This is a genomic window from Bacillus sp. FSL K6-3431 (assembly GCF_038002605.1).
Taxonomy (GTDB): Bacteria; Bacillota; Bacilli; order Bacillales; family Bacillaceae_C; genus Lederbergia.
The window spans coordinates 2,362,056-2,477,398 of sequence record NZ_JBBOCT010000001.1; the positions used below are offsets into that span (position 1 = coordinate 2,362,056).

The following is a 115,343-nucleotide window of genomic DNA, read 5'->3' on the forward strand; positions in this document are numbered from 1 at the left end:
TATTTGGTATTCGTTTTCAAAATTTTTTCAAAAGAAGCGTCACATATTTATTTTTTAAAAAGGCTGTTTTTAAAAACATTGTTGCCAATTATGCCCAAGGTAGTACGTTGCGAAAATTCAATAGCGCTGGCAACAATGCTGACAGAATCATGCTGGGAAGCAGGTTGAAGTCTTGGATACAACGGTAAATCATATCGACTGTCGCTGGTGGATATCATGTAAAGCTGTGATTGAGGTGTTGGAGTTGAAACCTACTGTTGTTCCACATGAAGATTATCAAAACTTCGTCTTGGACCATTATTCTGAAAATGTGCTCACCATTGTAAATAATGATTGGCCTATTATTTACAAGCTATGGATTACAGACCTATCGTATCTTACGCCGTGGCTCCAAAGTTCTTATTCGAATAGAGGCCCTGAGCCTCGAGACCCGGCTTCAATGATTCGTTCCTACCTTCTGCTTCTCTTAGCTATTGCAGTGCCCAAGGACTAACTAAATGTAACCACTCGCGCAAGTATTCCCAGTCTGATATCGACTTAAGGTGGGACAGTTCACGGGAAAAGTACTCCAACGGAAACAACCATCTTTACTTAGTAAGGAAATAAATCCTTTCACCGGCGATTACTGTGATGTTTCCAAAAAGTCAAGGGTTTTCGACAGAAATAGCAACAAAATTTCTTTGTATAAAACGGAAATCGTATGAAAAGGAAAAGATTTGAGAACAAGGTATAAACAGTCGCCCTACCATGAGCAAAATAATATCTCAGTTGGTTGGAGTGGAAGGCGGCGACTCCTGGGGGGTGACAGGTGAGACCCCGCAAGGCGCGTAGCGACTGAGGAGGCTCACCGCACGCCCCCCGGAACGCGTCCGCCTGGAACGGAATTCAACGGTGGCAGGCGGACACGTTGTATGTAGTTTATTTATCTTATACATAATGGGTAATTTCACCAATAAAAACTGTACTATCCCCCTATAAAAATTAGGAGGAGACATGAAAAAGTGGCACAAGAAAATCTTGTACCATCCGGCTTGGTGAATGCCGAGAGTCTATTAGAATCATAGGAGGAATAAAAAAATGTTCAAGTGGAATCTTCGCGAAATCGTTGTGATGTCAGCCTTGTCTGTTGTGTTTGCGATCGTCTATTTACTATTTTTCCAAGTTGGTAATGTCTTTGTGGGCTTAATGGGGCCAATTGGATATGAACCTATCTTTGGCATATGGTTTATCGTCTCAATTATTGCCGCTTATATTATCCGCAAACCAGGGGCTGCTTTTTTAGCGGAAACAATTGCGGCTTTTGTTGAAGTGTTGATCGGAAACGTGAATGGTCCACGGTTAATTTTAGCCGGCATGATCCAGGGACTTGGAGCTGAGGTGGTATTCGCGGCTACTGGATGGAAACGTTACTCCGTTTGGGTGCTAATGGCAGCTGGGATGGGGTCATCAGTTTTCAGTTTCGTTTGGGCCTATTATATATCGGGTTTTGCCGCATTATCCCCAACCTACGTTTTCTGGATGTTCACCATCCGCTTACTATCAGGTGCATTGATGGCTGGACTGCTTGGAAAATATATTAGTGATACATTAGGTAAAACAGGTGTCCTCAATGGCATGGCACTTGGTAAGGAATTGAAACGGAAGAAAACAGCATGACAAGCGAAATGCTAACAGTCAAAAATCTTTCATTCTCTTACGATGAAACAGAAGCACCAGTATTACGCAACCTTTCTTTTTCATTAAAAAAGGGAGAATCGATGATGCTACTTGGGCCTAGTGGTTCAGGAAAAAGTTCGCTCACCTTATGTTTAAACGGTTTATATCCTTCCGTCATTGATGGACATCTAGAAGGTTCTATACAACTTTTCGGAAAAAGCATCGCTGATTATCTTCCTGGTGAAGCAAGTAAACATATAGGCGTTGTGTTCCAAGACCCTGAAGCACAATTTTGTATGCTCACTGTGGAAGACGAGATCGCCTTTGGTTTAGAAAATATAAAAATACCACGGGAAAAAATCGCAGAACGAATCGGCTGGGCTTTACAGCTTGTTGGTCTAGAAGAACATCTTTCAGCGAATATTGCCGCGCTCTCTGGTGGGATGAAGCAAAAACTAGCCTTGGCATGTGTACTTGCCATGAAGCCAGACCTAATCATTTTGGATGAGCCTACAGCATTGCTTGATCCTATTACCACGAAAGATTTTGCGCAAACAATTAAAAGGCTGCAAGCGGAACTACAATTTTCACTGATTGTGATTGAACATAAATTGGACCATTGGATTTCATTTATGGATAAATCTCTTGTATTCTCTGAAAATGGAGAGGTTATTTTTGAAGGAACACCAAAAGAGTGTTTCAAACATTATCGTGGGGATCTAAAGAATCATGGGATTTGGTTACCGAAAACACTTTTACTAAGCGAGCAATTGGGTTTAGATAACGCGGTGCCACTCTCAGAAAAAGAGTTATTAGAAACATTGGTAGATTATAAGTTCACTGTAATAGAAATTCCACTCAATCAGAGGAAGAGTGTTTACACTTTACACCCTATTCTAGAAACGACAGAACTCACTTATACTAAAAGTGAAAAAAGCATAATAAAAAATATGAATATACGTCTTCCGGAAGGTGCACTTACGGCAATTGTCGGCCCGAATGGTGCAGGGAAATCAACTTTATCATACTTGCTAGCTGGACTAGTTAAACCCACGAGCGGTAAAGTTTTACATAAAGAAAAGTCTTTAAGGCACTTATCTGACGTGGAAATGAGCAAGACAATCGGCTATGTATTTCAAAATCCAGAACATCAATTCATCGCTGATACTGTCTACGAAGAAATAGCATTTTCATTAAAAATGCAAAAGAGAAGTAAAGCTGAAATAAAACAAATTGTTGAGGATATTTTAGGCGCATGTCGACTGCAACATTTATCTCATCAACATCCATTTGCATTAAGTCAAGGCCAGAAAAGACGACTTAGTGTTGCGACAATGATGGTGGATGAACAACCACTACTTATTTTAGATGAACCGACATATGGTCAAGATGCCAGAACAACCGAAGAATTGATGAAAATGGTGAATAAACGCCTGGAAGTTGGATTTTCAGCCATAATGATTACTCATGATATGGAGCTTGTATCTTCCTATGCCGATTATGTGATCGTAATTATTGATGGAGAAGTATTGTTTCAAGGAACGCCTCATCTACTGTTTTTAGCGTCCGACCAACTACTTGAAGCGGCCCATATTGAACTTCCGATCGCCTATTCATTACAGAAAAAATTAACTATTCGAGGTGAGGCTTTTGCAGCTTCATACACTTAATCCGACTATTAAAGCTTTAACAGTCGTTATCCTTGTATCCATGTTATCTTTCGTTTTCGATCCCGTGACACCTTTGCTGTTCTGGATGCTCATCCTTGTCATTACTTTTGCCTTCGGAAAAGTTAACATTCGTAAATGGTTGCTCATTTTTATTCCGTTCTTACTGGTCGCTCTTGGGTATGTATGGACAACTGCCGTATTTTCCAATCCTCCTGAGGGCATCAATCTTGTCGTTTACTGGACTGCAGGTCCATTTAAAATCACAAACTACGGCATTTCCACTGGACTGGCTCTCGGATTCCGAGTCCTTTGTTTTGCAGGACTTTCACTGTTATTCATTTTGACGACCGATCCGATAAAATTTATTTTAAGCCTTGTTCAGCAATGTAAATTACCGCCAAAATTTGCCTATGGATTGCTCGCAGGCTACCGCTTTTTGCCATTACTGACAGAGGAAATTAGAATTATCCGACATGCCCATAAAGTACGTGGTGCAAATCGCGAAGCAGGTATCAAAGGGAAACTACTTGCTTTGAAAAGATATGCCATTCCCCTACTTGCTAGTGCCATTCGTAAAGCAGAACGCGCCGCAATTGCAATGGAATCAAAGGGCTTCACAGGTGCACGTGACCGAACATATTATTATCGCTCAGAAGTAAAAAAACAAGACTGGATATTTTTTAGTTTAATGGTTATTCTATTTTTAGCCTGTGTCATCATTTCTATGAAACTTGGAACATTTAGATGGTATGGAGAGATATTGTAGCACCTTATTGCCCCGACAAACGCTAAGGGTTAGATCAAAATAAAAAGACACATAAAGTGAAACTTCCATCAGTGGGGGGTTTGTTCATCCCCCACTGATGGTTAAGGAACTCAGGCTAAGGTCGCCGCGTCCTGCGGCTACGCCTGAGTGACCAACATCCTGTTGGCCTGAATCAATCGGGCCTTTACGGGTAGTTATCCCCCACTTATCCTTCTTCGATTTCTCTAAGTCTTGAAGTGGGGGTTTTACTGCCCGTTAATCTGCAATAAAAACTGAGCAGCATATCGCTACTCAGTTTTTACATTTTAAACTAAAACCGATTGTTTTTATCAGCGTTGGTATATGGATTATCATCGCCAGTTTGCAATTCATCGCCTTTTTCCTTTTGCTCTTTATCAATCCTTGCCTGTTGACTAATATCCGTATCGGTTTGTACATTTAAGCGCTCTTCTTCACTCATATAGGACTCACTTCCTGTATTATTAACTTGGGTTGAAGGATCTAAGGGTGGATTTAATGGATTTGGTCCTAAATTCGGATCAGCAGGTTTGACAATATTAGCCCCGCTAGCATATAAAACCCCGTAGTCTTTATCAACATAGAGTAATATGTTTCCATTTTGAATTTCTTGATAATAGCGCTTTACTTCTGCATCGGATGCGCCCATCTTCTCGAGTGCTTCCCTTACTGGTTCTTCACCAGACAGAAAGGCTATAAACTTGTCAAGCCAACCGACATCTACTTCTTCTGAGGATTGCACATCCACATCTGTTTGTCCTCTTAACATCGAAATTTCCTTTTCTCCTTGAGCTACTGCGTATATATCGTCAGCTTCATACCCTTGGATTTTCAACTCTTGAATTTTAAGAAAGGCTTCTTCTTCAGTTGGAAAAGTACCAATAAATTTCTTCTTATCCATGAATATCATTCCTCCTTAGGTCTGCCTGGACATTACTCATAACTTACCCGTAAAAAATTTGATAAAACATATATATGAGTCAATTTCATAAATAACTATTTTAGTAAATTACACGAACATTAAGTTTAGGGGAAACAATTTGTTAGTTTCCAATTTAGTTGATTGGAGCGAAAGGCGGCGACTCCTGCGGGATTAGCGGGACAGGTGAGACCCCGCAGGGCGCGGAGCGATCGAGGAGGCTCACTGCCCGCCCCGCGGAAAGCGTCCGCCTGGAGCGCAAATCAACGTTGTTCGGATTCTAATACTGAAATCTCTATTATGAAATTGCTTCATATAGGAATTTAAAAGAAGGAAGCATAATTACTTTCATCCAGTTTGCTTCTATGTACACAATGAACTCCCCTGCAGTAGCCAAAAACAATAATAGAAAAGCAAAATCACGTTCCTCGCCTATTTTTCAGCTGGATACGTGATTGTTAAAATTCTTCATGTTATATTATCAATTATAGTAACCACTTATGTTCTTCTACCATAATACGTTCTTGCCAAGGGTTATTGTCTAAGTGACGAATCATCCAACAAAAATACATTGAATAGCCTGGGGCTGTAGCTTGTGGATGATCAAGTCCACCTGGAATCGTTATAAAGCTGTTATGGACAACACGATGGGCATCTTCTCCGACCATTGCACACCCAAACCCTTGTGATTGATCAAACCTGTAATAATATACTTCTGGTTGATCGTGATAATGTGGTGGATAACTTGACCATCGACCCGGATGTGAAATAACCTCACCTATGACCATATTTGAATAAGGGGCATTGTCATAATCAAATATCGTTCGAATCGTACGAAATGCTGTGCCGTCCCATACTCCATCGCCCGCATTGATGCTTTGGCAGTCCGTCGGTTTATATAATTTCGCAGCAAAACTTTTATCATTGATTGTCTTTTGTATAAGCACTTCACTTTTGCCTTGTGCTGTAATGATCACGTCGATTCCCGCCGGAACATGGAGACAGTGCGGATCCTCCGTAAACACATCGCCTCTTATTACATCCACTGACTCTCCATCCCACTCGATCTTAACAGAACCTTCAAGTGGCAAGATAGCTGATTCTTTTTCACTATCAAACAGTGTCACCGATTCACCTGCTGATAAGGTATAGATGCCAATATCCTGTAGCATATCTCTATGCTTTCCGTTTATTTCTGTTAATGATGTGTAACCCTGTTCTAATTCACCTAATTTTTCAAACATCAAAACTCCTCCTTAGCCGACCATCACTTTTAAATATTCGCATATGATTTCTGATACTTTCGCTTGCAGCCTCAACAATGCGTTCATGATAAGAATAATAATCACTAAATGGAGCGTCCTTATTAACGGCATGAACGACATGATTAAATGTCGATGTAGCTACATTGATTTTTCGAATACCATGGTGGATGCATGTACGAAAATCAACTTCAGTTAACCCAGAACCACCATGTAAAACGAGAGGCATTGCTACTTCGGAATGTATTTCTTTGAGACGGTCGACGCGTATATTTGGTTTTTCTTTATACATACCATGTGCATTGCCGATCGCTATTGCTAGTGCATCAATATTCGTTTCATTTGTAAATCGTTTCGCATCTTCTACAGATGTTATTAAAATATCTATATCGGCCGAACCATCTTCACTCCCACCAACCTGACCAATTTCCGCCTCTAAGGTTACATCGTATTCAGCGGCCAATGCGGCTATTCTATTGGTTTCTTCTATATTTTTTTCGATCGGGTAATGTGAACCATCATACATAATCGAAGAAAAGCCGAGTTCTAATGCTTCTCGAATCTTGGCCTCTGTTAAGCCGTGATCAAAATGAACAGCTACCGGTATCGCTGCCTTTTTCGCTGCCGCAACCATCATAGGCCCAATTAAATGCAGTGGTGAATGCTTAAGACGTACTTCCGCAATTTGCAAAATAAGGGGAGACCGAAGCTCTTCCGCCACATTAATTGCCGCCTTGATCATTTCCATATTGGCCATACTAAATGCGCCGACGGCATAATCCCCTAATTCTGCATCGACTAAAAGTTCTTTCATTTTTACCAATGGCATCTTTTTCTATCCTCCTTTACATTCCACTCGTTTCCCGGATGTACTGACGCGCATTTAATGCATATTCTAAGGGATTTGCCTTGGCCGGATCCTGTTCCGCTTCAACAACGAACCAACCTTCAAATCCACATTTAGAAAGTGCGTCAAATACTGGTGTAAAATCGATCACACCATCTCCTGGAACTGTGAATACGCCATTTTTAACCGCATGTAAAAAACTCCACTTTTGCTCGCGTGCTAATTGTGCTATATTGCCTCGGACATCTTTTAAATGAACATGATGAATGCGATCTTGATATTTTTCTAGGATGTTAAGGTGATCTTCTCCAGAAAATACGAGGTGACCTGTATCATAGAGTAGCGATACTTTTTCTCTATCCGTTTCTTCCATCAATCTAGCTATTTCTTCCGTCGTCTGGATTCCTGTACCCATATGGTGATGGTATACAATTTTCATTCCTTTTTCTGCTGCCAAATCTCCGAGTCTATGTAGACCTTCCACGAGTAATTTCCACTCATCATCTGTGAAAATCGGCTTCTTTTCAAAAAGTGGTGTAGACATTTCTCCTTGAATACTCTTTCCCTGTTCGGAGACAACGATGACTTTCGCACACATTTCAAACAAAAAGTCACGATGCTCGCGAAAAGCTGCTGCTGTTTCTTCAAAGGGCTTAGTTGTTAAAAATGAACTAAACCATGCGCTTGCAATAGTTAAACCACGTAGAGAAAGTGCTTTTTTAAGCTTTACGATATCGCGTGGATATTTATTCCCTACTTCACATCCTTGAAATCCTGCTAAAGCCATTTCACTTATACATTGTTCAAAAGTGATTTCACCACCCAGTTCGGGAAGATCATCGTTCGTCCAGCCAATTGGTGCAATCGCTAGCTTAACTTTCTTATCATCGACCATGGGCATTCCCTCCATTAATAAGCGCGAGCTTTTTCTAGATTTACTTGTTTATCTTCAAACGCTCGATGAACACTGTCCTTCTTTGATATTTCCGCAATACCAACATGCCACCAAGAATCATAGCCATGTGTCATTGTTTTCGGTAATACTTTAATATCAATTAATGTGGTAACAATCTGTTTTTTCGAATCTTCTATTGCATCTTCTAACTCTTGCATCGTTTGAACCGAATATGTTTTTGCACCGTAGCCTGCTGCCACCTGTGCGTAATTTATTTTCATAATAGAACCGTCTAATTTCCCAGTCTGTGGATTGCGATGACGGAATTCAGTACCAAAACTGCCACCACCATTTTCCATTTGTAAATTATTAATACAACCAAATCCTGAGTTATCAAATAAGATAATGTTAATTTTCTGGTTTTCTTGCAAACTAGTAACAAGCTCGGTATGAAGCATTAAGAAGCTACCATCGCCGACCATTGCATACACTTCTTTATCAGGTTCTGCGAGTTTCGCACCAAATGCCCCAGCAATCTCATAGCCCATACAAGAGTATCCGTATTCCATATGATATGTGTTCGTTTTTTTAGATGACCACATCCTTTGCAAATCACCAGGTAAACTACCAGATGACCCGACGATGACCGAATCATCAGCCAATAATTCATTCACTTTTCCAATCACACCAGTTTGTGTAAGCTCCGTTCCCAACACTTCTCTATATTCCGGTAAATAATCATCTAAATGCCCGGGATTTTCAGGTATGAAATTGGGTCCGTATGCAATGTTATTAAGACGATCCAGTTCATTCTGCCAATCCATTTTTACATCGAAGATCTCATTTTCAAAATTAGACTTATAACCGTGGAGCGCATCTGCAATAGCTTCAAGCCCTGCCTTTGCATCCGCAACGACTTTTACGGCATCAAGTTTTGCAGCATGAAATTCGGATATATTTATCGTTAATATATCAGCATGTTCAAATAATTGTTTTGATCCAGTTGTAAAATCAGTGAATCGAGTACCAACACCAATAATCAGATCTGCTTCTTTTGCTAGCGTATTTGCCGCTGAATTTCCTGTTACACCAATACCGCCGAGATTCAATGGATGGCTACTTTCCACGGCACTTTTACCTGCTTGTGTTTCACCAAACGGAATATTAAACGCTTCTGCAAATGCAATAAAAGATTCAGCAGCTTCTGAATAACGGACTCCGCCACCACAAATCAGCAAAGGCTTTTTCTTCCCTTTGATCAAATTTACTGCATCTTGCACACTTTCCCTTGAAGGCTCACGCCGTTCAATACGATGCACGCGCTTTTCGAAGAACCTTTGTGGAAAGTCCCATGCTTCCCCTTGAACATCCTGTGGTAAACAAATGGTCACGGCTCCAGTATCAGCTGGATTTGTTAATACACGCATAGCATTGAGCATTGCCGACATCAGTTGCTCCGGACGATTGACTCGATCCCAATATTTACTTACTGATCGAAAAGCATCATTTGTTGAAACCGATAGATCATTCGTTTGTTCAATTTGTTGCAAAACAGGATCAGGTTGACGTGTGGCGAATACATCGCCTGGAAGTAATAAAATCGGAATATTATTCGCAGTTGCTGTCCCGGCAGCTGTTACCATATTTGCAGCACCGGGGCCTACGGAAGATGTACAAGCAATAATCTGCTTGCGATGCTTTTGTTTAGCAAATGCAATCGCTGCATGAGCCATTCCTTGTTCACTGCGCCCTTGATAAACTGCCAATTCTCCCGAATCTTCTTCAAGCGCTTGTCCAATCCCCGTTACATTTCCATGGCCAAAGATTGTGAAAATCCCTTTTACGAATAATTCTTGCCTACCATCAAATTCAACATATTGGCTCTTCAAAAAGTGCACAATCGCTTGTGCCGTGGTTAATCGAATTGTGTTCGTCACTTCATATCCTCCTCCTGTGCTTAAAGATAGGAATGGAGTCCGCACAGACAACAGACCCACTCCATCCATTCTTGATAGATATAATCAAATTCGCCTTGGCGTATTTGCGCCCAAATTTTTATCAAGCTTACTCGATAAATTCCTTAAAAAATCTGAGGCATCCGCCGGAGGCTTAGCTTTATTCAGCTGGGGTTTGAACCCCAGCTGAATTGGATACCTGTTTGCATTCTTCTCGCCACTTGTAAAAGTAGGAGACTTCTGCTGAATAAATTTAAATATAACGGGCAGTAACTACCTTTTTCCTAGTGTAAAACTCAACACCATCCGTGCCATTTGCATGAAGATCCCCATAAAACGAGTCTTTATATCCAGAGAATGGAAAGAATGCCATTGGAGCTGGAACACCTAAATTGATGCCCAACATACCTGCATCAATGGTTTCCCGGAACTGTCGAACAGCCGCGGCGCTATCTGTATACAAGCATGCGCCGTTTGCCAGCGCGGAAGCATTTGCAACTTCCACGCCTTCAGCTAAATCATTTACGCGTACGATCGATAAAACTGGAGCGAATATTTCATCCTGCCAAATTTTCATTTCTTTCGTTACATGATCAAAAATAGTCGGGCCAACAAAATATCCTGCTTCATTCGTTTGCTGATCGTCACGGCCGTCGCGTACAAGTGTCGCGCCCTCTTTAATACCAGATTCAATATAACCAAGTGTCCGTTCTTTATGACCTTCACGAATGACTGGACCTAAAAATACGCCATCATCGAGTCCGTTGCCAATCTTAATTTGATCTGCCGCCTCTTTTAGCTTCTCAACTAATTGATCAGCAATACTTGCATCCACTGCAACAACAGCAGCTGCCATACAACGTTCACCAGCTGAGCCGAATGCAGCGCTAATAATTTCTTTAACAGTAAGATCCAGATCCGCATCACTTAATACAATGGAGTGGTTTTTCGCTCCCGCTAGTGCTTGTACACGTTTCAAATTTGCCGTTCCTGTTTTATATACATATTCTGCAACAGGTTGCGATCCTACAAATGAAATCGCTTTAATATCTTTATGTTCAAGGAGACCGTTCACAACATCATGAGCCCCATTAACAATATTGAGCACTCCTTTTGGAAGACCCGCCTCTGTAAATAATTCCGCTAGTCGAGATGCCAATAATGGCGTGCGTTCAGATGGTTTCAGTACAAACGTATTTCCACAAGCTATGGCAAGTGGATACATCCAAGCAGGAACCATCATCGGAAAATTAAACGGTGTAATTCCACCCACGACTCCAAGTGGATAGCGATACATACCAGATTCAAGATTAGTCGCAATATCCGGTAGCTGTTTCCCCATCATTAGGGTTGGAGCACCTGCTGCAAATTCTACACATTCGATGCCTCTTAGAACTTCCCCTTTAGCTTCAGAAAGACTTTTCCCATTTTCAATCGTCACTAGCTTAGCAAGCTCATCCCAATTATCAACAAGAAGCTGCTGATATGCGAATAAAATACGTGCACGTTTTGGAACCGATACCTGTGACCATGTTTTAAATGCTTCTTTTGCTGTCTGAATAGCCAGATCAAGATCTTCCTTTGTAGAATAAGGAACTTCTGCCAATACTTCACCTGTCGCTGGATTAACTACTGTTTCTGACTTTTCCGCTGAAGATTCGACCCATTCTCCATTGATATAGTTTTTTAACCGTTCAACTGTTGTCTGTGACATGTTTTAATCTTCCTTTCTTTATTAGACTGATACGTAAATACCTGTATTCATATGGTTGATTAATTCTTCAAGGGTAGGCATCGCATCAGAACAACTATGACGAGAAATGACAATGGAAGCTGAGGCACTACCCATTTTCATCGCTTCCGATACATCTTCACCTTTCATTAAACCGTAAATAAACGCAGATGCATATGAATCACCAGCCCCAAATGTTTTTAACACTTCCGTTTTGTATATTCCACTCCGATGCGATTGACCATCTTTCGTATAGGCAACGGAACCAGAACCCCCATGCTTGATAACAACAATTTTTGCACGATATGAAAACCATTTTGATGCTGTGTATTGATCGTCTGATCCTTCGATATTCACAAGCTTTTCCATCATGTCGAACTCTTCACGGGTCCCAATAATCACATCACATTTTTCTGCGACAAGATTATAATACACTGCCGTCTCGGCTTCATCTTTCCATGTATATGGACGATAATCCAAATCAAAAATAATTACAACATTGTGTTTTACTGCATATTCAAGTGCAAGAAGAACAGCTTCACGTGAAGGACTGGCCGCCAGTGCTGTTCCCGAAACTAATAGTGCTTTCGTTCGTTTGATATAGTCTTCCTTTACATCTGATGGATGAAGTAGTAAATCAGCTACATTGTCACGGTACATGAGAATGCTGCATTCAGAGGGACTTTTAATTTCTGTAAAGGCAAGTCCAGTAACGGCCCCAGTTTTATCAACGGCTATTCCATCTGTATTAATATTGTCATTTTCTAAGTATTGGGTAATGAAACGCCCCATTTGATCATCTGAAACCTTCCCGATAAACCCAGTCTTTTGACCAAGGCGTGCCGAGCCAATCGCAATATTTGCTGGAGAACCCCCGACATACTTTGTAAAAGTATTCGTTTCTTCCATCGGACGGTTTGTTTCATTTGCATTTAAATCAATACATAATCTGCCAATAGCGATTAGATCATAATCCCTGGCATCATTAAATAACAGATCATTCATCTAAACTCCCTCCTTTTCTTTCATTAAGCGAATAGGTCTGCGAGTTTCAAGTGACTCTTTAGCTGCTCTTGCAATACTTTCTGCTATCAAACTATCAAAACCTGAACAGGAAACTTCGTGTCCTTTCTCGCAGGCATGTACAAATTCTTTCACTTCTTCAATATAAGCCTCTGTATACCGTTCTAAAAAAAAGTAGAGTGGTTTATCTTTCACTACTCCATCAGCTTTAGATACTTCCACTGTTGTAGCTCTATTATTTTCCGCTGATGCCATACCTTTATCACCAAAAACTTCAACGCGTTGATCATACCCATATACAGCTTGGCGACTATTATCAACCACTCCTATGGCACCGCTTTCAAATGTGAGTGTTACGACAGCTGTATCTATATCTCCTAGCTCCCCAATAATTGGATCGACCATGACTGCACCAACCGCAGAAACACTTTCTACTTCAGACCCAACAATGTAACGAGCCATATCAAAGTCATGGATCATCATATCCATAAATAGCCCGCCTGACTTGCGTATATAATCGGTACTCGGAGGTGCTGGATCTCTTGATGTAATTTTAATAATATGTGGATTTCCTACCTCACCGTTTTCTACGATTTGGCGAAGTCGTTTAAAATTAGGATCAAATCTGCGATTGAATCCTATTTGTAAGTTCACTCCAGCTAGTGCTGCTGCTTCTATAGCTTCCTTCGTGTCTGCCGCTGAAAAACTAACTGGCTTTTCACAAAAAATATGCTTTTTCATCAATGCAGCTTCTTTAATAATAGTAGTATGACTAGGAGTTGGTGTACAAATAAAAATCGCTTGAATATCTGGATCTTGAAGCAAACGATGATAATCTGTTATCAACTCCTCCACCTGATACAGATTTGCCCATTCTTTGAGATGAGAAACCGAAATATCTGCAACTGTCTTTACACGTACAAACGGAATCTTCGATAAGTTCTCTACATGTAACTGTCCAATTCTCCCAGCCCCAATTACACCAATAGTAAATGTCATATTTCTCCTCCATTCACGAATCTATTCAAATCTAGCAATTGATCAGTTAGCCTGATCCTAATTTTTCGGATTTCTAATCTGACACTGACCAACTTGATAAAATTTCAACTCTAAAAAACTTAAATTTCGCTATCAATGTTAGATGCAAAGCATTGTATTTGCCTTTTAAGACAGAATAAATTCTCGATGAATCATAGCGGTGTTCTCCTAAGAAGACTATTAGTTAAGCGCTTAACCTTTAGACAACACTTATAGATAACACTTTTCTTATTACGGATTATTATAATGTAACCGTTGTGAATAAGCAATGTATTTTGAAAATTTAATTTAAGAGTGATCTTTATGCATACTATATAATCCTTCATAAATACTCCATTTATGTGGTATATACGCAAAACAAAATAGGACGTGATCTTTTCAAATCATCATCCTTTGTATATTGGTAGTATCAGATTATAACAGACTAACGAATAAGTATCACTTTCACCTTGGACATTCTTTGGATTAGGTAGTCCCTCGTACAATCAATTCAGGATTAAATAGTATTCTTTTTTTTACAGAATTACTATCTTTGATTTCATCGATAATTATCGACACTACTTTTTTTCCCATCTCTTCAATTGGTTGGGATATCGTTGTAAGTCCTGGTACAGTAGTCGTAGCTAAAATTGTATTATCAAATCCGATAATTGCTAAATCTTCAGGAATTTTAATTCCTTTTTCTGTTGCACCTTGAATGATACCTATCGCGAGCAGATCATTACAAGCAAATATTGCTGTGGGTGGACCAATATCTAGCTGTTGAAATATCTTTTCAAAGCATGCTTTACCATTTGAAATAGAGGCAGTTGTTCGAAATATATACTCCTCTTGAAATACTAAACTATGATCTGAATATGCGTCGCAATAGCCTTGAAGACGCAAGTTACTACTATATGTATGCTCAGCAATGACAGCTATTTTAGAATGTCCGCCAGAGAGAAGATGTGTTGTAGCATTATATCCACCTTTAACATCATCTACAGATACCTTTGAAACATCTAGTGATGGTTCGTCATATGCCAGCATCACTAAAGGAATATTACTTTTTATCAACTCTTGTAGTAAGCTTTTATCATGAAAAGTCGAAGCAATAATAAAACCGTCCACTTGTTTTCTTTGCAATACGTCTAAATATTTCTTTTCTTTTTCAACATCTTCGTCTGTGCTACACATAATAACGCTCATTCCTCTTTCATGTGCACAGTCTTCAATTGTTCGAGCCATCGCTGAAAAAAAAGGATTAGATATATCTGGTACTAAAAGTCCGAGCGTCTCTGTCCCTTTTCCTGATAAAGCAGACGCCATTAAATTTGGGCGATAATTCATCTGTTTCATTATTTCGCTTACCTTTTTCCTCGTTGTTTCTCGCATATTACCGGTGTTATTAATCACTTTAGAAACTGTCGCGATCGATACTCCTGCTTTTTTAGCAACATCGTATATGGTTACTTTCATACAGCTTACCTCCTTTCATTTGAAAGCTATAATAATATACTCTCCTTCATCTATCATTATATGCCTAGACGATGATTTAAAGATAAATTGTACTTTGATATTTTTCAGTTATTATACTCTAATTGTGCGTTCATAGTGTTAATCTGATTGGATTTCTTTTATTTCGGACACAAAAATGTCCCAAAAGTAAATTTTGGAACATCACTTTGCTTTAATAGTTTACATGACTCATTCTATTATAAAAGCACTTTTTGTCCCGTTCTAGCACTTTCCACTGCTCCGAAAACCATTGCCATACTTTTTATATTATCGGTACAATCTGTTTCTGCCTGGCGATTTTGTTCGAGTGCAGTAAACATTTCATCCAAACATCCCCAATGGCCTTCGCGTCCTTTCCACATATCTGGAACATCAACTGATTTAGTTTTTTTCATAAATTCAGCAGACTGGGTTTCATCCACTATTTCACAAATCGGTAACTGTTCGCCATCCCAGCGTACAGTTCCAAATTCGCCAATCGCACGCCAATCACCCTCCCAAGAAGTTTCAAACCCCTCTGCACACCATGAACCACGGTAGGTAAAAACAGATCCGTCACTCATTTCAAAAATGCAGATTGCCGAAGCGTTTCCTTTATACCAAGATCCAGGTGGGTTGTATTCATGACAATAGACGGACACAGGATCTGCCCCCATAAGAAATCTAGCCTGATCAAAAGTATGAATCGCCATATCGACAATGAGCGGACTATCCATTACATCCCTGAATCCACCAAAATGCGGACCAAGAAAAAAATCAGCATGAAGCGATCCTATCGTACCAACAGTTCTACCCTCGAGTAACTGCTGAAAAGCACGGATCTGACTATTGAATCTACGATTTTGCATAACTGAATATGTGTTGCCTGTTTCTCCTGCAGCATCAACAACTTCCTTAGCGTCTGCCAATGTCTCAGCGATCGGCTTTTCACCAAACACATGACAGCCCGCTTTAAGTGCAGTCGTGACAATTTCTTTATGCACTTTAGGTATCGTGATATCAAACACAAGGTTTGCATCACTCTCTTTAATCGCTTCGCCTAAATCAGAATAAAGTGGAACGTTAAGTCCACGCTTCTTAGCCATTGCTTCAGCGGCCGGGATATGCACATCAACGAGTGCAACCACCTGTGCATCTATTCGTTCAGCGAGATAATCAAACCATGTATTCGACATTCCCCCACAACCTGCTACGACAATTCGATGTTTGCTCATTGCTTATTCCCCTTCAACTCATGAAATTATTTACTTTTTGAATCAACTTTAATCCTTACTATCGATTGTTGCTACTTTACTACCGATTATGACTTATTACAATATCTTACTACCATTTATTGATCCATTCTTTCTATTAATCGGGGCATTAATTCCTATTCCAACCCGACATTAAAACATTTCAACATCGTATATCTATCTCGCAATAAGTAGGCTTCTTGCAAACTCCGCTCAACGAGGTCTGCACCTATTCCAATATCGTCTGGAGTCGTGGGACCACCCATTTTCACAAGCCAATTTTTCAAGATGTCAGCATCTGGAATGTTTTCAACGATTGCAGTTATTTTAACAGCATGCTCTTGTAATTCTGAAGGTAAATGTGAAAAGTCAGCTCCGTACCACTGTTTGTAAAGCTTTGCTAATATGATGGAGCTAACGCCAACTTTAGCACCATGTAATACCTGTGGACGATCTTTTTGTAAAAATTCCATCTCCCAATAGTGAGAAAGGTGATGCTCACCACCTGATGCCGGATGTGATTGCCCAAAGATAAGCATTGCAAGCCCCGATTGAATGAGAGCCGTGATCAAACTTCGAATCCCTTCTTCCTCCCTAGCTGCAATTTGATCTACCTTTTCCACACATTCAAGCAATGCTTCCTTTGTAATAGAAGCAGAAAGTGGACAATAAGCTTCACAAGCGATCAATTGACTGAAACTCCAATCTGACAGTGAAGTAAATTTTGCTAACATATCTCCAAAACCCGCCGCAGTCATTTCTTGGGGAGCGTTTACCAATACATTGATATCAGCAAATAATGCAATTGGTGAGACCGTTTGAAAAGTCTTTTTCACACCCCTTACAATAATCGGAGCCCCCAGTGATGTGAAACCATCCACCGAAGCAGCAGTTGGAATTGAAATGAATGGTTTGCTCGTTTTCGCACCGCAAAATCTTGCAATATCATGAATCGTTCCAGAACCAACAGCAATGATAGCATCGATATTATCGTTCAATTCCAACATTACTTGAACAATCGACACCTCGTCCGCAACAACATCCCCGTTCACATTCGGTTCAATCAAACAGACAGAAGTCACACTCCCCTTTTTCTCCAATATAGTATTAAGATTTTCTCCCGCGGCTGCATATGTACGTACATCAGCAACCAACAAAACATGCTCATATTTTTTCATCGCAGTAAAATCTGCGCATTTTTCAAAAGCATTATCTCCAACGGTCATTGCTTCTATCGTAATTTTATTATGTGGATTTCCACAATTGCAATCCTTAGCAGCTAGTTCAATCTCTGAAATCATCTCTTCTAGTTCCATCTTAAAAACGTCCTTTCTTTTGCTTTGTTGGTATTACAAGTAGTTCGGTTGAGTTCATATGGCCAAGTCTCTACAATCATGAACAGGCATATTATTCTATCCCATGTTCAGTAGATTAGTAGCATTACTTTGAAACGCTTTCAACCAACTGATACGGACAACCAATAATATACCTTCAATGCCTCTTTTCAGCCGATGGTTGACTGGGTTTTAATGTACAATCTATTTATATTTACATGATATAATGAAACACTTTTAATAAAGGAAGAGCTCCGAAAGTCACCTTCTTGTAAAACTAGTGCTTTCTAAACTGATAACAATATTATTCCCAATTGAAATTTCCCTTTTATGTAAAATAATGACCTACCTCTGATTATTGCATATATTCGGCGAATTTAATATACATAAAATTGCTAAATGGTTATCTCAAAACTACATAAATTGATATTTACAGTTGATTCCAACTGACATCTGCTGCCTCTATTCCGCTAAATTTCACTGCTTAGTATGGCATGTTATTTTTTTTTAGCAGTAAATAATCATCAATCTTTTATAATTCCACCATCGCCTTAATCACCTTAGATTCAGGTAAAAGCCAACTTTCAAATTGACCTATCATTTCGTCAAAGATACAGCGATGTGTAATATAGCGATTCGTATTTATTTCACCAGTAACTAATACATTCAATACGTATTCAAAATCCTCACGAGTTGCATTCCTACTACCCATCAAGGTGAGTTCTTTCTTATGAAAATCCGGATCAAAAAAGCTAATTTCATTATCTACTAGTCCCACATAGATTAATGTTCCACCGTGAGCAACGTACTGAAACGCTGTTTTCATCGATTGTACATTCCCTGTAGCATCATAAACAATCGTTGGCAAATCACCATTTGTCATTTTTTCAAGTGCTTCAATTGGCTTATCAAAAGCGTTTATAATCGCATCCACATGCGCCCAAGATTTACAAAACTGCAATCTTTCTTCATTTACATCCATTGCAATCACTCTAGCACCTTGATTTTTTGCGAATGCCATCACACCCAGACCGATTGGACCTGCCCCAATAATGAGAACAGTTTCTCCTTTTTTGATCGCTGATCGTCTCACAGCATGTGCACCAATCGCTAACGGTTCAATCACTGCTGCTTGATCAAGTGTGATTCCAGCTGTTCTCAAAAGGTTTCTAATCGGAACCGATATTATTTCACGCATGCCACCATCTTCATGGACACCAATCACCTGCATTTTTGTACAGCAATTCGTTTTCCCACTTTTACACGCAATGCATGTCCCACAGTCTATATAAGGAATAATTGCAACCTGGTCACCCACCTGTAATCCTTTAGCATTATCATCAATTTCTGCGATTATTCCGCTCAGTTCATGACCAAGTACTCGTGGATAGGTGAAATATGGTTGATTGCCTTTAAATGCGTGTAAATCTGTCCCACATATTCCAACTCTTTTTATATGAATAAGTGCTGCACCATCCTGTAGGACAGGAGGCTCGATATCTTTAGCAATAAATCTATTTGGTTCTGTACAAACGATACTTTTCATTCAATCCCTCCTACCAAGTTTTATTATGAATGGGGGCGAGGATGTCCAATACTTCTTTTAATAACTCCTCATTCATTGGCTCATTTACCCATTTAATATTATTTTGAATGTTTTCAATACTAGCCGAGCTCACTAAAGTAGTCGGTATTCGCTCATTACTAACAGCATATTGAATCGCTAATTTCGAGAGGTTTTCACCTTTCTTTTCACAATGCGCTAATGCTTGCTGGCAAACGCTTTTTATTTGTTCATCAGCAGGATGCCAAGCTGGTACACCTCTTGTGCCAAGTAAGCCCATCGATAGTGGTGATGCATTGAGTAAACCAACTTTCTTTTCTTCTAAAAGTGGAATAAGCCCCAGTAGGGACTGGTCATTTAATGAATAATGACAATACGAAAGAATGACATCTAGGTCTATCTGTTCAAGGACATTTTCGAAAATAGAAAGTGGCAATCCGGATACGCCAAAATAGCGAATTTTACCTTGTTCTTTTAATTGAAGTAATGCTGGGATTCCTTCCTCCATCACTTCCTCAAAGGAGCCAAACTCAATATCATGTAGGAATAGAAAATCTAAATAATCGGTATGAAGCCGTTCTAAACTATTTTCCACACTATCTAAAATACTCTGCTTAGAGAAATCAAATTCATTCTCACCGTAACGACCAGCCTTGGAGGATAGTAAATACTTGTCTCTCGGTATTTCCTTCAAAGCTTTTCCGAGCACCGTTTCAGCTTTCGTTAACCCATAATAAGGGGACACATCAATTAAATTTATCCCACCGTCTACCGCTTCATGAACAGTTTTTATTCCTTCCTCCTCATTAATATCCCTAAAAACGGAACCTAAGGAAGAAGCACCATAGCTTAATACAGATACATTCAGGCCAGTGCTACTTAGTTTTCGATATTTCATATACAAAATCCCTCCTTATAAAGGAAAATTTATTTGAGTATTCTCAATCGGTCCAGCCTACACACTAATATTGATTCCGCTAACAATAACAATTTTTTAAAAGATTTGTTTAGATGGATGTACAGCTTAATGTTTTCCTGTTTGATTCTCCTTTTAAAATAGGATCAGATTATAAGCCTAATATTATCACCTATTAAAGGCTATTAAAATTGCTAAATTTGACTACTTTATACCTTTTATTGATATTTTATGTTAAAATTCACTAACCTCATAATAATCAGTTAATGAGGAATAGGAGGTGGATATGAAACCGGTTCGTAAGCATTTTAATCATGAAAGTTCATTTCCGTTTTACCTAGTTTATAAAGATAGAAAAAGCCCCCAGCTTGAGCTTCCAGATCATATGCATGAATGGAACGAGATTATCTTTGTTTATAGCGGTAAAGGAACCATTTTTATTGATCAAACATTTTATGACATAGAAAAAGGCGATGTAATCATTATCCCGACGGATACGATTCATCGTGTTATTCCTGAGAAAACAAATCTTATTTCATCAACAGCTATCTTTTTTTGCTCGTCATTAATTCAGCATGCCTCCATTGGAGATTCTTTTACATATTCACAGATTTTCGAAGAAGCAAAAAAAAGGAAAAGTTATAAACATAATTTCTCTCCGCAACATTTCACTAAGTTGGATGAATATATTGATCAATTAATGTATGAGGAACGTTCACTAGACGCAGATAAACAAAATGCGGTATTACTTTGGTTACATCTAATTTTACTAACATTGAACCGAAAATCACTATCAAAAAGCCTAGTCGAACATACACAGTCGAGATATGGACCAAAATGGATGAAGGAAACTCTAACATATATCAATCAAAATATAAGTGATGAGTTAAACTTACATTTTCTATCAAAGCGTGCATCTGTATCCGAAGCTCATTTTAGTCGTGTTTTCAAACAATTAGTAGGAATGAATGCTTCCCATTACATTACAATAAAAAGGATTAATCTTGCAAAAGACTGGTTATTGAATCATGAAATAAAAATATCCACAATTGCTAATCAATGTGGATATAATAGTATGCCGCATTTTTATCGAACGTTTAAAAAACAAACTTCCATGACTCCCTCCGAATTCAGAAAGCGTTCGGCACACTAGTGATTTATATTTTTCAGAGATACAAAAAATAGAGTCTATCCAAGACAAAATTCCTAGGATAGACTCTATTTTCGTTACTTTTTAATCCCCTTCATCGTATACGAATAACGGTATGTCTGATCCGCATATAGTGTGAATTCTGGATGAGTTTTTTGACTCCAACTATCATCGCCGCCAACACCCATTTGTTTATGATTGACGCGCACGACTGATTGCCTGCTTTCAGGCAGCTTATAGCCATGGCTAGCTTCTTCAAGTTCGGATGGTGTATATGGAAGAACGTTAACTTCGACTGTTGGATGTCCGGAAATTTCCAGTCCAAGACCATCCTCATTCGTGATCGTTGCCCACCTTACCTCCGTCTTATTTCCACATTCCTGTGGTTTTAAATAAGGGACATATTGGTCTTTAACCTTCCCTGTATATAAACCGATTTTAGCGCTTTTTTCCTTATCTATATAGTTCTCATGTGGTCCTTTTCCGTACCAGTCGATATTTTCAAAATTAGCATCCATTGTCAAAAGCATACCGATTTCCGGAACTTCTGGTAGCTGCCCGCCTGGAGCTATTTCGGAGTCTACTGCAATTTCTCCGGTATTATTAATCGTATACCGAATCACAATATTAGACTCAGTCGTTGTTGGTAGCTGATATTTTACGGTTACAGCAACATGCTCACTCGTCTTTTCTACTTCAAAGAAGTTCAGAACTCGTTTCAGTCCAGCTTCCCGCCATGTTACGCTTCGCTGATCAAGCTTACTACCTTTGTCATTGTCCGTCATTGCCCTCCAGTAATTCGGAGCTGGTGCAGTTTTTAACAACTCCACTCCAGAAAATATATAGGATTCTAGGTCTCCAGTCTGCTTATTGAAATGGACGGAGAAATTCTCACCTGTAATTGCCAAAGCAGAATCATTGTCTACTACTTTCAAATCTAACTCAGCTAGTTCCCGATTTTCTTTTGTTTCCTCGCGGAGTACAAACTGTTCAAACGCTATTTCGTGACCTACTTCCGCCCAAACATTCGCATCCTTTGTATGCATGCTCACAGTCAGTATGAGCTCAGTTTGAATAGCATCAAAGTCAGACAAATCGAAGTCCAACTTCACTTCCTCAATGGAGCCCGGTTCTACATTTACTTCCGCGACTCCCGTCTTAACGCTTTTCCCTTCTTCGCTAATCTCCCAACGGCACTCATAATCGCTAAGATTAACAAAAAGATTCTTATTGTTAATCTTGATGATGCCATTTTCAAGATCTATACTAGTAAACTCAATATTTTGGTAACACTTTTTCACCTCATAGATTTTCGGTGAAACAGTCCCATCCGCGAAAATAAGCCCATCACCAGAAAAGTTTCCATCATGCGGTGACTCGCCAAAGTCTCCACCATAAGCCAGAAACTCGGTCCCATCCTCCGTTTTTGTACGGATGGCTTGATCTCGCCAGTCCCAAATGAATCCTCCTTGCAAAATCGGATAGCGATCGAATAACTCTGTATATTTAAATAAATTTCCGCAAGAGTTTCCCATTGCATGACTATACTCGCAAATAATATATGGCTTTACTTGTTTGTCTGATTCTTCGGCATCAATAGCATATTTCTCCATCAGATGAGGCGGAACATACATCGTACTTTCTATATCGGATGCTGCTTCAGACTCCCTGAAATGGAACACTCCCTCATAATGAACGAGGCGAGATGGATCTATTTCTTTGAAAAACTGATGCATTTTAATAAAGTTATCGCCGCCAAATGATTCGTTTCCTAGTGACCAAATAATAATGGATGGATGATTTTTATCACGTTGAAACATAGAATTACAGCGATCCAACACATTTTCTGTCCACTCAGGCTTGCTTCCAGGCAATGCATTGCCTTCTTCCTGCTGACCATATGTCCATGACCCATGTGTCTCTAAGTTATTTTCATCGATAACATAAAGTCCATACTCATCACAGAGCTCATATAAAAATGGATGATTTGGATAATGTGACGTTCGAACAGAGTTGATATTATGCTGTTTCATTAACTTAATATCGTGAACCATGTCTTCATAATCAATAGCGCGCCCTTTATCAGCAGAAAACTCATGGCGATTAACACCTTTGAACACAATCCGTTCACCGTTGATCTTCATCAAACCGTCTTTTATCTCAAATGTCCTAAAACCAACTTTGCAACTTTCAGTTTCTATCAGACTTCCATTTTCACCTTTTAAACTGAGCACGAGTGTATAAAGATTTGGATTCTCCGCACTCCATTTTAAAGGGTTTTCAATAAATACCGATGTACTAATTTCACCATTCGCTTCATTAGAAACATCCATTTCAACACTTACCGGCGCATCTAATACTGCTTGTTGATTTTGATCAAATAACATCGCTTCAAATACGACTTTCCCATTATTCTGCTCAAAATAATTCGCAATTTCCGCCTTGATTTTTAGTTCAGCATGCTGGTATTCTTCATCTAGTTCCGTTTCTACGAAGAAATCATTGATATGAATAGTCGGAGTAGAATATAAATACACATCCCGGAAAATTCCGCTCATCCTCCAGAAATCTTGGTCTTCAAGCCAACTTGCGTCACACCAGCGATATACTTCTACTGCCAGTTTATTTTCTCCCTCTATTAAATAAGGTGTCAAATCAAATTCTGCTGGCGTAAACGTATCTTCACTGTAACCAACAAGGTCGCCATTTACCCAAATATAAAAGGCAGATTCAACTCCTTGAAAACTAATATATACCGGCTGACCATCCCATTCTTCCGGTACAGTAAATGTTTGTATGTACTGTCCAACAGGATTGTATTTCGTTGGTGCAAAAGGAGCTTTAATATCTTCCGTATTCTCCCATGGATAGCGTACATTCGTATACTGCGGATAGTCATAACCTTGCAGCTGCCAATGTGCCGGTACTTTTATTTCATCCCAGTCATTACTATCAAAATCAGCTCTAAAAAACGTTTCATTCCGCTGCTCCGGATTTTCTGCAAAAGCAAACTTCCATTGCCCGTTTAAAGACCTGTAGTAATCTGATGCATATCGATCCCCTTTGAATGCTTCTTCCACTGCTTTATACGGCATCAAGCTTGCATGTGCTTTAAGTCTGTTTAATTGGAAAATCTCAGGGTTATTATTCCATTCCGGATACCCATTTTTCGGTGGAGTGTATTCAAACTTTGTTAACTGTTTTAGCATGTAGATCCCTCTTTCTCTCTTTTTTATTCAAACTGAAATTCAAATTGGATTTCCTCTTTTTTACTAGGATTAATAACTTTAAAATCAAGAGCTGAAATAGTTTCTTTATCACCAAAGTGATTGATAAATGAAAGTTCTTTTATATTTAATCGGAGCAAATTGCGATCATATAGAATATGCAATTTACTCTTGCCTTGTAAAATGACTCCTTTATTATCTTCATAGATAGTTAAAGCAGATGTAATGAATCGTTCAACAATCGATTCAGGATCAGAGTTAAAAAGAAATATATCTTCTAGTATTAGTTTAGGATTATCCGATCTATCCCATGTAAATGTTCGGATGAACTCCTGTAAATCGGGCAATACATATGCTTTAGACATTTCTAGTTTGAATGTTTCAACTTCCTGACCAATCTTTACTTGTTTTACAACTGCATGATGGGCTGCACCTTCTATTTGATATTCGTCATTTATGATTGGTACAGAGTGACCTTGAGATCCGGTGCATAAAAAGGAATAACGTTTTTGTCCAAAATAATCTTTGCTGTACATGCCTGATCCCAGATCTTTTAAAAATACCTCATCATCGGCGAGCAACATAAAATGACCAATATCATTATGGTTATGTGGCTCTGCGTTATGACCGCCTTTTGCTGCGAATGCATATGTTCCATGCTGCGTACAATGTCTTGAAATGAACCATGCAGATTCCTTTAAGTGGTACGAAGCACTTTTCCACGGTTTTCCTTCGTCTTCTTCACGAGACCAAAGTAAATTTCGAAATGCCGGTGCCCAACGACTGCAATGATCATCTGTATATTTTGCTCTAAGTATTAATTCTGGCAATTCAACATCTGGATATATATCATTTAAAAAGTGACTAAGTCCCAAAAAAAGATTTGTTTGTGGAAGTGCATCGGAAAAATTAGCAATTACATTTTTATTCAAGAATACCTTCTGCTGGAATAATGCGATTTGATGAATCTTTTCTGACTGAAATAAGTCGATTGCACCATTTGTTCTTTTCTTAAGCAAATCAGTAAAGTACACATAATAACCGAAACCATATTGCCAATATCCATACCCCTCCAAACATGTGCCATCTTCATTGAAACCACTTAAATAAGCACCTAATGCAGAAAGAACTCGTTCTAATATCTCGGAAAGTTCTTGATTGTCTTCAAGTAAATAAATCGCTGCCGCACCGATCGATCCGGCGCAAACCGCTGCCCAATTATGAGTAGATTTTTCCCAACCAAATGATTTTTGATTATGAAAAGGCCAAAGGATCCTTCGATAAACTTCATGATAAATTCGCTTACATATAAGAGGATCTAAATATTCTTCTGTTAGTATTAATATTTCACTAAGTGAAAAGGCAGTTTCAGCAGCAAATAAATCAATCGATATTTCGCTGCTCCGTTGTTCTTTTAGCGAATAATGATGGTTCACTTCCGTTTCAGAACTATTTGAGAGATGGGCGGGAAGACACCAAGTGTATTCATTACAAATCGACCAAATAATATTTTCCAGTTCCTTAAGTGACGCTTTACAATCAGGTTCCAGCAACACCATTATCGCAAATGTATTAAGCCTTCTTCTTTTTTCGAAATATGCCTGTTCATATGCTTGCCGAGACCCAGTTTCTTGAAAAATTCGGAATAATGAATAGGTGATTTCCTGTGTTGGCTCAGCTACCAATCTATCAGCTTCCAACTTTATTTCTCTAATCATAGGGTCAAGCACTGATGATTCTTTGACTTTTTTTCGCCACGCAGCTTTTTCTTCCCTATTAGAAAATAGTAAAGTGTCAAAGTTCTTCGAAACTAAATATTTTTCAATATCGGCTATTTTCATATTCAGACCTCCATTATGGAGATTTATTAATAATTTTCAAACTTGAATCTATTTACCTTAATTTATATTACCTCATCCATATATACAAATTATTTATTATATTTATATTGCACCTGATAATGCAACCGGTGTCATTTTTGGAAAAATTCCTATTTTATCGTTTAACTAGACTCTCTGATTATTAACTTTGTATCAATCATTATCTCTCTTTCCAAAGGTTCTTTTTCAATTATTTTACTAAGCGATTGAACAATTTCAGAACCTAAAAGATCATAATTATGATTGACAGTTGTTAAGCTTGGATGCACAATGTCGGATGGAAAAATATCGTCAAAACCAACAAAGGAAAAATTGCTGATTGAAACCTTCTGCTCCCTACACTCCTTTAATGCTCCATATATAACCATGTCATTGATCCCAATAATAGCTGTTGGAAGGCATTCTTTTAACAATAATTTCTTCATCGCTTCTCGTCCATCATCAATGCCAAACCCCGAATAAATTTGCCAATCTTCATTGTAATCCAAACGAAAGCTTTTCAATTCCGCTTGAAATATCTCTACCTTTATATCGGTAGATGAAATTCCATTTGTTCCCCCGATCATACTAATCTTTTTATGGCCCTGTGAAACTAAATGGGAAAGAATCGACCTAATTCCTTCTTCTTCATTCGTACGAATTATATGGCAATCAATCCCTTTCATTCGGCCATTGACCATGATAATTGGAACCCTCTTTATCACTTCTAACATTTCATCTATTTCTTTTTCATCAGGATTGGATTTATTTATCCGTCCACCCATAAAGACAATACATTCCACCCGTCTCTCCTCAAACTCCCGCAAATGAGCCGATTCCATCTCACTTCTATTCATCGAATTTCTTAATAGAACTGTATAGCCTTTTTCACGCGCCTTACTTTCAACATCAATATACGTTTGAGAAAAGAATGGGTTTGTAATATCTGGAAGAATAAAGCCGATCATATTCGTTTGATTCGTCGTCAAACTTCTTGCCGCTTCATTGGGCGAAAAATCTAACTTCTCCATTATTTCAAGTACTTGCCTACGTGTACTTTCCTTTACTAGTGGACTTCTAGTCAGTACTCTGGAAACAGTTGTTGGAGACACATTCGCTGCTTTTGCAATATCATAAATAGTGATATTTTTCTTTGTCATATTTGCATACCTCTTTTATAGTAGGAACTGCTTAACTTAACTATACTACTTGCATATTGAATATTCAATAAAGCGAATACAAATCTTTCTCTATTACTATCATTTGAAAACAAGCCCTGAAATGCACTCACTTTCAGGGCTCCTCACTACTATTTCGAAAAGATCAAATTCCCAATTTACTAGTAGTCCTATTCTTCACTTTTTTTCCCTGGTTTAGGTTTTACTATTATTGAAACCGTTTCCGAAAAAATACCTTTCATTTGTACAACTGTAATTTGATCTCCAGCCTTTAAAAATTTATTCGATAGTTTTGCTTTCCATTTTCCACTCTTTTTAACGTCTGCAACAACCTTTTCTCCATTAGGCAGTAAAACTGTTACATCTTCTGATCCCGGTTTAACTGTTCCAGTAACTTTATTCGCCAACTCATTGATCGGATCAAGCGTTACTGTTTTTTCCTTTTCCGCATTGTCGACGACCATGATCCAACTAATTTGCGAATCAGAATTTGGTTTCCCGGCAACGCTGGCCGACGGCTGTACTTTTAACTCGATTTTTCCGTTTACTGCGTCTACATTTTTATATTCCCGTACTTCATATTGATCAGAATATGTATATTCTGAGTCTACTAATTTCTCATTTACAAAAACATCTGCTTTCCTATCGCCTTTGGCATATATAGCCCAAGGATCATAAAATCCAGCAAATACTGTGTAATTTTCTCCATCTACCTCAAATGTATAGGAAAGTTTCTTTTGATCACTGTCTTTAACAATATACCTAACGGAATTGAAAATATCATTTCCATTTGTAGTTTCAGTCGTACCTCCCGAGTATCCCCATGTATTTTCAAGACTAGCAGCATCATATAATTGATCATTAATTCCTTTATTTTGAAGCGTATCTTCCATATATGAAGACATTTCTTGATAATCCTTTGTCATCGCATTACCGGGACTAATAAAATACTTTACATCGTTAGGGATCACATAAAATTGATGAGTAATTATTTTGTTATTTAAAGTTGGCAAAATACCTTTAATTGTAAAAACCCCGGGCTTAGAAAATGTTTGTTCATCTATTTCCCAAGTTACTGGAACCTGTTGTTGGGTACCACTATTAATAATCTCTAATGTATCCGGCAATTCTGGTTCGTTTCCTAAGGCAACGGCATCTGGAAGTGTTGTGACTAATTTTATCTTTCCTTTATCGTCTAAATCGCTTAATATCCATTCATCATACCAATTAAGGAACATATTTCCTTCCTGATTAAATTCAAGTGGTAGCCAAATATAGCGAGAATCCTTTAAGTTCCCAGAATTCCATCTGTCTCCCATATAGATAAACTTCCCATTCTCAGGGTCCACTGGAATAATAAATGTACTTTGGCTTTGGAAGGTTGTATTGGCGCCTGTCCCAACGCTTGGATCTCCCTTGATTGTCCATTCTCCCAACACCGAATCCGCTACTGCGTAACTGGCTTGATTCGGGCTCCATCCCGTGGCTCCTGATGTCATCAAGTAATATTTTCCATCATATTTGAACATAGCAGGAGCTTCTCGCTGTTTCCCCGGGAGTGCTCTAATATAATCCACACCATATTCCTCGCCTGTTATTTGCAAATAATCATCTGTAAGCTTAGAAATATACAATGACATATTTTCTTCACTTGAATAAACAGCATAAGCTGTACCATCATCATCCTTAAATAAAGTCATATCTCGCGCCATACCAGTATCTGGACCATATACTGGCTCACCTTCAGGCGCTTTATTTAAACGATTACTCTCTAAATATTCAAAGGGACCTGTGGGTGAATCACTAATGGCCACGCCTGACTTCGCTTTAGCATAATTGGCATCTGAGCCTTGATATGGGCCATCTACATGTAACCATAAAACATATTTCTTCGTTTTTTCATTATAAATAACTTTAGGTCTTTCCAGTATTCCTCTTTCCGAATTGATATCACTGAAAATGAGATCCTTCTCTTCTTCCGATCTATGAGCATATAAATTTACAAAATAAGGATCAGTAGTAAATTGATCTCTGCTTTCAATCGCTCTCATTACCACTCCTTCATCTTTCCAGTTATATAAATCTTTTGATGAGTATGCGTGTACACCAGTAGCTGGAAGATAACCGTTTGTCTTATCCTCGCCATACCAGTAATACGTATCGCCATCTTTCATTATTCCTCCACCATGAGCTTGGATAGGGGTACCACTCGTATCATTCCAAACAGCTCCAGGGACAAAAGATGAATATGGAGTAGCTAGATTGTTATACGCATCATTTAAATTTCTATACGCTTTATCTATTTCTTCCTGCTGGGCTTTCCCGTTTTCCAGAACGGCTTTCGCTTCAACAATTGCTTGATCTAATTTATCTAGCGAATAGTCTGTGTAGTCATCTCGATTAATCGATTCCGCTTTATTGATCGCTTTTTGCAAAACTTCCGTTGTTATATCTACCTTCAATTTAATTACAATAAAACTTACCAATGGGTCTGCCCATGTTGACGTCGCGGAACCACCTTCAGCTGGTCTTACAATCTCAATATTCAACTCACTATCAGTTACTTCCACTTCATATGTTTCAGTTTGTTCCTTCCCTTGAACTACTGTGTAACGATTATCAACATTGCTATTTTCCAAAATAATATTCGATTCCCTTGTACTCCAAGGATTTTTAAAACCAAGTGTTACCTCGTATTTATCATTCGGTAAATCAAATTTATACTCCAATCCCTTTTCGGGTACTTTATCTGCGGCTGGAGGGTCATAGTAACGTACTGTATCAAATTTATTTGGAGAAGATGAACTCGTAGCTGAACTTTTATATGTTGTAGTATATCCCCAACTATTACCTGTTACTGCATCAACATTATAGGCCTGTTCTGTTTTATTCTGGTATAATCCTAGCTTCTCTCCTGGTGGTATTTCATCTGGTGTTGAAGCACCTGCATTTACAAAGTACAGAATATAATCATTTGCCGCCAATTCATCCGGACTTGGTGGGCTCCAACTAGCTGCTTTCACCAATTTACTACTTTGAAAATTAGCCATGACTAAAACCATCATCAGAAAAACTCCGAAATACGAGCATACTTTTTTCATCCTTCTCCTCCAAATAATTTATTTAATACTCCAACCGCATATATAATTAATAAACGCTAGGATCATCGTTAGGCTTTATTATTTTGTTATAATTTTTATTTAACTTCAATTGTTATAGAAGAACTTTCAAAGTCTACAGAAGATATCATTAATGAAATGGTCCCTAGTTTCTCAGTAGCTTTCACATAGATTAGTAATTTCCCATGATAAGCCTTTCTGTAATTTACTTTATATTCCTGATGGCTTTCAGGGTTACTACATTCAATCCCAATGATTTCACCAGGTCCTTCGATGTGACAATATATTTCATTCTCAGCATCATAGACAAGGTTATTGTCCTGATCAAGGATGGTTACCTCTACATGTGCTACATCCTGTTTGTCAGCTTTAATAGTTAGGACGTCCGAATATGAATGTATCTTAGTGGGCTTACCTGCTGTCTTTAATTCATGTATACACTTAATGGTTCCATTTCTTTTCCCTATCGCCTTTAATGTTCCTTTACAGTATGGAATGTCCCAATAGATTGTTCCACCAGGGAAGTCCTCACGTTTTTTGACACCAACAGATTCTCCATTTACATGTAAGTCCACTTCAGGACAATTTGTACAACATGCAACCCTAACTATTGCCCCTTCATTCCCTTTCCATTGACAAACAACTTCATGGTCCCAGTTAATTTGAGCAGGATTATCTTCCTTAATGGAAGTCAATCCTATATGCACCATATCTTTAGCTGACCATTGGCTTTGTTTGAAGAAGTATAAAGGTTTTTTAAAACCTGCTAAATCGAGCATTCCAGGAGTGGCATGTCGAATGGGCCATCCTCTCGCTTCTCCCAAGTGGTCAATCCCTGTCCAGATAAATTGTCCTGAGATAAAATCATTATTTTCTACGGCCATCCATGCAGCGTGATTTCTTCCGTTTTCACTTCCATAAATTACCCTTTTGGGGTATTTTTCATGGTCTTCATGATAACGAAACTCTTGATAGTTATAGCCCACCACGTCAAGAACATCCGGAAACTCAGTTTCATTTGCCATGATGACACTTGCTAACGCAGCTGTAACCGGTCGCGATGGATCATATTGTTTCACAATCTTTGTAAGTCTCTTAGCAATATCACCCATACCCTTTGCTTCAGGTTTGCTTGCTTTGTAACGTTCTTCTAGTACAGGATGTGAATATGGATCATTAGGATAATCAATTTCATTCCCTATACTCCAGAAAACAATGGATGGATGATTGCGATCTCTTAAAATCATATCTCTCAAATCGATTTCTGCCCACTCAGTAAAATCAGAAGCATAACCGTCTAATGATGGTTCGCCTATATTCCAACCCTCTACCCATTTGTTTTTAGGATATTCCCATTCATCAAATGCTTCGTCTTGGACTAAAAATCCATAAGAATCACACATATCTAATAACTCCGGAGCAGGTGGATTATGACTCATTCTAATTGCATTTACACCAGCTTCTTTTAAAAGTTGCAATCGTCTATTCCACACCTTTTCAGGAACTGCTGCACCAAGGCATCCCGCGTCATGATGGATACATACACCTTTCAATTTTATATTCTTTCCGTTTAGATAAAATCCTGAGTCCACATCAAAATGAAAATATCTAATACCAAATGGAGTAAGCTCAAAATCTATCACTTCACCATTTTTTATCACTTTTGTTTCAACACTATATAAATACGGATTATCCGGTGACCAAAGATTTGGGTTTTTTAGAAAAATTGAATGTGCAAAGTCTTGTTCAGCATTTGCTTGAATAGTCTCCACGGATGAACTTTTGATTATTTCTTTGCCGGTAACATCTTTAATTTGATGTTCAATTTGTATACTTTCTACGTTATGATATTCATTTTTCACAGTTGTTTGGATGTTAATTTCTGCTTCTGATGTTGATACTTTCGGCGTTGTAACGAATATTCCATACGGCTTGATATACATTTTATCAGTCAAATGGATAAATACATTTCGATAAATACCAGATCCTGTATACCAACGTGAATCAGCAAATTCCGAGTGATCTACCTTGACAGCAATAATATTTTCTTTATTATTAAGGCGTAAATATGGGGTTAAGTCGTAATGAAATGAGCTGTATCCATAGGGTCTTTTACCAAGATATTGTTCATTTATCCACACTTCACTATTTTTATAAATTCCATCAAATCGTATAAATAATTTCTTTTCTTTCATGCTATCAGGTACAATAAATTTCTTCCGATACCAACCAATTCCTCCTGCTAAATAACCAGTTGAACTTGCAAATTCCTTTTTAAAGGGACCTTCAATACTCCAATCATGTGGCAAATCTAATGTACGCCAATCTGAATCATCGAACTTATTCTTAAATGCACTAGAATTGTCAGCTTTTAAGAACTTCCAATCAAAGTTAAATTTTCTACTTTTAACAGACAGATCCCAGTCTTGATTTATTACATTTACCATATTCAGCTTACACCTCTTATCTTTTAATCATCCTAATTTCAATAGACTTATAATTAAAGGGCTATCACACACTTGATAGCCCTTTTTCACATGAGAGTACTCTAAGGTTAATTACCTTCTACAAGCTCTTTATATTCATCCATCTGTATTTGGATTTCATTTAAAACCTTTTCATAACCAGCTGCCTCTAATCTCTTTCTGAAATCATTAACAGCTTTTTCTGGATCTCCAGCTTTACCAAATGCAATCGCTGGCACCATTTGTGCAGTCACTTGTGATAGAGCAGCAATTTCGGCATCTACAGGTGTACTATCAAAAACAAATCTACCATATGGGAATGGCTTCTTAATTTTATCGTACTTTGCGTAGATATCAGCCACTCCATCCCATGTATCCTCAGATGGAATTTCAAACTTATCTACACGACCACCCCAAAAATTAGAAGCGAATGAATCTTTTGTTTCGTCATATCCTTCAGGATGAGCACGCTTACCGTCTACAATTTCGTATTGCACCCCTTCGACACCATAGTTGAATAGTTTGTATATTTCCTCGTCGTTACGGATTAGATCATATACCATAAGGGCACGCTCAGGATTTTTACTATGAGCTCCTACAGCTGTTGCGCCATGAGTAATTGACATGGAAATTAAATTATCTCGTGTATCAGACCAAGCAAACATATCGATTTCTGAACCTGGTTGTTTTAAGTCCATTTGCGTACGCAGGCCTGAAAATGTTTGCGTATGATGCTGATCAGCGCCTGTTTTACCAGCTTGGAACAACTCGCGTGTGTCACCTTTGTAATTCAACACATCAGTGCGCCAGTAGCCTTTATCTGCCCATTCCTTCATCAGTTTCGCATAATCTACAAATATATCTTCGAATACTGGACTTGTAACATTGGTGAATTCGTCATATGATTTACCCCAGTAAATCGGGAATACTCCCGTAGTAATTGGAAGCTCAATTGCATCTGAATAAGAATTTAGGTATCCCCATGCTGTAGTAACGTTTGTTCCTGGTGTATCCCAAGGAATGACCCCCTTTTTATTATCTACAATCCCTTGAAAGTATTTTCCTAACATTTCAAAGTCTTTAATATGCTCATTAATTCCAAACTCTTTTGCCCAATCTGTACGATAGAAAAAGCCATGGTTAACCCATTGCGTATAAGCATCCTCTGGGATCATCACAATTTTTCCATTGTATTTTGTTTCCTCCCAACTTTCATCGGAAACTTCTTCCCATGTCTGTGGAGCAAATTGTGGTAGAAGGTCAGAAATATCCATGAATGCACCTTTTTGTGCATTTCCCCAAGCATCCAACCAGTCAGTTGCTGTAATAATTAAATCAACAGGTTCACGAGAAGCCAGAGTGAGGTTATACTTCGTCATATAGTCCGCCCATTCAATCCATTTCAACTCAATATGAGCGTTTACTTTATCTTTTAATTTAGCATTTACTTCTTCCATTACTTTCTCTAATTGTCCATTGGTCGGTTTATCTCCCAGCGTCATCATAGTAATAGTAACAAATTCAGAAGTATCTACTTCCCCGTCTTCATTTACCTTTGTACTGGGCTTGTTATTTTTTGTACCAGTTTGGCTTGATCCATTGCAGGCCGCAAGGCTAAAGGTCAATAGCATTACCATCACTATTACAATGAATTTCCTCATCTTCAACATTTTATTTCCTCCCTTTTTCCCTTATTATTTTTGTACAAAAACTCTATGAAATGAGGGAAGTTCCTCAACCATATTCAAATTACCCCTTAACTGCACCAATTGTAATACCTTTAATAAAGTACCGTTGTACAAACGGATAGAATAGAATAACTGGTCCTGTAGCCACAACCGCTGTTGCCATTTTCATCGTTTCCAATGGCACATCTTGTGGAGTTACATTGGAAGATGCAGCAGAATTCCGTATAAAATCAGCACTAGTGATAACGTTATAAAGAAATAACTGTAGCGGCCTATATTCCATGTTAGGTGAAAGGAAAAGCATCGAATTATACCATTCATTCCAATACCCTAGAGCAATGAAAAGTCCAATTGTTGCCAAAGCGGGAGTAGACATCGGTAAGATCAATTGCAAAAATATTGTGAAATCTCCGGCGCCATCCATCTTCGCAGATTCCGTAATTTCATGCGGAATGGATTTTACGAACGATTTCATCATAATGATTAGAAATGGACTTAGTAATGCTGGTAGCAATACTGCTAGATAATTATCTTTAAGATGCAAATACTGCGTTATTAATAGATAAAATGGGACAAGCCCACCTGAAAACAGCGTTGTGAAATAGATAAAAAATGATATTTTATTACGATACAGGAAGTCCTGGCGTTGCAGGGCATAACCTGTCATCGCTACAATAAACAAACCTAGCGCAGTCCCGACAATTGTAATACCCAACGTTACAACATATGATCCAATGACAAGCCTTGGATTTTGAAAAACGATTTCATATGCAAAAACCGAAAACTCCTTGGGCCATAATGTAAATCCGCTTTCCATAATTGCGCTTTCAGATGTGAAAGAAGATGATACGATCAAGACAAATGGCAAAAGACAAAATAGAGCAAAAAGACCAATGAAGCTGTATCCAATAAATCGAACTATTATAGTTGAATAATCTATATTATGTCTGGCTGTATTTTCCATAAATTCGTTCCCCCTTTAAAACAATGAATTTTCTGGCGAAACTTTTTTAACAATCCAGTTTGCTGTAATAACAATAAAGAATCCAAAGATAGATTGATATAAACTTACAGCACTTCCCAATGAAAAGTTAAAATTCGTCATCAATGTTCGGAACACGTAAGTTTCAATAATATCTGTAGTTGGATAGAGCATTGTATTATTAGCACCAACTAAGTTATAAAACAAACCAAAGTTCCCTTTTAAAACTCCACCTAAAGAGAATAGTAGTAAAATGATAAAGGTGGGCTTAAGCCAAGGAATAACGATGTATCTAATACGTTGGAAAGCATTAGCCCCATCAATTTCAGCTGCTTCTATGATAGATTTGTCAAGACCCATGATGGCTGCAAAATAGATGATCGATCCATAACCTGTCGATTGCCAAAGAAAAGCAATAACAATAATATAAGGCCAAATTGCTGGATTTGAATACGTCTGTACTGGGTCTAGTCCAACCATTTTCAAAAATGAATTAAGTACGCCATAATCGTAACTAAGTATGTTATAGGCTAAAAGTCCAACTAAAACTGCGGAAATAAAATGTGGTAGAAACATAATTGTTTGTGAGATTTTTTTAAACCATTTATTTGTCAGCTCATTAAGCATAATGGCTACACCAATTTGTAGTATATTACCGAGCACGATGAAAGCGAGATTATAAGCAATCGTATTAAAGGTTAACTTCCATAGATCGCCGGTCATCACTAAAAAGCGAAAATTATCAAACCCCACGAAAGCGCTATCAAATATACCACGTGCGTAATCATAGTTTACAAATGCAAGATATAACCCCGGCATCGGTAGATATGCAAATACAGCAAAAAATATAATTGCGGGTAAACACATTAGAAGAAGGGATCGGTTCCTCCACATTCTCTTTAATACAGTATCCTTTACTTTTTTTTGAATGATAGGTGCTTCCAATTGTACAGTCACATTTTTCATTTAAATCCCTCCAAAATACCTGTCTATGAATATCTCTATTTATTCATAGCTTTCATTATAATTAAACGCTAGAATTGTCGATTGAAGAAATATTTATCACATTATTCATCAATCTCTTTCAGAGACTAGCACTTAGTTCACCACACCTCCTGAACTGATTACTTCAAAAATTGCAACCGGTGTCATTTTATTCAAAGGAATGATTGTTAAACAATCGTTTATTTCCATGCAACAAATTTCAACATGAAGAAGCAAATAATATTAATGGATGAAATGTAATGCGTAAGCTGAAACCGGTTGCAATTAAATATAATGCTATTTCCCTCCTTTGTCAACCATTTGTTTGAAGATTCTATCAATCAATAAATTCCGACATTTAAAAATATTAAAAATGTATTTTCCCTTTTTCACGATTATTTGCCCATTAGCAAAATATTAATTTCCTCCTGTCAAGTTAGATTCTACCGTTCGCAAAATGATAGTTTGCTAGCGTATTCATATATCTATCACATTATCACCTGGCTCTTTAACTCCCTTCCCGTTTATTTTCAAATTGATGAAGGTAATATTTCCAACTTTTTTTGATTATAACCGTGAATACGCAATGGATTTTCTAGTGTACCGTTGTATTCAATATTTTCAAAATGAATATTTTCTACTAACTTCCCTGGTCCCGGACTGTACTTTTTATTATAGACAACTCGAACATCAATTACCTGTCATTGTTCAAATTGCTCCACTCTAATCCCGTAATAATGAACATTTCTTACCGTATTATTGTCGCTTGCATTAATAGATATCGCACCCCAATAAGTCTCTTGAGGTTCATGATGTTCTAAAATATCAATAATCTCAAATTTAATATGTTCAATTATGTCTCCAATATTGTATTATGATAGACCATGTAACCCCATATTAAGAGCATGGGCAACATCAGCCCACAATGTTGAGTTTTGTACATTAATATCACAGGTATCTACCTAGATAATCCCAACGACTTCTGTAGATGGCAATACAGTCATCTGAAGTTTCGTAAGAAGATATCATCAATAAGAATCTAGTGCAGCTTTTAATGTATCAACCGTCGCATCAATTTCTTTTTGACTAAAGTCGCTTTCAAGGACTTTTTTTGAAGCTTAAATCACTGCTTTTAAATTGTAAGATAGATTCTTTGGTCTACTCCATTTCACCCCAGCAAATCCTAATTCCGATTTTCAAGTCAACGATAAAGCACAACTAAAAACGTTAGTGGAAACAGCAGGGCAAAGATTCTTTTTACTTGTCCTCAATCAGAAGAGCACTCAGTGGAAACCTGGGCTCTCACAAGGGCGACACTTTCATCATTTACATATGGATAATAGTTTCATTCTCAATACCTTAATAAAGTGATAGCTTTCCTATTAATTCTTCTTGTACAAATCCCTATAATTGGTTCATCTGTTCACTCATTGGGTATAATTCAAAGTATTGTAAAGAACTTGAATGCTTCATATAAAGTACTTTTGATGAAAAATGCTATACTAGAATCTAAATAATTCTCGTGTCTATCACCATGTGGAAAGTTAGAGGAGTTTACATCATGAAAAATCAAAAAGGTGTATTAGCTATTCTGTTAATGAATTTATTTATTGCTTTTTTAGGCATAGGGTTGGTTATTCCCGTACTGCCAACAATTATGAATGAGTTAGAGATCAGCGGTTCAGTTGTAGGGTATATGGTAGCGGCATTTGCGTTTACCCAGCTCCTCATCTCGCCAATTTCCGGGCGATGGGTCGATAAATACGGGAGAAAAATTATAATAGTTGTGGGATTGTTCATATTTGGATTTTCTGAGTTTTTATTCGGAATCGGAAAGTCGATAGAAGTCCTCTTTATCTCACGCATGCTTGGTGGAGTAAGTGCAGCGTTCATCATGCCCGCTGTAACAGCCTTTATAGCAGATATTACAACGACCACAAGCCGTTCAAAAGCACTCGGCTATATGTCAGCTGCGATAAGCACAGGATTTATCATTGGACCTGGGCTTGGCGGATTTTTAGCTGAAATCGGCACGCGTTTACCCTTTTACTTTGCAGGCGTCCTTGGCGCAGTTGCTGCTATCCTTTCCATTTTTCTATTGAAAGAGCCTGAAAGAGAAGCTGAAGAAGCTACGTCAAGACAAAAGACAGGGTTAGGGCGTATTTTCGTTCCGATGTATTTCATAGCGTTCATTATAATCTTCGTATTGTCGTTTGGTCTTGCCTCCTTCGAATCATTATTTAGTCTATTCGTCGACCATAAATTTGGCTTTACGCCAAAAGATATAGCCATCGTCATTACAGGTAGTGGGATTGTTGGAGCTATTGCACAGGTCTTGTTGTTTGATCGAATTGTAAAATATATAGGTGAAATTAATCTTATCCGCTACAGTTTAGGTATTTCAACCATTCTTGTACTTTTGATGACATATGTGAGTTCATATTTCTCTATTTTATTGACGACATTCGTTCTATTCGTTGGATTTGATTTAATACGTCCGGCCGTTACTTCATACTTATCAAAAATTGCAGGCAATGAACAAGGATTTGTCGGTGGTATGAACTCCACTTTTACAAGTATAGGCAATATTTTCGGTCCGATCATCGGGGGCGTGCTATTTGACATTAACCTGAACTTCCCTTATTATTTTGCCTTTATCGTCTTGTTACTTGGTACCATTATTGCTCTTTTTTGGAAGCTACCGAAACATATAACGCTATGATTTTCTTGAGGTGGGCATTTATAGTAACTCTTTGTACGTAAGATTAATATCCGTTCAAAAAGCACACGCCTTTTTACATAAGCGTATGCTTTTTGAAAATAACGGCAAACTATACCTAGAAATTACTCCACTATTCCGATAATACTTAGAATGTATTGCTTTTCATTTTATCATACCCGACTTCTCTCATCATTTCATTGCCTTTTCTTCCTCAATACGAACTAATTCTGCTTCATGTTTTTCCCGCAAAATTGTATTTAAATCAAGCTGATCTTCGTTCACGAGTTCAAATAATGCTCCATCAATGGCACCCATAGCTCCATTATCATATTCTGAAAAGTTTTCAGGTGGATTAGCTACAGGAAGAGAATAGAGTGCCTCCATATTCCGGTTCTTCCAAATGTCCCCTTCCATTTCCAATGCTTTTTCTTTTGCACGATCATCTTCATATAAATGCGGAAATGGAACAGAAAGTGGGCCTTTCGTAAAGGTATTGTTCAATATCTGTTCATCAGTAAACCAAAAGTCAAATACTCGCATCACTTCTTCCTTGTATTCACTTGTGGAACTTACTCCCATTGCCCATCCTCTGGAAGGGACGCCATTTTCTGGTTCAGGATATGTTGCGATATCCCAGTTTATATTTGCGTCTTCATTTGGTTTACTGAAAAATTGTGCAACCATAGCCAATTTTCCTTGCTCAAACAATTCAGTCCAGCCTCCCTCTTCCCAGTGCTCCGGAATATAAGGATTTCCATGAATGGAATAGGCCTTTTTATATAAATCGAAGTATTCTCTTATTTGTTCATTATCTGTCCATACTGGTTCATCTGTCTCTGGGTCAACAAAGTTTTTTACTGTCCAAAATATGGGAGCTTCATGTTTGGGCATATATAAACCCTGATACTCAGTACCATCTCGTTCACCAGTCACTTTTTCTGCCAAGTCAATAACTTGCTCCCAATTCATCCCATCATCGGGATAGTCAACACCAAATTTATCAAAAATATCCTTATTATACAAGAGCGCAAAACGGCTAGTCATCACGGGTAGAGTCCATAACTCCCCATTAGAGGCCGATGTCCATTCAGCCAGATGGTTTGGGTCAAACCGTGAAATATCAAAGTTGGATTTATCAATTAGTTCTGTCATATCATAAGTCAATTCGTACTCTGCTGCTTCCTTAAGACCTCCCTTATTCCAAAACCACAAAATATCAGGACTGTTCCCTGCTGCGATCAATTCTTCATAGCTACCTTCTACATTTTCAAATGTAATATGAGGAAATTCTTCTTCTGCTGGTTTAATAAACGCATCGATAAAGGCTTGGTCTTTACCAAAATGTACTTTTAACGTTATCGGCTCCAAATCTCCATTATCTGGGGAATCAGTTTTCGTTTTAGACGTACATCCTGAAACAATAACCACAGCACAAAGTATCATGCACATAAATAGAGAATAGCGCATACCAAAAAAGTATTTCATTAATTACATACCCCCATCTTAGAATCTAATCAATACCATTTTCTAATCCATGTCTTCTAATTGTTCTCTTAACTCCCATTTTTGAAATCGGTTTCAAAAATAGCATCACCTCCAAAAATATATTCTTACTTGAAACCGGTTGCAATAAATATAATGCTAATTTTTTTCGATGTCAACCAGTTATTGGAAGATTCTATTAATCAGTATTAATGAACTAGCCGGAAAGTTGTCAACTAATAAAGTCAAAGGAGCTACTACGTGCTGCCTTTTTTCTAAATTATGAGTATGCTTGCACCTTCGATTTAAAATCATTTCTTCCTCGCCATAAGACGTGATTTGAACCAAGGGGAGCGTTAGATCATTCTACGTAACTTAGCTTATACCTATCCCCTACAAACTTTCATTCAATTTGAAAAACTAATTGAATTTCACTACTTTTTTTCGTCCCAATCAACGCAAAATCGAGTGATATTCGAGTGGGCTAAGGTCAAGACTATGAATAATTTAGGATGAAGGCGATTTATTAGCCAAAGCCAATGTATCTCCCAAACATACTCTTGTGCAGAAAAGTCAAAATTGAGTTTGTTATTCTCATCCGTCAATATTTTCTCATTCAAATTCATCATCAAAATTCCCCTCAATGACTTTCAAACGAAAAAAGGAAAATAGTACACTATTTTTAGTCCTCAAAAAAACGCCAGAACTATTGAACTCACAATAATTCTGGCGTTTTGTAGTGTCAAACTTGAGATGTATACTCAACCTTTAATCAGATAAAAATTTTATCAACCTCGAATTCCCTACACTTTTTTTCGAATTCATTGGCTGTATTATTCTATTGCTCTTACTTTAATCAGGTAACCTCTCTCCTGAGGGTACTTGAATGGGTACTGAAGTCGATAACGGAACCGCAAAGTCAGGCGTACCATCCACTTTCCATCCGAATTTTTGAATGCGAGTACTGCGCTTTTTGCTACCACCTTCCGATTCAGGAATGGCATGATAAACGATCCAATCCTCCGTCCCATCAGGGGATTGGGAAAAACCATTGTGACCCGGAGCGAACACCTCGTTATCCTCTGATTTTTTGAAAACAGGATTCGGCGATTTACTCCAGGACTGAGCATTTAATAGATCGGTCCCAGCACTAGCAGTTAACATGCCAAGTGAGTAGTCATCCGACCAGGTAGCGCTTGCCGAATATACTAAGAAAAGCTTGTCATTTCTTTTCAACATGACCGGGCCTTCATTTACAGCCAACCCTCCCTGCACTTCCCATTCGTATTCCGGTTTCGATATCATTACATTTGGACCAATCAAAGTCCAAGGATTAGACATTTCCGCAATATAGAGAGCAGAACCATAGGCTGGGAAATTTCCATAACCCGCATAAACAAAGTACCACTGACCATTTTGCTCAAAGACTGTTCCATCTAATCCAGGTTGTTCTGTATTTACATACCCCCGCTCAATCCATTCACCTTCAAAAGGATCTTGTGAGGAATTTTCCAATACGAATATTTTCCGTGCCATGTCACCGCCTTTTCCATCGTTTGCAGTGAAATACACATACCACTTTCCATTAACTTTATGAATTTCTGGAGCCCAAAGGTAGTGGCTATTTATCCCTTCCTCAGGTGGAGTCCAGATTGTCTTACACTCCCCATTGGCAATACCACTCAATGTAGGAGACTTCCATAAGTCAAGATGTGTTCTCCTAGTAGCCATAAAATAATACATATCATCATCTTTATAAACCCACGGATCCGCTCCTGGATCCATTAATGGATTTTGAAAAGTATTTTTAGTCATTTATAATACCTTCTTTCCTTCAAAATTGTTGTATATAAGATTTTAAAAAATGTTTAATTGTTAGATTTCATGTTGGCATTATTCAAAAGATTATTATATAAACTTAAAAATATTTACCCTTTAACGGATCCAATCATTACACCTTTGACAAATTGCTTTTGAACAAAAGGATACATAACTAGAACAGGTATACTAGCTACGATAATCAAAGCATACTTAATACTTTCACCCAGCAACATCTTTTCGTCTAATCCAAATTCACTGCCGACATCCTCTGTAATACTCACCTGACTTACGAGAAGAATTTCTCTTAGTATGCCTTTGCCGGTGCTCCAATCGGATGCAACATAATTTGCTTTCTTCCAATCTCCTTCAGGTTCAGTCAAGGTATATTGATAATTTTGCCAACCATGTTATGCTGTCGGTAAAATCACATTATAATCCAGAAGCATTTGTTCTAAGTTACGTGCAATCAATTTTCCGGGATACTTTGTGCTGTTATCGAATTTGTTATAATGATCAGCTTGTGCTATCCTAGTCTCATAGAGTCCGGTTCTTGGTGCCATATTGTTACCCATATAGAGTAAATAATACTGTCCATTTTGATAATACAATACTGGCCCTTCAAAATTGAACTTATCAAAGCTTGCCCAGTGCCCTTTCTGGGTATGAATCAATTCTTTTCCAAGACTTCGACCAGGATTACCTCTTTCATTAAAAAAAGATTCAACCTTCCACATCCAAGCACTCGCATCAAAGGATCTTTCTGCCCCGGTATTTGGATCTGCCTCAAATGGATTTACTTTCCGTAAATAGAGCAATTCCCCAGCCGGAGCAACAAAAAACTGTACATCGATCCCCATATCGTATTTCTCTTCCAAAAAGCTATGCCTAAAATCAGGCGTAGTTTGCATCGTACTAGGATCTCCATGAATAAGGTTGACCCCATTAAAACCGTAAAACATTAAGCCATTATGAAATAACAAATCTGATGCCCATTCGGTGTAATCATTTTCAGCATATGGGGGAAGCGTACTTGGGTCGCTTGAAATAAATTCATAGGGACTTTCCCAATGAATCATATCTTTGGATCAATATACATTTCCCAACGCCCCTGTTCCCATTAAATAATAATAACCATTATATTTCTCAATTGTTCCGTCATAAACCTTTACTTTTTCTCCCTTGTTGGGACCTAAATCAACTACGAACTTATTGTTAAGTTTTTTAGATTGCTCTTTACCATACACAGTTTGCGGGATAATCATGATGCTTAGGATCGTTATCAAGCCAATTGATCCGATAAAGAACCGATAAAAAATCCTATTTTTCATCAAAGTTCCCATTCACCTACCCCTTTTTTTGGATATTGAACATATTAAAGTCAGTAGTTTGCAATCACCTCCTTTAATTCCTCATTTAGACTTCGAATTCACGCCTTAACATAAAACGTTAATCAATCTACCTTTGCTCAATCCGAAACAGATAATCTACATCTTCCTCTTGTAATGGCACTGTATAAATCCTACAGTCACGGAATATCCCTTTAAACACTGCTTTACCGTCTGATTCACCAAAGGCATCCACACCAAATCGGGCCCCAAGACCACCTGGATCGGAGTGACGTTCGATGAACGGAGAATAAGAGGATTTTGTCTCTGTCAATTTTCCATCCAAGTACACTTTATAAATACCCTCATTGAATACGGCTGTTACGTTATGCCATTTATTTGTTTCTATCGATCCTGCGGAAACAGTTACTAGTTTCCCTTTATTTCGGATAGCTGCTTCTAATTTTCCATCTTTGATTCGGATACCTAGACCGCTATCATTTCCCCCCTCATCATATAAAACTTGGATTCCATCTGTACGATTAGCTTTAAACCACATAGATACCGAGCGCATATTAAACTCATTATGCATAAAGCCACTACTTGAATTGGAAGCCAAGGAAACGTAACTATGGAATGTGGTCGGGTAGTTTGCCTCCAAAGAAAACTTGTTTATTAACTGAAATAGCTCATCTTCCCCTAAAGGGAATACCGTTGCATGACGAATTTGATGTGGGAAACGATACTGTTCACTATCGAGCTCATCAGACCAATCTACAAGATTGGTAGATTCCTTTATTCCAAACCTTCCATATTTCCAATAATCGTAGATAAGATACCACTTTTGCTGATTCTGAATCTTTAATATTTCAGGTCCTTCCGTATAATCCGGAGTAATAAAATCACTAATCACCTCATATGGACCGCTTAAATTGGATGATACAGCAAGCTTATTAGCAATTGGCTGAGAATGTTTTTTGGGTTCATAGACGGCGCTTTCGTCTTTTACAAACATATAATTTGTTCCATTCCATTGTTCGATACTGGCATCAATGGTTTGAAAACCAGGATCAAAAAATAACTTTGTTTCAGAAAAGATATCCCAGTTCGCTGTACGACAGAAATAATGTTTATTATGACTTATATCATCTCCGACACTGGACGCCCAATAGAGAATATAATTTTCTATTTCTGGGTCATAACTAAATTCCGGTGCCCATGAATTTTGAACCTGATTATAGTTAGCCATAACCTCTATCGCCTTTTCATCTTCCCATGTTATTAAGTCTTTTGACTTAGCATATCCTAAAAATTTCCCTTTTGGACGAATGGTAAAGACCATATGCCAGAATCCATCTTTTCCTTTGTTAATAAAAGGGTCACGTAATATTCCTTCTCCAATAGACGGTGACCAAACAGCATTATTTTGATTAAGATCATACCAATGTAACCCATCACGGCTATATGCATAATGAAGTTTCTCATTTTTATTCGTTTGCATAGGTCCAGATCTAAAATAGCCAATTAAATATGCTGGTGTTTCTTTAGACATAGTTTAATTCTCCTTTTTGTATGACTTAGGCAAAACTTTGTCTCGTTGGGATCGGTTTTTCTAATTCACCGTAGATATCCACTAACTTTTGAAACATCTTACATTTAATCTCTGCATAGTCCTTTTTGTTATACAAATTAACAAATTCATTTGGATCCTCCTCAAGATCGTAAAGTTCACCTTCACCCCGATCAAGATAATAATTTAGCTTATATCGATTTGTCACAAGTGTTTTTACATAAAAGCTAGGTTCTGCACGATTTTCCACTAAACACCAATCTCGTGTAGCTTGATCAGGTTGATACATCGTATTTAATTGACTAGTTCCCTGCATGGAAGGACATTTATCTATTCCGGCAGCCTCTAGAAATGTTGGTGCTAAATCCACTAAACTCATAAGCGAAGTTGTCCTTCTGCCTTCCGGAAGCTCGCCTTTCCAACGAACAAGAAACGGAACACGTAAAATATCATCATAGTGTATCGGCCCTTTCAGCCAAAAGCCATGATTACCAGCGTAATCACCGTGATCAGAAGTAAAAACAATTAATGTGTCTTCGGCCAAGCCTAACTCATCTAACCTATCTAAAATACGTCCAATATGGTGATCTATAAGGCTGATCATCCCATAATAAGATGCAAGCCATTTTCTGGCTCTATCGTAACCGAGCTTTTTATTCGTATGACCTAAACACTGAACTCCCCCCGTATTATGGCCCGGATCAGATGTAACATCAATATCAAGCTCATTCATCCGATCTTCTAATAAGCATTGATGAATAAGTGGCTTATCAGCCATTTCCCCCTCTTTTTCAATAAACGGAGGCATTTGATCGGGATCATACATACTATTCCATGGTTCTGGACATAAAAAGGCATTATGCGGATCTTGAAAACTACACCAAGCTAAAAACGGCTTATCTTCCTCTCTGTTTTCGATAAAATCCATCGTCTGATTTGCTGTCCAACGAGTGTAGTGATATTCCTCCGGTAAACCCCAAGAACCTTCGCGATGCCCACCACTAGGTCCAAAATACTTCGAAGGATCAATTCCCTGTTCGACTAACCACGTCCCATAATGCATACCATGGGAAGAGTCTTCATCGGAATGTCCGTGAACCATTGCAACTTTTTCAAATCCGTAGTATGGACCTTGCCACTCCTTCCAAAAGTCACGATCATGTATATGTGGCGGAGCTTCAAAACTACCTTCTTTTAGTACAGGCTTAAAATGGGCTTTTCCAAACAATCCTGTCGTATACCCATGTTCCGTCATTAAATGACCCATAGTTGTTCTGTTTTCATCTAATTCCACACCTATATTCCAGCATTTATGTCTCGATGGGTATTCCCCTGTAATAATAGAGGAACGACTTGGAGAACAAACCGGGCTTGCCACATATGCCCTCTCAAAAGCAACCCCTTCCTCCACCAATCGGTCCAAATTCGGAGTATGTATTGTTTCGTTTCCTAATCCATGAATGGTGTTCCAATGTTGTTGATCTGTTGAAATTAACAGAATGTTAGGCTGTTTTCTTTTTCCCACTTGCTAGACCTCCAGTTGTCACAATATAATAAGTATAAAAATAGACCTTGGTTTCTACCATAGCCAAGATCCATGAAATTCTAAATGTTATATTGTTAGATTAATGGATAACAATTTGTTAGATTCCTGAAGGGAGGAGTTATATTTGAAGGAATTTTCCCATGAACATGCAGAACATTGGTTTCATAACCCAACCCCTATCGAAAAGGCGGGTGGACTTTGGCCCATTAGGGCGGGGCAGAACAAAGCCAAGTCAAATTACAGGATGGGGCCGCGTATAATCACATATTACAGCCTACATTTTATATTGGCTGGCGAGGGATCATTCAGTCAAAATGAAACAATTAAAGAAATTCAGCAAGGAGATATATTTTGCTTACTTCCTAACCAAACACATCAATATTCATCTAATCCTGACCACCCACTTCGAATGTTCTGGTTGGCCTTTGATGGAAGACAAGCAAATCCACTTCTTAAACGGATTGGGATAACGAACTATTCCACTCATGTAAAAGGTATCCTGAGTGAGGAAATTACTGGAATTTTAAGTGAACTTGCTACACATTTTAAAAAGGACGATGAAGATGATGACTTATTTGGCTTGAGTATCATGTATAAACTATTTCACAGCCTTTCTGTTCAATCAAAACAAAAGGACCTTACACCTACACCCCCTAGAAATTGGCTTCAAAAAAGCCAGGAATATATGAATATGCACTTTGCGGAGAATGTTTCCGTAAAAGATGTAGCAAAATACGTTGGGATTCACCGCTCCTACTTTACCGATTCGTTTGTAAATGAGGTCGGAGTAACACCAGGTAAATATCTGTTATCCTTAAAAATGAACAGAGCATTAGAATTGATTTCAGAGAAAGCGCATACTATAACTGAAATAGCACTCTCGCTTGGTTATTCAGATCTTTACTCCTTTTCTCGGGCTTTTAAAAATTATTATGACGTTTCACCAAACCAATACCTTGCAAATAAATAAGTGTCCATAAATAAGGAGGGCCATAATCCTTTTGAAACTAATGGTATACCTAAGAACTCCCCATGCTAAAAATACCTGCACGGGGAGTTCTTAGATACTCCTTTTATTATTAATATATCCGCTGTTAGCTTTGCTTTTACTCGTAGTGACTCATATTAAAATTTTTGAACTTTTCAAGTTCGTCTGTGGTACATAATACAGAAGGATAACTAGCCATTCTGTTCATTTGTTCTTCAGAATTTACCGTCCAGGCAATAAGTGTAATATCATTCTCTTTGCATATTTGTACGTACTCTTCCGTTATAAATGATACCTCTACAGCCAAATATTTCGCACCTATTTCCTTCATATATGGAAAAACGGCAGGTGTCGCTCCACTTATTATCAAACCAATTTCAATATCTTTGGAGAGTTCTCGGAATCGACCTATGGCATAATGATCAAAACTACTAACATAAACTTGATCCATCATATCCACTTTTTCAATCAATTCTAAAACAGTTGCCTCCATTCCCGGATAAAGATATCCTTGTTGTTTTAATTCAATATTAACGGTCATTTTGCCTTTCATAAGCTGCAATGTTTCTTCCAATGTGGGAATAGTTTCTCCTCCTTGAACACGAAAGGATTTTAATTCATTCAATGTATAATCTTTAATTTGCCCCTGTTCTCCGGTCATCCGTTCAAGCTTAGCATCATGCATAATTACCGGAATACCATCTTTACTTAAATGGACATCAATTTCCAAAACCTTAAAACCTAGGTCATAAGCTGCTTGAAAGGAAGATAACGTGTTTTCTGGATATTTCACCGGATATCCTCGGTGTGCAATTCCTCTATATTTCATTTCTATCACTCTCTCTGTCATATTTTTAATACATTCTAAATCCAAGAAAATCATCGAATTGGTAATCAATGCCCTGCCCTTCGTTTCGATTAAAGAACTCTAGCTTTTTAGCTACAATCATCCTTTTATAGAACCGATCATAACCCCTTTAACAAAGTGCTTTTGTACAAATGGATACAAAACAATAACTGGCAAACTAGCAATTACAATAACCGCATACTTCATACTTTCAGCCAACATTACCTGATTCACCATCTCAAAGTCCATAACAGCATTTTCCATAGCAGACTGATTTTGAATGAGTATTTCCCTTAAAATAATTTGAAGGGGATATAAATGATCACGATCTAAATAAATTAAGGCGTCAAAATAGGAATTCCAGTGACCTACAGCGTAAAACAGAACCATCACGGCAATAATTGGCTTTGATAAAGGTAGAATAATCTTCAGAAACAGTTTAAAATCACCACAGCCATCTATTAAAGCCGCTTCTTGCAATTCCCAAGGAATACTGCTTTGGAAAAATGTTCGCATAACAATCACATTATAGGTTGCTATCGCATTTGGAATTACCATAGCCCAAATAGTGTCAATCATCTCCAGGTTTTGTACAATTAGGTAGGTCGGAATGATTCCTCCCTGAAAGAACATTGTAAAAACAATAATCAACATAAAGATGTTTCTTCCCGGCAAATCCTTTCTTGACAACGGATATGCAAGTAAAGTGGTTAATATTAGATTAATAAATGTTCCTAATACTGTATATACAACTGTGTTTTTATAGCTGTTCCAAATCCGTCCGTCCTGAAATACCTGTGCATAAGCATCGAATGTAAGCCCTTTCGGATATAACCACACCTCTCCATTGAGGATCATATTGGGATCACTTAACGATGCACTTACAACAAAAATGAGTGGATACAAAACAATGACAATAATCATAATCGCAATGGTGTAAATGACAATATTAAAAACCTTGTCTTCGGAGAATTTCTGGTTAATCTTTGTAATCATACTCACCCCCACTATATCTTTCTTACCATAAGCTCGTCTCAGCTTTTTTCTTTCCTAGCTGATTAATCAATATCAACAATATAAAATTAATCACAGCATTAAATAGGCCAATCGCAGTTGTATAACTGTAGTCACCATCTAAAATACCCTTTCGATAGGTAAAGGTTGCAATAACATCGCTGGAAGACATATTCAAATCATTTTGCATCAATAATATTTTTTGAAAGCCAATGTCCATAAAATGACCAATATCCAAAATCAAAAGAATGATAATTGTAGGTAAAATAGCTGGAATTGAAACATGTATAACCCTTTGCAAACGGCTGGCACCATCAACTCTAGCTGCTTCGTACAATTGTGGGTCCACACCGCTCAATGCAGCAATATAAATAATGGACTGCCATCCCATATCGGTCCATATGTTTGAACTGATAAAAAGAAATTTAAACCATTCAGGTTTTTGCATGAACGGTACCGGGTCAATACCTAAATGACTTAGCGCAATATTAACAATCCCATTCTCTGGATCCAAAAATAGGCTTAACATCCCTACAACCACTACTACTGAAATAAAATGAGGAATGTAGGTGATATTTTGAAGCGTTTTTTTAAATTTGTTCATTCTAATTTCATTGACTAACAAAGCTAATAGAATTGGGATTGGAAAGCCAATAATCAAGGAAAACATTTGGATTGTAACTGTATTTTTTATTAGTCTCCAAAAATAATAGGAAGAAAAAAACCGCTTAAAGTGCTCGAGCCCAACCCATTCGCTCCCCCAAAATCCACTTATGGGTAAATATTCTTTAAACGCAATCTGCAGTCCATACATGGGGCCGTACGTAAAAATAACATACCAAGCCATGGGTAATAAAAGCATTAAATATAATTCATATCGCTTCAAAATTTGCTTCCAAAGCTTCTTTTTTGGATTCAGAACTGGAACCGTCTTTTTTGATTTTCGATGAGCAAGTTCAGGTTTAAGGTTCATTCGCTCGCCTCCATATAAATAAGGGGGGAGCAAATCTACTGATTTGCCCAGTCCCTTAATGTTTATTTAAATTGTTTATCATATGCTTCCTGATAAATTTCTTCAAGTTTGTCTAGGCCTATATCATTTACCGTTGATACATATTGATCCCAGGAATCAAAACTAAGGTCCCCTGTGATGAATTTTGCCCTACTTTCATTGGTATACGTGTCAAGATCATCTCGTATGTCATATATCTCTTTCGACACATCCTCTTCAAACATTGGTGCTGGATACACACTCTCCAAAACATACGGCTCCATCTTTGAAGCGGCTTCAGCATCTACCGGCGTATTTACCGCTCCTGCAGTTTTGAGCGTTGAATATTGTGGCGTACCACCTCCTGGTCCTGGAAATGCAGAGCCAGTGCCTTTGGGCAAATTACGAATTTCGTCTGTATACCCTGGTACACCGTCTTCATCATATTCAAATGTCTTTCCTTCCTCGCCATATGCGAAAAACATGGATCCCTCATCCCCGTCGTAAAGGTAATCTAACCAGCGAATAGACGCTTCCGGATGTTCATTTGAAGCAGAAATTGCAAATGCTCCTGTATCGCGAGCAATGGGACTAGAAATATATCCTTGATCCCCATCTGGGCCTTTAACAGGCGCTATCCCTTTATATTGATCAGCAACCTGCGGAAAAGCGTCAGCTGCTTGATTGGTAAACAAGCCAAGTTCACCTGATTGCATCTGGGCAATGTATTCAGCATATTCTTGGTCCATAACTTTATGGCCAATTAAACCTTCTTCATAGAGTTTGTTCAAATACATTAACAATTGTTTATACTTATCATCCTTTAACCAAATATGAACCTTGTCATTGTCAATATTGATACTATAGCCCATTTGCCGATATAGTCCCCATGACCCGCTAAGCGCATTAACAAGGTCTTGTACACTACTCGTTAGAAATGGTGTCCGATCGGGATACTTATCCTTAAACGCTTTTAGCAAGTTATATAGATCATCCGTTGTTTCAGGTTCATCCATATTGGCATCTTCAAGCATCTTCTTATTCATCCATAACTTATTAGTTCTTTGTACCAAAGGTTCAATAACACTTGACATTCCATAAATGTGACCATCCGGTGAGGTTACCCCTTTTTCCACCTCCGGATACTTATCAAAAATGGATTGAATGTTTGGTGCATACTTGTTAATTAATCCTTCCAATGGAACTAACGCTCCACTACTGCCATATTTCATTAAATTGTCATTGGAAATATACGCCTTATAAAATATGTCTGGCAGATCCTTTTTACCGAATACTAAATTTTTCTTCTCATCAAATCCCTCATTCGGTACATCACTATATTCAAACTTGATATTGGTCTTTTTTTCATACTCCTGAAACATAAACATTTCTTTATATGGCCCATTTGCGGCAGATCTGGCTGCAAACATTGTTAATGTAATAGGCTCATCGACAATTGGTAAACCTTCCTCATTAAAATCAGTTGGCGGGTCTTCCTTCGCAGGATCGGCCTGATTTGAACTTCCTTTTGAACTACAACCTGAAAAGACTACACATGCTGATACAATCAATAGTAGGAATAAAACACTTTTCTTCAAAACCGATTCCCCCTTTATTTATTTCATTACAATAGAACTCATTCACGAAAAGGCTTTCAATAGAAATTTGTTTCCTTTATCAAGACACAGAAATCACCTTTTTAAGATAAACCCTCCCTCCTGGATTCGTCCTTTTTGTTGTCTTTTCAAGAAAAAATCCTTGATCCACCACCTTTGCGTTCATGATAGTGCTTTCATAGTGAATGGCGAAAAAAAACATTCTTTAGTATCAGTAGGCTTCCTCCCGTGGTCTTTAATCACCTCCTCAACGGTCCGAAGAACACCCACAGGATGCCCTCGGGAAGGACAGATTTCTTCGATACTCCTTTTATTTGCCTTCCCATTTCTCGATAAGCAAGTTCGTCGCTACCGTCAGAATCCCGTACAGCTCTTTAGAGATCAGCTCATTTTCTAGCTGATAATCAAGTAATTGCTTGAAACTTTCCATATGTTTGCTTACTTTCCCAGCTGCACCTTTTTTCTCAAATTGACCTACTGCTGTTAAATGGATCTTAAGAGATTGATATTCCTTTTCAGATAAATCCTTCTGACGCTCCTTAAGGATTGACAACATATCATTTGTACTTGGCTCAAGTGGCATCACAAAAATATTATCGTATTTTGTATCACTGAAAAAACTTCGGACACCAACCTTACCATGTATAAACGCGGTAGGACTATGATCATCATAATCAATTTTTGGCTTGTCCATGTCCCCGACATAAATCTTTATATTTGTTCCTTTCACAACCACTTTAATATGTTGCCATTCATCTATTGGATCATCTAATTTTGCTCCGGCCAGGTAACTCCAATCGTAGTTAAACTTGCCGAGATGAACTCCGTCCTCATTGACATATGCCGTATACCCTTGCAACATGTCGCCATTATTGTGGTTCAGTTCTTTTCCATGGGCGGGGTTATTTACCCTGAATAGGATACCGCCATCCCCTTTTCCATCCACAACCTGGACATCTGCTTCAATGATATAATTATGCCAAGCACTATCGCCGGTCACTGACTTTCCAAATGTTCCGGCCCCAGAACGATAGAATCCTTCTTGGTCCATTTCTTGATACTGATCTTGTTTAATAAAACTGAAATGATGAAAATCAAAATCACCCTTCACCGTTTCTACTTTGATCGTATGTTTTCCGCTAGGTAATGAAATGTTTTCTTTTATCACGCTAGACCAATTATCCAACTCACCTGTTTGCGGAATGTCAATCACTCCCGTGAGATCTATTTCATCATCTAACCACAATCTCACTTGACTACCTTGTATATTAGTCGCAACACTCATATCCAATACGTATTTACCACCGGTGGCAATATCAACATTGTATTTATACCATTCACCTGGTTGATTCCATCCAATGTTAAACGTACCATCAGGATGGTTGCGAATATCAACGCCATCATAACGATATTTACGCCCGATATTTCCCGCGGTTTTATCATGATATGCGATACCTTCGCCACCAAGCATGTAATCTACTGCCATAACTTTCCCCGGCAAGAGGTGAACACTATCAAATGTATGGAAAATCATTTTTGCAAAAGATAATGCACCATCGATCACTTCAATTTTTAGAGTATGTTTTCCTTGCGGTAAGCCTAAATCGGATATGGAAATATTTTCCCAATTCTTACTTCCATCTGTAACCGGAATATTAACAACTCCTGTTAAATCTGTCCCATCATTTAATGATATTCTTATTTTTGTATTTTCATAAGAATTGTTGGCAATGAAATCAAGTCCATATTTTCTCGATTCGGATATATTTACATTATATTTTATCCATTCTCCTTTTTCTAAACTGGTGATGGCGTACCCACCTTCTGGATCAAGTTTAATATCTACTCCATCTTTTCTAAATTCCTCATCGGTATTTGAATCAGTGTGAACATGATAAGCGGTACCTTCACCACCGAGATTATAATCTTCTGCTTCAATTGTTCCAGGGATTGTTTTGTGTATATCAAAGGATCTGAAATGAAATTTAGAGATATCAAATTCCCCTTTCACAATTTCAATCTTTAACGTATGTTCTCCTTTTGGTAATTGTATACTTTCGACTATTAGCCTCTGCCAATTATTCCAATCATCCGTCGTGGGAACATCAACTATACCTGTTAAATCGATGTCATCATCCAACCAAAATCGTACTTTTGCATCTTGGAAAGTCGTGCCGTATTCCATTTCCAGATTGTAGATTCCTTCCTCTTTAATATCAACATTATACTTTAACCATTCCCCGGTTTGATTCCATCCGACCGCTGTCCCGCCCCCTGGCTTATCGCGAATATCAACAGCATCATCTCGTAACACACCCCCGATATTTTTTGGAGTAGTATCATGATAGGCAACACCTTCTCCACCAGTGATGTAATAGGCTGCTTCGATGTCTCCAGGGATCGGTTTATATCCATCAAATACACTTTCGGAGTCAAGATTTGTATCTACCTTCCAAATTCCTTCATATCGATCCCATTTAGAGTCAGAACCATCATTAAAATCTTCAAAAAGAAGCGGTACATCTTTATACTTACTCACTTCAAAACTAGCGAAAGATAATGAGCCTTGAACGACCTCTACTTTCATTTTGTGTTTTCCTTTTGGCAAAGAGACATTATCTATAATAAAGTTTTGCCATTGACCATCAGTATTTGGAACATCGACGATACCAGTAAAATCAGTCTTGCCATCAGCCCATAATCGCACTTTTGCTCCATTTTTTCCTGTAGCCACTCTTAAGTTAATACTATATTTACCTTTCTCTTTTGTATTGACGTTATATTGAAGCCATTCTTTTTTCGCTAGCTGGACACTATACCCACCTTCAGGATTTGGCTGGATATCAACTTCGTCCTTCCGATACGTATGATTCAATTCACCATCGGAAATGTGATAGCCGATACCATCCCCTCCTGAGTTATAATGAACAGCTTCTATTTTACCTGGCAAAGGTTTGTGGAAATCAAATACATTACTTCCATTTACTTTATTGCTTGTTGCGATATAACCAAAAGAGGCATGTACATCGCTTGTCGTGTATCCAATCTTCCCACCATTTAAAGAATCAACATCCCTTGTTTGCTTTTGCATTCCATCTACAAAAATAGTAAACTTGGAATCTGCCTTTTCAACTCTGATTTGATGTAACTGTTTATAATCAAAATCAGCAGGAAGTGCCGATTTCTCCCATTCTTGTTTCACACCATCAACAACGAAATTTGTTTCTAGTTGATTTTCATTTGAACTTAAAACAGCTATTCCATAGTTGTCCTCATCTTGATAGGAAAATACCGCTCCATAATAGGGGTTAGCACTTTCGTTCTTATTCATTAAAGTCATATTAAATTCAGCTGTATAATTTGATTCTGTCTCGTAAGTGGTGACTAGGCGATGCCATGTAGTGTCATTTATTGACTTTTGCTCTAGGCCATGATCATCAATCGACCAAGTACCACCATTAACCTTTGACCATTTAGTACCAATATCATTTTGTTTAAAACGATCACTAAAGTCCGGTAAACTTGGATTTTGTTGTTCAAATGTGGTCGGGCCTAGCACCGTCATTTTATCCCCATTCCATGCGATCCGATCCATATTAATATAGCGACCAGGATTAGCATGACTATGATACACAATAAACTCAGAATCTAAATCTGGGCCTCTTATAATGGCATTATGTCCTAATCCGACATTTTCGCCCTCCGTATTAAGAAGAATTGGATTTTGCAATGGCTTCTCTTTAAAGTTTTTCGTTGGGGAATCACTTGTCGCATAGTTAATGCGATATGCTTTGCTCCAAACATGATTACCCACATAGGTCATATAATATTGTCCATGTCTTTTAAATACCGATGCAGCTTCAGTCCATCCGTCCATTTCCGCTCCTGTGTTTATGGCTGGACCAAATGTATAAGGATCTTCCATTTTGTAAGCACTAATGTTGTTAGCCCCCGTACCATAAAAATACCACTGTCCATCGTCATCAATAAAGACGTGACCATCAATTCCCATTCCCAAGTTATCTGTTTGTTTTACAAAAGGGCCTAAAGGACTTGAACTTTTATAGACATAATGTCCATTTCCACCTGGCGATGTATACATATAAAAGGCCCCATTCCAATACGTCACTTCAGGAGCATAAGCTGCTTTCGTGCTTGGTTCCTCAGTGACAAGCCCAGCATAATCCCAATTAATTAGATCTTCCGACGTCCAAGCCTTTACTTTACGCCGCTTTTATCGTCGACAGTACTTACATAAAGGTAATAGGTTCCATTATGCTTTAAAATATGAGGATCACCTTCCCCGTAGAAATCCCCTTTATCCCATTCCCATGAATCTGATAGATCAAATGGGTTACTGTAAGCAAATGAAATACTTGGGAATATTAATAATCCGCCCATTATGAAGAGTATACGTAAGAACCACATTATGAACATGACCTCCTTTTATTATAATTTTGAACTTTTTCAATATGAAACTATCTTTGTAAATATTATAGAAGTAATATGAGGTTCTACTAATACTAATAATAGTCACCCCCTATCCCCCTCTTGATACCGCTTATAGATAAAGGCATTTTAGCTTAATTTTCTTTTGTAATAGAAAAGATATACTAATGCTATTCTACTGAATAGATTATTTACTCAGTACCCTTCGAGGATACACAACCGTTCTCCCGATTCATTCTTCCCAGACCTTTTTTAATTTTGCGACTAGTACCGGATGCCGTTCTCATAAGTTATGCATTTTGGTTTATCTCATAAGGAAAGGAGATGATAGGCATTTTTTTACTCTATAAGGTCTTGCCAAATCTAAGCACGCAAAAGTTCAATTATCAGGAACGTATCATCATACCTTTTATTTATTTTTGACTATCTATTTTTTGAAGTAACTGCCCCCATGTCGATACAGACGGTGTTTGATCGCCGTAATAAATTGGATTTGTGAAGGCTAACAATTGACCATCCGCCGACCTCACATCAACTCGCAGCCAACGATACCCTTTACTTTTCCAATTAAATGTATAACTGGAGGTGGCTCCTTGTTCTTCCAATACGACTTCACCATTTTCAATCCAACAAATGGAAATATTTTCATCACAATTTTCAAGGGTCACTGCACACTTCCCACTATAATCATTTAGTTCTAGTGCAGTCGTTAATTCCTCACCCATGTTAAATGTTTGATTGCCTATAGAAGCATTCAAATGGATAAATGGCCCTCTCGACACAAATACCTTTCCTTGTTTAACAGCCTTTAAAATAGCGGAGGCAGACAAGTTTTGTGCACGGACATGCGTTGCAGGGTCACCGATCAAAGACGGCTGACCATCGTCATTATAGCTTTCATGCGGGAGAAGATGAGAATCGGAACCACCGATTCCGGTTATATGATACCCTTCATTCCAAGTGTTCGACCAAAAGTTCAAAGCATGTTCAGTTGCGATTAGATTGTCTTTAAACGTCGGATCATTCCAAATTTCGATACTGTCGATCATAGAGAGGGGGATATCAGTGTACTGCCAAGCCCACGGCGGTAAAAACGGGTGGTTAACGGAGCATAGCGCATCGGTGTTCTTCATTTCTTGGAAGAGCTGCTTAGTCCCTGCCTCGGTTTGCAAACCGCCATCAGGCAATGATGTCCTTATATCTGGCCACTGCCGCACCCCCAGTAAATTCCAGTGCCCCTTCGTGGATGTCACTTCTACACCAGGAATGATCAATAATCTTTCGTCTGTCCACGACGTATGAACAATATTGTGTTCAGTCGCTACGAAGAAGTCTAAATTTTGCTTCTGTGCACTTTCGATATTACCGCTGCGTGTCATTTTCCCATCGGAAAAAATCGTGTGTGTATGAAAGTCCCCACGGTACCACTTTTCCCCTGGCTCTTTCATTTCGTCCCAGTCATATCCGTTGATAAAAAATCCCTCACCTTGTTGCGGTAAAACCCAGTGGGTATTTCCTAATGGATGAAAATTCCCCTGATCGATCACATCACCCTTACCTGATTCAACGACTATTTCGTATGAAACATTGGACTCTATTTGGTGACGATCATCGTTGGATCCGTGAGCTGTAAAAGCTTGTATCACCCACTCACCTCCGGTCAATTCACCTGGAATTGTAAGGGCACTTGATTTTTCAGGTTCCTTATGCAGCAATATTTTATTTAACGAATTACCCCGTAAATATTGTACCCGTAATGTTCCATGGGTATCGAACACAAGGAACTGCAACCAAACATTGTGGATGGTATCAAACGTGAAGATTATCCAATCGCTTTCATCAGGCAATATGAAACGATAGGAAAAGAAGGGCAGTTTACTCCCCTTGTCTATCTTTTGTTTAAAGTTGATCCGATTAGTCATTTACCTGTTCACCTCACTAATGATTTTTTTAAATGGGTTTGTCCTACAACATTTTTCCCCTCCTATCAATCTCGTTTGATCATACTAGTAAACTATTCTCTCTTATGTAAGCGCATTCATTATGCCCCAGCCTCTTTTATTAGATCACTTCAAGTTTCCTTTTTTGTACAGTTCCTCCATTTTAAGTTTAGCTTGTTTTACCCAATCTTCGACAGACATTTCTCCATTCCAAACCTTTGCTGCTTCCTGATTAAAATAATCGGGCCACTAAACATCTGGAGATCTCCAACGGTTGCTAGCCGACCAAGGTGCTAAATCTCAGCCAAATGAAACTTACATTTACTATGTTATTGGGTTGATAGAACAATGTACATACTATAATTAGTATAAAATAGATTAATTATAGTATTTAGGATATAAAAAAATACCCAATAAGTTTTTAATTTATTAGGTATTAAGTGCTTATTCTTAATGGGGTTATACCACGCAATTGGAAATTAAAAATAAACAATTTCCTTATTGCACTACTGAAGGCCGCTCTTTCGCCTTGTCGGCTTCCCCTGCATTTTTACTTGCGGCATCTCTATCCTCAGCCATTTCTTCTACAGTCTTCACTTTAAGACGGGCCGCACCTTTATAGTCTTTTGTAGGGATTAAATCATCTGAAGCCAATCGTTGTTTCGCTTCTGCGATCGCTTCGCTATATTGCGGTAGCCACTTTTCTTGAGCTACAAGTAGTTCATCTGTCATTTGCCATATTTCTTTAGGGTTACAGACAGCTCCTGTAAGTGGGTCCATCATCATCGCTTGACGCAGTAAAAAGTCATCTCCAGAAACTGCTGCTTCTACTGCAAGTCTCTGCACAGAAATACTCACATTACACACAGCTGCCGGGCCGAGAGGTAATTCTCCCACTTGCGGCATATTGATTCCATTTCGATCTACATATCCAGGCGCTTCAATAATCGCATCATCCGGTAGATTTGAAATCACACCATTATTCACAATATTGAAGTGACCTCGATAAACACGGCCAGTTTCAAGCCCTTCGACAATATATGAACCATGTTCTTCACTGCGATTTTCCTGTTTGTATTCCATTGCTTTTTCCTTCAACCAATTTGGAAAATCTGTTTCGAACCAGTTTCTACCTTCCGTGCAAACCCTAAGATAACCGCCTGTTTCTCCATTAATCCAAGTGCCTAAATCAATCCACTCATTGATCTCTTCCGGTCTTTTTCTATACCATGGTAGATATTCACTTAAATGCCCATTGGATTCTGTGCTATAATAGCCAAATCTTCTCAACATATCGATGCGAACCTTTTCCGTTTTGCTGAATTCAGGATGGTTTTCAAAGGCATCCAATAATTCACCCGTCATATCTTTCCCATTATGTTTTACGCTAATATACCATGTTTGATGATTGATACCGGCACAAATAATGTCAACTTCGTTCTTTTCTAGACCAAGTGCCTTCCCAATTTGCCGATGACCGCCTTGTACGCCATGACATAGGCCAATCGTTCTGACGCCGCCATATTTATTGCAAGCCCAAGTAATCATTGCCATTGGATTGGCATAATTGAGCAATAAACAGTCTGGGTCAGCTACCTCTCTGATATCCTTGCAAATATTTAACATCTCTTGAATACCGCGTTGCCCATACATAATGCCACCAGCACATAAAGTATCACCAACGCATTGGTCAATTCCGTATTTCAAAGGGATATCAACATCCGTTTGAAAAGCTTCTAGTCCCCCAATGCGAACAACGGAAAAGATGTATTTTGCATCTTTAAATGCTGCTCTTCGATCAACTGTAGGATGAATTTTTACATTTAAACCGTTTTCATTAATATCCCTCTGACAAAGCTGTGTAACCATATTCAAATTCTGTTCATTAATGTCTGTAAAAGCTACTTCAATATTATGAAACTCGGGTACCGAAAGCAGATCTCGTAAAAGGCCTCTCGTAAATCCAATACTTCCCGCACCAATAAACGCGATTTTAAATGACATTTGACAATCCCCTTTCAGAAATATATTGATTTAATACTAGATTAACAATACTTTCCGCATAAAGATTGTATCATCGTAACTTTCTTAGCTGATTTGATGTTTAAAATCCTAACTTTCTCGATATTTTTGGATATCACTTTTAAATAATCCCCTATAATCAATAGGCGTTTTTTTTGTATGCTTTTTAAACAGTTGACTGAAGTATTGACTGCTGTTAATACCAACATATTGAGCTATTTCAATGATTGGTATCTCTGTATCTTTTAATAACATTTTTGCCTTTTCTATTCTAAGTGTTGTTAAGTACTCCATTATCGTGCTGCCAATCAACTTCTTGAAAATCCTGTGAAGATAACCTGGATGCAAATTTACTGCTTTTCCAACATCACTCACTTTAATATCACAATCATAATTATAATGAAGAAACTCAGTTGCCTGGTTTACATAAACATTTACAAGCTGATTTTCCTTTTGGACTTCTTGATCCTCTACACCTAATCTAGCAATCTGAATCAGGAGTTGAGCTAATAGTAGCTGAACCATTACGCCTTTATCTTTTTCTTTTTTATCACTCTCAAGCACTAAATTCTTGAGTGTGTGATAGATCTCATTTGAATCTTTCAAGACGATAAATGATCTCTTTATCTTTAGAAATTGCGTTAATGCACTATTTTCATTTGCAATCTCTTTAATAGAAGGAAAGTGACTTTCTTTATGAATAAAAGAAAACTCAACATTTAACATTCTGCAAAGTTGTCCTGAATCAACAATTAATCGATGTGGCACATGTGAATCAAGCAATATAAAATCGCCTTTTTTAAGTAAAATAGACTCCGTTAATGTCTTGACAAGACATTTTCCATCTATCACATACATTATTTCCACATCTTTATGTTCATGATAGGCCATTTCATAAGCTTTCCATTGTTTAAAATAATAAGCATTCACTTTGGCATGATAATTGTCTTCTAATAACTCATGTTGAAATAAACTGGAAATACTCACTGTGCACCCCTAGATGGCATGTTATTATTTTTCCTTCATTAACGAATAGATCTCTTTTATTTTATCATCGCCAATATCCTTTTCTCCATATCTTGTTTGCTCGTAAGCATCTCTTAGCTTCTCGATTTTGTCCTCATCCATCGCTACATTTGGCTTTAATTCCTGCAATGTTTCCCGCGGAGTTTTAGTAGATTTATAAGTGATTGTTTTTAATTGTTGTAATAAAAAATTCCGATAAACAAAGCGTACTTTTTGTTGATTAGAAAGCGACTCCCAACGTGGTTCACGCTTAAATATATTTTGTACAAATCCTTTTGCTTTGTCTTGCTGCTCCTTTTTCCATTCCTGCCAATCAAAAACACTTTCTTTTTCATCAATATATTGACCTGATTCCTCCCGTTCCATTACCCTGTTCCCTATTTGTTGGAGAAAAAGAATAAGCGCACGAAATGCCCTTTTTATCCACATCCTAGTTTTCTTTACAATTAGAAGTAAGATTGCAATAGCAGCAAAAATTAAAAACACATAAAATATATAAGTCACAATGACTTCGAGAAATTTCGCGAATGCTGATGGTTCCCCAGGTTCCAGACCAAGATCCATCGATGCTGGCGGTGGAGCCTGTTCCGTCACCTGCTCGCCCTCAGTTCCAGTGCCAAATCCAAGAATCCACCGAATAAACGCTTTTATTCCGTTCATTAAAGCATCGCGAATCATTTGACCATTTGTTACCACCGCAATTAGCGCAATTGTAATAGTAAGAAATAGCCGATTTTGACTTTTAATTGCCCGACTAATCATTGGCTTGCTCTGTTTTGATAGTGTTGCAGACTTCAGATGATCACTATTAGAAATAAATAGGATTAGCACAATGACAATCGCCCCGCATACTGTGAAGGGTGTCATATATGGATGAAGCTTTTCCACATAGCGGAAAAGGAAGTAACTAATGAAATAGATAATGAATCCGCCAAACCACATGAATCCAGTCGATATAAGGTTGCCCCAGGAATGGCTTGCATACATCATACCTCGATAAATAAAGACGGGATGGATTATTGCTAGTAAAATCCAAAATAACAACTGTTCATAAAAAATCAGACTAGAGAAAACACCAATTGCAAGCGAAAAACCAGCGGATATCCACCATTTCTGATTTGGTATTAATGTTTTAAACAAAATGCCAATGACAAACAAAACGAGTAAACTTAAAAGCCAAGCCCATAATGATGAAGCTACAACTAAAATACCTATGATCAGAATGAATGGGAAAAGCAGAAGATATTCAACCACACCTTGGAAAAACGTTATGAGTAGGTCTCTTTGCCTTGACATTTTATATCCCCCTAATTCGCCTGTTGATGTATAACATCAAGTTCCATCATAAGAACCTCGACTGAATTTCCCTTTGCCTCTAAACGCTTAATCATTTCTTGCATCTTCTCCGTTACAATTACCGTCATTAAAAGAATATCGGTTCCTTCCAAATTTCTATCAATATCTTCTTTTAAAAAATAGTCAAAAAACGTACTCGTCCCCATTTTCACTTTTGCCATCGTTTCAAATAGATATGTAAGCTGTTGCTTCCCATTTTCCGGTTCTATCCGGATCGACTCTTTATTCATTTCATCAAAATACGCATTGCAACCAAAACCAGTACTGATCCCATTTGCAATTGCATATTGTGCGACTGTTGCGGCGTAAGAGAGTGCTTGTTCCAACACCTGTACATCGGTAATTGGCCTCCATACATCTTCATTCTGGTTAAAATTAATATAAATCATCAAGTGATGATCAGCGGAAAAGTCCTTTTGGTTTACTTGCATACGATTTGTTCGAGCAGTTGCCTTCCAATTGATAGAATTCAATGGATCACCAAATGCATAATTACGAACACCAGATGTCAAAAATGGATCTTCAATAATCCAACGTCGAACAATGACATCGCCTAACCAACTATGTGCAGGCAAGGGAATCTCATCGATTGCCAACAACTGTGGGTAGACAGTAATTTCAGCAGTAGATGGAACACTTTTAAATATTTCTCCAATCCCAAATACATCACCTGTTGATAGCGAGACTGTTTGAAAACGATAAAAGCCTCTTTTTGTACATGTTAAATATTGTCTTCTCCTTACTTTCTGATAAGGCATTAGGCTAAAAAGTGTTCGATGAAATTCACCGCTATTAATATCATTATCAGATTCAGATCGTTTTTGAAATTGTAAATGCTCGCTTATTTTTGATTCAAGGCGAAGCCATGGAATTGGAAGAAGCTTTTTATTAGAAATTTCATCAATCATTTCAATTTTTTCTCCTTCAAAAACGGCCTTCTCATTAAAAGATCGAGTATATTGTATACGTGATAAGCCCCATTTACCATATATGTAGGTTTGTACGCCAATAAACACAATGGTGACAACAATAAACCACGCGATATTCATCGATCACCTCGATCCTTTCAACATCAATTCTTCCGCTGGAACGGTAACTTGATCAAGGATTTCATCAAGAAGAACCTCAACTTGATTTTCCCTTAGTCTCATCGTGTGAGCTAGAATGAGTCGATGCCCCAATACAGGCTTAATCATTGCTTTAACATCATCTGGAATCACATATTCTCTACCTTTTAATACTGCATATACTTGAACAGCTTTTAACAAGGCTTGACTTCCACGCGGGCTAACACCCAATTCTATATGTTCATGTGTCCTCGTCTTTTCAATTATTTCCATCATATAGCTTAACATGTCATCACTCACATATACTTGCGAGAATAAACGTCGGGCTGCTAAAATTTCAGACCTGCCAGCAACAGATTCCAACTTATGAAGCGGATTATTCTCTTTAAACCGCTTTAAAATTGCTATCCCTTCCTCTTTAGTAGGATAACCTAAATCAAGTTTTAACAGGAAACGATCCATCTGTGCCTCTGGTAAAGGAAAAGTGCCTTGACTCTCTAATGGATTTTGCGTCGCAATGACCATAAATGGCCCTTCTAAAGAATGGGTTTCACCATCAATCGTCGCCTGTTGTTCCTCCATACACTCAAGTAAACTCGATTGCGTTCTTGGGGTTGCACGATTGATTTCATCTGCCAGGACAATATTGGAAAATATTGGCCCAGATCGAAATTCAAATTCGCCGATTTTTTGATTATAAAAATTAATCCCAGTTATATCCGATGGTAATAAATCAGGAGTGAATTGGATGCGCTTGCAAGAGCAGGATAAAGATTGTGCGATCGACTTCGCCAATAATGTTTTTCCTGTTCCAGGAACATCTTCAAGCAGCACATGTCCTGATGAAATAAGTGCAACAAGCAATAGATCAATCTTTTCATCTTTTCCAATAATGACTTGTTGAACATTCTGTTTTATCTCGTCGGCTAAATCCTTGATCGTCGTTAAATTCATCGTTGTAGCTCCTTTTCAGTAAAATAATTACTTCAGAGTATAATTGATAGTCATCTATAATATATCATGGCGGCGTTATCTATTTATATAGTTTGTCATAAGTTCTCTCTAAACATATATTGTTTAATAGAAAGCAGGTGACAACAATACGTCTTATATATTAAATGCCATGATCCCGATAATCATGGCATTTTTCTACTTCCTTTCAAGTTAAAGAAAAAGAAAGATATTTGCTTCAATTATTTCGTTGCCACTAGAAAAATAGCCGCCATCGAAGGAAGCTGAAAACATATTATAAAAGATTACATAAATAATAAGATTGAAAGATATATAAATATAATAAGGACTAAGATAGAAAAAAGAATTGTTGTAAAAATAATAGAATTGTGAGCAGGATTAAAAATACCTTTTTGTATTTCTTCTCTTTTCCTTGTGTATTGGGTAGTAGATATTACTACTATTATTGTACCCACTATACATGCAAAGATACCTAGAAATATAGCTACATTATTTATAAAATGATTTGTACTAATTTTAATAGTAAAATGTAAAGAAGTTGTCAAAAAGCCTACTCCTATAATAGAGACAGCTGTACGTAACCATGCTAAATATGTTCTCTCATTTGCTAAATGCTGTTGCGCATATTTTACGCTTTCATCTGGTAGCTCATTTATTTTATCCATTAAAGCTCCCATATTAGTAATTCCTCCTTTGACTAGTAACTATTAATAAAAAATTATGTCTTATTATTATACACCTTTTGCTATTAACAAAGAGCATATCCTATACTCCCCTTCAACCCTTTTAAAAATTGTATTAAAAAGAATTAAGCAGGGAAAGCTTTCACTTCATTCAACCGGAGTTTGCACTACCACTGAATTACGTAAATCCCATTCATCCCGTCACTTATAGAAGTGGGGGACTTCTGCTGAATGAAGTTAAAAATTGATTACTGGAAAACATCAACTTCAGACAACTTGTCCCACACCCTTTTTCCACTTAATTCGATATTATGCATTTATCAACATTGTTTATTATCAAAGCCTAACTATTAATCTTACCTTATTAATCTTCTTCTAGTATTTAATACATACTGTATTAAGTATTCAAACCTCCCATATACTTGCCATGCATATCATCAACTTACTAGAGATCTTATTGATTTGTTTGAAAACAGGAATGAGGACTTGTTAATCTGTTTTATTAGTCTTTAAACTGCTCTGTCATTGTTTCGTTAAAACCAAAGAAATAGGTAAATAAAAACCCACATCCATATGCTGTTGCTACACCAGCTGCATATCCAAGCATACCAGTTACCCCGTTATCGATTAGCGGGAAAAGGGATAACCCCGCAACTCCGATAGAAGTTGAAGCAACCTCGAAATAAGCAATCACAGCCCCACCAACTCCGGCTCCCAAACAAGCTGTTAAGAATGGTCTACCTAAAGGTAATGTTACCCCGTACAATAATGGTTCGCCAATACCTAAGAATCCAACCGGCAATGCACCGCCAATTGCTTTCTTTAATTTTCGTTTTCTTGTTTTTACTAAGATAGCTATTGCTGCCCCTACTTGACCACAACCACCCATTGCTTGAATGGTAAAAAGAGGATCATTTCCCGTCTGATTAATCAACTCTAAGTGGAATGGGAAAAAACCTTGATGTAGGCCTGTTGCTAACAGTGGTAAAAAGGTTGCTCCCAATATAAATCCGGTAAAAATACCACCAACATCGAGTAATCCCATAAACATAGCTGTTATACCTTCGGCAATAAACCCACCTGCAGGCATAATAACAATATACGTAAGTAATCCAGTTATTAAAAAGGTAATAGTAGGAGTAATAATAATATCTAATGAAGCAGGGACTTTTTTGCGAATATTTTTTTCCAAGTAAGACATGAATGCAACAGACAATAGGACACTTACAATACCACCATTACCTGGCACTAATTCTTCTCCAAATATACTAATATTTGCAATTGCGGGATTTATGATTAGTCCACCAGCAATTGCTCCTAAGGAAGGTGTTCCACCGAATTCTTTCGCTGTATTAAAACCAACCACGATCGCTAAGTAAGTAAATAGGACTGATCCAATCACTTGAAGAATCAAAATAATAGTATTTTGGGTAATATCGATTCCCATTGTACTAGCTAATATTTGTGGAATCGCTTTAGATAAACCTGTAATTAATCCAGATGCAACAAGCGCCGGAATTATTGGAACAAATACATTTGCTAAACGACGAATAAACGCTTGAACTGGGTTTTTTTGCTTATTTCGAAGATTGGTTTTATTCTCTTTAGCGATACTTTTTAAGTCAATTTCCCCTTCATCGGTATCTTTTTCAATTATTTTCTCAAATTCTTCTTTTACTTTATTCACTTTTCCGGGTCCAATTATAACCTGAAGTGTATCTGCTTGAACAACACCAATAACTCCTTCGACTTGCTTTAAGTTATCTAAGTCAACAAGATCCTCATCTATTAATTTAATTCGTAATCGGGTCATACAACTAAAGGAGGAATCAATATTCCTTTTTCCACCAACTAAATCGTATATTTCTTTGGCCATTTTGTTGAAATTTTCCGCCACTATAATATTCTCCTTTATATGTGTTTTTGAAGTATAGTTCTACTATTATCTATAGCTCTAATGGATTCCTCGTAATATTTAGAAACATAATTAAAAAATAAAATATCAATGACAAATAGCTGATTAATTCTGGATGTTGTATATGCCGTTGGATATATAAATTCTTCCGTTGCTGAGGAATACAGGTTTACATCTGCATATTTCACTAGTTTATTTTTGGAATATTTTGTTAACGTAACAATCTTGATACCGCTCTCTTTTGCAGCCTTAGCTAGCTTTAATACTTCGCTCGTTTCTCCTGAAAATGAAATAAGGAATAATAAATCATCTTGTTCAGCATTTGCTATTAAACTCATTAATAAATGCAAATCCGTCATTGCACTGCATTGTTTATTCACTTTCGACCATTTATGCATAGCATCTAGTGAGACTATATAAGAAGCACCGATTCCATAAAAGTGAATTCGTTTCGATTGATACATTATTTTGGTAACAACTTCAATATCTTCTTCACTTGTTATCTTTTTTGTTTGCTCAATCGTCGACATGGTGTTGTTTGCTATTTTACTTATAATATTACTGGCTTTCTCATTTTTGGATACTTCACGAATTTCGATCGCTTCATCCTTAATACGGTCGCTTGCCAAAAGCAATTTTAGTTCTTGCCACCCTGACAAGCCAAGAGACTTAGATAAGCGTACAATCCCTGCATTACTAGAATTGGAAGCTTGTCCAATCTCTTTAGCTGTCATTCGAATAGCGTTATTAGGATTCTCAATAATAAATTTGGCTATTTTTTGTTCTGACTGAGATAGGTTTGGTAACATTTGCTTTAGTAACGTTATCCCGCTTATTCCCAAGGTTTATTACTCCTTTCTTAAAACATTTCGAATGTGGTTATCATGTCTCAATAAAGCCGCTTTTGCTTGTTCATAACCCATTTGCTTTATTTTCATGATTATAGCTGTTTTCACCTCTTTTTTTGCAGCTTCTAAGAGTTCTTTCGCTTCTTGCTCTTCGATATCAAGACAATTCTTTAAAATACTAAGAGCACGTTTATATAGTTTTTCATTGGTAATTTGTACATCCACCATTAAGTTTTCATACACTTTGCCTAACTTCACCATAGAACCAGTTGAAATCATGTTCAATACCATTTTATGTGCAGTTGCAGCCTTCATTCTTGTAGATCCAGTTAACACTTCAGAACCTGTTTCCACTTCAATTTTCATTTTTGCCTTTTTTCCAATATAACACCCTTTGTTAGAGGATAATGCAATGGTTGTTGCTCCCAATTGATTAGCATATGTGATCGCGCTTACGACATAAGGTGTTCTACCACTTGCGGCTATACCGATAAGACAATCCTTTTGACTTAATTGGATGGATTTCAAATCATGAATGGCATCCTCTTCGCTATCCTCCGAACCCTCTTGTGCATTAATCAAGGCTGCTTTTCCACCTGCAATAATACCTATCACTTCATCATTAATGGTACCAAACGTTGGCTTGCATTCAACAGAATCAACAATTCCAACTCTTCCACTAGTACCTGCACCAATGTATATAAGTCGTCCACCTTGACTTAATTGATTGACAATAACATCAATCACCTCTCCGATAGCTAGTAGCTCTTTTTCAACAGCTACTGCTACCTTTTTATCTTCCTCATTGATTAACGTAATCATTTGAATCGTCGAGAGAGAATCTAAGTTCATGGAATTTTCGTTTCTTTGTTCTGTAATTAATTTTTCTAGTGTCATGTTTTCACCCTTCTCGGAAATTTTAATTCATATTTTTTTATTTTTAACGAAATAATAATTCTTATAGATATAATATTCCGCTTTACCACAATTGTCAACCATTTAAAAAAAACATTCTTTAGCGTAAATCTAATAGCTAGTAACAATTTTTTGTCTATGTAGGGTCCTGCAAAATGCGGGTAATAAACGCTAAGCATTTCGATAATAAAAAGCCGATATCCAAAATAAATAAAAATCTTTTTCATAGGTGGAAAAGATAAAGAAATTCTTATTTACATTGAAGGTTTGTAAAACATAGAGGAAATAGATGACAACGTACTTTCACTGCTTATAAAGAACACAGATGAGAATTTTAACAATGTTAATAGTTTGATCGAAAAAAGAATATCTGTTTCCAATGTGAAAGAAATCAAAACACTTTCCGAGTGCCTACAAGAGATCTACTCGGGGAAATCCAGTGATACTGGTGGATAGGAGGAAATCGGGGTTCTCCTTAGGCCTTTCAAAATGGGAGAAACGTCCAGTTGAGGGACCGTCAAATGATTGGTGCGAAAAAAGTAGAAAAAGCATACCACCAATTGTTGCGAAGTGTAAAGTGGGCATTTGGAATTACACTAGGACTAATTCTTTTTGTTTCATTCTTCCGAGAAAAGATTCTTTATATTTTTACGAATGATCCAGATATTATCACCATAGGATCAGCGATTCTTTTATTCTGTATTTTTCTTGAACCAGGCCGAGTCTTAAACCATGTGATTATTAATTCGTTACGTGCTGCTGGGGAATTCCCTATATATATGCGATAACAACCTTTGTTTTGGTGTTACAACCTATACCCATGTATTGCAATTTTAGTTCAGGACTTCTTATTTTTCTTCTAAGTATGGAAGTGTTTACCCGTAGGTTCCCACAAATCCTTCACGTGGTCCATGTGGGCGATAAAAGTTCCATTGGCATATCTATTGGGTATTCATTTCGGCTATGGAGTGTTAGGAGTATGGATAGCTCATGCTATTGATGAGTGGATAAGAGGATTAATACATTACAAACGATGGACGGGGAAAAAGTGGCAAAAGAAACTAACCAGTGGGGATCCGAGTAGGCAGATTAAAATTGCGTTGTCCATCTATCGCCGGTCATTACGAGATTGATTTGGAATTGGATGAGAGTGAGAAAAAAGAGACCCGTGAAAATCGTTCTGTTTTAACAGGGTGCAATGTCATTGAAACGAATAACGAAGCGTTATCTGCCAAGGAGTTATGGCAGTTGTATACAACGTTGACCAAAATAGAGGCTGCCTTTAAGTCATTAAAATCAGATTTAGGAATGAGACCGGTTTATCCACCAACCAGCCGATCGAACGAAAGGGCACTTATTCATTGGTGTATTGGCCTATCATCTGTTAATAAGCATCGAATATTGATTAAGGGAATAGGTTGATCATCGTGACTGGTCAACAATCGAACAACTATCCAACCATCAACGGTCAACGGTAATCCTGACAGATGAAGTGGATCAGATTCATCATATCCGAGTTTCTGGAACACCAGAAAAAAATTACAGTGAAATTTATAGAATACTAGGGATAAAAGATCCATCAAAAAGAAAACACGAAATTGTCGGAAAAAAGTTATAGCAACCAAATAAAAGGTGGAAATCCCAACATGACGGAATTTCCAGGCTTTCTATATGAAACTTGGGCTAACTTCTCCATCACTTCCATATTTGCAATATTAGCACCTAACATCGGGTCAACCTAGACTCCTAACTCATGTGCCTTTTTAACAAATTGCTTTAAACCTTCTTTTCCACCCATCCTTAAGCTCGGTTCATATTCAGGATAATTATAATAATACCTCCCATCCCATCCAGGCAAAAATGCGAGTACATTTTTACCCTCCATCTCATTAATTATCCATTCCAATCGTTTCTCCATTTCAGCAAAGATGTTAAAAACATGCCCAGTCCAATGCTCACCATGCAGTATAGTTACAAGTTTAATATCTTCTAACCATTTAGGTGTATCTGTTCTTTGATTATATGGAACCAATCCAAAGTTTCTTTCTAAATCTTCGCAGCGTTCCAGTAACACGGACTTCTTGCTTTGATTACATCCAATATGCCACGCTGGCATTTTCATTTCATTTGATCTATAGCGCTTATCCTCCTCATGAGAAAGGTCTAGAACTTGCGTTTCAAGATATGGGTCATAATGGCTTGCGAACCCTTTTAATCGTAATTTGTCATCTTTGGACAATACGAACCAATTATTATTATTTTGGTCCTCTACAAAAACAACTGGCATCTTTAACTTAGATGGATAATGTTGTGCTTTAATGTCACGGAAATAGCTATCATGTGTGAGCGTTACAGTATTATTCTGATCAAAATAAAATGACTTTAGATTAATATCGAATACCTGAATCAGCATAGATTTACACAATTCATCTGAATGACTACCTTTTGCATTAATGATGAATCGATCATCTTTATCTAACGTAATTTCAAGTTCCATTTCTCCTTCTGCCTTTTCCTGGTTTCCTGCCCATGAAAGACCTGTTGCTTTTAAGTAGACCCGATCATTTTCTTCTATTATTTCTACACGGTCGGGATCTGGTGCATAAGCATTTACCTCCGTAAACAATCTAACAGCAAAACGAAGCTGCTTCAACTGAATAAGTGTATCTCCAAAATCATAACCAATTGTATACATGTACGTACCTCCGATTCATTTAATAAAGGGTAATACGGTGATTCAGCGAATAATACAAAGGAGAGAAATTTTATAAAGGGGTCAGTTATTAAATGACAAAAAGTCTAAAGATGCCCATCAATAATCCCGTTGAATTTATTTCTGGCGGACAGTTTATTTCTGAAAAGCCTTGGATTCATACTAAAAGAAATATAAATAGTTTTGAAATAATCATTGGAGCAAATAAAACACTTTACATAGAGCAAGATGGCATTGATTACGAGGTAAATCCCGGTGATGTGCTAGTCATATTACCTCATATGGAACATAAAGGTTTTGATACTAGTGATAAAGAACTTTCTTTTTACTGGTTTCACTTCTACTGCCCAGCTAATTATGAAATTATAAACCAAGAGATAATGAAGGATGAGGTAAATAATGTAAGAGTAAACGCAAAGGATAGCCAGTCCGATAATTATATTTATTTACCGATCTTTTTCACCCCAAGTAGCATCGATCGAGTTAATATCATGTTTCGACAACTATTACATGTTTATCAATCAAACTACTTTACTCCCTATAGTGGTCACTATTTAACAACCTCTATTCTTATTGAGTTAACCGAACAAGCTATCTCACATTTATATTTACCAACTTCAAGTACGGAAGAAGATAATAACCTACATTCATTATTAGAATGGACGCGAATTCACGCACTGGAAAACATTTCAGTCACATCCATTGCGAAAAGATTTAATTATAGTCGGGAATATTTATCCCGTCATTTCAAGAAAAATACAGGAATGACACTAATCGAGTATATACATTTTATAAGAATTTCTAAGGCAAAAGATTATCTGGCCCGCACTAATGAAAGTATTAAAGAAATTGCTTATCAGGTCGGCTTTCAAGATGAAAAGTACTTTATGAAGCTGTTTAAAAAATATGAAAGAATGACACCAACAGAGTATAGATCTTCCTTTTTCCGTATAAAAATGAACAATAATTAAAAGATTTAAAAAGAACAGGGTTGCCCTTTAACAAAAGCACTTTGGGACAACCCTATCCCTAATTAAAGCTTATTCTTCCCTAATCCAAACGAGCATTTCTCCAGGTTTGCGATTACTCCAAGAAAAATATGGGATTGCTTTAATCTTAGATGTCACCTTCTCTATATCCCCTATAAAATAAAGCTGGTCGCGATCCTTTTCTTTCATTCGTAAACCCTCACCTGTAATAACAGTTACGCCATCTAATAAATTTTCCTCATATGTTACTGATAATGCTGAACTGGCGACTAAACTAATTGATTTTAAATTCTCTCCATTGTCCGCTTCTTCGATACAGTAAACAATTGGGCCGCGTTGCAAAGCTATTTTTCCAATATTTTCTCTCACATTAGGATTTGCACGTACCATTTCAACCGGCATCGGAAGTAACAATTCAATTTGGTCATCATTCTTCCATGTGCGGGCGATTTTTGCATATCCTTTATCGGAGATGGATGAAACGTCTACTATTTCACCGTTCACCTTCATTTTTGGTGCTTTACACCATGAAGGCAAACGAAGTGCGACTGTAAATTCCATTTCTTTGTCAATTTCTATCTGAACATTGACCTTTTCATCCCATGGATATTCCGTTTTTTGTGTAATCCTAACTCTTTGCCCATCAAGTTGAACATCCGCATTACCTCCAATGTATTGATGGACGAATACTTCTTTATTACTGTCATTATACGAATATATATATTTACCTAAAGAGGCTATTAATCTTGATAGATTAGGTGGACAACATGCGCAGCCAAACCAAGATTGTCTTCTGTACTGAACAGAGCCCATATCATTTCGATGTTCTACAGTGGAAGGCCATACTTCTAATGGATTGACATAAAAATAACTTTTTCCATCTAACGACATTCCACTTAATATCCCATTGTATAAAGCGCGTTCAATTACATCCGCATACTCACTATTCTCTTCTATTTGCAGCATGCGATCTGCCCAGAACACTAAAGCAATGGAAGCACATGTTTCAGTGTAAGCACGATCATTTGGCAAATCATAGTCCACTGTAAAAGATTCTCGATACTGTGATGAACCTATTCCTCCAGTAATATACATTCTTTGTCTTGTAACATTTTTCCAAAGCTGCCTACAAGCTTCTATTATGCTTTCATCTTGTAATTCTGTAGCGAGATCGACCATTCCACTATATAAATAGACAGCCCTGACTGAGTGCCCTTCTGCTGTTTTTTGTTCTCTAACAGGGAGGTGGGCTTGTGAATAGCTTTTACTGTGAAATAAATCTCGCTTGTTCTTTTGTTTTTCCACTCTTAGCTCCGCTTCTATATCATAATAATGTGGTTGTGCCCCTCTTTCTTCTATAAAAAACTTACATAATTCCAAGTGTTTTTTATTTCCTGTTACTTTGTATAGCTTCATCAGTGCAAGCTCAATTTCTGGGTGACCTGGATACCCTCGTTTTTTTCCAGATTCTGGCCCTAACACTGAATCAATGTGATCCACTAGCTTACATACAATATCGATGATTTTTTGTTTTCCTGTCGCTTCATAATAAGCAACTGCTGCTTCAATTAAATGTCCAGCACAATATAATTCATGATCGTCTCTAAGGTTTGTCCACTTTTTATCTGGATGAGCAACTGTAAAATAAGTATTTAAATAGCCATCTGATAGTTGTGCACGCCCGACTAAATCAATCACACCATCCGCAATCCCCTCCAGGTCTTCGTCCCTATTTACGGCTAAGGTATGGCCAACAGTTTCTAACCACTTAGCTAAATCACTATCCTGAAAAACCATGCCGTAATAATCGTCATTCGATTCTCCTGCTGCAATTCGAAAATTTTCTATTGTATGGCTTGGTTCAGCTCCAGGTATCGCATCATTTAAAGCGGCCCATTGATAAGGTATAACAGTTTCTTTGATGAGCTTTTGCCGTTTTGACCAAAATGAGTCTTCAATTACCACATTTTTTAAATTTACATTCTCTAATCGTTTCATGCTTACTTTTTCCATTCCGGATTCCTCCAATATAGATTATTTTTTATTCACCTTTAATTCCAGATAATGTAACGCCTTTGATGAAAGCATCCTGCGCGAGCAAAAAGATGATAATTACTGGTAGAACGCTTATAACAGTTCCAGCCATTAATACAGGCCAATCAGTTGCATACATACCTTGCATGGATGCCAATCCTAGCGGAAGCGTCATTTTACTTTGAGTATTAATATATACAAGTGGACTAAAAAAGTCATTCCACGTCCCCATAAAGACAAATATGCCCAGAGTTGCCATCGCAGGCATTGTTAATGGCACAAATATCCGCCAGTAAACTCCGAACGGTGTGCAACCATCGATTTTAGCCGCTTCTTCCAATGACTTTGGAATAGTAAGGAAAAACTGTCTCATTAAAAACGTCCCAAAAGCGCTTACTAATCCAGGTAATATTAAAGCGGCATGAGTGTCCACTAATCCATAAAATCGCATAATAACAAAGTTTGGGATCATCGTTACTTGTAATGGGATCATAAGCGTTGCTAAGTATAAACCAAAGATCAAATCCCTACCTTTAAACTTTAATCTCGCAAAAACAAATCCTGCCATGGAGCTAGTAAGGAGTTGAGAAATGACAACAATGCTAGTCACCTTTAAACTGTTTAAAAAATATTGCATAAAAGGAAAACGATCTGATATTTTCAAATAATTTTCCAATTGGATTGACTCACCTAGGAGCGTCGGAGGGAACACAAACACTTCGCCTAATTCTTTTAATGATGTACTTACCATCCATACAAAGGGAAATAACATGGTAATTGCCCCAAGACTAAGGCATATATGCGCAATCATATTTTTATAGCGAATCGGCCTTTTGGTTGTCATTTTTCTCTTTTTAGTAAGATTTACATTAACTCCATCAACTTTAATATCTTTCATTACTAATTTACTCATTATGCACCCCCTTCTATTAAACTTCCCCTCTTTTCTTCTGTAATGTGAATTGTATTAATGTAAAGATGAGAACAAGGAAAAATAAAATGTAAGCCATCGCACTTGCATAACCCATCCTAAAATACTCAAAGCCGTTTTGATATAAATAGTGTACCAGCACGGACGTTGATCGAGCCGGTCCTCCACCTGTCATTAAGAATACTGCATCAAATACTTGGAACGAACCAATGATAGCCATCACTGTAACAAAGAATGTCGTCGGTCTTAGCAGTGGGACTGTAATATAAAGAAACTTTTTAAACCATGTAGCACCATCAATATCCGCTGCTTCATAATAGCTTTCCGATATTCCCTGAATTCCGGCAAGGAATATCAGCATATTAAATCCTAACCCTTTCCAAATGGAAGTGATCATAACTGCCGGCATTGCCCACTTCGTATCACTGAGCCAGCTAGGGCCTTTGATTCCAATTAAACTTAGAATGAAGTTTAGTAAACCGTACTCCGGATTATAAATCCATTGCCATACTACTGCGACTGCAACCATTGAAGAGATAACCGGTAAAAAATAAGCGGCTCTATAAAACTTAATAAACCTTATCTTCTGATTTAGAGCAACAGCTAAAAACAGAGAAATAATAATACCCACAGGTACTGTCACAGCTGTAAAATAAAGCGTGTTCCATAACACCTTTCTAAACGTTTCATCATTAAATAGATTTGTATAATTTTCAAAACCAACCCATTTAATAGGTGTTAGGAGATCCCAACTCGTAAAGCTAAGAAAAAAAGAAGCAACAACAGGGAAAAGAACAAAGATCAAAAATCCGATTAAACTTGGCAGCAATAATATAAACGCCCATGGCCCATCCTTATAAAATATTGTATTCAGATTCAAGCTTTTCCCTCCTTGATCAGTAGATCTAGAAACCTAATAGGGTATAAAGGTTAATTAGTCTTTTGTTAGTTCTTCATTTACCCTTCTATCAATATTAGAGAGAACATCTTCAACAGGTTGGTCATCATACCAAAACTTATCTAATTCTTCTATCATGATGTCATCTATTTGGTTTTTCCCAATCTTGGCAAATGGATCTACATTTGCTGCTTGAAAATAAGGTACTAATTCCTTAAATCCATCAGGATGAACAGTTTCGTTAAACCATTTTTCAATACCTTCCTCGGTATACAGAGATGCTCTGTTTGGCATCCACAAACCTTCACTAATTAATTCAATCTGATATTCCTCAGAGGATAGGAAACTAATAAATTCCCACGCTTCATCTGGATACTTTGTATTAACAGATGCTGCATGAACATGTGCTTGTCCATTTGTCACAGGTTGAGTAAACTTCGGAAGAGCAGCTACACCAACAGGAAAATCCATTTGACTTAATTGTTGTAACGACCACGATCCATCGATTAACATCGCTATTTTTCCTGTTTGCAGCATTTGCGATGCACTCATTCCCGAATCCTCTAATAATTTAGCTTCGGGACTTACCCCATTTTTCTTCAATGCCAGTATTGCCTCTAATACATCTTTTGTTTGTTGTGAATTCATGCTTACTGCTGAATAATCATTATTAAAGATAGAGCCATCATTCTCCATTATTGCTGCAACAGTATTGGCAAATGTTTCAAAGCCATAAGTACCAAATTGAGTTATCTTATTACCTTCTTTTTCTGTTAGATCTTGAGCAACACTTGCAAACTCCTCCCATGTCCAAGCTTCATCTGGATTACTCGGTGGATAGGGAACGCCTGCTTCATCAAAAATTTCTTTATTATAATAAAGAACTGGGGAAACTGTACAACTACTTACACCATAAATATTTCCATCTATTTGCATAATATCTGCTGCAGAAGGTATAAAGTCGTCTATACTTAGATCTTTTTCAAAATAGGTTGATAGGTCTAGGAGAACACCACGATCTTGGAATGCACGATAATCTACGGATCCAAGGAAGAATACATCCGGAGGAGCATCACCGGCCATCATCGTTAACAGTTTAGAAGCATATTGATCACCAGGTACAGGTGTGTATTCGACTTTAATATTCGGATGTATTTCTTCAAATTTCTTTATCCCATTTTTAACACTTTCTGTCTCCAGCGGACTTGCTTCCCATCCCATAAATTTCAGGGTCACAGGACCATCCTTACTGTCATTTGTTTTGGTTTCCTTTGATGAACAACCTAGCAATACAAGGGAAACTGCTATGACTGTGAACAGAATAAGCTTTAATCTCTTTTCCACTTTTCATTCCTCCCCTATTAATGTTTTACTCCTTCTTCTTAAGGTCTCAACATTCCAGTTCTAATGGCGCTTATCCTTGTGGAATTTATACTATCATCTCGTTAATTTTTTGTCGGTGGACTAAAAACTATATTAGGTGTATAAAGGTGACTATTATTTTTAAATTTTCTAAAATTAATGTCGAGTCTTGTTAAACGGGGGTTTTGGAGAGTATTTTATCGTTTTCAAAACAAAAAAGGGAGAATGCCTTTTTCTAAATATCAGATATATAATGAAGAGAGTTTGCAAACTCGACTTTTTCTCGGATCAATGGCTCGCAAAGTGCTCGAAGTGATTAGTATAACTCCATATAATTTCGTTGGCGTGGGGCGGTCCAGTATTCCAGCAAAATGAAGAAAGACTGCCGAGAATTTTTCTCGACAGTCTGAAAGCCTATAATCATCCTTCACATATTTCAATATGATCTATTTTTATTCTATCACTCTACTTTATCCCTTCACGCCACCAACTGTAAGCCCTGCTACAAAATAACGTTGAAAGAAAATAAATAGAAATATAATTGGAATAATAGTCATGACGGATCCGGCAATTAATACATCGTAATTATTCCCGTACGGAGTTAATAATGTTGCTAAACCGATTGGTAAAGTAAACATCGAGTTGGATCGTAATACAATTAATGGCCATAGGAAGTTATTCCAGCTACCAAGGCCTTGCAGTATAGCCATTGCCGCTAAAGATGGTGCCATTAACGGTAACATAATTTTGAAAAATATACCGTATTCAGTTGATCCATCAATCCTAGCTGCATCCATTAATTCTTTCGGAAGACCTAATGCATACTGCCTAAAGAAAAAGACGGCAATAGGTGCAACAATTGCAGGCATGATTACGGCAGCATATGTATCAATTAACTGCATACTGATCATTAATTGGTACAGTGGTAACATTAATATTTCAAATGGTACCATCAATATAAATAGAACGAGGATGAAGAAAAAATTTCTGCCTTTAAAATCATATACCGCTAATGCGTAGCCAACCATTGAAGAAAAAAACAATGATAGGACTATTGTAATTGCAGTGATTATAAGACTATTTCCATACCAAGTCCAATATTTACTTGCTTCAATAAATATATAAGTATAGTTATCAATGTTTAATTTGCTAGGATCGAAGGTTAGGCTGATACCATTACGCATCAACTCAGATGACGGTCTAAATGAAGAAAGCAATAAACTTATGATTGGAAATAGCGCTATAAAGGAAAATATCACAAAACTGATATTAGCTGTCCATTTTAGGGCTACATCATTATTATTCTTTTTCATTTATTCATCCCCCTTTTTAAACGTTCCGGTGAGGATTAGTTGAATGAAGCTAACAACAAAAATAATTAACATTAATACGACACCAATCGCTGCACCAAATCCCATATTATTTTGTTGAATTCCTTGTTGATATATATAACCCACGACACTTAAACCTATATTTCCTGGTGAGCCCGCTTCCCAGAATACAAAGCTTTCTTCAAACATGCGAAAACCATTTATAACTGAAATAGTTGAAACAAAAACAGTTACAGGCTTTAAAAAAGGAAGTGTTACAAACCTAAATTTTTGAAACTTAGTTGCCCCATCAATATCTGCTGCTTCATATAATTCATTAGGAACATTTTGTAACGCAGCTAAGAAGTATAAAATATTTACCCCCATCCAACGCCATGAGCAAAGTAAAACCATTAAAAACATTCCGGACCAGGCATTATATCTCCAATCTACAGAATCTAATCCAATCCAATGAAGAAATTGGTTAGCTGCCGCGGTGTCCGTTTCTCCAAACATTAAACGAAAAACCATACCAGCAACAATCGTTGAAGTTAATGCTGGAATAAATAGCGATGCCCTAAATATTGTTTTAAATTTGATAAACTTTGAATCTAATAAAACAGATAGGATAATTGGAATTGTCACTAAAATGACTACGCTAAAAATAACATAAATAGTAGTATTCGATAATGCTTTGTAAAAGGTTGGGTTAAAGATCCTAGTATAATTATCAATACCAACGAATGTAACCTGCCCGGGCAATACTTTTTGAAAACTCATGATTACTGCTTTAATGGATGGATAAAAAGAAAAGACTAGAAATGAAAGTAGAAATGGTGCAACAAATATATACGGTACTACACTCTTGGAATTTAAAAAAGCTAAGATTTTATTAGGACTTTTAATAGGTGTAAATTCCTTCGTCATACTTCTGGATGTCGGTAACATAAAATCCCTCCCTTAATTAGTACGAATATCTTCAATATGATGCTTAACAAATAGATGTTTGCATGGGTGATATTAAATGACATCTCATCTATTTTCTATAATAATTTCCCTTAGAATAAGTCCTTAGTTATAATATTTTTAAGGATATATATAACAAAATTGCAAGGTACATAGTAATGTGCCTTGCAATTTACTTTTTACATTTACTTCATATTGCTTTTAATTGTTTTTGCGGCTTGTTTAAGTGCTTCTTCAGGTGTTTGTGATTGCTGTCTAAGAACACTATCAAATACATTTGTATTAATCTCATTAGCAACTTCTGGAGTGTATTCTGTAATGTTAACCGCATTAATTTCATCTTTTACATCAAGCAGCGTATCAAAAATATCATTCCCAAAGAATTGATAAAACTTATTATCCGCTTTTACTTCTTCACTTTCCCAAACGTCCCAGCGTGGAGGATCAAAGCCTAAAACTGTCCATAATTTAATATTTGCTTCTTTGGATAGTTTTGCAAAAGCCAAGAATTCTTTTGCAAGGTCTGCATGCTTCGTTTGGTTTGTAACAACAGTACCTGTACCACCCATACCTGCTGAACGGTTTCCGCCTTCTTCCCATGCAGGCATTGGACGAACTACTATCTTCCCTTTAAGATCTCCCATATAATCTGTGAATCTGCCCATATACCAAATCGGCATAGAAACACTAGCAGCTCCACCATCATTCATATAAGCATAAAACTCTTCAGCATGTGGTTCCCCACCAGGAGTTAGCTCGGCAATTTCATGCTTGTAAAGCATGTCATTCAAAAATTCTAATGTCTTTATATTAATGTCGTTATCCACCGTAAGTTCTCCAGCCTCATTAAACCAATCAGAACCTTGCTGGCTAATCATTTCCCACATCGTCATATAATCACCGGTATGGACAGTTGTCATCTTAGCATCTGTGTTTGTGGCAACCTTTTTCCCGGCTTCAACGTAGTCATCCCAAGTCTTAATAGAGTCGATGTCTACACCAGCTTTATCCATAATTTCTTTATTGTAGTACATGACAGATGCTCCAACATGCGTCGGCATACCATAGTAATTATCATCTTTAGAGTAAATATCAAAACGTGATTTAACAAAATTATCTATTTCAGGTTCAACATACTCATTCATCGGTAACAACTGCGGTTCTCCCTGTAAGAAGTTAGGAAAGCGGCCAATTTCAATATCAGATATATCTGGTGCACCTTTACCAGATTGTAAGGCTAATAGAAGATTATTATGCATTTGATCGTAAGGGTACGTTTCCGCTTTTAATTTGATCGGCTTGTCAGGATTCGCTTCATTCCAACGTGGTACTGCGTCTTTAAAAAAGTCCATATGCAATTCAACAAACGTCCAATACGTTAATTCTGTCGCATCTTCTACATCGTCACCAATGAGCATTGTTTCTTCTGCATCCCCTGAACCCTTGTCTCCCCCGCAAGCGATTAAAACCACGGACATTAATCCAATAAGAAACACTAATAGACCTTTTTTAATCATCATATCCCCCTCGATCAATTTATTTTTGTAGTGCTTACAAGTCTTATCAGCTACATATACGCTAGATTTCTATCCTCCAGCAAGATACTTAACCACAAGAATCTGAATAGCCATTTTTTCAATACTCCAATAAAATACAGTCAAAACTTATCACTAGTTGCACAAGTAATAAGAATCAAAACAACAACCTGTACGAACATGTTAACATTTGTCGAAAAGAATAATTATCAGGAAAATACTAATCCATCGACATTATGCATCCTGAACAGACATAGTTTGGTTTTCAACCATATTATAAATTAAGTCTGTAAGTTGGTTTGCCATGTCTTTTTCAATATGTCGACCGGAATGTTGTTCAATCCGCTCAGCAATCTGTGTCAAGGTTTTATAACCACTTCTTTCTGATTGTTTAGCTTGTTTTTCCTTATTTTTTTTAAGGAAGTCTTCCATCTTCTCAAAATGTCGCTGTGCATTATCTAATTGAGCGAGCAATGAATTTTGAATTCCTTTATTCAGAACAGAGCTTTTTACTAGTTCTTCAATTTCATCAAGATTTGCATTTTCTTTTCCAGGGAATCCTCCCGTTTCAAAATAAGCCTTTATTTCCTCTTCTGATAAAGTCATATCATCATAAATAAGTAACTCATCGATCAGTCCCATATAAGGAGTATCCCAATAGTTTACACCTAAACCAAACGAAGCATTATTCGAGGTAAACACATTCGGAAATCCAGTATTGGAAAACTTTCGAGTGCCGTTAACGTATACATCAATTTTTCCTTCTTCAACTGTAAATGCCAAGTGTGTCCACTCATTCGTACTTATCGCCAAACCGGTAGGTGCATCATACCAAGTTTCACCAGACCATAACATCGTTTCACCATCTACTGGACCTTTCGGAACAAGACTAATCCAATTATTAGTAGCTGTCGCTCCAAAGAATGTAGTTGTAAAATCAGTTATCTCTTCAGGTTTAAGCCACAATGAAACAGTGTACTTATTGCTCGAAATTAAGCCGCTTGGCAGTAAGATACCCGATTTACCATCAAAGAAAGCAGCTTTACCACTCTTCCCGTCAGAGTATGTTATTGTTCCACCAGTATTGTCGATTCTATCTCCAGTAATTGTTCCCGCTTCCACATTTTTTGTCTGATCTTTTAAATCGCCATCAAATGGATAATAAGCTACTAGTTTAGCATCTTTACCGGCTAAAACAATGACCATAAATGTTTTTGTAACTGTAATATCACCGTTAGTGATTGTTGCAGTGAGCGTAACAGTTATGTTGCCCATACCCGATTCTGGTCGATTGACGACTCCTTGTGCGGAAACTACATCGGCAGTGGAAGATTGCCAAGAAATTTTAGTCCCACCTGCTGCTTGTGTTGGCAGTGTTAAATTAGCTATCACTCCACTTGTATCACCTAAACTTAATTCATCTTTAATAATCGCTACAAGTTCTTCAACTGTACGATCTACTGTCTTAATAGCCCAAATTGATTCACCTTTATTTGATAAAGCTGTAAATGTCATACCATAGCTTTCGCTAACCGAGCTCCACTGACGTAGAAACACACCTTTGTATATGTCGTTGTCAACAGTCAATGTAGCATGATAATCATCGGTTAGTTCCCATATACCATTACCTAGTCCGGAAACAGTCCCATCCTCATTTAAAGTAATAGTAACGGAATCTTTAATCACGTTAGAATTATCTTTTCCATGGTTAACAAATTGATATGCTCCAACTAAATCTTCTCTACTAACTTTACCAAGTGTTTCACCTGCATACCTATATGGTGCCACTACAGGCCAGCCATCTTCATTCATAAACATTTGATGAATTCGAAGTTCATGTGCCTCGCCTTTTTGTGGGAAACGTGTATGAAAAACCAACAATTGCTGACCTGTTTCAGGATCAAGGTAAACGGAATTATGGCCTGCAGATACATAACCATAACCAATACCTGTGCCAGGATCTCCAACTTTTCTTTTAAATAGGAAGTGGCCCATCAGCTTATTACCATACGGAGAATGATCTATATTACCAGGTAAAACAGCATTTTGTTCCATTGCATCAACATACGGACCTTTAGGATTTTTAGACCGGAACAGCCTCATATTATATTCGCCATCAGCGCCTAACCAGCCATAAGTCACATATAAATAATAATAGCCCGTATTTTTATCATAGACTACATAAGGACCTTCACCTGATTTTCCAAATCCACCAGATATTTTCGTTCCAAAATATCGATCAATGAGTCTACCATCTTCTGTAGTCCCATCTTTGCCTGGATAAATAGCTTTACCCGTAGCTTTATCGATTTCAAGGATAAAAATTCCTCCTGACCAAGACCCATATGTCATCCAAAGCTTACCTTCTTCGTCATAAAACAAATTTGCATCAATCGCATTTGGAAAATTACCATTAGCATATGAACCATTATTATTAAACCAACCAGATCTTTCTCCAGCTAATGTACCATTATCAACCAAGCCTTTAATATTTGTATTTGTCCATTTTTTATTAACCTCACTTTCAGCATCATATGCTTCATCTTTTGTAAAACCTGAATAGACAATAGTATTCACATACTTATACGGTCCTTCAATGTTTTTAGAAACCGCATAACCAATAGCGGAACGGATATATGTAGAGGAGGCACTATAATACATCATATAAGCACCTTTTGTTCCATCCTCATTGAGATAGTTCTCATTCCAGAAAGCTTCTGGAGCCCAAACTGAAAATCCACCTTTACTATCAGCGTCATTCTCACCGGCCCACGTAAAAGAACCCGCTAGATTTTTTGATAAATCTCCATATATTGCATTTCCAGGTGTAGTGTACCCATTAGTAAATCTAGTCCAATTCATTAAATCTGTTGACTTGGCAGCATCAATATGAGAACCAAATACATAATATGTGTCATCTTTTTTAATAATAGATGGATCGTGAACCGAAACTTCCTTAAATACAGGAGGGTCTGTTTGTTGGTACATATTTTTATCATCCTTATCGCTTGCAAATACAGATCCGGGTATAGCCAATAGAATGCCTAAATATAAAATCACGATTCTACCAAAGCCTTTTTTCCTCATATTTTCTCCACCTCTCTTTTTTATTCTGAGGTGCTCCTACTGACATGTAATGACACCTTATTATTGCGTTCATTATCATTTAAATAGATCTAAAGATGACATTTAATAAAGTGAAACTTCCATCAGTGGGGTTTTTGTTCATCCCCACTGATGGTTAAGGAACTCAGGCTAAGGTCGCCGCGTCCTGCGGCAACGCCTGAGTGACCAACATCCTGTTGGCCTGAACTAATCGGGCCTTTACGGGCAGTTATCCCCCACTTATCCTTCTTCGATTTCTCTAAGTCTTGAAGTGGGGGTTTTACTGCCCGTTAATCTGCGATAAAATTGAAAATTCAGTCTCAAATAAATATCAGGTAGTACTAATCAACTACCTGACTTCATTATTTACTTAAAACTTTATTTTTTTAAACGGATCACATTCCATGACAATTTCGGTAACGTAGCTGCTACAAGTCCATTATCATTTTCAGCATTTCCACTATTATGAGGTGCTACGGCTTGAACGTGAGCTGAGTTAACCTTTTTTAAATCATCATTTTCCAATACAATATGCTCCACTACTTTATATTCCTCGAAGTTACGAATATCACATTCTAGTAACAAGCTATCTTCAAGATCGCGGTTGACAGCAAAAATCGTCAATTCTTCTTTTTCTTCATTATAAACAGCAGTCGTATCAAGCATTGGTACATCAGTGAAATCTTTACTGTCATATTTCGGGCTTGAAACGATTGGGTTCAGTACAACTCCCCTACCATAAATTGAAGTATGCATGTATGGGTAGAAAATTGTTTGCTTCCATGCTGGTCCACCGTTTTCAGTCATAATTGGTGCAATTACATTCACGAGCTGTGCCATACAAGCAATTTTTACTCGATCTGCATTTCTGAGCATCGTAATAAGCATGGAACCAACTAGCAATGCATCTTCAAAATTATAAATGTCTTCTAGTTGTGGAGGAGCAATGGACCACGGATCAATTTTTCGATCGGCGTCATTCGAATGATACCAGACATTCCACTCATCAAAAGCTAAGTTGATTGTCTTTTTGCTACGTTTTTTGGATTTAATATAATCTGCAATGGAAATGACAGACTTGATAAAGTCATCCATTTCAAGTGAACGTGCCAAATAGTTTGCTATATCATTATCACGATTACCATAATATTGATGGAGGGAAATAAATTCGACATTCTCATATGTATGATCTAATACTGTCGCTTCCCAATCCGCAAATGTAGGCATTGTACGACTTGAACTTCCACAGGCAACGAGTTCAATCGTAGGGTCAACAAGCTTCATTACTTTTGCAGCTTCATTTGCAATTCTTCCATATTCAACCGCAGTTTTGCTGCCAATTTGCCATGGGCCATCCATTTCATTCCCTAGGCACCATGTTTTAATTTTATGGGGATCTTTATACCCATGAGAAACACGTAAATCACTGTAATACGTACCAGAAGGATGGTTACAATATTCTACTAGATTACGAGCTGCATCAACTCCACGGGTTCCAAGGTTTACAGCCATATTTACTTCTGCATTGGCTAGCTTCGCCCAATCCATAAACTCATTCGTGCCAAGTTCATTCGTTTCAATTGTTCTCCATGCTAATTCAAGACGGCGTGGGCGATCTTCTTTTGGACCGACACCATCCTCCCAGTTATATCCAGAAACAAAATTCCCGCCTGGATAGCGAACAAGAGGTACATTCAATTCCTTCACAAGCTCGATCACATCTTTTCGGAAGCCATTTTCATCTGCATCCGGGTGAGTGGGCTCATAAATTCCACCATATACTGCACGGCCAAGATGCTCTACAAATGAACCGTAAATCCTGTCATCTATATCCGATACTTTAAAATCCTTTTCCACAATCATCTTCGCTTTTTTACTACTCATTCAACTCATCCCCTTCGAAAATTTTCAACAAATTACTGATGATGCCTGAAACCACTTTGGATCATGTGGAAATGGGCATTTGCTCGTAGCAATCTTTGCTTGATAATGTACGAGGCCACCACTATGTTTACAAGTAGTACCATATTGAAGCGAGGGGCAACTTCTACAAAGGAGAAGCCGCTTCTCGTAAATAAAATCTGGAACGATCATTTTCCCAGCCCGCACGGCATCAAGCACCATATCTTCTAATACTTCATCCGCAACAATGACACTTTCTGTACATCCCTTACATAAATTATTCATATGAGAACGCCCCTTATTTCACAGCCAGAACAACAACTGACATTGGCGGTAGCGAAACAGAAAGTGACTGTCCATCAGCTTTCACATCAGTGAATTCAACTGGTTTTACATTTTCAGGCTGTTCAAATGTATTATGAGCGTTCATTTCACTAGCAGTTAAAATTTTCCCTTTGATATTAGCAGATGTTAAATCAATCCCACGAAGATCGACATCAATATTAGTAGCATTTAGATGATCGAGATTGCATAAGCTAATATGAATCACTCCGTTGTCATCTTTTGAAGCAGAAACACTCGTTTGTGGTAATGATTGTCCGTCAAGTTCATATTTATCATAGCTTCCGTCAACAGCCAACAAAGTAGCATCATGGTGAACTTTAAACATTTCGAATACATGATATGTTGGAGTTAATAGCATTTTTTCGCCTTCTGTCAAAATCATCGCCTGTAAAACGTTAACTGTTTGCGCAATATTCGCCATTTGCACACGGTCAGCATGTTCATGGAAAATATTAAAATGCAGTCCTGCAACAAGGGCATCACGAATTGTATTTTGCTGATAAAGAAACCCTGGATTTGTACCTGGTTCTGGATCAAACCATGTGCCCCACTCATCAATAATTATACCGATTCTTTTTTCAGGATCATACTTGTCCATAATCGTGCTATGTTTCGTGATCAAAGTATCCATATGAAGCGCCTTCTGCAATGTGATAAACCATTCATTTTCAGGGAAATCTGTGGCCGATCCTTTGCCATCCCAGAATTCTCCTGGAATCGTATAATAATGTAGACTAAGACCATCCATCATCCGAGCTGCATTTTTCATGAGCACTTCTGTCCAGTTGTAATCGTCTACATTTGCACCTCCAGCGATTTTGTAGAGATGGTTATCACCGTAGTTACGGACATATGTCTGATAACGTCGGTACAGATCTGCATAGTATTCGGGACGCATATTGCCCCCACAACCCCAGTTTTCATTCCCAACACCAAAGTATTTCAACTTCCAAGGCTCATCTCGTCCATTTTCTTTTCGCAAATTCGACATTGGGGACTCGCCGTCAAATGTCATGTACTCAACCCACTCAGACATTTCCTGAACTGTCCCACTTCCAACGTTCCCACAAATATACGGTTCAGTATCTAACATTTCACATAGCATCATAAATTCATGTGTACCAAAATGATTATTTTCGACTAATCCGCCCCAATGGGTGTTGATCATTCTCTTTCGATCTTCACGAGGACCGATTCCATCTTTCCAATGATACTCATCAGCAAAACAACCACCTGGCCAACGTAAAACAGGAATATTTAAATTTTTCAACGCTTCCAAAACATCATTTCTAATGCCGTTCGTATTAGGAATCGTTGAATCCTCGCCAACCCATATCCCTTCATATATCCCTCGACCTAAATGCTCAGCAAAATGACCGTAAATATTTTTATTAATGGTTCCTTTTTCCACATCCGCATTAATAATCACATGATTCTTCATCGAATTCTCCTTATAGAAAACTTATTTTTAATATAGCTTATTTAGTTCCAAAAACTTGTAACACAGTAATTACCTCGACTTCACCATCGGTAGAGGCGCTTCTATCTTCCTTTTATGAGCGATAAAGTAAATCGTTCCACCGTAATTCGTTTTGAAAAGCATGAGTGTTTGTATTGTTATTGATCAAGACTGATTCGATTCCGACAAGTTCGGCAAAATCTTTTAACTGTTCAGGCGTTACTTTATAGGAGAAGCATGAATGATGCGCGCCACCAGCAATAATCCAATTCTCTGCTGCTTGGGCAAGTGAAGGCTGTGATTTCCAAAGCACTCGTGCAACAGGAAGTTTCGGCATTTCTTTTTCAAGTTTCACCGCATCTACCTCATTAATCACTAATCGGAATCTGTGACCGATATCGATAATTGATGCATTAAGCGCAGCTCCACTTGCCCCATCAAATACAATTCTAGCTGGATCTCCCCTATCGCCAATGCCTAAAGGATGCACTTCAATAGTCGGCTTTGTAGCTGCTATCGTTGGACATACTTCAAGCATATGCGACCCGAGCACAAGCTCATTTCCAGGCTCAAAGTGATACGTATAATCTTCCATAAATGATGTATCTTTACCATCAGCAATGATTTTCATCAAGCGTACGAGTGCAGCTGTTTTCCAATCACCTTCACCAGCAAATCCGTATCCTTGCTCCATTAGTCTTTGTACAGCTAGACCTGGAAGTTGTTCCATACCATGTAAGTCTTCAAATGTTGTCGTAAAAGCAGTGTAGCCACCTGCCTCTAAAAATGTTTTCATAGCAATTTCAATTTTTGCCTGATAGCGAATCGACTCTATATCGCTGTCTCCCTTGCTAACGATGTCATAGCTTTCTTCATATTCAGTCATCAACTGGTCTACTTCTTGCGCTGATACATCATTGACAAGTTGAACAAGATCACCAATTCCATACCCATTTACAGTCCAGCCAAGCTGAATTTGCGCTTCCACTTTATCGCCTTCTGTTACAGCAACTTGGCGCATATTATCGCCGAAACGAGCCACTTTCAAATTTTGACTTTCGTTAAAAGCTACCGCGGTCCGCATCCATCCGCCGATTCGTTCACATACCTCTTCATTTTCCCAATGGCCAACGACTATTTTTCGTGTGATATTCATTCTGCTACCGATAAATCCAAATTCACGGTCGCCATGTGCAGATTGATTCAAATTCATAAAATCCATATCAATGCTATCCCATGGAATATCACGGTTGTATTGAGTATGTAAATGAAGTAGCGGTTTCGTCAATGCTTTTAAGCCTAAAATCCACATTTTAGCTGGTGAAAATGTATGCATCCAAGTGATAATACCGGCACAGTTTTCATCCGCATTTGCTTCTAGAGCTAGTCTACGAATTGCATCAGATTCTTTGACAACAGATTTAAACACAACTTTATAAGAAACGTTTGGATTGCTATCAATCCCAGCCGCCATCTCTTTCGAATGTTCTTCCACTTGAAGCAGTACATCTTCTCCGTATAGCATTTGGCTACCAGTTACAAACCAAAATTCATAGGATTTCGTCTTTAACATAGGATTTCCTCCTTGGGTTCAATCAATATTTATCTTGATCTTTCTTTAGGGTTTGCCCCCCACCTCTAAGCGAAGCGTAGGTGGAAGTTACCAATCAAGTAGGGTAATTCCCCGATGTTTCAGCTTGCTGTAACGAGTTCACTTCTGTCCGTAATATGCTTTGGGTCCGTGTTTACGCAAATAGTGTTTGTCCAATAGAAACTGATCCATTGCTCTCACTTGAGGGTTTAACTGAATTGTATGGAACGCCATTTTAGCCACTTCATCTAGTACAACTGCATTATGAACAGCTTCTTTTGCATCCTTTCCCCAACAAAATGGGGCATGTTCCGCAACGAGTACCCCCGGCATCGCTTTCGGGTCAAGGTCCAATTGTTGAAATGTCTCAATGATGACATTTCCTGTTTCCAATTCATAAGCATTTTCTATTTCTTGCTTGGTAAGCGGCCTAGTGACCGGAACTTCACCATAATAATAATCAGCATGGGTCGTACCAAGTGCCGGAATTGGCCGGTGCGCCTGTGCCCAACTTGTCGCCCATGGTGAATGAGTATGGACAACACCTCCAATTTCACTGAATGCCTTATAAAGTGCAAGATGTGTCGCCGTATCGGATGAAGGACGCATATCACCTTCAATCACATTTCCTTCTAGATCAACAACAACAAGGTCTTCCAATAACAAATCATCGTAAGCAACACCGCTCGGCTTAATAACAACAAGCCCTTGGCCGCGATCTATACCACTTACATTTCCCCATGTAAAAGTGACGAGCCCATATTTCGGTAGTTGCAAGTTCGCTTGCAATACTTCCTGTTTTAAAGATTCAAGCATTGTAATTCCTCCTATTCCAAATTAGAGGGTGTTCTTTTTAATATTTTTTAATGTTTTCATCACGTTGTTTTCGCCACGTCCAAAATAGTTATATAGCCTTTCATATTCTGCATAGAGTAATTCGTATACTTCAGCATTTTTTACTACGGGTTTATATATTTCGTCTTTTACTCCGCCCATTATATTTGCGGCATCTGTAATATTGTTGTAGCCACCACGTTCACTACCAGCTGCAACGGCACCAAACATCGCAGATCCTAACGCCGGCGTTTGTGATGAAGCTGAAATCTTAATTTCCATATTTAAGACATCGGAGTAAATTTGCATCATCAATGCATTTTTCTCTGCAATGCCCCCACATGCATATATTTCGTTGACAGGTACGCCATTATCACGAAAGGCATCGACAATAATTCTTGTACCGTATGCAGTTGCTTCAATTAATGCACGGTATATTTCTTCTGGCTTAGTCAAAAGCGTCGATCCAATCAATACACCTGTTAAATCAGCATCTACAAGTGTTGATCTATTACCGTTCCACCAATCAAGGGCTAAGAGACCGCTTTCTCCTACTTCCAATTTGCTCGCTTTTTCTGTCAAAAGCACGTGGATATTCATGTTCTTTTTTTCGGCTTCTTCATAATAGCTTGCTGGTACACAGTTCTCGATAAACCATTCAAAATGGTCTCCAACACAGGATTGTCCAGCTTCATATCCCATATATCCGGGAAGAACACCATCTTCCACTACTCCACACATTCCCGGAACAATTTTTTCTTCTTCACCAAGTAAAACATGACATGTTGACGTGCCCATGATCATTAATAATTTACCCGGTTCAGTAATTCCGACCGCTGGGATTGATACATGTGCATCCACGTTGGCAACTGCTACAGCTGTTCCAGGATTTAAGCCAGTTAATTCAGTAGCTTTATCCGTAATTTCACCAGCTTTTGAACCCATTGAAAAAATCTCGTTGGAAAGCTTCTCTTCGACAACATTTTCTAATCGTGGATCAAGCGCTTTAAAGAATTCCTTTGACGGGTAACCTTCTTTCTTATGCCAAATTGCTTTATAGCCCGCGGTACAACTGTTTCTTCTAATTTCGCCTGTCAGTTGGGATATGACCCAATCCGCCGCTTCCACGATTTGATCTGCTGCTTCATAGATATCTGGTGCTTCATTTAAGATTTGCCATACCTTCGGAATCATCCACTCCGAAGAAATTTTCCCACCATAGCGTTTTAGAAAATCTTCTCCACGCTCTTCCGCAATCTCATTCAAGCGATTCGCTTCATCTTGTGCCGCATGATGCTTCCAAAGCTTCACATAACTATGTGGATTGTCACGCCATTCATCCAACATACATAATGGAGTTCCATCTGCTTTTATCGGCAAAACCGTACAAGCAGTGAAATCGATGCCAATTCCAATTACATCATCAGTCGATACTCCAGATTCCTGCAAAACTTTAGGAATCGTAATCTGCAAAACTTCTAAATAATCATTCGGGTGTTGCAGTGCCCAATCATTTTCTAGTTTTGTTTCGCCATCAGGTAAAAATTCATCCATTACCCGATGTGTATATTCTTTCACCACTGTTGCGACTTCGTTACCAGACGCTACTTCTACAAGTACCGCTCGTCCGGATAGGCTTCCATAGTCAACGCCGATTGTATATTTGGCCAAATAAGCACATCCTTTTACTTTTTTACTAATCGCCCAAGTGATCTAGTGTATCTTTCGAAACACGACTTGTACGTATAACCTACTTTTCATTTTATCATGTGGATTTTTTTTATCAATCAAAATCTTGCAAGTTATTTATTTGATTCTAATAATTGCAAAGTTTCTGTTCACTTTGTGTCCGGTTTAGGAGTCCCAAAGTTTGGCGTACCATCTTCATTCCACTGAATAACTTTTACGCGTGCATGACGATTCGGATCGTACAACGGCTCTCCTTCAATTTCCTTGTAACTTCTAGCATGATAGACAAGTATATCCTGGGAGCCATCCTCTGAAACAGTAAAACTATTATGCCCCGGACCATACTGACTATTTTCTTCAGAGGTAGTAAAAACAGGTTCTGCTGTTTTTACCCATGACTTTGCGTCTAATAAATCACTGTTTTCATCTGCTGTTAATAAACCCATACAATAGTTAGAGTCTGTTGCACTTGCTGAGAATGTCATGAAAATACGACCATTTCGTTTAATTATTGCAGCACCTTCATTAACTAAATAACCAATCTTTTCCCAGTCATATTCAGGAGTAGTAATACACACATGCTCTCCCTTAAGTGTCCATGGATTCTCCATTTCAGAGATATAGATGTTAGAGTTCCCTACTATTTCAGGGTCTTTTTGTGACCATACATAGTATCTAATTCCCTTGTGCTCAAAGGTTGTGGCATCTAGCGAAAATGATTCCCATTTCGTTTTTACTTGGCCTTTTTCCACCCATTTACCTTCTAACGGATTTGAGGATGAGTTTTCTAGTACAAACATGCGATGATCAAATAGACCATCTTTTGTTTCAGATGTACGTGCAGCAGCGTAGTACACATACCACTTTTCATCGATATAATGAATTTCTGGTGCCCAAATATTCGCGCTCATTAACCCTGTTGCATGCTTGTACCAAATCGCTTTCACCTCAGCATCTGCTAATCCTTGTATAGAATCAGAACGTCGTAGTTCAATCCTGTCATATTCCGGAACAGAACCTGTGAAATAGTAATAACCATCTGTATGTTTATAAATCCAAGGATCTGCTCTTTGTTCAATAAGTGGATTTTTTACATTTAATTCATTCATACTGACAACCCCTTTATGCTCTATTTTTCTGTAGTACCTTTGCTTACAGTTATAACCTTTCCACTAAGACGAAGTATCGCTAATTTCATTTACCTTTGATTACCTTTCTTCGAACAAGATGTTTTTAGAGTTATATAGTTTTCAGCTTAATATTCTTAACACATTTAATTATAGAAAGATGGCTTATAATGGACAATGGTAACTAGTTTCATAACTAATCACTTCATTAAATACTTTCAAGTTGAGTTTGAGATAGCTTAATCGCTTTATTTTTTGCCGAATAAATAACAAATACAACCAAAAACAATACAAATCCAACAATATCCATCACTAACAATTGAAATATTCCCCAGCAAGCAATCCATATTAATGTCTTATATTGAATTTCACCATCTTTTATATTTCTTGCAATAAGAAAGTTCACGATTGCTCCAACGAATATTAATAGACCAAAGGTCAAAATCACTTTTGTTACATTATCAATTAATGTCATTCCTGCTACAACTGAATCAACAGTATTATCTTGTATTCCTTGGACACCTGTTTTTTTAAACCACGTAGAATAACCTAAAATGGTTATAAGTGCGGTAAACATATTCCATATGGATCCTGCTATTAACAACTTTTTTTCTAATTTTCTGCCCATGCTCATTCCTCACTTTTTTTAAAACATAAGAAGCTTGTTGTTCCTAACAAGGTTTCTTAACCTTTAATACCTGAATTCAAGTTAATTGACTGCACAAAGTATTTTTGCGCGAACAAAAATAACAGTAATGTGGGGATAATCGCTAATATTGCCGAACCCATTAATTGTCCGATCATACGATAGTTTCCGTAGATATCTTGTAATAACAATAATCCAGCTGTAACGGGCATTTTTTCTACATCTGTATAAACAATAACTGGCCAAAGAAAATCATTCCACGACCCAGTAAAAGAGAACAAACCGCAAACGATTAATACTGGTTTAATTAGTGGTAACATCACAGAGTAATAGATTCTAAAGTCACCAGCGCCATCTACCCGAGCAGACTCGTCCAATTCCTTTGGAATCCCCCTCATGAACTGTCTAACTAAGAAAACGTTACCCATTCCAGCTAACCCTGGTATAACCATAGCCCAAGCGGTATTAACCCAGCCTAACGCATCAATAATTTTATAGGATGGAATTAAGTTAACGACCCCTGGAAAAAAGGAAATACCTAACAGAGTAAAGAACAACACATCTCTCCCTTTAAAATTCATACGGGAATAACCATAAGCAGTAATTGAAATGACAACAACCACTAAAAGCGTATGCATTGTTGCAATAAATAAAGAGTTCATTAACCAACGCAAAATTGGCGCTGTAGATGTATTCGTCAATATATTTACATAGTTTTCAACGATCCAATTCACAGGCAATAACCTAAAACCAGTAGAGACAACCTCCGTTTGGGATCGAAATGATGTGGTAATTCCAAATATGATAGGAATCGCCCATATGACACAGAGAACAATTAAAAATAGATATGCTGAATATTTTGATACGCTTATTTTTTTCGACATTTTTTCACACCTTTTTCCATTATTAGCAAATATCTATCGTTCATCTAAGAAGCATTTCGGTTCATCACATAATATTGCAATGCTGAAATAACTAGAATGACCAATCCAAGTAATACCGCCATTGCTGATGCCATTCCTGCGATTGACTCCCCGTGACTAAATGCCAGTTGACGAATATACATCATCAATACTGTTGTGCTTTGTTTTGGACCACCATCGGTCATCATTAACGGTTGACCGAATACATTAAAAGCGCCGGCAGTTGTCATAACAAACGTATAAATTAATGGAAAACGAATAGACGGTAAGGTAATGCTAACGAATTTCCGAATCGGGCCAGCACCATCAATTGCTGCGGATTCATATAAATCTTGTGATACACCATTTATGGAAGCACGATAAATAATCATGTTTCCCCCTACTCCACCCCATACGGTGATTACAATAATGATGAGCCAAGCATAAGGCTGGTTTGCCGCCCAAACAGTGTCTGAACCAAACAGATTTCCAGTAACCCCTAATTGTTTATTAAAGATTAGCGACCAGATCAACGCGGCTGCAGATATAGAAATTAATCCTGGTATATAGATAATAGATTGGATAAAGGTTTTCATTTTCACCTTTTTATGTTCCAATGCAACAGCAACCATTAACGGGATTACAATTAATAAAGGGACGCTGAGAACAACAAATATTAACGTATTCTTTAGTCCATTCCTAAATTGATAGTGAAAGGTTGATTCACTATTTGAAAGGATAGTTTTATAGTTATCAAGCCCTACCCAAACCGGATCATTTATTAGATTCCATTGAGTGAATGAGGCATAAATCCCGTAAATCGTTGGAAGAAAAATAAAGACAGCAAATAATATTACATGGGGACCTACAAAGAAAAGAGGTGTTAAATTTACTTTCTTATTCATAGCTAATTCTCCTTTTGTAAAAGTAATGTGCCTTGTCCTGACACATTACTCTTTGCTAACTATTCTACTTAGCTTCCCCTTTGCCACCTTCAGCAATTTTATCTTCTACAAAGGTTTGCATTGTTTTTAAACCTTCATCAATATCAATTTCACCATGAACCATATCGGCAACATACGTATCTAATGCTTCCGCAACATATGGATAATATTCATATGTATAAATGTAAAGGGATTCAATTTCTTTATCATTTGAAGTAAAGAACGATTGCATATATTTTTCGTATTCAGGACTTTCGTTAACTTCTTTACTTGCCACGATTTGTCCAGCTTCTGCCCACTCAATTGAATTTTGGCGAATAAATTCTAAGAAATCAGCAATCCCTTTTTCTTTTTCTTCTGTTCTTTTTTCACTCTTTAACATAGCGAATAAGTGTGAAGATGCCCTATTAGTAAATTTTCCAGGTTCGAAAGCATAAATATTTGTCACACCGAAGTTCAACCCCTCTACTTCAGCATGAGCTGTAGAGCTCCAAGTACCATCTGTTGAGAATAAGACGTTCCAGACTGAAACGTTAAGTAACCGTCTTCACCATATGGTGTCATTAAACCAGACTCCGCTACATCTTTCACCGCTTCAATCGCTTGTTTCATTACATCAGTATTAACTGCTGGCTTTCCATCTTCTTGGATGTCCCCACCTACGTTTTGAACCTGTGCAAATATAACCCAGCTTAACAAGGCATCATTGACAACATAATCACCTTTATCTAATTTCCCTTTTAGAGACAACATTTCTTCAAAAGTAACAACATCATCATCTAAAAAATGCTCTACATTATATTTTTTGAGTAAATCTTTATTGTAGTACATGGCATTACTATGAATATCTAGTGGAATTGTATACTGTGTGCCATCTATGTTTCCGGACGACCATGCTTGCTGTATGTAATTTTCTTCTTTTAGTTCAGTTCCCGATTCCATTATTGTCTTCATTGGCTCTAGCACATTTTGCTTAGCGTAAGAAGGAACGCGATCAGCATGAATGATCGATAAATCAGGTATACCTTTTCCAGAGTTTAATACGGTAGACATTTTGGTATACATATCAGATGTAATAACATGTTTCACTTTAATCTCTGGATCTGTTTCATTGTAATCTTTAACAAGTTGATCCATGTACGCACCATCATCACCTGTTAGTGGTGTCCAAAACGTAATTGTATTTTTGTCTTCGCCACTACATCCGGCTAGTATAACTGTTACTAAAAAAACAATCATAAATGAAAATCCTACCTTTTTTTTCATTACTTCTTCCCCCATTTCTATTTTTCTAAAGATTATTTCTAAAAGAATATTCCCAGTTAATACTTAACTTGTGATTAGTATACATTCACAGGAAAACGCTGTCAATAACATATTTATAAATCATATCGACTATATAAGTTGGTGATTAACATAAATGTTTACTATAAACATTTTAAAATTAGATATTTATATCGACTTAACCTTTATATTATTATATATTTATGTTAATCATCTTTACTGTATTATATATACGAGTTAATCAGGCTTGCCTACAAATACTTTGAAAGAAGGGATTAATATGCAATTAGAAATAGACAAGTCCTCACTTGTTGTTTATCAAGCTTTGGCGAGTGAAGTAAGAATAAATATAATTCAATTACTTTCCAAAAATAAAATGAATATTAAAGAATTGGCTGAAGCACTTAATATAAGTAGTCCTATCATGACTAAGCATATAAAAAAATTAGAAGACGCAGGGATTATTAAAACAGAAAAAATTCCTGGAAAATCAGGTCGGCAAAGAATTTCCATCTTAAAAGTGGATCATATTGAAATTAATTTCCCTAAAAAAATCTTCCATTCATTTGCATCTTATGAAACATCTGTTCCTATCGGACATTATACTGATTTTGATTTTAAGCCAACATGTGGGCTCGCAACGGAGAAAGATTTTATCGGGAGAGTGGACGAACCGAATTACTTTATGGATCCAAAAAGAGTAGAAGCGGAAATTCTGTGGTTTACCCAAGGTTTCGTTCAATATAATATTGCTAACTTTCTAAAAAAGGATGAAAAATTACAACAGTTTGAAATTAGTTTAGAGGTATCTTCTGAATTTCCGTTTTCAAATGACGTCTGGCCTTCTGACATAACTTTTTCCCTAAACGGTTTGGAATTAGGTACTTGGACGAGTCCCGGTGACTTTGCTGATACAAGAGGGAAATTCACACCCGAATGGTGGCCACATAATATCAATCAATATGGATTACTAAAAACAATTAGAATTACAAGCCACGGAACATATATTGATGGTGACCCCCTGTCACAAGTGTTAGTGGAGGATTTAGATACCACTTGTGACAGATGGACTTTTCGAATCGAAGTAAAAGAAGATGCGAAACATGTTGGAGGGGCAACGCTTTTTGGAAAAAAATTCGGAAACCATGATCAAGATATCATGTTTAAATCATTTTACCTTTGACATGAATCATGAATTGACCATTTGCTTTTAACCTTATGTCGATTATTTTTTACTTATCCAGACCTTCTTCAAATTAGAATTTTTCTATTAATTCCATCTTTGTAATGGATTATCTTTAAGGGTTTAATCCCCTACTTGTTACCGATGTTTCAATTTGCTGAAACAGGCCGCTTCAACAAAAAGAGGAATGAACATGTTGTTCATTCCTCTTTTTGTTGAAACTTGTTAATTTACCTTTACCTTTTCTTCCTCTGGATTAACATTTAGCTCTATACCTGATAAATTTTCTCAGCTCCACGGTGTTAAAAACGATTAGAATTTAAAACCCTAACACCATAAACACCACCTGCTACCTTACCTTCGATAGATGAAAACTTCACCTCAACAACTTGTTTTCCTTCCGTTAAGATCATCGGAATGTTATAATATATTTTGAAAATATCGTCTGATTTATTACCATCAAGTTTTTGCTGCGCTATTGTTGTTCCATCAATCATTATGTTGAATTCACGTATATACTTTTTTCCATCCACAAAAAATGTTCGATCACCAGTAAAATAAGTTACTTCCAGAAACATTTGTTTAGTAGGCTGAACAGCCAGTTCATAACTAAAGTATCCTTCATCACGACTATCACGCCAACTTTTCTGGATGGTATTAAGGTATCCTGTTGTTGAATTTTTTGTTTTAATCTTATGCTCCACTTCCGGCTGTTGTTCTCCTGGCTGTACAAAGTCGACTGTAATGGCTCTCATCTTTTCGAACACTTCTTTTTCTTTGTCAACAAATGTCGCATAGGCGTCTTCGTCGATTAAATTCCAATATAGTGTGTACCGTTGATGGTGAAGCTGATAAAACGGAATAAGTGTAATTTTTACATTTCCCGGCTGACCAACCGCGTCTGTTTCAAATGTCAACGGAGATCCGTTAATAGGCTTAATCCATTTTGTTAAATTGCCTTTGTCAGCCACAAGATTAGGTACATCTATCAATGGATGATTATTTAATTTTAGATGATCACCCAAAATGTCGCTTTCTGGAAATGCTTCTGTTCCTAAAGCTCCTGCCAATACAATCGGTCCATACATAATGCCCATTTTATTTGGATTATCTTTGGACGTATATGTATGGAGTTCCATAGGGAGATTGATTTCTATTTGATCACCAGCACGCCAATATCCTTCAATAGTTATATATCCATTTTTAGAGCTATAAGAAGTTTCCACATGATTTACAATTACAGTAATTGCTTTTGACACCCAATATGGTATGCGTATATGTACTTTTAAAAATTCCGATTCTGCTTCTTCAAAAAGGAGTATAACCTTATCTGAGTGTGGAAAGTCAGTTTCTTGGCGTATTTTCACTTTCTTTTCATCGATTTTAAGTTCGGAAGCAATGAATAGGTTTACATATAGTTCTTCATCTTTGTTAGAGTAAATACTTCTCGTATAACGTGCAGGATTTTCCATTCCTGTACCCGTACAACACCAGAATGAATCATCAGGGGAACAATATACTTTAAAATGTCCAGGTTGTGACGACACAAAATATGTTTTCATCCCTGAGTCCGGATCTTGCGAAGCAAGGATATGATTATAAAGCGCCCTTTCATAGTAATCCATATATTTAGCTTTTGGAGACCAGTTAAACAAATACTCAGTCAGCTTTAGCATATTGTATGTATTACAGGTTTCGGCTGTTTCGATCCCTAACTTTTCTCGATTTTTCGGTCCAAAGTGCTCCCCAATACTGTTACCTCCAATGATATAGGAACGAAATTTAGTTACTTCATTCCAAAAGAAAACTGCCATTTTTTTATACTCTTCACTTCCGGTTATGTCATATAACTTAGCTGCACCAATTACTTTTGGAATTTGTGTATTAGCATGTTTACCTTCAAGCTCATCCATACTTTTAGATAGAGAGTCCAATATCGCAATATGACAAAATCTAATTGCTAGATTCAAGTAATCTTGATTATCAGTAATCAAATAGAGATCAGCCATGGCTTCATTCATACCGCCATGTTCACAGATAAGCATCTTTTGAAATTGCTTATCATCCAAGTTGTCTGTTCCTTTCTTAGCCCAATCAGCGAGCTTAATTACAACTTCCAGCGCTTTTTTATTTCCTAAAAGTGTATACACATCCATGAGCCCAGCATAAATTTTGTGAATGCTATACCAAGGAACCCATGCTCCTGCTAAGCTAAAATTCTCGACTTCAAAATCCCCGCTAAAGACTTTATCAAAGCATTCGCGTGGAAATCCACTAACATAGCCATCTTGATCAAAACTTTGTATATGCGCGAGTTCCTCCACAGCATAGTCTATTTTCTGTTTTAGCTTATCATCGTTCGTAACCGCATACATAGTCGATGCAGCCGAAAGCCAATGACCGATTGAATGACCGCTAATTCCCGTTGATTCCCATCCCCCGTAACGAGGTTGCTTCGGTGTTTGCGAAATTGCCTCATAACATGGGGCAACAAGTCTATCAACGTCAAGATAAACGAGGTATTCCTTTCCCTTTACTTGTGATTTCTTAAACACACCATCTAGTAATATTACATTCTCCATTATAAAATCTCCTTTATTTACCGCTTCAGTCTATTCTAGTATTTCCATTTCTCAATAAGTAACCTTCCGAATCTAAAACCATAACTAAACTCCCATTCCTCCCAAATCATGAATGATTTCGTTTCCCTTATCTATCTTTTTAACAGATTATGTGGTACTTTTATGTCACAAACTTCAAAGTTGGGTGAATCTAATGAATATATTAAATAGTAGGTTTTATATTTTCCTAGAAAAGGTTTCTAACTTATTTATTTTAAATGTTATCTGGTTAATCGCATGCTTACCTATAATCACGATCTTCCCAGCAACTGCAGCGATGTTTAGTGTCATTAGACAGTGGAAATTACATGACGAAACCAGTGTATTTATGCCTTTTACAAAACATTTTAAATTGAATTTTAAACAGAGCTTATTAATTGGCTTACTATGGATTCCCTTCGCTTTTCTACTGTATATCGATTACTTTTACGTTATCCAAGCCTTGGAAAAATGGAGAACCTTTCTATTAGTTCCACTTTTTTTTATCGCAATGATTTTTATGTTCATGAGTACTTTTTTATTTCCTGTCATGATCCACTATCAGCTAAGATTAAGAGATGTTTTAAAAAACTCATTCATTGTCTCACTTGCCTATTTTCCAACAACATTATTAATTATCATCTTTGGTGGAATATGTTTACTTATAATTATCTACGTTCCTGTAACATTTCTCATCATTTTTAGCATTTGGGCAAATATAAATTTTTTACTTTGTAACCGCTCTTTTAATAAAATTGAAAAGTTGAAAACCGTGCCAGCCTTAGAGGAATGAACCTTCTCATTCTTCTAAGGCTGTAAGAAAGTCTCGTCGACTTTTTTATAGTTACAAAAGCACTTATCAAACTTCGTGACTAGTAAAGATCACTCCGTCCAGGTCAATTTCACTAGGTGTGATTCACTTTATTCGTAATATCACTTATCATCTCGTGTATATCAACTTCCTAATCTTGGTTACGGATAACTCACCGATTTTATGAGCCACTCACCGATTTTGCGAGCCACTCGCTGATTTTACGAGCCGCTCACCGGTTTTACGAGCCACTCGCCGATTTTGTGAGCCACTCGCTGATTTTACGAGCCGCTCACCGATTTTGTGAGCCACTCGCTGATTTTACGAGCCGCTCACCGATTTTGTGAGCCGCTCACCGATTTTGTGAGCCACTCACCGATTTTGCGAGCCACTCGCTGATTTTACGAGTCAAGTCCAGACAATTGTGTAATTTAGTTTACAATGTTTTCTTTATGATGTTTAGTTATAGTTGGCTATTTTATTTCATCAAGTGAAAAGGGGGTACCCCCTTTTCACTTGATGAAATTGTCATTTTATAAACTCTTTTTTCCGCTTCGTTCTCTGTTTTCATAATCCATTAGTATTGCACCGATAAGTCGAAATGCAGATTGATTATTCGGGAAGATACGTATGACTCTTTCTCTCCTGCGAACCTCCTGATTAAGCCTTTCAAGTGAATTTGTGCTCGCTAGATAACGATGATAACGAGAAGGCTGGTTGAGAAATTGAATGGCATCTTCGAAGCCATCCTCTAAAATTTCAATTGCTTTCTGGACCTTTGCTTCTTCTTCATATTTATCGACAAATTGCTCTTTATATTGGCGAGCTTCTTCTACTGAAATACTATTAAAGATGCGCCTCATGTCAGCGATTATTTGTTTTGATTCTTTTTTTGGCAATCGTTCAATGATATTCCGTTTAAAATGGACAGTGCAACGTTGCCAAGAAGTGCCTATGAATTCCCGCTGAATTGCTTTTTTCAGTCCTTCATGAGCGTCTGAAATAATAAGTTTTGGAGACTGAAGAGCACGTCCTTTCAGGTGTTGGAAGAATCCTTGCCATGCCTCAAAACTCTCAACATGATCGATTTTTAGTCCAATCACTTCACGTCTCTTGTTTTCATTTATCGCTGTAGCGATATAAACTGCCTTGGAAATCACTTTATTATGTTCCCGGACCTTGATATACATGGCATCTGCATAAACGTACGGATAGTACATGGTATTTAGAGGGCGGTTTGCCCACTCATTTACGATTGGATCTAGCTTTCCAGTAAGGGAAGATACGAACGATTTAGAGACGTTTTCTCCACACAGTTGTTGAACGACATTTGTGACTTTTCGAGTGGAAATCCCATTGACCACCATCTCTAACATCGACAATACAAAGGCCTGATCTACACGGGAAAACTTTTCAAACACGGAGGGAGAAAAGTGTCCCTCACGGGTTCTCGGGACTCGCAGTTGAACCCTTCCAATACTAAGGAGAAGCTCTCGCTCGTAGTAGCCATTTCGGTAATCAATGCGTTCGATCGAGCGCTCGTAGGCAGCTGCTTGGAGATAATCATCGCGTTCCTTCTCCATATATTCATTTAGGACAAGTACAATCGTGGATTTTACTACCGCTTCCAGGTTTGAATTTAGCACTGAGTCTTTTAAAATTTCAATATCTAGGTTAAAATTAAGTTGGGTCATCATCAATTCCTCCTCAATGTGATCGTGGTTGAAAACATTGTAACATGAGGTCTTGATGAGACCTTTTCTTTTTACACAATTATACGGACTCTATCATTTTACGAGCCGCTCACCGATTTTGGTATTTACCACGGAAGATAAATTAACCATAAATAAATACCCACCTACAGTTAATTCACTTTCACTTTTTCTTCCTCTGGATTAACAATTACGATCTTTCCATCCTCTAGTTCCATTCTGACTTTATTCGAATCCACGATCCCGATTGCCTGTAAATAATTTTCTGGTACTTGGATTCTTCTTGCACTATCGAGTACAGCCAACTCTACATGAGTATCTTGTCCTTCGTCTGAACTCTCTTCATCCAATGTCATATTCGCATAAGCTGAACGACGCAAAATTTCACTTGATGTTTTACCATCGCGAATAGCGACGACTCTATCCATTTTTCTCGTAAGCTGGGAATCATGGGTCACGATAACGATCGTAACTCCGAGTTCACGATTCAAGTTCCGCAAAACATCAAGAATAATATCTGCCGTTTTCGTATCTACACTTCCAGTTGGTTCGTCTGCCAAAATTAAACTCGGTTGATTAGCGAGAGATATGGCGATGGCGACACGTTGTTGCTCCCCACCTGAAAGGGAGTGTAATTTGCTATTGAACCTATGTCCCATGCCGACCATCTCTAGCAATTCTTTTGCTTGCTCACGTTTATAGCGACCTTTAATCAACATCGGAAGCTCCACATTTTCAACAGCTGATAAATAAGGAATCAGATTTCTTGCATTGTTTTGCCATACAAATCCGACCGTTTCCAGTTTATATTTTACTAGGTCCTTATCAGACATTCTCAGCAAATCTTTTCCACCAACAATTAGTTTTCCAGCAGTTGGTCTGTCAAGTCCACCTAGCATGTTTAATAAAGTTGACTTACCACTTCCGCTATTACCGATAATGCCCATAAGCTCACCTTTATCCACTTGCAAATCGAGTCCCTGCAAGGCTATGACCTCATGATCATCATCAATCTTATAAATTTTCATTAAGTTTTGGCATTGTATCATGTTAATCCTCACCTAACTTTATCGCTTGATGGATCTTAATTTTCCTTAAAAAGCCGATTAAAATTGCAGATCCGAGCACAAGCATCAGTAAGACAAAAATGTAAATTTTTATTTCGTCACTGGCATTAGATACAACGGAAAATGGCGGCATCATATTTTGTACATTTAAAGATAGTTTAAATAAAGGTACGAATAACTGACTTGTAATTCCTCCAACAGTAATACCTAACAGACAAGCAAAACCAGAAGTTAATAACTGTTCAGAAATCAAAATACCGATTAATTTCGACATTGGAATCCCCATTGCCCTATAAATTCCATATTGTAACGTTCTCGATCTAATCGTCAAAATCCAGTAAAGAATGAATCCGATAAAAGAAATCATCAGTGAGATCAGAAAACCTAATGTCATTGTTCCGTTTAATCCAAGCAATAAGGCACTATTTTTCAACTCTACTATACTTGGGTACACATCATTCATTGCTAGCACTGGTATTTTCTTTTCTTTAATACTCTCATAAAAGTTAGCCCGAGTTGCTTCAGGGTGTAACTTCATCCATACTTCATAAGGTTCTAGCCCAATCATATTCTGTACATAGGGCAAATTCGCAACGACAAGTGCCCCCGATTGCTCACTGTCTTCAGCCTTTTCAAGAGGATTGAACGCTGGCCAGTAATCAATGATTCCATATATAACAAATTCACCTGTATCTGAGCCTCCCCAACTCATGGAAAGATAATCTCCTTCTTTCACTCCTAGAGATTTAGCAGCGTTTGCTGAAATCAGTATCCCACTCGGTTCTTTTGCGAGTAAATTTAAATATTGATACCAATGATGAGGTAGTAGGGATGATTTGAACCACGCTACCTCTCCAAATGATTTTGGCTCGATTGCCAATAGCTTTGGATAATGAATGCTTTTTTCATTAGATGTAAGCGTGATATCATTTTTTTTAAACACCTTTGCAGCCTTAGCAACTTCCTCCAGCTGTGTGAACGGGTCAAATGGTGGTTCAGTATAAACAACTTGTTCTATTTCCGTAAGGTCTAATTCATCCGTTTTTTCCTCTTCTGAACCGGATCCAGAAGGTGCACTTGGAGACATATATGCAGGCATTGACGCAGGCTTGTTACTATTCCACTTCACAGCGACTCGGACTTCAGCACCATTTTTATAAAGCAGTTGCTCTTCTAAATTGAGATTAATCGTCCGTGCAGCGCTAGCACTGAATACTCCCATTCCTATCGTCATCACTAGAAATAACATAAGGAATTGATACTGTTTGGAAGACCGACTTACTTGTAAAAATGTACTGTATAACGATACAGACCAAAACCTTTCTCCTATTTTATAAATAAGGGCTAAAACCCATGGATAAATCCGCAGGATAAATAAACCAGCTCCAATAATGAACAACGCGGGAATAAAGAATAAAATCGGATCTATCATTAGATCGGCAGGATCACCATCAAATGCGAGTAATTCTTTTTGCCTACGATTAAATGTCCACAGACCATAAATCGAAACACCAAGCAAAGCTAACTCGATAAAAACGGTATACCATTTCTGCCCACCGATATTTCTAGCAATATCTTGTTTATGATTTACGATACTGCGTCCAGATGCTTGATAAACTGGTATCATAATCATAATAATCGAGACAGCAACAGCAAGAAACGCATAGAAAAATGACTTGGCTGACAACTTAATAGGAAGAGCAGATCTTTGGACAAATTCCAAAAATCCATTGGATGCTCCAAGCACTTTACAAAGCAATAAGCCAAGAAAAGGACCAATGAAGAATGCAAACAGTCCTAATATAGCAATCTCTATAAAATATATTGCTAGAATTTGAATCCGACTTGCTCCACGACTAGAAAATACAGCAATTTCATTTAATTGCCGTTCAATAATCAATCGTGAGATCATATACAGATAAACAGCAAGCATAATTAACACAGGTACATTCAGCGACCACAACATGACAGACAGCTGATCTCCCTTATGCTCAAATGAAATAAGAATACTTTTTATTGGAAAATGAAATAAAATCGATGCCTTTTTTACACTAGAAACGGATGACTTCAGCTTTCTCTCTAAACCTAGCAATCGAGAAATGTCTTCATCTGTTATTTTGTGATAATCAAACGCTGTACTAAACCTTCCGATACCTAGCAACCCTTCATGATTGGCCACAAGTTCATTACGAAACCATTTCTCATGAACAATGAAGTCATCACTGAATTTATTCTGAACTAGCGACCAATATTGGCCCTCGTTCCCTGCCGGCTGAAAAGCTCCCACTGGCTTTATAATAAACTGATTGTCATCATCACCAAGAATAAAGGTTGTGCCAAGGACCATATCTCTTTCAAGCAATGCTTGTTCTGAGACGAGTACCTCTATTACCCCATCTACAGGCTCAGCAACTGGAAATTTGCCATCAGTAAGCGTGACATTTTTTTCAATATTAGTTAACATCATTAACTTACCAGGCTTTAGGGACTTCGCCCTCCTTGCTTCCTCTTCATACATTGCTTTTAATGGTGTTGTCCCAACTATATTTACGTCAGCTAATACAGGAATTCCGGCTTCAGTTACAATATCTTTTTTTATCGACTCTACCCTGGAAAGCGCTTCTCCTGGTTGTTTAACAATGGACGTTGCAAATGTATCAGAAAAACTAAATTCACCTGGAAATTCATTTTTACTCGTTTGATGGTCTTCTAGTTCCTTTAACAGCATTTTTTGCATCACACTTGACGTGTAGGTCGGGATGCTTGATACGAGTGAGACTGTAATAAGCAAACCAAGGAATAAGCTACCTGTAAGCCATCGATTATTTAGCATTTTGCGAAATATTAATTGTAAGATTGCCACACACTTATTCCCCCTCTACTTCAAAATGATGATGTCCCCTTCATTTAGTCCTTTGAGAACCTCAGCCTCTGTAGCGGATATAATTCCAGCTTCAATATCAACTTCTCGTTTCGTATTATCGGCCATGACTTGTACATAATTTCGGCCATTTGTTGTTCTCAAGCCATTTTTAGGAATAATCAACGTATCGGCATTTTTGGCAGTAATAATTTCAATACCTGCGATCTCACCAACTTTCACATCTTTTGGCCAGGAGTCAATACTAACAACAATCGTTTTGCTATAATGGTCAGGATCTTTTTGATAAATATCTTGTGGTACATCCTTAGGCGTTTGAATGACCTTCCCTTTTAAGTCTTTGCCTTTTAAGTCAACTATAGCTTCCATACCTCCGGTAACTTCAGCAATATCGGCAGCATTTATCGCTGTATACTCCACATGGAAGTCAGAGGTTTCTGCTACTTGAAAAATAGATTCATAGGCAGGTACAGTCTCCCCTTGGCGAATCTCACTTACGAAGGTAACTACCCCATTCATCGGGGCGGTGATTTTAGCCTCAGCAAGTTGAGAGTTCATTTGATAAAGTCGATTATTTAAGCTTTGTACATCTAACTTGCCAATTTCAATCGAGTATTTATCTGCATTTTCCGCCCTCAATTGCTCCAGTCTAATTTCAGCTTTTTTCAATTCAATACGCGCTTGATCAATATCAAAAATTAAGCTTCCAGTTTCAATTTCCGCTAATGTATCCCCTTTTTCTACTAAATCTCCTTTTACTACAAACACCTTCTGGAGTCTACCACCATCTTTCGTATAAAATAAATCATGCTGACTTTTAGGCACAAGTACGCCTGAGCCTTTTACTCGCTTCACTATCTCGCCGTTAGTTACTTCTGCAGTATCATAGTCCATTTGAGCGGGTTCCACTAGTGGAGGAGCAAGCACTGGTTCTTCCTTAGGTAAAAAAGAGCAGCCGCCCATAATTGCACCCATCAGCGCCACTGCGCCGACACTTCCCCACGATAGCGATTTAAACGGTAACTTCGTTTTTTCGGTATGCAATGGTCTGATCCTCCAATGTATAGACGTGTTCTAATATTTCAAGAATGCCTGGGTCATGGGTAGTCATAATAATCGTTGTCGTACGGCTTTTTACGAGTTCCTGAAAAGCATGAATGATGCGAAACGCCATTTTACTGTCTAACTCCGCCGTTGGTTCATCAGCTAAAATAATAGGAGGTTTGGCAGAAATCGCTCTAGCAATTGCTACTCTTTGTTGTTCACCACCTGATAACTCAAAAGGACGATGCTTCGCCCTTTTGGTCAATCCTACAAGATCGATCGATTCTCCAATCATCCTTGCCCATTCTTTTCTAGGAACACCTGCAATTCTAAGCCCAAATTCAATATTTTCCTCCACCGTCATCAACGGAACTAGACCATAGGATTGAAAAACAAAGCCCATCTGCGTCCTACGCATTTCAGATCGTTGTTTTTCATTATATTGATCTATCGGTTTTCCCGCGATATAAATTTCGCCACTTGTAGGTCGATCAAGTGCACCAATTAAATTAAGCAAAGTCGTCTTTCCAGACCCTGATCTTCCTCTTAGAGCAACGAGTTCATTCGGTTCTATCGTTAAATTGATTCCATCTAATACATTAACTTTTTTGTTACCGCTTCCAAAAGACTTAACGATATTATCGACTCTTACAAGAGCTTCCATATTCCACCACGTTTCCAGCCTCTGATCGTAGTCAAGGCTTCTATAAGTAAAAAGTAGATTCTTACTTCAATAAAATATAATGTCAATTAATACCTAATTTTCTAAATTATAACACAATAAATCAAACCTGCGTAAAGCAGGTCGCATTGTTATAAAACGTTTGGTTCTTAGTCAGGATTCCCTCTACTGGGTTACGATAAGTCGAGAACAAAAGGTCATTAGCCAAGACTTATTAGAAGGTCAAGACCAACCTTCTAGAAGTCTTGGCTTATGCTTGTCGCCCTATACAAGCTTCTGGCGCCTTTCGCTTTCTTATTCCCCTGCTATTCCTGAATGTTCGATGCTTTCAACGAAAGAACGTTGGACGAATAGGTATAGTATAATAATTGGCAGGATTGTCAGAATAACGGCAGCCATAATTTGGTTTAATAATGTTGGTGCCATACCTATTGCATCTCTTGCAGCTACAGCTTGTGTCATTTGATTTACTCCTTGGGCATTTGCGTTTCCGTTAAAGGTCGTTAAGTTTTGTGCTAAGTTAAAATATTCAGGTACAAGCAAATACATATTTGGTTGAAACACATCATTCCAATTCCACACAACAGAAAATAGAAACACAACTAGCATCGCTGGCTTTGCAAGTGGAAACATGATTGTCCAGTAAGTACGGAAGGGACCTGCTCCATCAATCCTTGCCGCTTCCTCAAATACTTTTGGTAGACCTCGATAAAACTGGATAAAAATTAAGACAAACAAGGCCCCTTTTAAACCAAAGCCAAAAAACGCCGGAATAATAAATGGAAATAACGTATTAATCCAACCTAGATCACTAAAAAAGATATAAAGCGGGACTACAATTGTTTGCGGTGGCACTAAAAAAGTAAAGAGTAGTAATCCAAGCCACAAACCTTTACCTGGAAATTTATAGCGAGCAAATCCATAGCCAATAAAGGAACAACTAAGAATTTGCAAAACAGCACTTCCAAATGAAATCCAAATACTATTGAGGAATCCATTCCAATAATTGATTGATTTAAAGGCCTCTGCAAAGTTTTCTAACGTAAATACTTTAGGGAGCCATTGAACAGTCGCATCTGCAACGTCTTGAGGACGCATGAATGATTGTGAAACCATGTAAAGCAGTGGATAAATAAATACAAAAGATAAGCTTAATAATAACAAATAATAAAACGTATTTCCTAAAAGCGATTTTGAACGCCTCAACAGTAAAGACCTTTTATCATCGTCCAACTTTTGCGTTAGCAGTCGAACGGAACGAACTACTCTTAGTTCCATCGAATTTCTCCCCCCTCTCTAATCGGCCATTCCTCTACGGAAAATGAGGAAAACTAAGCCCAAAACAATGAAGATAAAAATAAAGTACAGCCAACCAATCGCGGATCCATAAGCGTAATCATTTGAAACAAATACTACATTTAATAAGTGATCCATGACACCGTTATCCGGTTTCGTAAATGAATTAACAATACTATACAATGTATTAACAAAAATCATTGGCATTAGCATCGGAAATGTAATTTTCCAAAACACTTCCCATCCCGTTGCGCCATCAATTTTTGCTGCTTCATACAATGATGGTGAAATGGTCTGCAACCCTGCCAAAAATATTAAAATTTGTACACCTGAATCCCACATAACAAGTGTGAGCGAGTCCGCATATTCGAGGAGCGGATCAAGAATTTCACTCGGTATAATACTATTCAATGTGCGATACAAATCATACTGATAAAAAATTGGTAATGATGCCGCCCCTTGCTCCATTAACTTTCGCAGTGCTGCCCCAGAGGCAATAATCACCGGCAGGAAAAACACACCTCTGAAAAATGTTCTGCCAAATGCTTTTCTATTAAGCAAAATAGCGCTGAACATGGCAAATAATAAAATAAGTGGTACTTGAGTCAGCATAGATGTCATCGTATCTATTAATAGCGGCATGAAATCTATGTCTGTCGTAAATGCTTCACGGTAATTCTTCAAACCAACGTATGTCGCCTGTAGCCCTACTTTAGTTGGTTTTAAGTCGTTTAGAGAGTAATAAAACGATCTTCCGAGCGGAACAGCCATGAACAGAAAGAAACCAATAATCCATAAAGATATGAATGAATATCCTTCCATGATGTGACGGGCCTTCATTGATAGTCTCATGATTATTTCCTCTCCCCTTCACTGACCAAAAAATTAAGTCCTTCTATCGTGTGACCATCCACTGTTCTTTTCTTTCTATTATAATTAACAAGTATTTGTGTACCATTTTCATACGTAGTTTTATACACATTTCGTTCAATCTGTTCATGGTTCACAATCAATTGCCCAGCAGTTTGTGCCTGTACTTCTTGAAACTTCTTATATTCCTCAATAGAACGGTCAAACCAATACGCATAATCCGAACTGAATAGACGGTCTTCCATTGTCCGCTTCATATTTTCCGTTGATTTATACGTCAGTTCAAAGCTTGGTGAAGCACCGTACTCAATAGCACGTAAAAACTCAACATTTTCATCATCTCTTAAATTCGCTGGTTTCCCAGTATATGGAACAAGTCCGTGAATCACAATTTGATAAAACGGTATGGTTTCATCCAAATAAACAAATCCGCTTGAATCCATTGGAATTTGATTAATTTCATCCACATGTCCAAGTGTATAACTAAATCCATAATCAACTGAAATCTTGTCCACAGATTTGTGGAAATCCGTTACCATTTGCTTCCATGTTTCCTTCGCTTCTGCGCGACTAAAAAAGTGATTTGGATCTTGATCTGAATATAGCATGTCCCCAACATAGCTGAAATGCACGCCAGTGACTCCGAGATCCTTATACTTTGCTGCTTCTTTTAAAGCGAGCTCCGAGGCTCTCTCTGGCTTTAGCAAGTAAAAGCGCTGTTCATTATGACTTAATCTGCTTGAAACGCGATAATTAGGACTTTCCATTACTTCGCGATCAATTCCCCTGACAGCATCTTTCCTAGGTGTCACACTATTGCTATCTTGGAATGGTCTAACATAATTAGCATCCAAATAAAGCACTACACCCATTTTTTGTGCATGCTGTGCAAGATCTTTAAGCTTTTTCTTACCACCAAGCTTTCTTTCTACGGGAAAATGTTCCGGCTGATTTCCATAGAGACCATCCTTCGACCATCCTTTAAACGTTATCTTCAATGAATCTATTCCTTTTTCCACATAATCATTAATGATCGTTTTAGCCTGTTCAAAAGTAGTCATATCAATAAATGTTGTACCGATAATTTCATCCCGCTCAATCCCACCAATAAGCTCAATATGCAAAGGTGCTGCTTCTACTTCTCCCATCTTTTGCAAACCCGCATGCTCCAGTAAATAATCTCGATAAGCATGAGCCATTCCAACATAATTAGCTGCTTCATCTTCGAGTAATACATATTTCACTTTCCTGTCGCCCGTAATGATTTGCCCTTGGAAGAGTGGGATTTTCCCGGAAGCCCCAATAAACATTACGTCTTGTTTACGGTAAAAGAATTTAGCACCCGCCCTGTAAAGTGGAATATTTCTAATTCCAGACGGCGTCGCAGTAATATGAGCCGTTTCTTCCCCTTCGGTGATAAATGCTGTATACCCAGTTCCTTCGTGGTAAATACCAAAAACCGGTAAAGCAATTTGTTCCTTAGGAGCTGAAGCTTGTGTAAAATCAGCAGCCATTACATTACCAAGTTCACTAGCAAACGTATAATCCGGGCCGTAGACAGGTTCAGAATAGCCTTTAAAATATTGCGGATGCTTTTCTCTAATTTTCATTAGTGCCCCGGATCCATCTGGAACAAAGACAGCGCCTCCATCTTTCCGGTGAGCTGCGTGAAAAAATGGTACTACTTCAAGGCTTGTAATTCGGACTGAGCCGTTTTCCTTTATAGAATCATTGGGAATAACAATTTCGATCCCATTATCTGTCAGTGTATATTCCACTGCAAATGATACATTTAACTCTCCAACCGTAAAGTCTGCCCGTACGCCATTTTCAATATTAGTCATTGTTGGTTGGTCCGTTTTATCTTTCATTGTATATGTTTGAGAAACACTCGCTCCATCTGTATATTCAATATGAACTGGAGAATCGATGAATGCTTTATTATTCGGAAGTGTCGCTTTGTCTACCTGAGGAGCCCCCAACCATTCATTTTTAGATTTTTTATCAACTATTCGAATGTTCCCTGACATTTCATCCAAGTATAATTCGAGAAATGAATTTTCCGTTATTTTTTGTGTTGCTGTAATAGGATTTAGTTCTCCAGATTCCACAATTACCACTTCTTGTGGAGGGGCCACATCTTCAGAATCTTCTTCTGGATTTTCCTCATCTGTTTCACCAACAGTAGTTGTAACTCCAGCATTGCTTTGTTTATCTTTATCCTCTTCCGCATAGCTACTACTATACGGAAATAAACTCAATATCAGCATGGCACAAATGAAAAAGATTGATATATTCTTATATTGGTAGTTGAACAATTTATCCACCTCCTACAACCTAAACCGTAATTCCTTAAATATATCTAGGAAAAAACTAATAAACTGGTTGACCAAACCATATAGTAAAATCCCGATAAACCAAATGATAGCCATACCCAATACAGTTAAAAACGTAATCATAATCAGTTTTCCAAGCTCAAAATCATGCAGCACTCTTACTTTGATTAACATTAGTAGCGCTACCCACCCTAAGACAATCAC

General features: G+C 37.6%; 87 protein-coding genes and 2 pseudogenes (1 of these 89 only partly in view). 13 read left to right on the forward strand and 76 right to left on the reverse strand.

The features are described from left to right. The first annotated feature begins 172 nt into the window (after positions 1-172). From MHB53_RS12095 to MHB53_RS12110, 4 genes are all read left to right on the forward strand, one after another. Positions 173-493 carry a hypothetical protein gene (locus tag MHB53_RS12095; protein WP_340918580.1) on the forward strand — a complete coding sequence of 107 codons (321 nt, stop codon included), beginning with the start codon at positions 173-175 and terminating at the stop codon, positions 491-493. Positions 494-1,077: 584 nt separating this feature from the next. Beyond that, on the forward strand, positions 1,078-1,656 hold the full coding sequence (locus tag MHB53_RS12100) for an ECF transporter S component (RefSeq protein ID WP_340918582.1): 579 nt from the start codon (positions 1,078-1,080) through the stop codon (positions 1,654-1,656). After that, positions 1,653-3,326, forward strand: a complete 1,674-nt coding sequence (locus MHB53_RS12105) for an ABC transporter ATP-binding protein (protein WP_340918583.1) — start codon at positions 1,653-1,655, stop codon at positions 3,324-3,326. Before MHB53_RS12100 ends, MHB53_RS12105 begins: the two co-directional genes overlap by 4 nt. Positions 3,327-3,366: 40 nt before the next feature. Next, the gene (locus MHB53_RS12110) at positions 3,367-4,092 is read left to right on the forward strand and encodes an energy-coupling factor transporter transmembrane component T family protein (protein ID WP_340924649.1); all 726 of its coding nucleotides are present in this window, start codon (positions 3,367-3,369) and stop codon (positions 4,090-4,092) included. A gap of 310 nt (positions 4,093-4,402) precedes the next feature. Here MHB53_RS12110 and MHB53_RS12115 read toward each other — a convergent pair whose 3' ends face one another. From MHB53_RS12115 to MHB53_RS12175, 13 genes are all read right to left on the reverse strand, one after another. After that, a complete protein-coding gene (locus MHB53_RS12115) occupies positions 4,403-5,011 on the reverse strand; it encodes a general stress protein (protein WP_340918585.1) in 609 nt (202 codons plus the stop codon). 503 nt (positions 5,012-5,514) lie between these two features. Beyond that, positions 5,515-6,273, reverse strand: coding sequence for a 5-deoxy-glucuronate isomerase (locus MHB53_RS12120; RefSeq protein ID WP_340918587.1), 759 nt, complete (start codon positions 6,271-6,273; stop codon positions 5,515-5,517). Further along, complete coding sequence (locus MHB53_RS12125; protein ID WP_340918589.1) at positions 6,266-7,120, reverse strand: class II fructose-bisphosphate aldolase; 855 nt, start codon at positions 7,118-7,120, stop codon at positions 6,266-6,268. Before MHB53_RS12125 ends, MHB53_RS12120 begins: the two co-directional genes overlap by 8 nt. Before the next feature lie 16 nt (positions 7,121-7,136). Next, positions 7,137-8,033 (reverse strand): myo-inosose-2 dehydratase, encoded by an 897-nt coding sequence (iolE, locus tag MHB53_RS12130; protein ID WP_340918591.1) that lies wholly within the window; start codon positions 8,031-8,033, stop codon positions 7,137-7,139. Between the two features lie 14 nt (positions 8,034-8,047). Then, positions 8,048-9,970, reverse strand: coding sequence for a 3D-(3,5/4)-trihydroxycyclohexane-1,2-dione acylhydrolase (decyclizing) (gene iolD / locus MHB53_RS12135; protein WP_340918593.1), 1,923 nt, complete (start codon positions 9,968-9,970; stop codon positions 8,048-8,050). Between the two features lie 271 nt (positions 9,971-10,241). After that, a complete protein-coding gene (locus MHB53_RS12140) occupies positions 10,242-11,702 on the reverse strand; it encodes a CoA-acylating methylmalonate-semialdehyde dehydrogenase (protein ID WP_340918595.1) in 1,461 nt (486 codons plus the stop codon). Positions 11,703-11,723: 21 nt separating this feature from the next. Continuing rightward, a complete protein-coding gene (iolC, locus tag MHB53_RS12145) occupies positions 11,724-12,725 on the reverse strand; it encodes a 5-dehydro-2-deoxygluconokinase (RefSeq protein WP_340918598.1) in 1,002 nt (333 codons plus the stop codon). Continuing rightward, on the reverse strand, positions 12,726-13,742 hold the full coding sequence (gene iolG, locus MHB53_RS12150; RefSeq protein WP_340918600.1) for an inositol 2-dehydrogenase: 1,017 nt from the start codon (positions 13,740-13,742) through the stop codon (positions 12,726-12,728). It abuts the gene before it with no gap. 504 nt (positions 13,743-14,246) lie between these two features. After that, complete coding sequence (locus tag MHB53_RS12155; protein ID WP_340918601.1) at positions 14,247-15,239, reverse strand: LacI family DNA-binding transcriptional regulator; 993 nt, start codon at positions 15,237-15,239, stop codon at positions 14,247-14,249. A gap of 236 nt (positions 15,240-15,475) precedes the next feature. Next, entirely contained in the window at positions 15,476-16,492 is a 1,017-nt protein-coding gene (locus MHB53_RS12160; protein WP_340918603.1) for a Gfo/Idh/MocA family protein, read from the reverse strand. Between the two features lie 155 nt (positions 16,493-16,647). Next, the gene (locus tag MHB53_RS12165) at positions 16,648-17,826 is read right to left on the reverse strand and encodes a sn-glycerol-1-phosphate dehydrogenase (RefSeq protein WP_340918605.1); all 1,179 of its coding nucleotides are present in this window, start codon (positions 17,824-17,826) and stop codon (positions 16,648-16,650) included. A gap of 550 nt (positions 17,827-18,376) precedes the next feature. Next, complete coding sequence (locus MHB53_RS12170) at positions 18,377-19,390, reverse strand: zinc-binding alcohol dehydrogenase family protein (protein ID WP_340918607.1); 1,014 nt, start codon at positions 19,388-19,390, stop codon at positions 18,377-18,379. Positions 19,391-19,400: 10 nt separating this feature from the next. Further along, positions 19,401-20,306 (reverse strand): aldo/keto reductase, encoded by a 906-nt coding sequence (locus MHB53_RS12175; RefSeq protein ID WP_340918609.1) that lies wholly within the window; start codon positions 20,304-20,306, stop codon positions 19,401-19,403. 304 nt (positions 20,307-20,610) lie between these two features. Between MHB53_RS12175 and MHB53_RS12180 the strand changes: the two genes are divergently transcribed. Then, positions 20,611-21,477 (forward strand): AraC family transcriptional regulator, encoded by an 867-nt coding sequence (locus MHB53_RS12180; protein ID WP_340918611.1) that lies wholly within the window; start codon positions 20,611-20,613, stop codon positions 21,475-21,477. Positions 21,478-21,551: 74 nt separating this feature from the next. Here MHB53_RS12180 and MHB53_RS12185 read toward each other — a convergent pair whose 3' ends face one another. The 9 genes from MHB53_RS12185 to MHB53_RS12225 form a co-directional block, all read right to left on the reverse strand. Beyond that, on the reverse strand, positions 21,552-24,683 hold the full coding sequence (locus tag MHB53_RS12185; RefSeq protein WP_340918613.1) for a glycoside hydrolase family 2 TIM barrel-domain containing protein: 3,132 nt from the start codon (positions 24,681-24,683) through the stop codon (positions 21,552-21,554). 23 nt (positions 24,684-24,706) lie between these two features. Further along, positions 24,707-26,542 carry a heparinase II/III family protein gene (locus MHB53_RS12190; protein ID WP_340918615.1) on the reverse strand — a complete coding sequence of 612 codons (1,836 nt, stop codon included), beginning with the start codon at positions 26,540-26,542 and terminating at the stop codon, positions 24,707-24,709. A 161-nt stretch (positions 26,543-26,703) separates the two neighbouring features. Beyond that, positions 26,704-27,720: a LacI family DNA-binding transcriptional regulator gene (locus MHB53_RS12195; protein WP_340918617.1), complete on the reverse strand. Its 1,017-nt coding sequence runs from the start codon at positions 27,718-27,720 to the stop codon at positions 26,704-26,706. Then, positions 27,717-27,851, reverse strand: a complete 135-nt coding sequence (locus MHB53_RS12200; protein WP_340918619.1) for a hypothetical protein — start codon at positions 27,849-27,851, stop codon at positions 27,717-27,719. The genes MHB53_RS12195 and MHB53_RS12200 overlap by 4 nt, the downstream gene beginning before the upstream one ends. 57 nt (positions 27,852-27,908) lie before the next feature. Further along, positions 27,909-30,839, reverse strand: a complete 2,931-nt coding sequence (locus MHB53_RS12205; RefSeq protein ID WP_340918621.1) for a family 43 glycosylhydrolase — start codon at positions 30,837-30,839, stop codon at positions 27,909-27,911. A 95-nt stretch (positions 30,840-30,934) separates the two neighbouring features. Further along, positions 30,935-33,304 (reverse strand): glycoside hydrolase family 2 TIM barrel-domain containing protein, encoded by a 2,370-nt coding sequence (locus MHB53_RS12210; RefSeq protein ID WP_340918623.1) that lies wholly within the window; start codon positions 33,302-33,304, stop codon positions 30,935-30,937. A 107-nt stretch (positions 33,305-33,411) separates the two neighbouring features. Further along, entirely contained in the window at positions 33,412-34,992 is a 1,581-nt protein-coding gene (locus tag MHB53_RS12215; RefSeq protein ID WP_340918625.1) for an ABC transporter substrate-binding protein, read from the reverse strand. A 79-nt stretch (positions 34,993-35,071) separates the two neighbouring features. After that, complete coding sequence (locus MHB53_RS12220; RefSeq protein WP_340918627.1) at positions 35,072-35,974, reverse strand: carbohydrate ABC transporter permease; 903 nt, start codon at positions 35,972-35,974, stop codon at positions 35,072-35,074. 15 nt (positions 35,975-35,989) lie between these two features. After that, complete coding sequence (locus MHB53_RS12225) at positions 35,990-36,886, reverse strand: ABC transporter permease (protein WP_445661514.1); 897 nt, start codon at positions 36,884-36,886, stop codon at positions 35,990-35,992. 1,651 nt (positions 36,887-38,537) lie between these two features. On the opposite strand from MHB53_RS12225, the gene norA reads away from it, so the two are divergent. Next, entirely contained in the window at positions 38,538-39,698 is a 1,161-nt protein-coding gene (norA, locus tag MHB53_RS12230; RefSeq protein ID WP_340918630.1) for a multidrug efflux MFS transporter NorA, read from the forward strand. Between the two features lie 189 nt (positions 39,699-39,887). On the opposite strand, the gene MHB53_RS12235 is transcribed toward norA, so the two are convergent. The 7 genes from MHB53_RS12235 to MHB53_RS12265 all read right to left on the reverse strand — a co-directional run bounded on the left by MHB53_RS12235 (position 39,888) and on the right by MHB53_RS12265 (position 47,421). After that, a complete protein-coding gene (locus MHB53_RS12235; protein ID WP_340918632.1) occupies positions 39,888-41,183 on the reverse strand; it encodes an ABC transporter substrate-binding protein in 1,296 nt (431 codons plus the stop codon). An 849-nt stretch (positions 41,184-42,032) separates the two neighbouring features. Then, positions 42,033-42,995 (reverse strand): glycoside hydrolase family 43 protein, encoded by a 963-nt coding sequence (locus MHB53_RS12240; RefSeq protein WP_340918634.1) that lies wholly within the window; start codon positions 42,993-42,995, stop codon positions 42,033-42,035. 113 nt (positions 42,996-43,108) lie between these two features. Next, a complete protein-coding gene (locus MHB53_RS12245) occupies positions 43,109-43,381 on the reverse strand; it encodes a hypothetical protein (RefSeq protein ID WP_340918636.1) in 273 nt (90 codons plus the stop codon). Positions 43,382-43,408: 27 nt separating this feature from the next. Further along, complete coding sequence (locus MHB53_RS12250; protein WP_340918638.1) at positions 43,409-44,077, reverse strand: hypothetical protein; 669 nt, start codon at positions 44,075-44,077, stop codon at positions 43,409-43,411. A 9-nt stretch (positions 44,078-44,086) separates the two neighbouring features. Beyond that, entirely contained in the window at positions 44,087-44,341 is a 255-nt protein-coding gene (locus MHB53_RS12255) for a hypothetical protein (protein ID WP_340918640.1), read from the reverse strand. Between the two features lie 115 nt (positions 44,342-44,456). Further along, on the reverse strand, positions 44,457-45,878 hold the full coding sequence (locus MHB53_RS12260; RefSeq protein WP_340918642.1) for a LamG-like jellyroll fold domain-containing protein: 1,422 nt from the start codon (positions 45,876-45,878) through the stop codon (positions 44,457-44,459). Between the two features lie 25 nt (positions 45,879-45,903). Then, entirely contained in the window at positions 45,904-47,421 is a 1,518-nt protein-coding gene (locus MHB53_RS12265; RefSeq protein ID WP_340918645.1) for a sulfatase family protein, read from the reverse strand. A gap of 145 nt (positions 47,422-47,566) precedes the next feature. On the opposite strand from MHB53_RS12265, the gene MHB53_RS12270 reads away from it, so the two are divergent. Then, complete coding sequence (locus MHB53_RS12270) at positions 47,567-48,412, forward strand: helix-turn-helix transcriptional regulator (RefSeq protein ID WP_340918648.1); 846 nt, start codon at positions 47,567-47,569, stop codon at positions 48,410-48,412. Between the two features lie 136 nt (positions 48,413-48,548). Here the strand turns inward: MHB53_RS12270 and MHB53_RS12275 are convergent, their stop codons facing one another. The 16 genes from MHB53_RS12275 to murQ form a co-directional block, all read right to left on the reverse strand. Continuing rightward, entirely contained in the window at positions 48,549-49,259 is a 711-nt protein-coding gene (locus tag MHB53_RS12275) for a glycerophosphodiester phosphodiesterase (RefSeq protein WP_340918650.1), read from the reverse strand. A gap of 117 nt (positions 49,260-49,376) precedes the next feature. Continuing rightward, complete coding sequence (locus MHB53_RS12280) at positions 49,377-50,273, reverse strand: carbohydrate ABC transporter permease (RefSeq protein WP_340918652.1); 897 nt, start codon at positions 50,271-50,273, stop codon at positions 49,377-49,379. Positions 50,274-50,295: 22 nt separating this feature from the next. Next, positions 50,296-51,264, reverse strand: coding sequence for an ABC transporter permease (locus tag MHB53_RS12285; protein ID WP_340918654.1), 969 nt, complete (start codon positions 51,262-51,264; stop codon positions 50,296-50,298). Positions 51,265-51,326: 62 nt separating this feature from the next. Next, the gene (locus MHB53_RS12290; RefSeq protein ID WP_340918656.1) at positions 51,327-52,880 is read right to left on the reverse strand and encodes an extracellular solute-binding protein; all 1,554 of its coding nucleotides are present in this window, start codon (positions 52,878-52,880) and stop codon (positions 51,327-51,329) included. A 328-nt stretch (positions 52,881-53,208) separates the two neighbouring features. Continuing rightward, a complete protein-coding gene (locus MHB53_RS12295; protein WP_340924652.1) occupies positions 53,209-57,093 on the reverse strand; it encodes a carbohydrate-binding protein in 3,885 nt (1,294 codons plus the stop codon). Between the two features lie 23 nt (positions 57,094-57,116). Next, on the reverse strand, positions 57,117-57,326 hold the full coding sequence (locus MHB53_RS12300; protein ID WP_340918657.1) for a hypothetical protein: 210 nt from the start codon (positions 57,324-57,326) through the stop codon (positions 57,117-57,119). Positions 57,327-57,760: 434 nt separating this feature from the next. Further along, positions 57,761-59,269 (reverse strand): CehA/McbA family metallohydrolase, encoded by a 1,509-nt coding sequence (locus MHB53_RS12305; RefSeq protein WP_340918659.1) that lies wholly within the window; start codon positions 59,267-59,269, stop codon positions 57,761-57,763. A gap of 516 nt (positions 59,270-59,785) precedes the next feature. Then, positions 59,786-61,291 carry an alpha-glucosidase/alpha-galactosidase gene (locus MHB53_RS12310; protein WP_340918661.1) on the reverse strand — a complete coding sequence of 502 codons (1,506 nt, stop codon included), beginning with the start codon at positions 61,289-61,291 and terminating at the stop codon, positions 59,786-59,788. A gap of 108 nt (positions 61,292-61,399) precedes the next feature. Next, the gene (locus MHB53_RS12315) at positions 61,400-62,296 is read right to left on the reverse strand and encodes an AraC family transcriptional regulator (protein WP_340918663.1); all 897 of its coding nucleotides are present in this window, start codon (positions 62,294-62,296) and stop codon (positions 61,400-61,402) included. A gap of 24 nt (positions 62,297-62,320) precedes the next feature. Further along, positions 62,321-63,631 (reverse strand): DUF4129 domain-containing protein, encoded by a 1,311-nt coding sequence (locus tag MHB53_RS12320; RefSeq protein ID WP_340918665.1) that lies wholly within the window; start codon positions 63,629-63,631, stop codon positions 62,321-62,323. Positions 63,632-63,642: 11 nt separating this feature from the next. Next, positions 63,643-64,740 carry a DUF58 domain-containing protein gene (locus MHB53_RS12325; RefSeq protein WP_340918667.1) on the reverse strand — a complete coding sequence of 366 codons (1,098 nt, stop codon included), beginning with the start codon at positions 64,738-64,740 and terminating at the stop codon, positions 63,643-63,645. A gap of 3 nt (positions 64,741-64,743) precedes the next feature. After that, positions 64,744-65,712: an AAA family ATPase gene (locus MHB53_RS12330; RefSeq protein ID WP_340918669.1), complete on the reverse strand. Its 969-nt coding sequence runs from the start codon at positions 65,710-65,712 to the stop codon at positions 64,744-64,746. 302 nt (positions 65,713-66,014) lie between these two features. Then, complete coding sequence (locus tag MHB53_RS12335) at positions 66,015-66,407, reverse strand: YidH family protein (RefSeq protein WP_340918671.1); 393 nt, start codon at positions 66,405-66,407, stop codon at positions 66,015-66,017. Positions 66,408-66,915: 508 nt separating this feature from the next. Beyond that, positions 66,916-68,289: a PTS transporter subunit EIIC gene (locus tag MHB53_RS12340; RefSeq protein ID WP_340924655.1), complete on the reverse strand. Its 1,374-nt coding sequence runs from the start codon at positions 68,287-68,289 to the stop codon at positions 66,916-66,918. 35 nt (positions 68,290-68,324) lie between these two features. After that, a complete protein-coding gene (locus MHB53_RS12345) occupies positions 68,325-69,170 on the reverse strand; it encodes a MurR/RpiR family transcriptional regulator (protein ID WP_340918673.1) in 846 nt (281 codons plus the stop codon). A gap of 6 nt (positions 69,171-69,176) precedes the next feature. Then, entirely contained in the window at positions 69,177-70,073 is an 897-nt protein-coding gene (murQ, locus tag MHB53_RS12350) for an N-acetylmuramic acid 6-phosphate etherase (protein ID WP_340918675.1), read from the reverse strand. A 524-nt stretch (positions 70,074-70,597) separates the two neighbouring features. Between murQ and MHB53_RS12355 the strand changes: the two genes are divergently transcribed. Further along, complete coding sequence (locus tag MHB53_RS12355; protein WP_340918678.1) at positions 70,598-70,879, forward strand: MATE family efflux transporter; 282 nt, start codon at positions 70,598-70,600, stop codon at positions 70,877-70,879. Here the strand turns inward: MHB53_RS12355 and MHB53_RS12360 are convergent. Further along, the gene (locus MHB53_RS12360; RefSeq protein ID WP_340924658.1) at positions 70,863-70,988 is read right to left on the reverse strand and encodes a spore germination protein; all 126 of its coding nucleotides are present in this window, start codon (positions 70,986-70,988) and stop codon (positions 70,863-70,865) included. The two genes, MHB53_RS12355 and MHB53_RS12360, sit on opposite strands and share 17 nt — an antisense overlap. 11 nt (positions 70,989-70,999) lie before the next feature. Between MHB53_RS12360 and MHB53_RS12365 the strand changes: the two are divergent. Together MHB53_RS12365 and MHB53_RS12370 are read left to right on the forward strand one after the other, a co-directional pair. Continuing rightward, positions 71,000-71,224: pseudogene (locus MHB53_RS12365) on the forward strand (hypothetical protein); the annotation flags it as partial. After that, entirely contained in the window at positions 71,160-71,513 is a 354-nt protein-coding gene (locus MHB53_RS12370) for a hypothetical protein (protein WP_340918680.1), read from the forward strand. The pseudogene MHB53_RS12365 and the gene MHB53_RS12370, both read left to right, overlap by 65 nt. A 316-nt stretch (positions 71,514-71,829) precedes the next feature. On the opposite strand, the gene MHB53_RS12375 is transcribed toward MHB53_RS12370, so the two are convergent. After that, positions 71,830-72,786, reverse strand: coding sequence for a hypothetical protein (locus MHB53_RS12375; RefSeq protein WP_340918682.1), 957 nt, complete (start codon positions 72,784-72,786; stop codon positions 71,830-71,832). A gap of 92 nt (positions 72,787-72,878) precedes the next feature. Here MHB53_RS12375 and MHB53_RS12380 point away from each other — a divergent pair, with 92 nt between their 5' ends. Continuing rightward, a complete protein-coding gene (locus MHB53_RS12380) occupies positions 72,879-73,775 on the forward strand; it encodes a helix-turn-helix domain-containing protein (RefSeq protein ID WP_340918685.1) in 897 nt (298 codons plus the stop codon). A 69-nt stretch (positions 73,776-73,844) separates the two neighbouring features. Here MHB53_RS12380 and MHB53_RS12385 read toward each other — a convergent pair whose 3' ends face one another. The 19 genes and pseudogenes from MHB53_RS12385 to MHB53_RS12475 all read right to left on the reverse strand — a co-directional run bounded on the left by MHB53_RS12385 (position 73,845) and on the right by MHB53_RS12475 (position 98,639). Continuing rightward, positions 73,845-75,806, reverse strand: a complete 1,962-nt coding sequence (locus tag MHB53_RS12385) for a glycoside hydrolase family 127 protein (RefSeq protein ID WP_340918688.1) — start codon at positions 75,804-75,806, stop codon at positions 73,845-73,847. A gap of 28 nt (positions 75,807-75,834) precedes the next feature. Continuing rightward, positions 75,835-76,740, reverse strand: a complete 906-nt coding sequence (locus tag MHB53_RS12390; protein ID WP_340918691.1) for a carbohydrate ABC transporter permease — start codon at positions 76,738-76,740, stop codon at positions 75,835-75,837. Between the two features lie 16 nt (positions 76,741-76,756). After that, the gene (locus MHB53_RS12395; RefSeq protein WP_340924661.1) at positions 76,757-77,632 is read right to left on the reverse strand and encodes a carbohydrate ABC transporter permease; all 876 of its coding nucleotides are present in this window, start codon (positions 77,630-77,632) and stop codon (positions 76,757-76,759) included. A gap of 60 nt (positions 77,633-77,692) precedes the next feature. After that, positions 77,693-79,000 (reverse strand): ABC transporter substrate-binding protein, encoded by a 1,308-nt coding sequence (locus MHB53_RS12400; protein WP_340918694.1) that lies wholly within the window; start codon positions 78,998-79,000, stop codon positions 77,693-77,695. A gap of 488 nt (positions 79,001-79,488) precedes the next feature. Further along, positions 79,489-80,331, reverse strand: a complete 843-nt coding sequence (locus MHB53_RS12405; RefSeq protein WP_340918696.1) for a carbohydrate ABC transporter permease — start codon at positions 80,329-80,331, stop codon at positions 79,489-79,491. Next, a complete protein-coding gene (locus MHB53_RS12410; RefSeq protein ID WP_445661515.1) occupies positions 80,332-81,255 on the reverse strand; it encodes a carbohydrate ABC transporter permease in 924 nt (307 codons plus the stop codon). 224 nt (positions 81,256-81,479) lie between these two features. After that, a complete protein-coding gene (locus tag MHB53_RS12415; protein WP_340924663.1) occupies positions 81,480-82,808 on the reverse strand; it encodes an ABC transporter substrate-binding protein in 1,329 nt (442 codons plus the stop codon). A 255-nt stretch (positions 82,809-83,063) separates the two neighbouring features. Further along, positions 83,064-85,916 carry a LamG-like jellyroll fold domain-containing protein gene (locus MHB53_RS12420; protein WP_445661431.1) on the reverse strand — a complete coding sequence of 951 codons (2,853 nt, stop codon included), beginning with the start codon at positions 85,914-85,916 and terminating at the stop codon, positions 83,064-83,066. A gap of 396 nt (positions 85,917-86,312) precedes the next feature. After that, positions 86,313-87,818, reverse strand: coding sequence for an arabinosylfuranosidase ArfA (gene arfA, locus MHB53_RS12425; protein ID WP_340918700.1), 1,506 nt, complete (start codon positions 87,816-87,818; stop codon positions 86,313-86,315). 24 nt (positions 87,819-87,842) lie between these two features. Then, positions 87,843-88,121 carry a DUF6171 family protein gene (locus tag MHB53_RS12430; protein ID WP_340918702.1) on the reverse strand — a complete coding sequence of 93 codons (279 nt, stop codon included), beginning with the start codon at positions 88,119-88,121 and terminating at the stop codon, positions 87,843-87,845. 13 nt (positions 88,122-88,134) lie between these two features. Next, complete coding sequence (locus MHB53_RS12435; RefSeq protein WP_340918703.1) at positions 88,135-89,622, reverse strand: alpha-N-arabinofuranosidase; 1,488 nt, start codon at positions 89,620-89,622, stop codon at positions 88,135-88,137. A gap of 112 nt (positions 89,623-89,734) precedes the next feature. After that, complete coding sequence (araA, locus tag MHB53_RS12440; RefSeq protein WP_340918705.1) at positions 89,735-91,213, reverse strand: L-arabinose isomerase; 1,479 nt, start codon at positions 91,211-91,213, stop codon at positions 89,735-89,737. 138 nt (positions 91,214-91,351) lie between these two features. Next, complete coding sequence (gene araD / locus MHB53_RS12445; RefSeq protein WP_340918707.1) at positions 91,352-92,047, reverse strand: L-ribulose-5-phosphate 4-epimerase; 696 nt, start codon at positions 92,045-92,047, stop codon at positions 91,352-91,354. Positions 92,048-92,068: 21 nt separating this feature from the next. Further along, the gene (araB, locus tag MHB53_RS12450) at positions 92,069-93,736 is read right to left on the reverse strand and encodes a ribulokinase (protein ID WP_340918710.1); all 1,668 of its coding nucleotides are present in this window, start codon (positions 93,734-93,736) and stop codon (positions 92,069-92,071) included. 167 nt (positions 93,737-93,903) lie between these two features. Next, positions 93,904-94,863: a glycoside hydrolase family 43 protein gene (locus MHB53_RS12455; protein ID WP_340918711.1), complete on the reverse strand. Its 960-nt coding sequence runs from the start codon at positions 94,861-94,863 to the stop codon at positions 93,904-93,906. Positions 94,864-95,089: 226 nt separating this feature from the next. Beyond that, the gene (locus MHB53_RS12460; protein ID WP_340918713.1) at positions 95,090-95,509 is read right to left on the reverse strand and encodes a hypothetical protein; all 420 of its coding nucleotides are present in this window, start codon (positions 95,507-95,509) and stop codon (positions 95,090-95,092) included. Positions 95,510-95,565: 56 nt separating this feature from the next. Beyond that, positions 95,566-96,411 carry a carbohydrate ABC transporter permease gene (locus tag MHB53_RS12465; RefSeq protein WP_340918715.1) on the reverse strand — a complete coding sequence of 282 codons (846 nt, stop codon included), beginning with the start codon at positions 96,409-96,411 and terminating at the stop codon, positions 95,566-95,568. Positions 96,412-96,455: 44 nt separating this feature from the next. Then, positions 96,456-97,334: a carbohydrate ABC transporter permease gene (locus tag MHB53_RS12470; RefSeq protein WP_340918718.1), complete on the reverse strand. Its 879-nt coding sequence runs from the start codon at positions 97,332-97,334 to the stop codon at positions 96,456-96,458. Positions 97,335-97,398: 64 nt separating this feature from the next. After that, a pseudogene (locus MHB53_RS12475) lies at positions 97,399-98,639 on the reverse strand (extracellular solute-binding protein). Between the two features lie 298 nt (positions 98,640-98,937). On the opposite strand from MHB53_RS12475, the gene MHB53_RS12480 reads away from it, so the two are divergent. Continuing rightward, positions 98,938-99,840, forward strand: coding sequence for an ArsR/SmtB family transcription factor (locus MHB53_RS12480; protein WP_340918719.1), 903 nt, complete (start codon positions 98,938-98,940; stop codon positions 99,838-99,840). A gap of 302 nt (positions 99,841-100,142) precedes the next feature. Here MHB53_RS12480 and MHB53_RS12485 read toward each other — a convergent pair whose 3' ends face one another. Next, positions 100,143-102,422, reverse strand: coding sequence for a beta-L-arabinofuranosidase domain-containing protein (locus MHB53_RS12485; RefSeq protein WP_340918722.1), 2,280 nt, complete (start codon positions 102,420-102,422; stop codon positions 100,143-100,145). A 193-nt stretch (positions 102,423-102,615) separates the two neighbouring features. Here MHB53_RS12485 and MHB53_RS12490 point away from each other — a divergent pair, with 193 nt between their 5' ends. Further along, positions 102,616-103,233 carry a YesL family protein gene (locus tag MHB53_RS12490; RefSeq protein ID WP_340918726.1) on the forward strand — a complete coding sequence of 206 codons (618 nt, stop codon included), beginning with the start codon at positions 102,616-102,618 and terminating at the stop codon, positions 103,231-103,233. Positions 103,234-103,784: 551 nt separating this feature from the next. Here MHB53_RS12490 and MHB53_RS12495 read toward each other — a convergent pair. The 9 genes from MHB53_RS12495 to MHB53_RS12535 all read right to left on the reverse strand — a co-directional run. Next, positions 103,785-104,945: an IS256 family transposase gene (locus tag MHB53_RS12495; RefSeq protein ID WP_340924668.1), complete on the reverse strand. Its 1,161-nt coding sequence runs from the start codon at positions 104,943-104,945 to the stop codon at positions 103,785-103,787. Between the two features lie 170 nt (positions 104,946-105,115). Beyond that, positions 105,116-106,012: an ABC transporter ATP-binding protein gene (locus MHB53_RS12500; protein ID WP_340918729.1), complete on the reverse strand. Its 897-nt coding sequence runs from the start codon at positions 106,010-106,012 to the stop codon at positions 105,116-105,118. A gap of 1 nt (position 106,013) precedes the next feature. After that, positions 106,014-108,893 carry an ABC transporter permease gene (locus MHB53_RS12505; RefSeq protein ID WP_340918732.1) on the reverse strand — a complete coding sequence of 960 codons (2,880 nt, stop codon included), beginning with the start codon at positions 108,891-108,893 and terminating at the stop codon, positions 106,014-106,016. 15 nt (positions 108,894-108,908) lie between these two features. Further along, entirely contained in the window at positions 108,909-109,955 is a 1,047-nt protein-coding gene (locus MHB53_RS12510; protein WP_340918734.1) for an efflux RND transporter periplasmic adaptor subunit, read from the reverse strand. Next, on the reverse strand, positions 109,924-110,619 hold the full coding sequence (locus MHB53_RS12515) for an ABC transporter ATP-binding protein (RefSeq protein WP_340918737.1): 696 nt from the start codon (positions 110,617-110,619) through the stop codon (positions 109,924-109,926). Before MHB53_RS12515 ends, MHB53_RS12510 begins: the two co-directional genes overlap by 32 nt. 312 nt (positions 110,620-110,931) lie before the next feature. Further along, a complete protein-coding gene (locus MHB53_RS12520) occupies positions 110,932-111,915 on the reverse strand; it encodes a carbohydrate ABC transporter permease (protein WP_340918739.1) in 984 nt (327 codons plus the stop codon). Between the two features lie 18 nt (positions 111,916-111,933). Next, entirely contained in the window at positions 111,934-112,785 is an 852-nt protein-coding gene (locus tag MHB53_RS12525; RefSeq protein ID WP_340918741.1) for a carbohydrate ABC transporter permease, read from the reverse strand. A gap of 2 nt (positions 112,786-112,787) precedes the next feature. Next, the gene (locus MHB53_RS12530) at positions 112,788-115,121 is read right to left on the reverse strand and encodes a DUF5696 domain-containing protein (protein ID WP_340918744.1); all 2,334 of its coding nucleotides are present in this window, start codon (positions 115,119-115,121) and stop codon (positions 112,788-112,790) included. 12 nt (positions 115,122-115,133) lie between these two features. Then, positions 115,134-115,343, reverse strand: partial view of a YIP1 family protein gene (locus MHB53_RS12535; RefSeq protein WP_340918747.1) — the final stretch only. Its footprint extends 405 nt past the window's final position; only the last 210 of its 615 coding nucleotides appear in the window; the start codon falls outside the window, past its right edge; the stop codon is at positions 115,134-115,136.

Coding starts and splice junctions, on each gene's coding strand:
- MHB53_RS12170 (WP_340918607.1), bottom strand. CDS start 19,390: ATGAAAAGTATCGTTTGTACAGAACCAAATAGATTTATTGCTAAAGAT.
- MHB53_RS12420 (WP_445661431.1), bottom strand. CDS start 85,916: ATGAGGAAAAAAGGCTTTGGTAGAATCGTGATTTTATATTTAGGCATT.
- MHB53_RS12485 (WP_340918722.1), bottom strand. CDS start 102,422: ATGGAGAATGTAATATTACTAGATGGTGTGTTTAAGAAATCACAAGTA.
- MHB53_RS12305 (WP_340918659.1), bottom strand. CDS start 59,269: ATGACTAATCGGATCAACTTTAAACAAAAGATAGACAAGGGGAGTAAA.
- MHB53_RS12520 (WP_340918739.1), bottom strand. CDS start 111,915: ATGGAACTAAGAGTAGTTCGTTCCGTTCGACTGCTAACGCAAAAGTTG.
- MHB53_RS12470 (WP_340918718.1), bottom strand. CDS start 97,334: ATGAATAAGAAAGTAAATTTAACACCTCTTTTCTTTGTAGGTCCCCAT.
- MHB53_RS12235 (WP_340918632.1), bottom strand. CDS start 41,183: ATGAAATACTTTTTTGGTATGCGCTATTCTCTATTTATGTGCATGATA.
- murQ (WP_340918675.1), bottom strand. CDS start 70,073: ATGACACTAGAAAAATTAATTACAGAACAAAGAAACGAAAATTCCATG.
- MHB53_RS12405 (WP_340918696.1), bottom strand. CDS start 80,331: ATGAAAAAGAATAATAATGATGTAGCCCTAAAATGGACAGCTAATATC.
- MHB53_RS12275 (WP_340918650.1), bottom strand. CDS start 49,259: ATGAAATATAGAGGAATTGCACACCGAGGATATCCGGTGAAATATCCA.
- araD (WP_340918707.1), bottom strand. CDS start 92,047: ATGCTTGAATCTTTAAAACAGGAAGTATTGCAAGCGAACTTGCAACTA.
- MHB53_RS12380 (WP_340918685.1), top strand. CDS start 72,879: ATGACAAAAAGTCTAAAGATGCCCATCAATAATCCCGTTGAATTTATT.
- MHB53_RS12375 (WP_340918682.1), bottom strand. CDS start 72,786: ATGTATACAATTGGTTATGATTTTGGAGATACACTTATTCAGTTGAAG.
- iolE (WP_340918591.1), bottom strand. CDS start 8,033: ATGGTCGATGATAAGAAAGTTAAGCTAGCGATTGCACCAATTGGCTGG.
- MHB53_RS12490 (WP_340918726.1), top strand. CDS start 102,616: ATGAATATATTAAATAGTAGGTTTTATATTTTCCTAGAAAAGGTTTCT.
- MHB53_RS12410 (WP_445661515.1), bottom strand. CDS start 81,255: ATGACGAAGGAATTTACACCTATTAAAAGTCCTAATAAAATCTTAGCT.
- MHB53_RS12180 (WP_340918611.1), top strand. CDS start 20,611: ATGAAACCGGTTCGTAAGCATTTTAATCATGAAAGTTCATTTCCGTTT.
- MHB53_RS12110 (WP_340924649.1), top strand. CDS start 3,367: ATGTTATCTTTCGTTTTCGATCCCGTGACACCTTTGCTGTTCTGGATG.
- MHB53_RS12435 (WP_340918703.1), bottom strand. CDS start 89,622: ATGAAGAATCATGTGATTATTAATGCGGATGTGGAAAAAGGAACCATT.
- MHB53_RS12330 (WP_340918669.1), bottom strand. CDS start 65,712: ATGAATTTAACGACGATCAAGGATTTAGCCGACGAGATAAAACAGAAT.
- MHB53_RS12105 (WP_340918583.1), top strand. CDS start 1,653: ATGACAAGCGAAATGCTAACAGTCAAAAATCTTTCATTCTCTTACGAT.
- MHB53_RS12160 (WP_340918603.1), bottom strand. CDS start 16,492: ATGAGCAAACATCGAATTGTCGTAGCAGGTTGTGGGGGAATGTCGAAT.
- MHB53_RS12525 (WP_340918741.1), bottom strand. CDS start 112,785: ATGAGACTATCAATGAAGGCCCGTCACATCATGGAAGGATATTCATTC.
- MHB53_RS12515 (WP_340918737.1), bottom strand. CDS start 110,619: ATGGAAGCTCTTGTAAGAGTCGATAATATCGTTAAGTCTTTTGGAAGC.
- MHB53_RS12480 (WP_340918719.1), top strand. CDS start 98,938: ATGCAATTAGAAATAGACAAGTCCTCACTTGTTGTTTATCAAGCTTTG.
- MHB53_RS12310 (WP_340918661.1), bottom strand. CDS start 61,291: ATGTCATTTAAAATCGCGTTTATTGGTGCGGGAAGTATTGGATTTACG.
- MHB53_RS12240 (WP_340918634.1), bottom strand. CDS start 42,995: ATGACTAAAAATACTTTTCAAAATCCATTAATGGATCCAGGAGCGGAT.
- MHB53_RS12320 (WP_340918665.1), bottom strand. CDS start 63,631: ATGTCAAGGCAAAGAGACCTACTCATAACGTTTTTCCAAGGTGTGGTT.
- MHB53_RS12120 (WP_340918587.1), bottom strand. CDS start 6,273: ATGTTTGAAAAATTAGGTGAATTAGAACAGGGTTACACATCATTAACA.
- MHB53_RS12175 (WP_340918609.1), bottom strand. CDS start 20,306: ATGAAATATCGAAAACTAAGTAGCACTGGCCTGAATGTATCTGTATTA.
- MHB53_RS12225 (WP_445661514.1), bottom strand. CDS start 36,886: ATGTGGAGGAACCGATCCCTTCTTCTAATGTGTTTACCCGCAATTATA.
- MHB53_RS12205 (WP_340918621.1), bottom strand. CDS start 30,839: ATGAAAAAAGTATGCTCGTATTTCGGAGTTTTTCTGATGATGGTTTTA.
- MHB53_RS12335 (WP_340918671.1), bottom strand. CDS start 66,407: ATGGGAGCTTTAATGGATAAAATAAATGAGCTACCAGATGAAAGCGTA.
- arfA (WP_340918700.1), bottom strand. CDS start 87,818: ATGAGTAGTAAAAAAGCGAAGATGATTGTGGAAAAGGATTTTAAAGTA.
- MHB53_RS12260 (WP_340918642.1), bottom strand. CDS start 45,878: ATGTCTAAAGAAACACCAGCATATTTAATTGGCTATTTTAGATCTGGA.
- iolC (WP_340918598.1), bottom strand. CDS start 12,725: ATGAATGATCTGTTATTTAATGATGCCAGGGATTATGATCTAATCGCT.
- MHB53_RS12390 (WP_340918691.1), bottom strand. CDS start 76,740: ATGAGTAAATTAGTAATGAAAGATATTAAAGTTGATGGAGTTAATGTA.
- MHB53_RS12340 (WP_340924655.1), bottom strand. CDS start 68,289: ATGGCCAAAGAAATATACGATTTAGTTGGTGGAAAAAGGAATATTGAT.
- MHB53_RS12495 (WP_340924668.1), bottom strand. CDS start 104,945: ATGACCCAACTTAATTTTAACCTAGATATTGAAATTTTAAAAGACTCA.
- MHB53_RS12215 (WP_340918625.1), bottom strand. CDS start 34,992: ATGTTGAAGATGAGGAAATTCATTGTAATAGTGATGGTAATGCTATTG.
- MHB53_RS12255 (WP_340918640.1), bottom strand. CDS start 44,341: ATGGGAACTTTGATGAAAAATAGGATTTTTTATCGGTTCTTTATCGGA.
- norA (WP_340918630.1), top strand. CDS start 38,538: ATGAAAAATCAAAAAGGTGTATTAGCTATTCTGTTAATGAATTTATTT.
- MHB53_RS12165 (WP_340918605.1), bottom strand. CDS start 17,826: ATGGAACTAGAAGAGATGATTTCAGAGATTGAACTAGCTGCTAAGGAT.
- MHB53_RS12220 (WP_340918627.1), bottom strand. CDS start 35,974: ATGGAAAATACAGCCAGACATAATATAGATTATTCAACTATAATAGTT.
- iolG (WP_340918600.1), bottom strand. CDS start 13,742: ATGACATTTACTATTGGTGTAATTGGGGCTGGGAGAATTGGACAGTTA.
- MHB53_RS12155 (WP_340918601.1), bottom strand. CDS start 15,239: ATGAAAGTAACCATATACGATGTTGCTAAAAAAGCAGGAGTATCGATC.
- MHB53_RS12100 (WP_340918582.1), top strand. CDS start 1,078: ATGTTCAAGTGGAATCTTCGCGAAATCGTTGTGATGTCAGCCTTGTCT.
- MHB53_RS12190 (WP_340918615.1), bottom strand. CDS start 26,542: ATGAAAATAGCCGATATTGAAAAATATTTAGTTTCGAAGAACTTTGAC.
- araA (WP_340918705.1), bottom strand. CDS start 91,213: ATGTTAAAGACGAAATCCTATGAATTTTGGTTTGTAACTGGTAGCCAA.
- MHB53_RS12210 (WP_340918623.1), bottom strand. CDS start 33,304: ATGGTAAATGTAATAAATCAAGACTGGGATCTGTCTGTTAAAAGTAGA.
- MHB53_RS12125 (WP_340918589.1), bottom strand. CDS start 7,120: ATGCCATTGGTAAAAATGAAAGAACTTTTAGTCGATGCAGAATTAGGG.
- MHB53_RS12465 (WP_340918715.1), bottom strand. CDS start 96,411: ATGTCGAAAAAAATAAGCGTATCAAAATATTCAGCATATCTATTTTTA.
- MHB53_RS12250 (WP_340918638.1), bottom strand. CDS start 44,077: ATGATTCATTGGGAAAGTCCCTATGAATTTATTTCAAGCGACCCAAGT.
- MHB53_RS12325 (WP_340918667.1), bottom strand. CDS start 64,740: ATGAATATCGCGTGGTTTATTGTTGTCACCATTGTGTTTATTGGCGTA.
- MHB53_RS12500 (WP_340918729.1), bottom strand. CDS start 106,012: ATGATACAATGCCAAAACTTAATGAAAATTTATAAGATTGATGATGAT.
- MHB53_RS12430 (WP_340918702.1), bottom strand. CDS start 88,121: ATGAATAATTTATGTAAGGGATGTACAGAAAGTGTCATTGTTGCGGAT.
- MHB53_RS12460 (WP_340918713.1), bottom strand. CDS start 95,509: ATGGGCAGAAAATTAGAAAAAAAGTTGTTAATAGCAGGATCCATATGG.
- MHB53_RS12280 (WP_340918652.1), bottom strand. CDS start 50,273: ATGATTACAAAGATTAACCAGAAATTCTCCGAAGACAAGGTTTTTAAT.
- MHB53_RS12195 (WP_340918617.1), bottom strand. CDS start 27,720: ATGACAAAGAAAAATATCACTATTTATGATATTGCAAAAGCAGCGAAT.
- MHB53_RS12300 (WP_340918657.1), bottom strand. CDS start 57,326: ATGTGGTTCTTACGTATACTCTTCATAATGGGCGGATTATTAATATTC.
- MHB53_RS12185 (WP_340918613.1), bottom strand. CDS start 24,683: ATGCTAAAACAGTTAACAAAGTTTGAATACACTCCACCGAAAAATGGG.
- MHB53_RS12385 (WP_340918688.1), bottom strand. CDS start 75,806: ATGGAAAAAGTAAGCATGAAACGATTAGAGAATGTAAATTTAAAAAAT.
- MHB53_RS12115 (WP_340918585.1), bottom strand. CDS start 5,011: ATGGATAAGAAGAAATTTATTGGTACTTTTCCAACTGAAGAAGAAGCC.
- MHB53_RS12140 (WP_340918595.1), bottom strand. CDS start 11,702: ATGTCACAGACAACAGTTGAACGGTTAAAAAACTATATCAATGGAGAA.
- MHB53_RS12285 (WP_340918654.1), bottom strand. CDS start 51,264: ATGAACCTTAAACCTGAACTTGCTCATCGAAAATCAAAAAAGACGGTT.
- MHB53_RS12455 (WP_340918711.1), bottom strand. CDS start 94,863: ATGAATGAATTAAATGTAAAAAATCCACTTATTGAACAAAGAGCAGAT.